This window comes from Nocardiopsis sp. YSL2 (genome assembly GCF_030555055.1).
In the GTDB taxonomy this organism is placed as follows: Bacteria; Actinomycetota; Actinomycetes; order Streptosporangiales; family Streptosporangiaceae; genus Nocardiopsis.
This window is the reverse complement of sequence record NZ_JAMOAO010000001.1, coordinates 4,294,107-4,409,449: the sequence shown is the minus strand read 5'-3', so window position 1 is coordinate 4,409,449 and position 115,343 is coordinate 4,294,107. Positions and strand designations below refer to the sequence as shown.

The following is a 115,343-nucleotide window of genomic DNA, read 5'->3' as shown; positions in this document are numbered from 1 at the left end:
GCGAACGACGCGGACGCCCTCGCCGAACTGTTCGCGGACAACGGCAGCGAACTGATCGGTGACACCCAGCTCAAGGGCCGGGAGGAGATCCGCTCCTACATGGCCGAGGGCTTCGCCGGCCCCTATCGGGGCATGCGGGCGCAGGGCGAACCGCTGAAGGTCGAACTGCTGACGGACGACGTCGCGCTCGCCGTGACCGAGGGCGGCTACGTCCGCGAGGGGCAGAGCTCCGTCGCACCACAGGACGAGCTGCGCGCCCTGTGGGTCATGGTGAGGCGGGACGGCGACTGGAAGCTGCTCGTCCACCAGACCAGCCCGCTCAAGGGCTGAGCACGGCGCTGGGCCCCGGCTCCACCGGTTTCCGGTGGAGCCGGGGCCCTCGGCCTGTCGGCGGGGCCGGCCGGGTGCCCACAGGGCGGGGCGAGGCCCTGCCGGAGGCCCTGGCCGACGTGGCCGGGTGGCACGGGCCCTGCGCAGGTCGCCACGAGAGCGCCCGGCGGTTCGGCCGCACTCCGCCCCGGCACACGCCCGGCACCGGGGCCGAGGGGTGCCCTGCCGAGGCCGGGGGGCGGAAAGCCCGGCGGCCCGGGCCCACCGTCGTGGTGGTCCCGGGCCGCTTCGACGGCCGGGCCCCGCGCAGGGGCTCGCCGCCTCGTCCGGACTCAGCCGTCGAACTGCCCGGGGCTGCGGCCGGGCCCGGCCGGACCCCGGTAGGCCTGGGCGATCCGGATCCAGTGTTCGGCGTCGGCGCCCACCGCGGCCACGTCCAGGTCGTCGGGGTGGCGCCGACGGGTGACGAGGAGGCAGAAGTCGGTGGCGTCGCCCGTGATCCGCTGCTCGGCGTCGGCCGGGCCGAACTCCCACTTCTGGCCGGAGGGCGAGGTCAGCTCGTACCGGAACTCGGTGTCGGGCGGAGTGAGCCCTCGGGACTCGTAGCCGAACTCCCACGTCAGCACCGCGAAGCCGACCACGCTGCCGATCCGGTCGGTGCGCCGGGGGACCGCGCCCAGGGCGTCGGCGATGTCCTGCCCGTGGGCGAAGACCTCCATCATGCCGGCGCAGGCGAGGACGCCCGGGGGGATCGGCCGCACCAGCCAGGGCACCGGCCGGTCGGCGGGGGCCGCCGCCAGGGCCTCGACGGCGAAGTCGCGGTCGGCCCGCCAGCGGGCGAGGAGCTTCTCCGGGTCGTCCAGGGGGTAGGTGGCCAGGGCCGCGTTGACGGCCCCGTCCAGGTCCCCGCCGGCCCGGTCCGTCATGGCCCTGAACGCCTCGGCGTCGGAGGCGGCGGTGCCCGCCAGCCGGAAGACGAAGCACAGGTGGGCCACCTGGTGGGCCACCGTCCACCCCTGCGCCGGGGTCTCCCGGGCCCAGTCGGCCGGGTCCAGGCCCTCGACCAGCGCGTCGATGCCGGCCGCCTCGGCTGCCAGGTCCTCGATGACGGCGGGCAGTTGCGTGATGACGTTCGGAGGTTGGTTCACGTCGTGCTCCCTTGGTCAGGTTCGGTACAGGGGGTGAAGGTCGCGGCCACGGTGTGGCGGGCCGCGGTCATCGCGGCCCAGGAGACGGCCCTGACGAGGTCGGCGTCGTCGGCCCCGGACCGTCGGCAGTCCAGGACGGTGTCGTCACCGACCTGGTAGGAGGCGCGCGCGGTGAGCAGGACCAGCCGTCCCAGCGGCCGTTCGGACGGGGGCAGGGCCTGCACGGGGGCCTCCGTCCAGGCCCGGCCGATCCCGGCCGGGCCCGTGCCGTGCCGGCGCAGGTGCTCGCGCAGCACGGAGCGGACGGCGGGTGTGAGCGCCCGCTCCCCGGCCGCCTCGACCGCGGCGGCCACACCGGTCAGGACGCGCTGGACCCGCCCGTCCCCGCGGGCCCAGCACAGGTCCTCGGGGACGGGTGCCCGCCGTGCCGCCCCGGGCAGCAGTTCCAGCGAGGTGTCGGGGGACGGGGGCGGGCCCGGGCGGGCGGCGATGACCGCGCCGGTGGCGCGGCGCAGCGGCTCCCGCAAGGGACCGGGTGCGAACACGGGCAGGGGGGACTCGGGCAGGAAGACGTTGACCAGCCGGTTGATGTGCTCGAAGGTCAGCGCGACGGCGCCCAGTTCGGCCCGCTCGGCCGGAGCCGCCGAGGCCAGTGCCCCGGGGTAGGGGGCGTCGGCGTCCGCGGTCCCGCCCAGGGAGCCCAGGGTGGCGCCGTGCACCTCCACGCAGTAGGGACAGGTGTTGCCCCTGGACACCGCCGTCGCGACCGCCTCCCGGTCCGCGCGCGAGGTGCGCCCCGGAACCAGGAGGGACTCGCGCAGCGCCGTCCACGTGGCGGCCGCGCACTCCGGTGCGGGCGAGAGCATGGCCACGGGAGGGGCCAGGACCCCGAAGTCGCGTTCCACGCGCTCGTACAGGTCGGCGACCCCGCCGCGCGCCCGGCCCGGAGGGTCGGGGCGCACGTGGCGCACCTCGTTCAGCGACCGGCGCACGGCCGATCTCAGGATGGCACGGAGCACCGGCCCACCTCCCCTCTCGCAGCGCCGGCCGTCAGGAGGACCGTCGGCCGGCCGTGGTCAGGACGTTCCCGCTCCCCGACGTGGCGCCGTCGGGGGCGGGAGCGCCGTAGGTGACGTCGAGGCCGCGCGCCCGGGCGGCCTCGACGATGCCGGGCACGGAGCGCTCGGCGAGTGCGGCGATGGTCATGGCGGGGTTGACGGTGAGCGCGCCGGGGACCGAGGACCCGTCGGTCACGAAGATCCCCGGGTGGCCCCGCAGCTCGTGCCGGTCGTCCAGCGCGGAGGTGTGCGGGTCGTCGCCGATGCGGCACGAGGCCAGCGGGTGGACCGTGTAGGCGCCGACCAGGTCGTTGGTCCAGGGGGCGACCCGGGCGATCCCGTCCTTTTCCAGGATCTCCTTGACCTCGGCGTCCGCGCTGGCCCATCCGTGCTGGGTGTTGGCGGTCGGACGGTAGCTGAGCGGCCCCCTGCCGAGCATCTGCTGGGACAGGCGCACGGCGTTGCCCGTGGGAGGAGGAGGGCCGAAGACGCCCTCGTTGTCGTCCTCGCTCATGGTGAACACGATGAGCCACGACTTCCAGCGGCGCAGCATCTCCTTCTTGTCGGCGCCGAACCACGACGGCGACGGCGCACCGGGCACCTGCGCGAGGATCGTGCCCAGCGCGGGCGGGAAGTAGAGCTGTTCGAGGGAGTACCGGGAGTACTCGGGCAGGGACGGGTCCAGCCGGTCCCAGTTGGCCACGCAGGGCCCCTTGCCGATCTGGAAGGCCTCGTAGGCCCGTTCGTCGTCCCGGGCCAGGCCGAGGACGTCGCGGACCCGGTCCTCGTCGACCACGGCGGTGTTGAGCCGCTCGCCGTTGCCGGAGAAGTAGCGGCCCACCGCGTGGGGCATCGTCCCCAGGTCCGCCTCGGAGCGCTGGAGGATGACGGGGGTGGCGCCCGCCCCGGCGGCGAGCACCACGATCTTGGCGTCGATGGCGCCCGAACCGGCCGTGACCCGGTAGTCCTCGCCGTCGACGACGTTGTAGTGGACCCGGTAGCCGCCGTCGTCGAGGCGTTCCAGCCGCTGGACCTCGTGCAGGGGCCGGATGGTGGCCCCGTGGGCGGTGGCGGCGGGCAGGTAGTTGAACACGAGCGACTTCTTGGCGTCGAACCGGCAGCCGGCCATCATCCAGTTGCAGTTGACGCAGGCGTCCTTGTCGATCGCGACGGGGACCGGGTTCGCCGTGCGCCCGGAGTGGTCGCAGGCCGCGCCCCAGAGCCCTCCCGCGTAGCTGACGTCGGACCAGTCCTGGGTGCGCACGCCCATCGCCTCGGCGACGCGGTCGTACCAGGGGTCGAGGGAGTCGCGGGTGATCGAGGACGGCCACATGCGTCGGCCGATGGAGCCCTGGCGCTCGAACACGAAGCGCGGGGCCCGCGGCAGGGCGGCGAAGTACACCATGCTGCCGCCGCCCACACAGTTGCCGCCCAGGACGCTCATGCCGTCGCCCACGGTGAAGTCGAAGGCGCGGGTGTAGGAGGAGCCCAGGAGGAAGTCGTGCTCGAAGTCGCGGCTCTCCAGCCAGGGGCCCCGTTCCAGGACCGTGACGCGCGCCCCGCCCGCGGCGAGGTGGTAGGCGGTGATGGCTCCGCCGAATCCGCTTCCGACGATCAGTACGTCGGTCTTCTCCGTGGTGGTCATGCGGGGCTCCCCGAGGGCGTGGTGTCCGGGTGGAGGCGGGCCAGGGGCCGGCCGTAGGAGTACTCCTCGAACCGCAGCAGGCCGTCGGCGTCCGGGGCGGCGAAGCCCATCGCGCGCAGGCCCGGGTGCCCGGCGGCGATGGCCTCGGGCGTGCTGGTGTGCGCGGCGCTGTCGTAGGCCATGTTGCAGAAGAGGGCCAGCATCACCCAGAACTCCTTCTCCGGGTGGCCGGGCGAGGTGAGGTTGCGCAGCAGGGCGGTGCGGTCCTCGAAGGCCAGAGCGACGAAGGGGGGCTCCCCGTCCGCCGCGGAGAGGCCGTGCTCGGCCGCGTACCCCGCGGCGTGGTCGTTGAGCAGTTCGGCGAACTCGGGCAGACCGGACGTCAGGCCCGTGGCCGGGGTGCGCAGGAGCTCCAGCGCGCCGGCCTCGACCGCCCCGGCGTCATGGGAGCGGCCGGCGATGCTCGTGTCGTCCGGGGCGCGCTTGGCGCCGGGCAGGACAGTGTCGGCGAACGCCTCCAGCGTCCGTGTCTCGATGCTGCCCTCGTCGGGGGCGCCTGTGGGCATGGAGGTCTCCTTGTCCTGGGATGCGGAATCGGGGAGTGCGGCGCGGCCGGCCGCTACAGCGGGTGGACCGTCATGGGGAGGCCGTCGCGCACGCGCAGCGAGAGCATGGGCTCGGGGACGGCCCGGTGGCCCGGCGGAAGGGTCAGGCGCAGCTCGCGGGCGATGGAGGCGAGCACGAAGACGGCCTCCATCATCCCCAGATTGCTGCCCACGCAGACGCGCGGACCGGCGCCGAAGGGGATGTAGGCGTAGCGGTGCCGCTCCTCGCGACGATCGGAGCCGAAGCGGTCGGGGTCGAAGTCATGCGGGCGCTCCCAGGCGTCGGGGCGCCTGTGCAGGGTGTAGGGGCAGATCAGGACGTCGGCTCCGGCGGGGACGTGGTAGCCGCCCACCTCGTCGTCGGCCAGCGCCTTGCGCGGCAGGATCCACACGGGCGGGTACAGCCGCATGGCCTCCTGCACGACAGCGGTGGTGAAGGTGAGCCCGTGCAGGTCCTCGTAGGTGGGCGCCCGGTCGCCGAGGACGCGCACCGCCTCCTCCGCGAGGCGCTCGGCGGTGCCGGGGTTGCGGTCCACGAGGTAGAGGGCCCAGCTCAGGGTGCTCGCCGTGGTCTCGTGCCCGGCCAGCAGCAGCGTGACGAGCTCGTCGCGCACGCGGCGGGCACGGGAGCCGGCGTCGGTCTCGGCGTCGGCGTCGGCCAGGACGCGCGAGAGGGCGTCGTCCCCGTCGCCGGGCACGCGTTCGCGCACGAGCCGGGCCACGATCCGCTGCAGTTCCCGGCGGGCGCGCCGGAACCTGGTCTGGGTACGGAAGGGCAGCCACACCGGCAGGCCGTTCATGGTCACCATGTCGAGCATGGCCTGGTCCTGGACGGCCTCGAAGGCGGTGCCGATGGTGTCGAAGGCGTGCAGGTCGGTGTCGAGCAGGGTGCGTCCCAGGACCCCCAGGGTCAGTTCGGTCGCCGCGGCCGACACGTCGACGGGGCCGCGGCCCGCGTGCGACCGCAGGCGGTCCACGAGGGCGGTGGCCTCCTTGGCCACGGCGTCGGCCTGGGCGGCGATCCTCTGGTGCCCGAAGACCGGGCGCATGGTCCGGCGCTGGGCCCGCCAGAGCTCGCCCTCGCTGGTGAGCAGCCCGTCACCGAGCGCCCGTCGCGCGTGTGCCTGGCCGATGCCCTTGTGGTAGTTGGCGCTGTTCTCGGCCAGGACGTGCTTGGCGTGGTCGGGGTGGTTGAAGAAGTACAGGGTCTTGGGACCGGCGACCATCCGTACCGCGTCGCCGTGCCGTTCTGCCGCCGTGGTCATCATGGCGAGCCTGTCGGTGACCAGGTCGCGGAGCATGCCCGGGGCGGCGGAGGGAGGGGTGCGGGGAGGGAGTCTGCGTCGGTCGGTCATGAGAGGCCCCCCGCCCCGCCCCGGTGGGCGAACTCCTCGGCCACCGACACGCGCCAGATCTCGTACCAGGGGCGGTCCGGAGAGGGGGCGGGGCCTGCTGAGGCGTCGGGGCGGTGGTCCCTGGACAGGCGTGCCGCCTTCTCGGCGTCGAGGGAGCACAGGACCCGGGTGGCGGTCTCGGTGTGGGGAACGACGAGGCCGGCGCGCACCCGGGCCTCGGCCGCGAAGGCGCTGCCCTGGGCGAGGAACCAGCGGTGCTCCCCCGCCCGCTCGCACAGGGCGTCCAGCTCCTCCTCGTCGGCGCCGCCCGCGTAGGTGGCGGCCAGGCCCAACCCCGCGTAGAGGTCCTGCCTGCGCTCACGCGGGAAGGTCTCGACCAGCGCGGCGGCCCGTTCGGCGTCCGTTCCCGCCACGAACCACAGCGCCCGGCCGATGCCCTGGTCGGCGGCGCGCAGCGCGTAGGCGCCGTCCCCCGTGCGCCGGGCGGCCCCGGTGGCCCGCTCACGGCGGTGGACGTGGGCTTCGGTGTGGAAGTAGGCCTGGTGGAACCCGTAGCCGTCGTGCACGAGCCACCGGAGCACCGGGTCCAGGTCGCCGGTGCCCGGCCACAGGGGCTTGGGCAGGCGGGCCATGGCCCATCCGATGCCCACGTAGGCCATGTACACGTGAGGGGCGCCGGGTCCGTCGAGGAAGCGCCGGGTCCTGCCGCCCCTGAACGAGAGCGCGTCCAGCAGCGCGAAGCCCATCGCCGCCCCTTCGTAGGCGAACCCCTGGTACCGCGTGCTCAATGCCGTGAGCCGCGCGTCGGTGCGCTCTGGGGACGCCGTCTCCACGGCGTCCCCCAGACCGGCCAGGAACGACGCTCCCACCGTCTCCAGGACGCTGCGCCCGGCCGGGCCCTTGTCGTGGAATCCGCGGGTTTCGAGTGTGGTCTCGGAGATGTCCGGTGTCAGGACTCGACGCCGGAGCGCTCCTGTCAGACTGGCCAATGCGTCCTCCCGCGTGTGGCGACGGACTCTGTCGATGTGGGTTCCATGCTTCCCTCGCGGCGGTCGGAGGGTCTACTCCGCGATTGCCGGTCGCTGCGCACGTCAGGAGAAGTGCGCGCGCACACCGGCGCGCCAGACCTCGTAGGCGGGGACGCCGCCGCGGTCCCCGGGCTCCACCTCGTGCTCGTCGGCCAGGGCGGCGGCGCCGACGCAGTCCATACCGGTGAGCGCGTGCACCGTGGCCTCGGTGTGCTCGGGGACCGTGCCCGCGAGGACGCGGGCCTTGGCCGCGAAGACGGCCCCCTGGGCCGCGTGCGGTGCCAGACCGTCCGCTGAGCGGAGCAGCCGGTCCAGGTCGTCCCGGTCGGCGCCGCCCGCGAAGGCGGCCGCCAGGCCCACACCGCTCCACAGGTCCGGCCGGCGCTCCTCGGAGAACTCCCGCACGGCGTCGCCGACGGACTCCGGCCGCGCACCGTGGATGAACCACAGCGCCCGGCCGACGCCCTGGTCGAAGGCCCGCTGGAAGTAGTCCGGTGCCCCGAGCCAGGGGTAGGGGCGCGGCCTCTCACGTCGGTGGACCCAGCGGGAGGTGTCGAAGTAGGCCCGGTCGAACCCGTACCCGTCCACCGCGAGCCAGCTCATCGTGGGGTGGTGGGGATTGTCGGTGAGGTCGGGCAGGACGCCCTTCCACAGCGGCCGCGGCAGGCGTGCCATGGCGAAGCCGATCCCGATGTAGGCCAGCAGGGTGTGGGGTCTGGCCGGTCCGTCCATCAGCTCCCTCGTCCATCCGGACCCGCCCGTGGGGAGGGCATCACGCACAGTGAAGGCCATGGCCGTGCCTTCGTAGGCGAAACCGCGCAGTGCGGCGTCGACGGTCTCGACCCGGTGCTGGGCCTCTGGGAGGTCGTGTGCCTCCATCCCCCACTCGAAGCCGCACACCACGGCCTGGGGGATCGTCTCGAGTCCGCGTGCGGCCGGGGAGTCGCGGCCGGGGAAGCCCCGGCGTGAGAAGCCCACCTCCGCCAGCGGCGGTGCCAGGAGTGCGCGGCCGACGGCGCGCGCGACCTTGCCCAGCACGGCTCAGGCCACCGTCTGGCGGAGCTGGTCGGGCCCCGGCCCCGCGGCCTGGTCCGCCGTGGTCTCGGCGAGGGTCACGGCCAGGGGCGGGGACGCCTGCTCGGCGGGGCCCAACGGCAGACTGACGAAGGTGTTGACCCCCGGGGCGATCCGTACGTGCCTGAGGGTGGAGGCCGTCAGGACGGGGGCCGCCGCCCCCTCGGCCCCGCGGGGCCTGGCCACGGCGATGACGTGGTGGGATCCGTGGGGCACACCCGAGACCGTGAACTCGGTCCTGCCGCACGCGGAGAACGCCTCGAACGCCACGGGTGCCCCCTGTGGCGCGGCCTCGCGGAAGACGCCGACCATGACGTCCGTCGGGCCCGCGGTATCGGGGAGGTCCAGGGCCCCCGTGATCGAGCCGCCGCGCGCGTTCGCGTCCCGTCGGCCGCGTCGCGCCTCGATCATCTCCCCCAGGGCCGGCAGCCGGGAGAAGTCGGGGGAGACCGCCACGAGCAGCCGGGAGACGGAGGGGGAACGGTACTGGGTCGGCGACATGCCGACGGCGCGGGTGAATCGGCTGGTGAAGGTGCCGACGCTGTTGTATCCGACGCTGCAGACGATGTCGGAGACCGTCAGGTCCGTGGTGAGGAGCATCCGCTTGGCCGCGAACAGGCGGACGGCCGTCAGGTAGCGCCCCGGCGTCATGCCGACCGCACGGGAAAAGATCCTGGAAAAGTGGTAAGGGCTGACGAACACCTCGGCGGCGAGCTGGCTGAGAGTGAGGGGTTCGTCATAACGGCTGCGAATGACTTCAACGGCTTGGCGAACAGATTTCTCCACGGCAATCTCCCAAAACGATTCCGACTGTCGGACACCGGCACACAGAAAACCAGGCAAGACGGAAAGACGCGGATTCACCAATAAGTTAAATATGGAACTAATGAATCCCTCTTCGCCGTCGGCGAGAATCCGGAACGGGAAGTTCACCCGGCTAAGAGACCAGGGTGAGGCGGACAGGAAAGCGTGCGTGACCGAGTCCGCACTCTCCGCTCGATGGAGCCGAAACCCTCGCCCACCGCCACCACCCTTCAACGCTCCGCACAGGCACCGGTCCATGGTCACACCCACCGGCCAGAGCCTCATCTTCCAGATTGCGACACTCACTGCTAAACCAGGCCAAGAAACAGTCCGAAAAGAAATAAACCTCCCAGTACTTCTTGCGACGAAACAATCACGGAAAGTAGCCCCAGGGAAGGTTCTGGCGACGAGGCCGACACCTCAGCGTGCACATGCGCCCGTTCAACCCCACTGGCCACAAGTGGACAGCGAGGATTACGCAGCGCACCAGGGGGAAAGAAAGGTAGCCCCCGAAGCTCCGATAACTCGGAGTGAACCCGCCCGCAATCACTTTGTGTAAAGACCGCAGGCAGTAGCCCCCCTGCAAGACTAAACAGGAAAGGACAAGTGAATTTCACGGGCCGACAGCAATCGCCCCGCACTCCCTCTTGCCGCCCGCGAGAAAAGCTGAACACGAGTAGAGTGGGCGCAAGGTGACATCGGATATTGGTGTTATGAGCCCACGCAAGTCCGATCCACGACTCCGCTCGGTCCTGATCGATACGGCCGCCCGACTGCTCATCACCGAGGGCCCCCGGGCCCTGTCCACTCGCAGGATCGCCCAGGAGGCGGGCAGCTCGACCATGGCCGTCTACACCCACTTCGACGGCATGGGCGGACTGGTCCACGCGATGGTCCGCGAGGGGTTCACCCGCCTGGAGGAACACCTCACCAGCGTCCGCCCCACCCCCGACCCCGTCTGCGACCTGGCCCTGCTCGGCAGGGCCTTCCGGCACAACGCGGCGCACAACGCGCACCTGTACACAGTGATGTTCGGCGGCTGCTCCCTGGCCGGTTTCAGTCTCTCGGAGGACGACCGCCAGCATGGCCGCTATACACTGCGCAACGTCACGGACTGCGTACGCAGGTGTATCGACTCCCGTCGCTTCTGCGCCGCCGAGCCGGAACTGGTGGCCCATCGGCTGTGGTGCGCGGTCCACGGGCTGACCACACTCGAGCTCGGCTCCTACCTCATTCCCCCCTACGACGCCGACCGGTGCTTCGAGGACCAGCTCGTGTCCCTCATGGTGGGGTGCGGAGACACCCCGGAGGCGGCCCGGGCCTCGGTCGAGGCCTCCGCCCGGCGCCTGGGCTCCCTGGGAAGAGCGCCCGCCCCGACCCCCGACCACTGACCGCCGGCCGCAACCCCGAGCGGCGCCCCGTCGACCGACGGGAGCGCCTCGGGAGCGTCGCACGGCCGGGTGGGCGGGCGGTCGGAGCGCTCTAGAGCGGAACGTTGCCGTGCTTGCGGCGCGGTTGCTCCTTCCTCTTGTCCCGCAGCAGGGCGAGTCCGGCCGCCACCGCCGCGCGCGTGTCCGCGGGGTCGATCACGTCGTCGACGAACCCCTCCTCCGGAGCCCGGTAGGGGTGCATCAGCCGCCTGCGATAGTCCTCCACCAGCTCGGCGCGGCGGGTCGACGGATCGGCCGCGGCGCGCAACTCCCTGCGGTGGACCACGTTGACCGCCCCCTCCGCCCCCATCACGGCGATCTCGTTGCTGGGCCAGGCCAGGGACAGGTCCGTGCCGATGGAGCGCGAGTCCATCACGATGTAGGCACCGCCGTAGGCCTTGCGCAGGACCACCTGCACGCGGGGCACCGTCGCCTCGCAGTAGGCGTAGAGCAGCTTGGCCCCGTGCCGGATCACCCCGGCGTGCTCCTGGGCGGCCCCCGGCAGGAACCCGGGGACGTCCACCAGGGTCACGAGCGGGATGTTGAAGGCATCGCAGAAGCGCACGAACCGCGCGGCCTTCTGGGCGGCTTCGCTGTCCAGGACGCCCGCCAGGACCATGGGCTGGTTGCCGACCACCCCGACCACGGCGCCGTCCACCCGGGCCAGGGCGCACAGCACGTTGGTCGCCCACCCCTCGTGCACCTCGAAGAAGTCGCCGTCGTCGACCACCTCGGCGACCACGTCGCGCATGTCGTAGGGCCTGTTCGGCTCGGCCGGTACGATCTCGGCCAGCCGTGGCCGCCGCTCGTCCCGCGCCGACCCCGCACCGGGCACCTCCGGGGGCAGGGACAGGTTGTTGTCGGGCAGGAGCGAGACGAGGTGGCGCACGTCCTCCAGGCACTCCTCCTCGTCGTCGTGGACGACGGCGGCCACCCCGGTGCGCGTGCCGTGCACGTCCGCGCCGCCCAGCTCCTCGTGCCCGACGCGCTCACCGCTCACCGCGGCGATGACGTCGGGGCCGGTCAGGTACATCCTGGCCGTACCGCGGACCATGAACGTGAAGTCCGCGAGCGCCGGGGAGTAGGCGGCGCCGCCCGCGCAGGGCCCCAGGATCACGCTGATCTGGGGGACGACCCCGGAGGCGGCCACGTGCCTGCGGAAGATGCCGCCGTAGCCGTCCAGGGCGGCGACGCCCTCCTGGATACGGGCGCCGCCGCTGTCGTTGAGCCCGATGATCGGCGCGCCGCTGTCCAGGGCCAGGTCCATCACGCGGTGGATCTTCCTGGCGTGCTCGGCGCCCAGCGAACCGCCCAGGATCGTGAAGTCCTGCGCGTAGACGAACACCCGCCGGCCCTCGATCGTCCCCGAGCCCGTGACCACGCCGTCGGTGTGCGGCCGGCGGCCCTCCGTGGGCGGCCCCTCGTCCCTGCGGCGGCGGAAAACGCCGAGCTCCACGAAGGAGCCCTCGTCCAGGAGCAGGTCCAGCCGTTCACGCGCCGTGCGCTTGCCCAGACCGTGCTGGCGTTCGACGCCGGCCGGATCACCGGCCTCGGTGAGCCCGCGCAGCGTGTCGCGCTCGCGCCGCAGCTCCGCCATCGTGCGGGACCCGGGGGCCGGTGGCCGCGCCTCCCGGGGCACGGCCACCGGTCTCAGATCCGCCTCCGTAGTGCTCATCCCGCCCTCACCCGACCGTTCGCGGCGCCGCGGGGGAGCCCGTGGAAGGCACCGCCGTGGAACAGCAGCGCCGAACGCTCGGCCCCGGCCTCGGCGTGCACGACCTCGCCGACGAACACCGAGTGGTCGCCGGCCGCGATCTCCTCGGTCACCTCGCACTCCAGCCAGGCGAGGGCGTCCGCGATCAGGGGCGCGCCCGTGCTCGGCCCGGGCAGCCAGGGCACCGAGGCGAACTGCCCCATCCCCTCGGGCCGCTCCCGGCTGGCGAAGTAGCGGGCGGTGTCCTCCTGTTCGGCGCACAGCACCGAGACCGCGAAGTGCCCCTGCGTGACCACCGCCTTGTGCAGGCGCGCCGTCGCGGAGACGCAGCACAGCACCAGGGGCGGGTCCAGGGAGACCGAGCAGATGGCGTTGGCCGTCATGCCGTGGGGGGTCTCCCCGCCGACCGTGAGCACCGTCACGCCGGTCGCGAACGCGGACATCACCTTGCGCAGGGCCACCATGTCAGGCCACCGCCCCTCGGGAGGCGGCGCCGGCCGCGTCCGGTTCCGACACGTACGGTGCCAGGGCCGTGCGCAGCTCGTCGGGCACCCGGGTGGGGACCGTCGCCGTGTTGGGCCCGCGCATGCAGGCCACCCGCTGGCTGCCCCGCGCCACCAGGACCTCCCCCTCTTTGTCCAAGCGGACGTAGTCGAAGGAGAACTGCACCTGGGTCTGGGTCAGCTCCTCCAACCGCATCCGGATGGAGAGCTCGTCGAAGGCGGTGATCTCGGCGAAGAACGCGCAGTCGACCTTGAGGGTGAACAGCTTCAGGTCACCGCGCAGGTCCTCCAGCACGTCCGGTGCCTGCTCCTTGAGGAACATCTCCCGGCAGCGCCCCTGCCAGCGCAGGTAGTGGACGTAGTAGACGTTGCCCACCAGGTTGGTCTCCTCGAAGCCGACCGTGTGGCGGATCTCGTAGTAGTCGGACATCAGTTCTCCTCTCGGGCCAGGACGGCGAACACCGTCGGTTCAGAACTGCCGTTCAGGTCCGTGACCCAGGTGGCGATCCGGTCCCCGCCCGAGGACAGGACCACCCAGCCGTGGTCGCCGACCCCCTCGAGCGTCAGCGCGCGGCCCGTGCCGCCCACCTTGCGCAGGCACTCCAGGGCCCCCCACAGGCGCGTCGCCGCCACGTGCGCGGACTCGTCCGCCTCCCGTGCGACCAGCCGCCACAGGGACACCAGCCCCTCTCCCACCAGCCCCGACCACTGTTCGTCGGAGCGCTCGGCGACGGCTTCCACGTCGCAGGCCAGGGCCCGGTCGCCGACGACGGCCAGGGTCACGCCGGCCCCGTGCGAGGCCGACACGTGCGCCCCGGGGATCTCCGGGCGCCCGTCCGGCCGGTAGCGGACCCGCACACTGCGGTCCACGGCCCGCCCGATCGCCAGACCGGTCCTGCCCCGCCGCTCCTCGACGCCCCGCGCGGCGCCGGACTCGGGGTCGGGGTCGACGACGACGGCACGGGAACCGCCGAGCTCCCGCTCCAGCTCCCGCTCCAGGTGCGGCCCCAGCAGGGAGGGCACCCAGGGCCCGGCCCCGCCGCTCCTGCGCACCGCGCGCAGTCGCAGGCCCTCCCACCGCTCGACCACGGTCCCGCCGGAGTCGCGCAGGTCCACGTCGTAGACGTAGGAGTCGCCGTCCTGGAGGCGTTCGACCGCCTCCAACAGCACGCAGTCGGCCTCCTGGTCCTCGGGCCTGGCCAGGACCAGCCGGTCCACCCCCTCGGGCAGGAGCGTTCCGTCCGGTACACAGGCCTGCAGGACGTGCATGGCCGCGTCGCGCACACCGGGGTCGGCCAGGACCCGCTCCTGGGGCAGGAACGAGCCGAACCAGTCGCCGGGCGCGGTCGTGGACAGCTCGGCGACCACGTGCCGGGCGCTCACCCGCCGGTAGGACAGCAGGCGGCGGAACCGCTTGCCCTGGAAGAGCACGCCTCCGTAGAGCTCGGCCGGGTCGATCGGGACCCTGGGCAGCAGCGGTGCCGCGGCGGCCGTCCGGTCCTCCCGCGGCGCGGAGCCGGGCCAGCGCAGGGTTGCACGGAAGTGGTCGGCGTCGTAGCCCGTCTCCTCACTGCGGATGACGACCTCGACCGTGTCGGCGTCCCGCACCAGCGCGGCCACCCGGATGGCGGTGCTGCCGCCCGGGCGCACCGCCACCGGGCGCAGGAAGCGCACCCCCTCCATCACCGGGGGCCCCGCGTGCCCGCTCACGGCGGCCGCCACCTGGGCCATCGCCTCCATGCCGATGACAGCGGGAAAGAGCATGTCGCCGTCGAGCAGGTGGTCGTCCAGGTAGGGGTCGTCCGCCGAGGACAGGACCGCCTCGGTGACGAGCTCGACCCGGGGGTAGTGCACCAGGACGTGGTCGGTGAACCTGCCCAGGGGGACCTCGCCCTGTTCGACCGACAGGGTCGGCAGCCCGTCGGCGCGACCGCTGACGACCAGCACGGGGCCGGCCTCGCGGTCGGCGAGCACCTGGTGCAGGACGGCGATCCCCTCCTCCGTGGAGATCGGGGTGATGCCGTCGCGCATGAGGGACTCGACCACGCCCAGGCGCTCGCCCATCCCCGCGCCCGACCACACCGACCACTCCAGGGAAAGGACCCGGGTGTGGGGGTGCTCCCGGCCGTACTCGACGGTCATCTCGGTGAGCCAGTCGTTCGCGGTGGCGTAGTGCGCCTCACCGCGGAGCCCGGCCCGGCCGATGATGCTGCCGAAGGAGACCAGCAGCCGCAGACGATCGGGATCGATCGCGCCCAGGACGGCGGCGAGCCCGTCGGTCTTGGGTGCGAGGGTGCGCCGCATGAGCGGCTCCGTCACGTTCGCCACGGCGGTGGGCTCGTTGCGGCCCGCGCCGTGCAGGACGGCCGTGACCGCCCCCAGCTCCTCCTGGAAGGAGTCCACCGCGGCGCGGACCTCCTCGGGCCGGGTCACGTCGGCGCGGTCGTACCGGTAGCGCACCCCGGCGACCGCCATCCGCTCCAGGTTGGCGGCCAGCTCCTCGTCCTCCTCCGGAGCCGCACGGCCCAGGAGGGCGAGGCCGACCCCGTACTCCCGGGCCAGCGACAGGGCGCACTCGGCCGTGATGCCCTTGCCCCCTCCCGTGACCAGGAGCACGTCGTCCGGACCGAGCGGGGCCTCGCCCGCCTCGGCTCCGGCGGACGGGGACACCGCGCGCAGCACGGGCACGGTACGCCGACCGTCGGCGCCGTAGCGGGACTCGGTGTAGCCGCGCGCGGCGGCGACCTCCTCCACCACGCGGCGCACCGCCTGCTCGCGGTCGCGCTCAGCCTCCGGTTCCGGGTCCTCCAGGGTGATCACGGTGGTGGTCAGCCCGGGCAGTTCCTGGTGCAGGGTCCGGGCCACACCGGAGGCCCCCCGCCGGCCCTGCACGACGACGAACCGGGTCTGGGGGCCCGAGGCCAGCACCGAACGGGCGGCGTCCAGGAACGTCCCCGCCGCCTCGGCACCGCCTTCGGCGGGCAGGCACAGCAGGACACCGCCGCCGATCCGCGAGAGCGCCTCCGACAGCGGCCCGGCCAGGGGGTGCCCCGGCGGGGCGTACACGCTCCAGTCGGACGGCTCCCATTCGTCGGCGTCGCCGGGCAGGGCCTCGGAGACGGCGGCGGGAACATGCGCGACCTCGAAGGCGCGCACCCACGGCGCCGCCCCGGCCACCTGGGCGGAAGCGGTCCGGTCGTCGGCGGTCTCGGCCAGGGCCTCGATGGTCTGCGCCATCTCGCCCAGGCTGGAGGTGGCGTAGCCCGAGGCCGCGCTCATCGGGGACAGGCCCAACCGCTGCGCGGCCTCGTTGACGATCTGGCCGACGGTGATCGAGCTCAGGTGCAGGTCGTCCAGCGGGCGCGTGTCGGCGCTCACCGTCGACTCGGGCAGCTCGACACGCGCCGCCACCAGGGAGCGCAGCAGACCCAGCGTGTCCTGCTCCTCCCCGAGCGCCTCGCCCTCGCCGCCGGCCGCGGACGCGGCGCCCACGGCGGCGCTGCCGTCGGTGCGCCCGGCGTCCACGCGGGGCGCTGCCTCACAGGGGCTGGCGAGGAACTCGAACTCCTCGGGCAGCTCACGGACCAGCCTGCCCGTGAAGAGAGCGCGCACGTCGACGGGAGCGCCGAGGGCGTAGGCCGCGGCCGCCGCCGACAGGAAGGGGGCCAGGGTCACCGCGTCGGTGTCCACCGGCAGTGCGGGGACCTCCGGAGCGCAGGAGGAGGCGAGCCCGGTCAGGACACGTCCCGGCCCGACCTCCAGCAGCAGGTCGGCGTCGCGCGCCAGACGCGCGACCGCCTCGTGGAAGCGCACCGGCTGCACCACCTGGTCCCGCAGGAGTGCGCGCGTGTCGGTGTCGGGGCCGAGCTCGCGCCCGGTCACGGTGGAGACCACCCCCTCCGACAGGGGTGAGAAGTCGGTCTCGGTGAGCCGCCGCCCCAGGACGTCGGCGGCCGGGGCCACCAGCGGTGAGTGGAAGGCGTGGGAGACGTTCACCCGCGTGGCGCCGACGCCTTCGTCCCGCGCACGCCGGCACACCCCGTCCACGTCCTCGGCCGGACCGGAGACCACCGTCTGCCCGGGCCCGTTGTACCCGGCGATGACCACGGCGGACTCGTCCCCGAGCAGGGCCCGCACCCTCTCCGGCCCCGCCGCCAGCCCGGCCATCGCGCCGCCTCCGTCACTGGCGTCGGCCATCGCGCGTCCGCGCGCCGCCGCGAGGTCCAGCACGCCCTGGGCGTCCAGGGCTCCGGCCCAGTGCAGGGCGGTCAGCTCGCCCAGGCTGTGCCCGGTGGCTCCGTCCGCCCTCAGTCCGAGGTCGTCGAGCACGGCGAGTGCGGCCAGGGAACCGGCCACGATACGGGGCTGGGCGACCTCGGTCGCGACCTGGTCGCCGCCGTGCGGAAGGCCGGCCGAGGCCAGGACCTCGGCGGCACGCTCGAAGCGCCGGCCGAACGCGCCGGGACCGCCGGTGCCCGACCCCTGGCCCGGGAAGAGGTAGCGGATGCGGGGAGGCGTGGTGCGGTGGGCGAGGAAGACGCCCTGGGCCGGGGAGACCACCTCCCGCTCGCCCGCGTCGATGCGGTCGGCCAGGACCCGGACCGCGCGCGCGGCGGACTCGGGCGAGGAGGCGACCACGGCGGCGCGCGCCGGAGCCGTGCCCGACCGGGCCGCGAGCACGTGGGCGAGGTCGGTGAGCTCGGCGAAGGAGAGGCGGGGCAGCGACTCCAGGAGCTCCTCCAGCCGGGCCCGCACGTCGGCGATGTCGGCGCCCTCCACGACGAGGAGTTCGGCGTCCTGGCGACCGGCCACCAGCGCGCGGACCCGGGAGGTGACTCCGGCGCCGCCGCCGCCCGGAGCCGACTCCACCGTCACATGGGTGTTGATCCCGCCGAATCCCATGGCCGAGACGCCGGCCCGCGCGGGTCGGCCCTCCGGCCAGGGCAGGGCCCGGTCCGGCACGAACAGCGGCGCGGACTCCTCCTCCAGCAGCGGGTGGGGGTCGTGGTGGCCGGTCGCCGGCGGGATGACGCGGTGATGGACGGCCAGGACGGCCTTGATCAGTCCCGCGACGCCCGCGGCGGCCTTGGTGTGGCCGAAGTTGGCCTTGACCGATCCCAGCGCGGCCGGCTGCCCGGAGGGGGCCGCCGCGGCCCTGGCTCCGGAGAGCGCGGTCAGCTCCGTCTCGTCTCCGAGCGCGGTGCCGGTGCCGTGGCCCTCGAAGTAGCCGATCGTCTCGATCCCGTATCCGGCCCTCTCGTAGGCGCGCTCCAGGGCCAGCCGGTGTCCGCTCTCCTCGGGCCGCGTGATGCCGCCGCTGCCGTCGGAGGAGACCGCCCAGCCCGTGATGACGGCGTAGATCCGCTTGCCCTGCGCGAGGGCGTCCTCCTCGCGCATGAGCACGAGCGCCCCGGAGCCCTCCCCGGGCCAGAAGCCGTTGGAGTCCTTGTCGTAGACCTTCATCTCGCCGGTGGCCAGGGCACCGGTCTTGGCGAAGCCGATGACCTCGAAGGGGTCGATGGACAGGTCGACGCCCCCGGCCAGGGCCGCGTCCAGGGTGCCCTCGGCCAGTGCGGTGGCGGCCGTGGAGACCGACAGCAGCGACGAGGAGCAGGCGCCGTCGACCGTGTAGCCCCCGCCTCCGAGGTCGAAGTGGTTGCAGATCCGGCCGGCGATGGTGTTGGACAGGCCGCCGGCCAGGGTGTCCTCGTCGATGCGCGGGAACGGTGACTTGTAGGCCCCCTCGACCTCGGCCAGGAAGGAGTCGGTCTCCTCCTCCGACCACCCGTGCTCGACCAGGGCCGCGGCGAAGGTCCGGCGGACGTACGGCCACCGCAGGCGCATCGTGTTGGCGCGGGAGAACTCACCGGTGAGGCTGTTGCCGACGACCACGCCGGTGGACCTCCGGGGTAGGCCATCCCCGCCCGGGAATCCGGCGTCCTCCAGGGCCCGCGCCATCGTCTCGAGCGCGAGCCAATGCGTCATGTCGGTGGACCGGAAGGAACTCCCGGAGACACGGTAGCGCGCCCGGTCAAACGCGAATCCGCGCAGGACCGCCGCCTTGTCGGAGTAGAATCGGTCCTCGGCGGACGGGTCCTCCGACCAGTAGTCGTCCAGGTTCATACGCTCCGGAGGAAGGCGACGAAAAGCCCTCCTACCAGCCAGAACGTTCTCCCACAGGTCCGCTGGAGAATGCGCGTCAGGATAACGGAGACCCATGCCCACAACGGCAATTCTTGCTTTATTCATACCCCACCCACATGCAGCTCAGATAATGCACCTGCACTCCGTAATTCCACGACAATCATGCGCCAACAAGGTTTGCGTGTCTTCTTCGTTTGTGCGCCGAAGACGGAAATCCATTTCATAACAGCGTGATTATTGCTATGGGCGGCCGGTCGGCCGGCGCGGCCATCGACCGGGCCGGCGCCCGCCGCCCCGTCCGCGGAAGGACGGACACGGCAGGCGGTCACGTGACTAGGCTGGGGTGATGATCAAGGTGATCGCGGTCGTGGGCCCGACCGCTGTGGGCAAGTCCGACCTCGCCGTCGACGTGGCACTCCGCCTGGAGGAACGCACCGGTCGCCGCGGCGAGGTGATCAATGCGGACTCCATGCAGCTGTACCGGGGCATGGACATCGGCACCGCCAAGATGTCCGAACCCGAGCGGCGCGGCGTGCCGCACCACCTGCTCGACGTCTGGGAGGTCACCGAACCCGCAGACGTGGCCAGCTACCAGGCGCTGGCCCGCGAACGCGTGGAGGAGTGCGCCGAGCGCGACGTCATCCCCATCCTGGTCGGCGGCTCCGGCCTGTACGTGCGGGCCGTCCTGGACCACCTGGAGTTCCCCGGCACCGACCCCGTCGTGCGCGCCAGGCTGGAGGCCGAGCTGTCCGACGCCGGTCCGGGCGTACTGCACGCCCGCCTGGCCGAGGCCGACCCCGCCGCCGCCCGCGCGATCCTGCCGGGCAACGGCCGCCGTATCGTACGCGCCCTGGAGGTCATCGAGCTGACCGGGCGCCCCTTCACCGCGACCCTGCCCGACCACACCTCGTACTACCCCTGCCTGCAGATCGGGCTGGCCGCTCCGCGCCCGGAGCTGGACACGCGTATCGACACGCGGGTGGACCGCATGTGGAAGCAGGGCCTGGTGGACGAGGTCCGCCGACTGGACGAGCGGGGCCTGCGCGAGGGCCGTACCGCCTCGCGCGCCCTGGGCTACGCGCAGGCGCTGGAGCAGCTCGACGGCACACTGTCCGAGGAGGACGCCAAGGCGGCCACCGCGCAGGCCACACGGCGCTTCGCCCGCCGCCAGGAGTCGTGGTTCCGCCGCGACCCGCGGATCCGCTGGCTGCCCTACGACGCCGCCGAGCTCACCGACCGCGCCCTGGCCCTGGTGGACACGGCCCTGGCCGGAACTCCCGACACCCCCGACGAGGCCCTGGTGGACGTGGCCACCGTCATGCCGGGCTTCCGGGGGGCGGACGGCTAGTGTTCTGATTGGTTATTTCGTTTATGGTTGCAGGATGAGTGCTCCTGGACCGAAGCTGCCCCCGCTGGAGCTGAGCGACCAAGAACGCGCCGAGCTCCAGCGGTGGGTCAGACGACGCAAGACCGCACAGGACCTGGCCCTGCGGGCCCGGATCGTGCTCGCCTGCGCCGAAGGCCTGTCCAACGCCCAGGTCCGCCGCGAGGTAGGAGTATCGGCGCCCACGGTGACCAAGTGGCGCCAGCGCTTCATCGCGCACCGCTTGGGCGGCCTGACCGACGAACCCCGGCCCGGACGGCCGCGCACGATCACCGACGCCCAGGTCGAGGCGGTGGTGGCCGCCACCCTGGAGAGCACACCCGCCCCTGACACCCACTGGTCCACGCGCTCCATGGCCCAGCACACAGGCATGACCCAGAACGCGGTGTGGCGCATCTGGAACGCCTTCGGCCTGCAGCCCCACCGGCGGGAACAGTTCAAGATCTCCACCGACCCGTTCTTCATCGACAAGGTCCGCGACGTCGTCGGCCTCTACCTCGACCCGCCCGAACGGGCGGTGGCGCTGTGCGTGGACGAGAAGTCCCAGATCCAGGCGCTCAACCGCACCCAGCCGGTGCTGCCGATGATGCCCGGCACCCCCGAGCGGGCCACCCATGACTACGTGCGTGCCGGGGTGACCAGCCTGTTCGCCGCGCTGGACACCGCCACAGGGCAGGTGATCACTTCGATCCACCGCCGCCACCGCGCCATCGAGTTCAAGAAGTTCCTGGCCAAGATCGACCGCGAGGTCCCCGCGGACCTGCAGGTGCACCTGGTCCTGGACAACTACGCCACGCACAAGACCCCCGAGATCCAAAGGTGGCTACTGCGCCACCCCCGGTTCCACCTGCACTTCATCCCGACCAGTTCCTCCTGGTTGAACCTGGTCGAGCGGTGGTTCGCCGAGATCACCAACCGGCTGATCCGCCGCGGCACCCACCGCAGCGTCCAGGCCCTGGAGAAGGACATCCGCACCTGGGCCGCGTCCTGGAACGAGAATCCCCGACCCTATGTGTGGACCAAGACCGCAGAGGAGATCCTCGACAGCATCGCCTCATACTGCCAACGCATCAGCAAGTGAACTAACCAATCAGAACACTAGGGCGGGTTTCGCGGATACGGGCCCTAGGCACGCCACGGCGCAGGGCGGACCCGACCGGGTCCGCCCTGCGCCGTGTCCGGGCCCGGAACGCACCGCTGCGACCCTTGCCCGGCGGCAGATCCTGATCTAGATTTGACTCCGTGACCAGATTCGAAATCTGGTCACGGAGTCACGAGATGGGGAGGTGAGGATATGGTCGACGCGTCGGCGCTGGTGAGCACCGGCCCCCGCCATGTCCCCGTCGCCCAGGAGCACACCGTGGCCCCAGCCGAGCAGTCCACGACCAGATCCGCCCAGCGCGAGCAGCGGGCCGCGCGCATCCTGGACGCGGCCGGCGACCTCCTCGTCATCTGGGGCTACCCCAAGATCACCATCGAGGACGTCGCCCGACGGGCCGGAGTCGGCAAGGGCACCGTCTACCTGCACTTCCCCACCAAGGAAGTGCTCTTCCTGGTGGTCCTGCTCAGGTCGCAGTCGGAGATCACCGACCGGTTGGCGAGCACGATGCGCCGCGGCCCGGAGGGAGTCCTGCCGAGCTCGATGGCCCGCACCACGTACCTGTCCGTCCGCGAGGTACCGGTCGTCCACGCGCTGGTGACGGGAAGGGCGGAGACGCTCGGCACGCTGGCCCGTACCGCGGCCGAGTACAGCGAGGACCTGGTCGGCGACCGGATCACGACCTCCCGCGCCTACTTCGACCTGCTCATCGGGCACGGCCTGCTCCGGACGGACCGGTCCCGGGACGACCTCCTCTACGCCTTCACGTCGGTCATGACCGGTTTCCTGCTCGCCGAACCGTTCGTCACCGCACAACCCGGTCTGTTCCGACCAGAGTCCCCCGGACACCGTGCCGACCTCCTGGCCGACACGGTTCGGGCCGCCCTGGGCGAGACCGGGACGGCCGAGGCGCTCACCGCGGCCTGGCCCGAGGTGGCCGCTCTGTACGAGGAGCTGGCCCGCGGGGCCCGGGCGGAGGTCGACCGCTACCTGCAGTCCGCACGCGAGACCTGACGGAGGGGCCGATGACGGCCACGACACCATCCGCACCCGACCAGACCATCGACCTGCAGGACCCCGCGCTGGCCGCCGATCCCGACGCCCTGATCAGGCGCGTCTGGGCGGCAGGCGGGACGGCTCCGGGCACGTTCGTCGGCGGCCTCGACGTCACCCTCTTCGCGCGCGACGAGGACACGCGCACGATCCTGAGCGACCGGCGCTTCGTGGTCGACCCCGCCAACGCCACCACCGCAACGGCCGCCGGAGACCGCGCCCGGCTGTTCGAAAGCCTGGGGCTGGCGCCGGAGCTGACCGTCTACATGACCGAGAGCATCCTCGGCAAGGACGGCGCCGACCACAAGCGGCTGCGCACACTGGTCTCCCGGGCCTTCACCGTGCGCCGCGTCGGCGGACTGCGCCCCGGCGTCGAGCGCGTCACGGCCGACCTGCTGGCCCGGCTTCCCGAGCACGCCGAGGACGGCGTCGTCGACTTGCTGGAGCACTTCGCCTACCCGCTGCCCATCACGGTGATCTGTGACCTGGTCGGCGTCCCCGAGCAGGACCGGCCCCTGTGGCGCGAGTGGAGCCGCGCCCTGTCGGAGTTCGACCCCACCGACCCCGAGCGGATGAACGCCACGCTCGGCGAGATGATCGGCCACGTCGAGGCGATGATCGCCGAACGCCGCGCGGCACCGCACGACGACCTGCTCGACGCCCTGATCTCGGCCCGGGACGAGGACGGCGGACGGCTCAGCGAGCCGGAGCTGATCACCATGGTCTTCACGCTCGTCATCGCCGGGCACGAGACCACGGCCAACCTGCTGGCCAACGGCACCCACGCCCTGCTCACCCACCGCGACCAGTGGGACGCGCTCCGGGCCGACCCCGGACTGCTGCCGTCGGCGGTCCACGAGATGCTCCGCTGGTGCGGCATCGCCCTGGTGACGCAGCTCCGCTACGCGACCGAGGACATCGAACTCAAGGGCGCACGCGTGGCCAAGGGCGCTCCGGCGGTGGCCGTTCTCGGGGCGGCCAACCGCGACCCGAACGTGTACCCGGATCCGCACCGGTTCGACATCACCCGGCACCGCGGCAAGCCCGGTGAGGCGCACGTCGGCTTCGGCCACGGCCTGCACTACTGCCTGGGCGCGGCCCTGGCGCGGCAGGAGGGGCAGGTGGCCTTCGCGGCCCTCACCGCCGCCTACCCGGACCTGTCCCTGGTGCCCGGACGCGAGCCCGGGTTCGCCCCCCGTCCGGGCAACCGGCGGTTCCAGGACCTCTACGTGCGGCTGTGACCGGCCGCTGGCACACGCGAGGCCTCCGGCGCCGCGCCGGAGGCCTCGATCTCGCTCTCGCGGGCCGTCAGGCGTCGCAGCACCCGCCGACGGCGGCGGGCTGCTCGGCCGGGACACCGACCTTGGGCATACCCAGCAGCACCTCGGGCTTGTCGGCCCCGGCGGGCGCCCCGTTGCGGGCGTCCCACGCGTCGCCGGCCCGGGTGCGCCGCAGATCACGGATACCGGAGTCGGCCACCAGGTGGTGCGGCGCGGCGTAGGTGACGTCCACCGACACCATGTCTCCCGGCCGCGGCCGCTCGCCGTCGCCGACCGCGAAGTGCACCAGGCGGTTGTCGGGAGCGCGGCCCGAGAGGCGGTGGTGCTCGCCGTCCTTCTTGCCCTCGCCCTCGGCGACCAGCAGTTCGACCCGGCGGCCGACCAGCTTCTGGTTCTCCTCCCAGGAGATCTGGTCCTGGAGGTCGACGAGCCGCTGGTAGCGGTCCTTGACGACCTCCGGCGACACCTGGCCGTCCATGGTGGCGGCCGGGGTTCCGGGGCGCTTGGAGTACTGGAAGGTGAACGCCATGGCGAACCGCGCCTCGCGCACCACGTGCAGCGTCTCGGCGAAGTCCTCCTCGGTCTCGCCGGGGAATCCCACGATGATGTCGGTGGTGATGGCGGCGTCCGGCATGGCCGCGCGCACCTTCTCCACGATCCCCAGGAAGCGCTCCTGGCGGTAGGAGCGGCGCATGTCCTTGAGGACCTTGCTGGAGCCCGACTGCAGCGGCATGTGCAGCTGGGGCATCACGTTGGGGGTCTCGGCCATCGCCTCGATGACGTCGTCGGTGAAGTCGCGCGGGTGCGGGGAGGTGAAGCGGACCCGCTCCAGGCCCTCGACCTCGCCGCAGGCGCGCAGCAGTCTGGAGAAGGCCTGGCGGTCACCGAACCCGCTGCCGTAGGCGTTGACGTTCTGCCCGAGCAGGGTGATCTCGCTGACGCCCTCGTCCACGAGCGCCCGCACCTCGGCGAGCACGTCGCCGGGACGACGGTCCTGCTCCTTGCCGCGCAGCGCGGGCACGATGCAGAAGGTGCACGTGTTGTTGCAGCCCACCGAGATCGACACCCACGCGGCGTAGGCGGACTCGCGGCGGCTGGGCAGCGTGGACGGGAAGTGCTCCAGCGACTCGGCGATCTCCACCTGGGCCTCACGCTGGACGCGGGCGCGTTCCAGCAGGGCCGGCAGGGATCCGATGTTGTGGGTGCCGAACACGACGTCGACCCAGGGGGCGCGGCGAACGATCTCGCCTCGGTCCTTCTGGGCGAGGCAGCCGCCCACCGCGATCTGCATCCCGGGGTGGGCGTCCTTGACCGGACGCAGGTGCCCCAGGTTGCCGTAGAGGCGGTTGTCGGCGTTCTCCCGGACCGCACAGGTGTTGAACACGACGATGTCGGCGGTGGTGTCCTCGGCTGCGCGCGCGTACCCAGCGTCCTCCAGCAGGCCGGAGAGGCGCTCGGAGTCGTGGACGTTCATCTGGCAGCCGTAGGTCCGCACTTGGTAGGTACGACTCTGGCTCACCGCTCCAGGCTATCCGCTGCCGTTACTGATTCTGTAGTCGGATATCAGCGCCCCGGGCGTTTCCGCCCGGAGGGTCCGTGCCGGCCACCGCCCCGCACGCGGAACAGTCGACGACCCCGTACGGCCGTGCCCCCGGCCGCAGCGGCCGGGGGCACGGAAGGAGGAGCGGGGCAAGCAGATCAGTCCCTGTCGCCCTCCCCCGCGCCGGAGTCGGCGGCGGGGCCCGCCTCGGCGCCGCTCGTCGCGGTGGCGGCGCCGGTGACCGGCTCCGGACCGCCTCGGCGGCGGGTGCGCACCTTCTCGTAGCCGATGACGGCCACGATCAGGGTCAGTCCGACCACGTTCGTCTCCCAGCTCGCGGAGACCAGCATCAGGCCGCCCACGATGATCGCGAGGCGCTGGTACCAGGTCATCTGCCGGTCCAGATACCCCGCCAGCCCCAGAGCCACCATCGCCGCGCCCACGACACCGGTCACCGCCGCCACCGTGCCGGACACCAGGTTCACGTCCTGGAGCAACAGCTCCGGCGAGAACACGAACATGTACGGCATGACGAAGGCCGCGACCGCGATCCGGACCGCGTAGAACCCGGTGCGGATCGGATCGCCCCCGGAGATGCCCGAGGCCGCGTAGGCGGCCAGGCAGACGGGCGGCGTGATGTCGGCCAGGACGCCGAAGTAGTACACGAACAGGTGCGCCATCAGCAGCATCGCGAGCGTGCGCGTCTCGAACTCGCCCTGGAGCACGGCCACGATCGCCGGGGCGGCCAGGGTCGCCGTGATGACGTAGTTCGCGGTCGTCGGCAGGCCGATGCCCAGGATCAGACAGGCGATCATCGACATCACGAGGATGAGGAACAGGTCGATCCGCATGGTCGAGACCGCCTCGGCCCCGAAGTCCGCGCCCGCCCCGGTCCACGCCAGCACCGGCGACGTCGCCACCGACGTCAGCACCGACGCGAGGGCGGAGCTGACGGACTCGGCGATGCCCAGGAGCCCGCGGCTGAGCTTGAGCCCCAGGTCGGTGGTGGTGATGACACCCGCGATGATGCCCGCGGACGCGCACGCGACGATGATCGGGATCGCCAGACGCGAGGCGCCCACGAGCCCGTCCAGGAACCCGTGGAGGTTGAGCTGGTCCTCCTCGGAGTCCTTCCAGGACGTGAACAGGGCCATGGCGACCATGCCGACCCCGGCCAGCAGCAGGGAGACGAACATCGCCTGCATGCCGCGACCCATGTCCGCGAACAGGCTCTCCACGCCCCGGACCACCAGCCAGGCGGCCACCGCGGCGACCACCACCGGCAGGGACAGCCGCAGGGCGCTCACCGCCGCCTCACGCGCGGCCCTCAGGCGCAGGCGGCCTTCGACGCGCTTCCAGGGCAGCGTGACGAACTGGATGAGCAGGTTCATGGCGACGGTGGCCACGACCGCGCCCATCGCGGAGAACATCGGCGAATAGCCCAGGGACAGCAGGGCGAAGATCGCGATGACCGGCGCGAGCAGGTACCCGCGGGTCAGCATCAGCAGGCGCAGGTTGGGCAGCATCTCCCGGGGCAGCCCGCCGATCCCCATCCGCTTGGCGTCGTAGTGCACCACCACGTACTGGGAGACGAAGAACATCACCGCCGGGATCGCCGCGGCCGTCAGGATCTGCTGGTAGCTGGCCCCGGTGAACTCGATCATGATGAAGGCGCCCGCGCCCATGATCGGCGGCATGATCTGGCCGCCGGTGGAGGAAGCGGCCTCGACCGCGCCCGCGTACTCGGGCTTGTAGCCGGACTTCTTCATCATCGGAATGGTGAAGGCGCCGTTGGAGACGGTGTTGGCCACCGAGCTGCCGGTGATCGTCCCGGAGAACGCGCTCGTGACGATGCCGACCTTGGCGGTACCGCCCGTGGTGTGGCCGGTGGCGCCCAGGGCCAGATCGGTGAAGAACCGCTCCATGCCGGTGCGCTGGAGCATGGCCGCGAAGATCATGAACAGGAAGATGAACGTCGCCGAGATCCCCAGCGGGGTCCCGAAGACGCCCTCGGTGCTCACGTACAGGTTCGTGACGATCTGGTCGACGCTGGACCCGCGGTGGCGCAGGAAGCCCGGCATGGACTGGCCGAAGTAGGCGAAGGCGACCAGGGCCGAGGCCAGGACCACCAGGGCGGGGCCGAGCACCCTCCCGGCGGCCACGAGGATCAGCAGGATGCCGATCGTGCCCACCATGACGTAGGTCGGGTTGAGGATGCCGACCGTGGTCACGATGGCGCGGTAGTTGACGAACATGTACAGCCCGGCGAAGAGGCCGAGGCCCGCCAGGACCGCGTCGAACACGGGCATGCCCATGATCGTCACACCCGAGTGGCGGGCCAGCTGCACGATCACGAGGATCGCCAGCGCCGGTCCGACCACGTTCCATCCGGCGATCCCGCTCAGGGACATGTAGGCCAGGGCGGCCGCGCCCGTGGCGGTCAGGCCCCACCGGGTGATGGCCGGCCACAGCCACACCGGGAAGACCGAGGGGCGGCGCAGGAGCGCGACGGCCAGGGCGAGGGCGACCACGACCAGGACCAGGCCCAGGATGGGCAGGAAGAAGAATCCGCCGTTGGCGTCACTGGTGACCAGGTCGAGCGAGATCAGCGCGGTCCCGACGAGGAGCGTCCAGCCGCCCGCCGCCTGGGACCGCGAGGCCGCGTCCGAGGCGCGCGTGCGCCACAGGTACCAGCCCGCTGCGGCGAGCAGGGCGAGCGCCAGCCCGCCGAACACCGCCTGCGGCAGGTACAGGTACATGCTCGTGTTCGTGCCCGAGAGGGTCCCGACCGCCAGGTAGCCGACCAGGAGGCCGCTGAAGGCCATGCTGATGCCGTAGAAGGGACCGTGCGGCCCCGTCCCGCGCGGCTTGGTGGGGTAGAGCAGGAAGACCAGGCCGAGGCCGAGGGCCAGGTGGAAGGAGCGCTGCTGCAGAGGGGGCAGCGTCTGGCTGAACGCGGTCCACAGGTGGAACATGGCCAGGGCCAGGGCGACGAAGAACACGCTCCAGCGCCAGATCGTCCGGAGCTGGGTGCGGGTCCCCTCGATCCCCGTATCCTCGGTGAAGTCGTGCCTCTCCAGCGCCTCGAGGTCCTTCTGGATACTGTCGAGGCCCTCTGGGGCGGACGCACCGGCGATCGTGTCTCTCCCACCGGTGGGGGCGCCACCAGGGTCACCGGTGGCTTTGGGATCGGTCGTCATCAACCTCGTCCTTCTCGTGGGCGGGGGATTCCCCCATCACTCACCGGATGGGGCCACCCGATGTGTTTGCACGTACAGTTCCACGCCCGTGCCCGGTCCAACCAGATCCAGGAGTCGGATCTGGCGGCCACCTGCGGCCAACCGGTGGTCGACGTCGGCGGTCCCGACCACCATCCGCACCGTCCCGAGCGGTCGGCCCTGGTGGTCGACCACGTAGCCGGAGCCGTCGCGGACGAACGTGGTGGTCACGCCGTCGATGGTCTCGGGCCCGGAGGGGAGGTTCGCTCCGTGCGCGTCGAAGCGCATCTCCTCCATCGCCAGTCCCGCGCGGGCCGAGACCGAGAAGACCTCGTACACCGGGCGGCGGTGGACCGAGTGCGTGTGGGTCAGCTCGATCCGGTCACCGACCGCCAGCGGCACCTGCAGGACGGGCCGCGCCCGGTCGGCCGACGCTTCGGTGAGGGGCCGCACGGAGAACCACGCGGTACCGCTGTCGACCGAACCGGTCACCGTCAGGAGCACGGCCGCGGCGGCCGCCAGCGCGCCCACCGCCCGCAGGACCGCCGACGCGGACCGTGCACGCGCAGGGCCGCCCGGCGTCCACCGAGCGGCCCTGAGCTGAGCGGTCATCAGTCGAGGACGCCCTCTTCCTGGTAGAAGCGCTCGGCGCCCGGGTGCAGCTCCATCGTGCCCAGGCCGTCGATGGAGGTGTCCAGCTGGACCTGGCTGCCGACGTCGTGCGCGATGTCGCCGGAGTTCTCGTACATGATGCGGACCAGGTCGTAGGCCAGGTCCTCCTCCAGGGCGGAGGTGGTGTAGAGCGTCGCCCACTGGGTCAGCGTGACGACGTCCTCGTCCTGGCCGTTGTAGGTGCCGCCGTCGATGGTGAGCGGGCTGTAGCTCGGGTCGGCCTCGATGAGGCCCTCGGCCTCCTCACCGTCGATCGGCAGCAGCCGGACCTCGTTGCTCGCTCCGACCTCGACGATGCCGGCCGCGGGCACCGACAGGATGCCGAACGCGGCGTCGACCTGGCCGTCGCCGAGAGCCGTGGCGGCGTCGCCGAAGGTGCTGTCGAAGGCGTTGATGTCCTCGTCCGGGTCGATGCCGTAGGCCTCGAGGATCTGGCGCGCCGCGACCTCGGTGCCGCTGCCGGGCGGTCCGATCTCGACGTCGGCGCCTTCCAGGTCGGCGATCGACTCGATGTCGGAGTCGGCGTTCACGACGACCTGCATGACCTCGGGGTAGATGTTGCCGAGAGCGACGATGTCGTCGGGGTTGCCCAGCGGCTCCTCCTCGAACGGTCCGGTGCCGGCCTGCGCCTGCATCGCCACACCGTTGACCGCCATGACCAGTTCGCTCTGGTCGATCTCACCGGCCTCCTCGTCCTCGGTCGTGCCCTCCAGGGCGCGCATGTTCTGCACGGAGGCGCCGGTGGCGAAGGTGTCGACCTGGACGTTGTCGATGTTGCTGCTCCACAGCTGCGCGATCTCGCCACCGAGCGGGTAGTACGTGCCGCCGGTCGAGCCTGTCGCGAGCTGGAGGAAGGTGGTCTCCCCGTCCCCTTCGTCACCGGGCCCGGCCACGTCCTCCGGGGCGGCGCACGCGGACAGGGCGACCACGGCGGCCGCGGCGACAGCCGCGGAAGCCCGCATGGTCCTGCGTCCCTTGCTCATCGCTGGCATCCTCCTCTAGCAGTTCGGCGATCACGGCCCCTTGGCGGCTCTCGTCCACCGCCCCCGTCGACCGTGCGTCACCGGTGATATCCGCGAAAGCATAGAACGGCGGGAACTCCCCCGCTGTGTCACTGCAATCACGAATGCAAAACGATACCCAGTGCATGATCGCCCCTTCGGGCCGTCATGCGCGGGAAGACCCGACACGTCGGCGAGGCAGGGCTCCCACGAGCGACACTTCACGACTAAGGTCGACATGTCATCTGATCTAGACCCATTCCTGAGCGGGACATGTCTGAACTGTCGAACCCCCAGCCCATCACCGCCGGTGACGTCGCCCGAGGAGTACGCCGGATGGCCTTCCCCTCCGTCGTGGGCGACGAGGTCTGGTGGGAGGAGGAACGCCCCGACGAGCGGCGGGTCACCCTCATGCGGCGCGACGCCGACGGCGCGGTGCGCGAACTCCTTCCCGCCCCGTGGGGTGTCGGCAATCGCGTGCACGAGTACGGGGGCCGTTCGTTCCTGCCGGTGCCCCGGCGCGACGACAAGGCCATCGCCCGGATGGGAGTGGTCTTCGCCCACGCGGAGGACCAGCGCCTGTACCTGTGGGAGCGCGACGCCAAGGAACCGGTCCCCCTCACCCCCGAGCCGCGCACGGAGGCCGGTCTGCGCTACGCGGACCTGGCGCTCACCGCCGACGGGCGCGCGGTGCTGTGCGTGCGCGAGGAGCACGCCCCGGTCGCCACGGGGACGTCGGGCGGTGCGGGCGGCACGGGCGCGGAGTCCGGTGCCCAGGCGCCGATCGGGCGAACGGCAGAGGACGGGCCGACCGGTGAGACGGCCGGGAACGGACAGGCCGCCGGGGACACCGCGACGGCCGTCACGGTCGATGCGGCCGACACGGCGGGAACGCCCGGGGCGGTCGGGACCGAGGGCGGGCCCCAGGGGACGGGACCGGGCGACCGGCACAGGAGCCGCAGCGGGCGCGGAGGCGGGATCCGCCGCTCGATCGTCGCCGTGCCCCTGTCCGGCCGCGGGTCACAGGAACCGTCCGCCATCCGTGAACTGGCCTCGGGTGCGGACTTCTACGCCTCACCCACCGAGTCCCCGGACGGCGGCCACCTGGCCTACGTCCGCTGGAACCACCCGCGCATGCCGTGGGACGGCACCGAGCTCCGCGTGGCCCCGCGCGAGGGATCCGAGTACACGCTCAAGGGCGGCGTGGACGAGTCGGTCCTCTCCCCGCTGTGGGTGGACGACTCCACGCTCTACCTCGCCTCCGACTGGCCCGGGTGGTGGAACCTCTACCAGGCCGGCCTCAAGGGCCAGGCGATCGCCCTGTACCCCGCCGAGGAGGAGTTCCACGTCCCGCCGTGGCGCCTGGGCCACCGCTCGTTCCAGGTGCTGTCCTCGGGCCAATTGGTCGTGCTGCACGGGCTCGCCGACATGACCCCGAGCCTCTACGACCCCGAGACCCTCGACCTGACCCCGATCGCGACCGACCTGACCTCCTGGTCCCAGTTGGACTCCGACGGCGCGTCCGTCGTGGCCATCGCGGCCTCACCCACCACTCCCCCGTGCCTGGTCCGCCTGGACCCGGCCACCAGGAGCGTCGAGGTCCTGCGCACCAGCGACCTGCCGGGCACCGGAGCGGACGGCGACACGGGCACGCCCGTCGGCACCGCGCCGGTCAGGATCCCCGTGCCCCAGCCCCAGACGCTCCCCGGCAGGTACGGCGCTCCCGTCCACGTGAACGTGTACCCGCCCGAGGCAACGGGGCCCGCCCCGTACGTCGTCCACGTGCACGGCGGACCGGTCGCGCACAGCACCACGGAGTACGACCTGGTCAAGGCCTACTTCACGAGCCGGGGCATCGGTGTGGCCGACGTCAACTACGGCGGATCCACCGGCTACGGACGCTCCTACCGCAAGCGGATCCACAAGGAGTGGGGGGTGGTGGACGTGGAGGACGCGATCGGCGTCGCCCGCTCCCTCGTGGACCAGGGACTGGCCGATCCCGAGCGCCTGGCCATCCGAGGCCCCTCCGCGGGCGGCCTCACGGCCCTGCTGTCCCTGACCGCGGACACGTTCGCCTGCGGGGTGTCCTACTACGGGGTGGCCGATCTGCTCGGCCTGGCCGAGACGACCCACGACTTCGAGTCCCGCTTCCTGGACTCGCTCGTCGGCACGCTTCCGGGCTTCACCGAACGCTACCGGGAGCGCTCGCCCATCAACCGGATCGACGAGATCGACGTCCCGGTACTCCTGCTCCAGGGCACCGCGGACCCCGTGGTCACGCCGGACCAGGCCCGCACGATGGCCGCGGCACTGGGCGAACGCGGCATCCCGCACGCCCTGGTGGAGTTCGAGGGCGAGGGCCACGGCTTCCGCTCGGCGGAGGCACGCATCCGGGCGCTGGACACCGAACTGGCCTTCTACGCCCGCGTCTTCGGCACCGACTTCGGTGTCGGCGTGCAGCCGCTCTCCCTGTCCGCGGCGCCGCCGGACCGCCCGGAGGCGGGCGGGTCGGAACCCTCGCCCGCAGCGTCGGAGCAGAGCCCGCCCCTGTCGGGGAACGGGACCGCGAGCACAGAGCAGACCCTCGAGCGCGAGCACCAGAACGGCTGACCGGCCGCCGGAGTCGGGCACGCCGGTCCCTCCGGCGCGGGGCCGCGGGCGAATCCTGCGCCCCCGCCGTCACCGCGGAGTCGGACCGAGCCACGGGCGTCTCGCGGTGCCCGCGCGCGTTCGCCACGGGCGGCGGGCCCGTGGGACTCCGGATCCCCGCCCCTACAGGTCAGGGTCGTACAGCTCCGCCTCGACGCCCTCGCGTTCGAGTTCCTCCCGGACCACCCGGTAGGACAGGCCCGAGGAGTAGCCCTTCCGGGCGAGGACACCCAGGGCGCGCCGGATACGGACCTCCTTGTCCTTGCCCCTGGTCGTGGCGAGTCGGCGTCGGGCCAGGTCGCGGGCGGCCTCGGCCTCGTCCTCGTCCGACAGTTGCGCGACGGCCTCGCGCACGGTGTCGTCCTCGACGCCCCGGGTGCGCAGTTCCCGGGCCAGCGCGCTGCGGGACAGGCGCCGGCCGTGGTGCCGGGAGGTCACCCACGCCTGGGCGAAGGCCTCGTCATCGATCAGGCCCGCCTCGTCGAACGAGCCCAGCACCGACCGCACGACCTCGTCGGAGAACTCGCGGCGGAGCAGGGCCCGTTCCAACTGGGCACGGGTACGCGGGGAATGCGTGAGCATCCGCAGACACAGGGCTCTCGCCTTGGCCTCGGGATCCTCCGTGTGCTCCCCCGCCTCACGCATCAGACGTCGGCGCCTTGGTGGTCTTGGCCGCCGTCGTGCGCTTGGCGGTCGGCTTCGCGGTCTCCTTGGCCGCAGCGTCGGCCGCGGGCTTGGCCGGCTCGCCGGGACCGGAGGCGCTGTCGTCGCCCTTGACCGTGATGCCCAGCTTCTCCTTGATCTTCTTCTCGATCTCGTTGGCCACGTCGACGTTCTCGCGCATGAAGTTGCGCGAGTTCTCCTTGCCCTGGCCCAACTGGGTGCCGTCGTAGGTGTACCAGGCTCCGGACTTGCGGACGATGCCGTGCTCCACACCCAGGTCGATCAGGCTGCCCTCGCGCGAGACGCCCACACCGTAGAGGATGTCGAACTCGGCCTGCTTGAAGGGCGGGGCCACCTTGTTCTTGACGATCTTGACGCGGGTGCGGTTGCCGACCGCGTCGGTCCCGTCCTTGAGCGTTTCGATCCGGCGCACGTCCAGACGCACCGAGGAGTAGAACTTGAGCGCCTTGCCGCCGGTCGTCGTCTCAGGACTACCGAACATGACGCCGACCTTCTCCCGGAGCTGGTTGATGAAGATCGCCGTGGTACCGGTCTGGTGCAGGGCACCGGCGATCTTTCGCAGCGCCTGGGACATCAGACGGGCCTGCAGGCCGACGTGGCTGTCGCCCATCTCGCCCTCGATCTCCGCGCGCGGCACCAGGGCCGCCACGGAGTCGATGACGATGATGGAGACCGCGCCGGAGCGGATGAGCATGTCGACGATCTCCAGCGCCTGCTCGCCGGTGTCCGGCTGCGAGAGCAGGAGATTGTCGGTGTCGACGCCGATCTTCTTGGCGTACTCGGGGTCGAGCGCGTGCTCGGCGTCCACGAAGGCCGCGATGCCGCCCAGCTTCTGGGCGCTGGCCACGGCGTGCAGCGCGACGGTCGTCTTTCCGGAGCTCTCGGGTCCGTAGATCTCGACGATGCGGCCGCGCGGGATACCGCCGATACCGAGCGCGACGTCCAGCGCGATCGCACCGGTGGGGATCGACTCGATGGGCGGGCGCTCGTCGTCGCCCAACCGCATGATGGAACCCTTGCCGAACTGCCGCTCGATCTGCGCGAGAGCTGTTTCGAGAGCCTTGTCTCGGTCACCAGATGCCACGGGGTACCCCTGTTGTTGGGTGGATGCCTTCTTCTTCATGATGCGCACGACGCTACGCCGTCGCTACGACAAACGCGACGCCAGACGAACGCCTGTGGACAACCCACACTACCCGAACTTGTGTTCGATGCTTTGTGGACTCACCGAGCGCTCGTGGGAAGGTCGAACGCCTCGCACACCGCCCTCCACACCTGCTTGGCCCCCACGCCCTCGGAGAGGGCCTGGTACACCGTGCGCGAGCCGAGCCCCTCGATGACGTAGTCCTTGGCCAGGCTCTCCGCGTAGGCCTCACCGAACTGCTCGTGCATGTTGTGCCAGAAATTCGAGAGTCTCATCGGCCCCAGTATCGGTGATACGACCGACGCGCTCGGCACCCCTGGCGGAATTCGTCGGCCGCGGCGGGCACACTGTCGGCATGATCGGCGAACGCTTCGGCGCCGCGACCCGGACCTGGTTCGACCAGGCCTTCCCGGCCGGCCCCACACCCGCCCAGGCCCAGGCCTGGGACGCGATCTCCCAGGGCCGGAACACCCTGGTGGTCGCGCCGACCGGTTCCGGCAAGACGCTCTCGGCCTTCCTGTGGTCCCTGGACCGGCTCACCCGGTCCCCCGGGGACGGCCGCTGCCGGGTCGTCTACGTCTCCCCCCTCAAGGCGCTGGCCGTCGACATCGAGCGCAACCTGCGCGCGCCGCTGGCCGGGATCTCCGCGGCCGCGCGGGACCAGGGCCTCCCGCTCTCCCCCGTCACCGTCGGCGTGCGCACCGGCGACACCCCCGCCGCCGAGCGGCGGCGCCTGGCGACACGCCCGCCGGACATCCTCATCACCACGCCCGAGTCCCTGTTCCTGGTCCTGACCTCCAGGGCCCGCGAGAGCCTGGCCGGCGTGGAGACCGTGATCGTGGACGAGGTCCACGCCCTGGCGGGCACCAAGCGCGGCGCGCACCTCGCGCTGAGCCTGGAGCGGTTGGAGGACCTGCTGGACCGGCCCGCCCAGCGCATCGGCCTGTCCGCCACGGTCCGCCCGCCGGAGCTCGTCGCGGAGTTCCTCGGCGGCGCCTCGGTGGTCGCCCCCCACGACACCCCGCACATGGACCTGAGCGTGGTGGTGCCCGTCCCCGACATGGAGGAGCCCGGCCCCGCGGGCACCGGCGCCGACGGCCCCGGCCCGCTCTCCCGGGGGTCGATCTGGCCGCACGTCGAACGGCGGGTCCTGGACCTGGTCGAGGCCCACCGTTCCACGATCGTGTTCACCAACGGCCGCCGTACGGCGGAGAAGCTCTGCGCCAGGCTCAACGACCTGCACGCCGAGCTCCACGGCGGCGGCCTGCCCCCGCAGGAGCACGCCGCCGACGCCATCGGACAGTCCGGGCAGAGCAGGGGCGGGGAGCCCGTCATCGCCCGAGCGCACCACGGCTCCGTCTCCAAGGCCGAGCGCGCGCTCATCGAGGACGACCTCAAGGCGGGCCGCCTGCGGTGCGTCGTCGCCACGTCGAGCCTGGAACTGGGCGTGGACATGGGCGCCGTCGACATGGTCGTGCAGGTGGCGGCCCCGCCCTCCGTCGCCAGCGGCCTCCAGCGCGTGGGGCGGGCGGGGCACCAGGTCGGGGAGACCTCGCGCGGCGTGTTCTTCCCCCAGTTCCGGGGGGACCTGCTGGCCGCGACCGTGGTCGTGGAGCGGATGCGCGAGGGGGGCATCGAGCGCCTGGAGATGCCGCGCGACCCGCTCGACGTCCTGGCCCAGCAGATCGTCGCGATGGTCGCCATGGACGACTGGCCGGTGGCCGACCTCGCCGCGCTGGTCCGCCGGGCCGCCCCCTTCGCCCGCCTGGCCGACTCCGTCCTGGAGTCCGTGCTGGACATGCTCTCGGGCCGCTACCCCTCCGACGAGTTCGCCGAACTGCGCCCCCGTGTGGTGTGGGACCGCGAGGCCGACGTCCTGCGCGCGCGTCCCGGCGCGCAGCGGCTCGCGGTGATCAGCGGCGGCACCATCCCCGACCGCGGCCTGTACTCGGTGCACCTGTCCGGGCCCGCCTCCTCCGGGCGGGCCCCCACCCGGGTCGGCGAGCTGGACGAGGAGATGGTCTACGAGTCGCGGGTGGGCGACGTCTTCGTCCTCGGCTCGACCTCCTGGCGGATCGACGCGATCACCGCCGACCGGGTCCTGGTCTCCCCCGCCCCGGGCCGCCCCGGACGCATGCCGTTCTGGAAGGCGGACTCGATGGGCCGCCCGGCCGAGCTGGGCCGGGCCGTGGGCGCGCTGACCAGGGAACTGGCCGCCGCCGACCCCGACGACGCCGTCGAGCGCGCCCTCGCCGCCGGGTTGGACCCGTGGGCGGCCGACAACCTCGTGGCCTACGTGACGGATCAGCGCGAGGCCACCGGGCAGGCGCCCGACGACCGCACGGTGGTGCTGGAGCACTTCCGCGACCAGGTCGGCGACTGGCGCGTGGTGCTGCACTCCCCGCTCGGCGCGCGGGTGCACGCTCCGTGGGCCCTCGCCCTCGGCGGCCGGCTGCGGGAGCGCTTCGGTGTCGACGCCCAGGTCGTGCACGGCGACGACGGCATCGTGATCCGGCTGCCCGACATCGAGCACGACGCCGCCGTCGTCTCCCGTGAGCTCACCGATCTGATCACCTTCGATCCCGGCACCGTCGAGGACCTGGTCACCCAGGAGCTGACCGGCTCGGCCCTGTTCGCCGCCCGCTTCCGCGAGTGCGCCGCCCGGGCCCTGCTGCTTCCGCGCCAGCGTCCGGACAAGCGGATGCCGCTGTGGCAGCAGCGGTTGCGCTCGGCGCACCTGTTGTCGGTCGCGGGCCGGTACGGGTCCTTCCCCATCGTCCTGGAGACCGTGCGCGAGTGCCTGCGCGACGTGTTCGACGTCCCGGCCCTGGTGGAGGTCCTCGCCGACATCCGCGCCCGCAGGGTCCGCGTGGTCGAGGTGCGCACCGAGCGGGCCTCACCGTTCGCCCAGTCGCTGCTGATGGAGTACACGGCGGCCTTCCTCTACGAGGGGGACGCCCCGGCCGCCGAGTCGCGCGCACAGGCGCTCACCCTCGACTCCTCCCTGCTGGCCGACCTGCTGGGCGCGGTGGACCTGCGGGAACTGCTCGACCCGGATGTCGTGGCGCACACCGGCGCCCTCCTGCAGCGCACCGCGGCACCGGTCCGGGACGCGGAGGCCGCGGCCGACCTCCTGCGCGAGGTCGGACCGCTGTCCACGGAGGAGGCGGCCGAGCGCGGTGTGCGTCCGGCGTGGCTCGACGACCTGGCGGAGGAGGGCCGCGTGCTGCGCGGCCGGGTGGCGGGCACCGAGCGCTGGTACGCGGTGGAGGACGCGGCACGGCTGCGCGACGCGATCGGCGTGGTCCCTCCCCCGGGTGTGCCCGACGCCCTGTTGGAGCCGGTGGTCGCGCCGCGGCGCGACCTGGTGTCGCGGTACGCGCGCACGAACGGCCCGTTCGAGGCGGCGGAGGCGTCCGAGCGCCTGGGCCTGCCCGAGGACGTGGTCCTGGGGGTGCTGCGGGAGCTGGCGGAGTCGGGCCGGGTGGTCCGCGGAGGCTTCCGTCCAGGGGGGACCGGCACGGAGTGGTGCGAGGCCGAGGTGCTGCGGCGGCTGCGGCGCGGCTCGATCGCCCGGCTGCGCCGCGAGGTCGAGCCGGTGCCCCCGTCGGCGCTGGCCCGGTTCGTCCCTCAGTGGCAGCACGCGGTCCCCGGGGAGCGGCTGCGCGGTCCGGACGCGGTGTTCGCGGCGGTGGAGTCGATGCGGGGCGCGCCGATCGCCGCGTCGGACCTGGAGGCGAGCGTGCTGCCCGCCCGCGTCGAGGGGTACGCGCCGGTGGCGCTGGACGCGCTGACCCAGGCCGGCGAGGTGGTGTGGGCGGGTGTCGGCGGAGGGCGCCGCGGCCGTAGGGCGTCCGCTGGGGGTGGCGGTGGAGGACGGTCGGGCCTGCCCGGGGACGACGGGTGGTTGACGCTGGTGCCCGCCGACGAGGCGGCCGCGCTGCTGCCGGACCCCGTCCCCGTGGCCGCGGAGGCCGAGCCCGTCGCCTCCGCCGTCCTGGAGGTGCTGTCGGGCGGCGGCGGGCTGTTCTTCCGGGACCTGTCCGACCGCGCCTCGCGGGCGCTGGGGTCGGTGGTCTCCGACGCCGCCTTGGTGGAGGCGCTGTGGGACCTGGTGTGGGCCGGGCACGTGACCAACGACTCCCTGGCCCCGCTGCGGGCCCTGCTCGGTTCGGGGTCGGTGCGCAGGCGCTCACCGGCGCGGGCCGGGCGCCGGGGGCGGCCGGTGATGCCGTCGCGGTCGGGACCGCCCACGGCCGCCGGGCGGTGGTCGGCGCTGCCCGAGCGCGAGAGCGATCCGACCCTGCGGGCGCTCGCGCGTGCGCAGGCCAAGCTGGACGAGCAGGGCCTGGTGACCTACGGGTCGCAGGGCCGGGGGATCTCCCGGGAGGAGTACCAGGTGCTGCGGTCGATGGAGGAGTCGGGGCAGGTGCGCCGCGGCTACTTCGTGGAGGGGCTGGGCGGCGCCCAGTTCGCGCTGCCCGGAGCGGTGGACCGGTTGCGCGCGGTGTCCGGGGGCGGGCCCGCTCGGGCGCGGGGGGAGGGGGGCGGGTGCCTGGTGCTCGCCGCCACCGATCCGGCCAATCCCTACGGGCAGTCCCTCCCGTGGCCGTCGACCGGCCGCGATGGCAGCGGGAGGCCGGCCCGGGTCGGTCACGCGCTGGTGGTCCTCGACGGCGGCGGGCCCACGCTGTACCTGCATCTGGGCGGGCGCTCGGCGGTCACGTTCGGGGCGGCTCCCGCGCTGCTGGAACGCGCGGCCGGCGCGCTGGCGGCGACTGTGCGCGAGCGCGGGCTCGGCCCGGTGGTGGTCGAGCGGGCCGACGGCGCCGACGTCTTCGGGACCCCGTTGGACACCGCGTTGGTGGCCGCCGGGTTCCACGTCACGCCCAAGGGGCTGCGGCTGCGCGAGTGACCGGCGGGAATTCGGTGGCGGGTCCGGCGTCGCCGGGCCACGATGGGTCCGGACACGACGACGGGAGAGGGGCGCGGCCGTGGAGATCCGACCGATGCGGGCCGAGGACGAGCCGGACCTGGTCCGGGTGTCGTTGGCGGCCGACGCGGTGTTCGCCGGGGCCGGGGTGGAGCTGCCCCCGGACGATCCGCGCACGCTGCTGGCGCACGCCGACCGGGTCCTGGTCGCGACCGCGTCCGACGGCCGCCCGTGCGGTCTGGCGGCGACCGTCGCGATCGACGGCCACCCCCATCTCGAACAGATCGCGGTCGATCCCGCCCACGGGCGCCGGGGCGTCGGTTCGGCCCTGCTGGCCGCGGTCCGCGCCGAGGCCGCCGCGCGGGGCCACGGGAGGATCACCCTCACCACGTTCCGGGATCTGCCGTGGAACGGGCCGTGGTACACCGCCCGCGGCTTCGCTCCCCTCCCCCGCCCGGAGTGGGGGCCGGAGCTGGTGCGCCTGTGGGAGGCGGAGGCCGGCATCCGGGTCCGGCCCCGGATCGTGATGGCGGGGCGGCCGGGCTGACCGGGTGCGGCCGGGTTCCGTCGGCCGAGGCCGCGCCCCGCCCGGCGCCCTTCACACCGTGGAGGAGAACACCTCCTCGCGCGCGCGTTCGAGCGCGTGCAGCAGTGCTCCCCGGACCACCGTGCTGCCCTCGACCGCGCCCAGCACGACCTCCGTGGCGTTCGGCCCGATCCTGGCGGTCGCCTCCTCCACCCGCTCGGCCAGCTTGGCGCCGCCCGCCCGGGCCACGTCTCCGCCGAGCACCACCAGGCCCGGGTCGATGACGACGCTGACGGCGGCCACTCCGCGGGCGAGCCGTTCGGCGAAGGCGTCGAGGAAGGCGTCGGCGTCGGGGGTCCCGGCCGCGGATGCGGCGCTGACGACGTCCACCACGTCCTCACCGGTGATGCCGTGCTCGGCGGCCAGCCGGACCACCTGGTTGGCCTTGACCAGGGCCTGGAAGCCGTGCGGCAGCTCGTCGGAGTGGTCCCTGAGCGGCTCGTAGCCGCTGGACACCCCGATGTCGCTGGGCATCGGCGCGCCTGGCACCGGCAGGTAGCCGATCTCGCCCGCGCCGCCCGAGCGGCCGCGGTGGATGCGCCCGTCGATCATCGTGGACATACCGACGCCGCCCGCCGCGCTGAGCCAGATCAGGACGAACTCGGCCACGCCGGAGGCGGCTCCCTCTGCGTGCTCGGCGAGTGCGGCCAGGTTCACGTCGTTCTCGATCACCACCGACCGCTTGAGGTCGGCCCGCAGGGCCTCGAGCACCCCCTCGTGCCAGGACATGAGGTCGAAGGAGAAGCGGATGTCGCCCGTGCGCGGATCGACCACGCCGGGTGTGCCTATCACGCAGGCGCGGACCCGGTCGAGGGGGACGCCCGCCTTGTCCGCCAGGCGCATCACGGCTGTGTGCACCAGCGCGACGGGCTCGTCGGAGGCGCTGGGGTCGACGCTGACCTCGCTGATGACGCGGCCGGTGATGTCGGCGATCGTCGCCGTCACGCGGCTCGCGCTGACGTCCAGTGCCGCGACGTAAGCGCTTTCTGGGACGACCGCGTAGAGCGCCGCGTTGGGTCCGCGGCCGCCGGCCTTGCTGCCGACCACGCGGACCAGGTCGCGCTCCTCCAATCGGGCCAGGAGCTGGGAGGCGGTCACCTTGGACAGTCCCGTTCTCGTTCCCAGCTGCGTTCGGGTCAGCGGACCGGCCGACAGCAGCAGTTCCAGCGCCGCACGGTCGTTGAGCTGGCGTAGCAGCCGGGGAGTTCCCGGGCGTTGAGACATAACCGTGACACCTCACCCTGTTTTTATTAGGAAAGTTTCCTGTTAATTTAGCTCACAACCTCACAGGAGGTCACGTCCCGGAAAGGTCCGAGTTCCCATCGAACACGGACCCCCCGGTACCCGCGCCGGCGGGACGGCCAACGTGCTATCCCAGCACAGTTCCCACACAGTCGTCGAAGCGGCCGGATCACCTATGATCCCAGGCCGCGTCGAGCACAGGCGTCGAGCCCCAGCGCGCCGTGCGAAGGGAGACAGGTACACCATGAAGTTCCCCAAGATCGCCGCGGCCTCGGCCGTGGTCATGCTCGCCGCCGCCTGTGGCGGCGGCTCCGACGAGGGCGACGCAGGCGGCTCCGCCGGAGCCCCCGAGACCCTCACCGTGTGGCGGATGGGTGACGCCACCGAGGACCAGAACGCCTTCATGGACTCGGTCACCGAGCAGTACCAGGAGCTCTACCCCGACACCGAGGTCGACGTGCAGTGGGTCCCCTGGGGCGAGTTCTCCCAGCGGTTCCAGACGGCGATGGTCAGTGGCGGCCCCGACGTCGTCGAGATCGGCAACGACCAGGTTCCCACCTGGGCCGACGCCGGAGCGCTCTACGACGTCGCCGAGCTGGCCGAGGACTGGGAGGAGCGCGAGGACATCCTGGAGGGCGCCTACGCCAACGGCACCTTCGGCGACGCCCAGTACAGCGTCCCCTGGTACAGCGGCGTCCGCGCCCTCTGGTACAACGCCGACTGGCTCCGCGAACTCGGCCACGAGCCGCCGCAGGACTGGGACGAGCTCCTGGAGGTCTCCGCCGCCATCGAGGACGAGTACGACGTCCCCGGTTTCGCCGCACCGACCGACTTCCTCAACGGCATCGCCAGCTTCGTCTGGTCCAACGGCGGCGAGTTCGCCACCCTGGAGGGCGACGAGTGGACGGGGCAGCTGGACTCCCCCGAGACCACCGAGGCCCTGGAGTTCTACGCGGACCTGACCGTGGACGGGGTCTCACCGAGCGCCTGCATCGGCCTGAACGAGGTCGACTGCGCGCACGCCGACTTCGTCAACCGCGACCTCGGCATGTTCATCGACGGCCCCTGGGCCCGGGCCCAGCTGGAGGACCTGAACGACGAGCACGCCGACCAGTGGGCCACCGCGCCGATCCCCGGAGCGGACGGCATGGCCCCCGCCTTCGGCGGCGGCTCCGACCTGGCCGTGTGGGGCACCACCGAGCACCCCGAGGCAGCGTTCGACTACATCACCACGCTGAACAGCAAGGACAACGCGCTGACCTACAACGAGGTCTCGTCGATGTTCCCGACCTACGGCGACGTGCTGGAGAGCGAGACCTTCCAGAACGACCCCGTCCTGTCCGGCGCGGCCACCCAGGCCACCGGTGACCTGCGCCTGTTCCCGGACACGCCCAACTGGGGCCACGTCCAGTGGGAGCTGACCACGGTCCAGACCGCGGTGCAGCGCATGGCCGAGGGCGAGTCCGCCGACGACGTGCTCCCCGAGCTGAACGACGAGCTCACCGAGGCGCTCAACCGCCCCACCGAGTAGCAACAGAGCAGCCACGGCCGTGCGCTCCCGCGCACGGCTAGGGCGTGTTCCGCGGGTGCCGCCCGTCGCGAGCGCCGAATCCAGTGGTGCTCTCGCAAGGCCGAAGAAGGGGTTCCCCTGCTGTGCGGCTTCGCCGTTATCGCACAGCGGGGCCCGCCCGGTTCGGCTGTCGACTGATGAGAACGCCGCGAGAGTGCCGCTGGGGCGACGCGCAGCAGGGCGAGTACCTGCGGAACACGCCCTAGGGCGGCCGTCGCACCGACGGCCGCCCCGTCCAACCGCCAGGTGAGAACAGCCATGACACAAACGCTGGAACGCGCCACCACTCCTGACGATCCGCAGGGGTCCCCGCCGCGCCTCCGCTCGAAGCTGGTGCCGCGACGCCGAGCGCTCGCGCCCTACCTCCTCATCCTCCCCGCCCTCACGGCCCTCGCAGCGGTCCTGCTCTGGCCGATCGTGCAGATGGTGTGGATGTCGCTGCACGACTACGGACTGCGCCAACTCCAGGGCCAGGAAGCGGAGTGGAACGGCTTCGCCCACTACACCTCGGTCCTGACCGACCCGCGCTTCTGGGAGATCTTCCGGAACACGATCGTCGTGTGCCTGGCCATGGTGGTCGTGACGATGGTCCTGGGGACCCTCGTGGGCATCCTGCTCCACAAGCTCCCCAACTGGGCCTCCACCGTCCTCGGTCTGGGCCTGATGCTGGCCTGGGCCACGCCCGTCATCAGCGCCGCGATCGTCTACCGCTGGCTCTTCGACACCCGGTACGGCCTGTTCAACACGATCATGGCGGGGCTGCCGGACTGGCTCGTGGGATCGGGCTGGGAGGAGTTCAACTGGTTCAACTCCCCGAGCACGCTCTTCCCGATCCTGATCGTGACCGTCGTCTGGCAGTCGTTCCCGTTCGTGGCGATCAGCGTGCTGGCCGGACTCAAGAGCATCCCCAACGAGCTCTACGAGGCCGCGCGCATGGACGGCGCCGGCGCCTGGACGAGCTTCTGGAACGTCACCTTCCCCATGCTGCGGCCGCTCTTCGCGCTGCTGCTCGTCCTGCAGGTGATCTGGGACTTCCGGATCTTCACGCAGCTGTTCATCCTCGCCGGTGGCGTCACCAACCGCGACGTGGCCCTGCTGCCCGTCTACATCTACCAACTCGGCTTCGCCTCGACCCCGCCGAACTACGGCATGGGTTCGGCGATCGCCGTCATCATGACCGTCCTGGTCCTCGCGATCACCGCGTACTACCTGCGAGTGATGATCCGCCAGGGGGAGACCCGATGAACAACGTCCACCGTCCGCGCAGGACGGCCGGCAAGGTCGGCCTGTACACCGCGGCCCTCGCCGTCCTCGTCTTCGCGGTGTTCCCGGTCTACTGGGTCCTGGCCACCGCGCTGCGGCCCACCGGGGAGATCTTCACCCGCGAGCCCACGCTGCTGCCGCGCACGATCACCTTCGAGCACTTCGAGCGGGTCCTGTCCGGGGTGCTCATCCCCGGCACGTCGTTCTGGTCGTTCCTCACCAACAGCCTCATCGTGACCCTGGGCGCGGTCACCGTCGCCGCGCTGCTGTCCCTGCTCGCTGCGGTCGGCGTCGCGCGGTACCGGTTCCGGCTGCGCTCGGTCTTCATCGTCCTGCTGCTGGTCATCCAGATGGTGCCGGTCGAGGCGCTGATCATCTCGCTGTTCGTCAACTTCTTCCACCTGGGCCGGACCCTGGACGTGGAACTGGTGAACAACCTCTCCGGCGTGTTCGTGGTCTACGTCGCGGTGTCCCTGCCGATCACCATCCTGATGGTCCGCAACTTCGTCAACGCCGTACCCAAGGAGTTGGAGGAGGCCGCGGCCATCGACGGCGCCGGCGGCTGGACGATCTTCTGGCGCATCCTCATGCCGCTGGTCGCTCCCGGGCTCGCCGCCGCGAGCATCTTCGCCTTCATCACCACCTGGAACGAGTTCGTCGTCGCCTTCACGTTCCTGCAGAACAACACGGGCGCCTACACGCTGCCGATCTCGCTGCAGTACTACTTCGGCGCGGTGTCGATCGAGTGGGGGTCCATCATGGCCGCCTCCACCCTGCTGACCGTCCCGGTGATGATCTTCTTCCTCATCGTCCAGCGCCGCATGGTCTCCGGTCTGACCATGGGCGCGGTCAAGGGCTGACCCCGCCCCGGCCGCCTCCCCCTCACCACCGCCCGGCCGGCACCGCCCCGACGCACGGTGCCGGCCGCGGGCCCACCCGTCGCCCACCACCGCCCTCAACGGCCGGCCTCCGGCCACAGGCCCACCCGTCGCCCACCACCGCCCTCAACGGCCGGCCTCCGGCCGCAGTCCTTCTATGGACTCTCACGCTCACCGAACGGAGTTCGTCATGTCGAACGACCCGACCCTGGCGCGCCTGGCCAACGCCACACTGCTGGTCCCCTTCGAGTCCCACCACGCACCGCGCTGGCTGCTGGAGGGTCTGGCGGACGGCATCGCCGGTGTCTGTCTGTTCCACAACAACCTGGACGGCTCCGAGCAGGTGACCGCGCTGAACGCGCGGCTGGCCGAGGCCGCCGACACGCCGCTGGTCTCCCTGGACGAGGAGGGCGGCGACGTCACCCGCATCGGCCAGGCGCGCGGCAGCGACTACCCGGGCAACGCCGCACTGGGCGCGGTCGACGACACCGACCTGACCCGCCTGACCCACCGCTCCCTCGGCGGACGCCTGGCCGGGCTGGGCTTCAACATGGACCTGGCGCCGTCCGTCGACGTCAACGTCGCGGCCGACAACCCGGTCATCGGAACCCGCTCCTTCGGCGCCGACGCCGACCTGGTGGCCCGGCACGCGGCGGCGGCCGTCCAGGGCCTGCAGGAGGCAGGTGTGGTGGCGTGCGCCAAGCACTTCCCCGGCCACGGCGCGACCTCACAGGACTCCCACCACGTGCTGCCCCGTGTGGAGGCCGACCTGGACCTGCTGCACCGGCGCGAGCTCGCCCCGTTCCGGGCGGCGGTCGAGGCGGGTGTCCGCACGATCCTGACCGCGCACATCGAGATGCCCGCCCTGGGCGGCGACGGGCCCGCCACGCTCACGCCGAGCATCCTCAACGGCCTGCTCCGCGACGAGCTGGGCTTCACCGGGGTCGTCATGAGCGACGCCATGGACATGCACGGCGTCAGCGGCAGCATCGGCATCCCCGAGGCCAGCGTGCGCGCGGTCGCCGCCGGCTGCGACCTGCTGTGCCTGGGCCGGTTCGTCTACGCCGACCAGATCGAGCGAGTACGCACGGCCCTGGTCGACGCGGTCCGCGAGGGCCGCCTGTCCGGTGAGCGGCTGGAGGAGGCCGCCGAGCGCACGAACGCGCTGCGGTCGTGGATCCGCGGGACCGCCGACCGCAGGACCGCGGCCGCCGAGACCGACGGCATCGGCCTGGCCGGGGCCCGCCGCGCGGCCAGGGTGGACGGTGAGCTGCCCGCGCTGACGGACCCGTTCGTCGTGGAGGTGGACGCGCCCGCGGGCATGGCCGTGGGCGACGTCCACTGGGGCCTGTCCGGGTGGTTCCCCGACGTACGGCGGGTGTCCCCCGACGTCGCCGGCGCCGACCGGCTGGCCGCCGAGGCGGCCGGCCGCGACCTGGTCGTCGTGGTGCGCGACGCGCACCGCTACCCCGAGGCCCAGGAGCTCGTCAGCCGCCTGTTGGCGGCCCACCCCACCGCCGTGGTCGTGGAGATGGGCCTGCCCATCTGGCGGCCCGGCTGTGGTGCCTACGTGAGCACGTACGGCGCCGCGCACGTCAACGCGCGCAGCGCCGCCGAGCTGCTGGGCTCCGGCGGCACGGTGGGTGCCGCGGTCCCGCCCCGGGGCTGACTCCCCCGTCCGTCGTCGGTGGGACGACCGGAGCCGAAGGCTCTCCGTTGAGGGCGGAAACCCCTCCCCTGCGCGAAGCGCCCCCCAGGGGCGATGGCGGGCGACGGGAGGGGTTTGTCCCAGAAACCAGGTCGGAGAAGTATCCTTAAGAGGCAGCATCCCGGCCGGCGGCGTTCCCGCGGGCGGCCGGTGCCCCATTCGCCCTTCAAAACACGGCATAATCACAGCATGCGCCTTTCAGCCCGGGTCGACTACGCGCTACGCGCGGCAGCGGAGCTCGCTGTCGCCGGCGAAGGGCCGGTGACGGCGGAGCAGCTCGCGCGTGCTCAGTCCATCCCCGGAAAATTCCTGGAGAACATCCTCACCCAACTGCGCCGTGCCGGTCTGGTGCGCAGCCAGCGCGGCCCTGTGGGCGGCTACTGGCTGGCCCGTCCGGCCGCGGAGATCTCCCTCGCGGACATCATCCGCGCGGTCGACGGCCCCTTGGCCAACGTTCGAGGCGAACGCCCCGAACACGTCGACTACGACGGTGCCGCCCGCAGCCTGCAACAGGTGTGGATCGCGCTGCGCGCCAGCGAGCGGTCCATCCTGGAGGGTGTCAACCTCCAGCACCTGGTGACCAACGAGTTGCCGGAGTCCGTACGCGCCCTCGCCGAGGATCCCGAGGCATGGGTGAACCACAGCCACCGCTGAGGGGCGCGCCGGGGCCTTCGTCGTCGCCCGCGCCTGCGCCCGTGCCCACGCCGTCGCCCGCCACCACCCTCAACGGAAGCCTACGGCGCAGCCCTTCCTGCTCAGGCTCGGCTCCTCCTGCAGGCACCGGCGCGCCCCTTCACCCGTGCCTTCCTTGGGCCTGCGCCCGTTCCTCGCTTCGGCCCGGACAGACCCCCTGTAGTCGGGGCAGGCTTGACGGCCCACCCTTCACCCCCTGGAGTCCCGTAGGCCCGGGACCGGCTCGGGACGCTTGCCCGCGCCGCGCGCCGTGACCACGTGAAGGAGCCGACCACCCGGGCGGGTGGTCGGCTCCTTCACGTGGTCACGGCGAAGCTGGACTGACGTACGGACCCGAATGCTGGGGTCAGACCCCCACCATGTCGGCGACCTGGGGAACGCGATCCGGTACCTGCTCGATGCCGAGGTCCTGCGCTGGAACGGGATCGGCCGTGACCGCGTCACCGAGCAGCGCGGCCTCCTGGAGCTCGGCGAGGGCCAGCTGGTCGGAGACCTCTCTCAGCACCTGCGAGAGCGGGACCCCGAGGGCCCCGCAGATCGAGGAGAGCAGTTCGGAAGAGGCTTCCTTCTGCCCGCGTTCGACCTCCGACAGGTATCCGAGGGACACACGTGCATCGGCCGACACCTCGCGGAGGGTGCGGCCCTGGCGCTGGCGCAGCCGCCTGAGCACGTCACCAAGTAGGTGACGAAGCAGGACCATCATTCGCGCTCCCTCCCACCGGTAGCGACCTTCATATACAACACCGTACCTGCCCCACGCCCGATTCGGGCACCTCTTGTCGTCCTGTTCGCTGGAGGGGGAACCGCGTCCCGGTGTGGTTTTGTTCCCGGGAAACGGGTAGAGGGCATCCCCTCGACGGAGTCAGAACCGGGTGCCGTCCACCGCGTTCCCGCGGACGGCCGAGTCCAGCAGCGCGAGTGCGCCCTCGACCGTGGCGTATCGGATACCCCCACGATCACCGGTGAAACGAAAGGCACGGGCGGCGGAGTTCCCGGAGGGCCCGGCGACGGCCGCGTAGACGGTGCCCACGGGCTGTCCGTCCTGGGGTTCCGGCCCGGCGACGCCCGTCACCGCGACGGCGAAATCCGCGCCCAGGAGACGGCGTGCGCCCGAGGCCATCGCCTCGGCCACGCCCGGGTGGACGGCGCCGTGGGCGGCCAGGAGCTCCTCCGGGACGCCGAGGAGATCGGCCTTGGTCTGGGTGGCGTAGGTCACCACACCGCCGCGGTAGGTGGCCGAGGACCCGGGCACGGCGGTCAGGTGCGCGCCGATCAGGCCGCCGGTGAGCGACTCGGCGGTGGCGCAGGTGGCACCGCGCGCGAGCAGGGACTCGTGGGCCGCCTGCGCGGCGGCCACGGCGGCGACCTGCGGACCGAGGTCCTCGCCGCCCCCGGTCACGAGTCGGCCCCTCCCCGGGAGCGGGTCAGACGGACGGCGTCGAACACGTACACGATCCCGGTCCACAGGGTGACCGCCAGGGCGGCCGCCATCACCAGGTGGGCGGCCCAGGTGAACACGAAGGCGAAGGGCAGCAGATACAGCGGGAAGAGGTAGATGCTGATCGCGACGATCTGCAGGACGGTCTTGAGCTTGCCGCCCTTGCTCGCGGGCATGACGCCGTAGCGCAGCACCGCGAAGCGCAGGGCGGTGATCCCCCACTCACGCGCCAGGATGGCGATGGTCACCCACCACCACAGGTCGCCCTGGAGGGACAGCACGACCAGCGCCGCACCGGTGAGCGCCTTGTCGGCGATGGGGTCGGCGATCTTGCCGAAGTCGGTGACCAGGTTGCGGCGACGCGCGATCTCGCCGTCGATGCGGTCGGTGATCGCGGCCAGCACGAACACCGTGAACGCGGCGAAGCGCCACCAGGAGCCGTCCAGGAACATGAACCAGACGAAGAGCGGCACCATGACCAGGCGGCTCATCGTCAGGACGTTGGCGAGGTTCCACAGCGGGGCCTGGGGCGCGGACGACGCCGCGGGTTCCTGGGTGCTCATCTGTCTCCGGCTTCCCCGTCCGCCTGGGTCTCGTCCTGTTCGGCGACCAGGTCGGCGCCGGCGGACTGGATGACGGTGGCGCGCACCAGGTCGCCGACGGCGAGGTTCTCACCGTAGAGGATGGTGCTGCCGTCCACCTCGGGCGCCTGGTGGCCGGAGCGGCCCTCGTAGGCGCCGTCCTCCAGCTCGGTCTCGACGAGCACGGTCACCTCGGTGCCGATCCGCTCCTCGGCTCGCTGGGCCATGAGCTCCTCGGAGAGCCGGTTGAGCCGGTCGACGCGCTCGCCGATGACCTCGGCGGACAGCTTGCCCGGGTGGTCCAGGGCCTCGGTGTTGTCCTCGTCGGAGTAGCCGAAGACGCCGATCGCGTCCAGCCTGGCCTCGCTGAGGAAGGCGACCAGGTCCTCGAACTCGGCCTCGGTCTCACCGGGGAAGCCCACGATGAAGTTGGAGCGGGCGCCGGCCTCGGGGGCGCGCTCGCGGACCGTGCGCAGCAGCTCCAGGAAGCGCTCGCGGTCGCCGAAGCGCCGCATGCGCCGCAGCAGGGTACCGCTGGCGTGCTGGAAGGAGAGGTCGAAGTAGGGCACGACGCCGGGGGTGCCGGTGAGCACGTCGATGAGCCCGGGCCGCACCTCGGCGGGCTGGAGGTAGCTGACGCGCACGCGCTCCAGGCCCTCGACCGCGGCCAGGCGCGGCAGCAGCTTCTCCAGCGCGCGGACGTCGCCCAGGTCCTTGCCGTAGGACGTGGAGTTCTCGCTGACGAGGAACACCTCGCGCACGCCCTCACCCGCCAGCCACTCGGCCTCGCGCAGGATCTCGTCGGGCTGACGGGAGATGTAGGCACCGCGGAAGGTGGGGATGGCGCAGAAGGTGCAGCGGCGGTCGCAGCCGGACGCGATCTTGAGGTTGGCGACCGGACCGCCGGTGAGGCGGCGGCGCGGGATCGCGGCGCGGTAGGGCAGCTCGGTGCCCTCGGCGCCCGCGGCGTCGGTGAAGGCCGCGTGGCCCGGGACGTGCGCCTGGGAGGCGTCGCGGTCCGCCGGGCTGATGGGCAGCAGCGTGCGCCGGTCGCGGGGATCGTGCGGCACGAGCTGACGGCCGGCGACGACGTCGTCGAGCCGGTCGGTGATGGCGGAGTAGTCGTCGAAGCCGATGACCTGCGCCTCGGGCAGGGCGTCGGCGAGTTCGGAGCCGTAGCGCTCGGCCATGCACCCGGCGGCGACGACCTTGCCGCCGTTCTCGGCCGCCTCCAGGAGCGTCTCGATGGAGTCCTGTTTGGCGGCGTCGATGAATCCGCAGGTGTTGACGACGGTCACGTCGGCCTTGGCGTCGCCGTCGACGAGGTCCCAGCCGCCTTCGGCCAGGCGTCCGGCCAGCTCTTCGGAGTCGACCTCGTTACGCGCACACCCCAGGGTGACGAGTGAGACAGTACGGCGCGATGACATGGCTTCCAAGCGTGTGGGAGAGCTTCGAGTGGTGCGGCGCGCGACGCGGTCCGGGCCGCGCTCGCGTCCGGCCGGAGGCCGCTGCCGCGACCCCCAACCCTACCGTGGATACTCCACCTGCCCGAACCCGGCCGGACGCGAACGCCTCTCACCCGGTGAAGCCGTCGGCGTCGACGGTGACCTCCTTGACCGCGCCGGACGAGCCCGCCGCGCCGAGGTCCCGCCCGTCGACGGACACGCGGAGCGCTCCGGCGTGGCCGACCCGCAGCGTCAGGGTGTCGTCGGAGACGTACTCCTGGCTCTGGCCCGCCAGCAGGAATCCGGTGAACAGGTCCGTGCCGTCGGTGTCGGTGACCTTGAGCCAGGTCCGGTCCGAGGCGGCGACCCCGACCGTGAACTCGGTGGGCGGCTCCAGCGCGGGCACGTCGGCCACCGAGGCGTGCGCGGCCCCGCCGCCGTCCTGCGCGGGGCCGACCACGCTGCCGGACTCGACGGCCGAACGCAGCGGGAGCTCGCCCTCCCATCCCTGCCAGGCCCGGACTCCGACGAAGACCGCGAGGACGAGGATGACGCCGACGACCGCCCACGGCCAGTGCCGGCGGACGGCTTCGGCCGGGCGCCGACGGGTGCGGTCGGCGGCCCGGGTCCCCGGACGCGGGCGCTCGGCGTCCCGGGACGCGGTCCGGACCCCGGTCGCGGTCTCCGCCGCGGCCGTCCGCTCCCGGTACTGGGCGCTGTGCCGGCCCACGCGCGGGGCCGGCACGCCGCCGCTCGGTGCCTTCCCCTGCTGCGCCTTCCCCTGCTGTGCCTTCCCCCGCTGTGCCTTCCCGCGCGGCGCTCTCCCCCGCACCGGTCGGTCCACGTGGCGACGGCGCTCGAAGTGGCCCCAGCGCTCGGCGGCGTCGGCGGGGTCCTCTCCGTCGTCGCCGACCCGCAGCGGCCCGGCCATGGTGTCGTCGTCGGAGCCTCGGGCGGCCGCGCGCGCCGCGGCGATCGCCCGGGCGGCCTCGGGGGCGGCCGCCGGGTGGCGCTGGAGCGGGACGAAGGCGAGCTTGGCCTTGTCGGCGTGGTCGCGTTCGTACTCCGCCAGGAGCGGATCCGGGTCCAGTCCCAGGGCCCGGCAGATGCCCCGGATGTGTCCGCGGGCGTAGAAGTCCCCTCCGCAGGGGACGAAGTCCTCCGCTTCGATGCCCTTGAGGACCCGTTCCCGGATGCGTGTACGGGTGCTGAGGTCCGCGACCGTGTAGCCCGCCGCGATGCGTGCGGCGGCCAGAGTGTGGCCGATCGTCGCCATGCGCACTCCCTCCACGACTGTCTGTGAGTGGCGGAGTCCACTCTGCCCTGCCGTCCGCGTCCACGCAGGCCACCACGCCCCATGCGGCGTCCAAGATCGTTCCAAATCGGGCAGGGTCCGTCCGCGGCCCCGGTCGCGGACGGAAGGGACGTGTGGAACGGGTGGGGAGGAGGGCCGTCAGCCCCGGATCTCGGTGAGCACCCCGGGCAGTTCGTCCGGGGAGACGAGCACGTCGCGGGCCTTGGAGCCCTCGCTGGGGCCGACGACGTCGCGGCTCTCCATGAGGTCCATCAGGCGGCCCGCCTTGGCGAAGCCCACGCGCAGCTTGCGCTGGAGCATCGACGTGGACCCGAACTGGGTGGTGACGACCAGCTCGACGGCCTGCAGCAGCAGGTCGAGGTCGTCGCCGATGTCCTCGTCGATCTCCTTCTTCTTGGTCTCGGGCGCCGCGACGTCCTCGCGGTAGCTGGGCTCGGACTGCTTCTTGCAGTGGTCGACGATCCCCCGGATCTCCTTCTCCGAGACCCAGGCGTTCTGCAGCCGGATGGGCTTGCCCGCGCCCATGGGCAGGAACAGCGCGTCGCCCTTGCCCACCAGCTTCTCCGCGCCGGGCTGGTCGAGGATGACGCGGCTGTCGGAGAGGCTGGAGGTGGCGAAGGCCAGCCGGGAGGGCACGTTGGCCTTGATCAGACCGGTGACGACGTCGACGCTCGGCCGCTGGGTGGCGAGTACGAGGTGGATGCCGGCGGCGCGGGCGAGCTGGGTGATGCGCACGACGGCGTCCTCGACGTCGCGCGGGGCGACCATCATCAGGTCGGCGAGCTCGTCCACGATCACCAGCAGGTAGGGGTAGGGCTCGTACACGCGCTCGCTGCCGGGCGGCGTGGTGAGCTCGCCCTTGCGCACGGCCGCGTTGAAGTCGTCGACGTGCCTGTAGCCGGAGGCGGCCAGGTCGTCGTAGCGCCGGTCCATCTCCCCCACGACCCACTGCAGGGCCTCCGCGGCCCGCTTGGGGTTGGTGATGATGGGGGTGATCAGGTGCGGGATGCCCTCGTACATGGTCAGCTCGACCCGCTTGGGGTCGACCAGGATCATCCGCACCTCGTCGGGCGTGGAGCGCATCATCAGCGAGGTGATGAGCCCGTTGATGCAGGTCGACTTGCCGGCACCGGTCGCGCCGGCCACCAGCACGTGCGGCATCTTGGCGAGGTTGGCCACGACGTTGGAGCCCTCGACGTCCTTGCCCAGTCCCACCAGCATCGGGTGGTCGTCGGAGGTCGCCGCCGGGGAGCCCAGCACGTCGCCCAGGCTGACGATGTCCTTGTCGGTGTTGGGGATCTCCACCCCGATGGCGGACTTGCCCGGGATCGGCGACTGGATGCGCACGTCGGCGCTCTTGACGGCCAGGGAGATGTTCTTGGCCAGCGCGGTGACCTTCTCGACCTTGACCGCGGGACCCAGCTCGATCTCGTAGCGGGTCACCGTCGGCCCCCGGGTGAATCCGGTGACCTCGGCGTCGAGCTTGAACTGGGTGAGCACGCCCGAGAGTGCGGCCACCACGTCGTCGTTGGCCTTGGTACGCGGCTTGGACGGGCTGCCCGGCTTGAGCATGCTCGCCACGGGCAGCTCGTAGTCGCCCTCCACCACGCGGGAGGGGATGGACAGCTGTTCCGTGGCCCCGGGCGCCGGCGTGGGGTCGGGGGCCGGGTCCTTGGCCTTGGCGCGGCCCTTCCCCCGCCTGCCCGCGGTGGCCTCGGCCGCCTCCCCGTCGTCGGTGAGGGCCGGGGCGACCGGTTCGGGCTCGTCCGGCAGCACGGGGCTGTCGTAGGGGCGCTCGTGGTCGCCCGCCACCGACTCCTCGGCGCTCGCGGAGGCCTTGCGCCGCGGTTTGGCGGCCTTCTTCCTCTTGCCGGTGTCGGCCCCCAGGATGCCGATCCCCGCGTCGGGCCCGGTGTCGCGTTCCAGGAGCGCCCCGAACAGGGCCTGGAGGCGTTCGGGAATGCGGCGGATGGGGGTCGCGGTGACCACGAGGACGCCGAAGAGCAGTACCAGGACCAGGAGCAGGCCGGTGAGCCAGGGGGTGATGACAGCGCTGAGGGGGCCCGAGGCGACGAAGCCGATGAGGCCGCCCGACTTCTGCAGCGCCTCCATCCCCTCCGAGGGCTGCGGGATGCCGTGGCCGATGTGGATGAGTCCGAGCAGGCCGAGCATGATCGAACTGAAGCCGATGAACAGCCGACCCGCGTCGCCCTCCCTGCCGCCGGCGGGGGTGCGCATCAGCTTGACGGCGATGGGCAGGAACAGCAGCGGCAGGATCGGTGAGAAGGTGCCGAAGGTGCCCTCGACGGCCAGGCGCGTGTAGGCCAGCAGCGGGCCCTCGCTCTGCCACCACACGGCTCCGGCCACGAGGATGCCCGCGGCGAGGAGGATGAGCCCGGCGCCGTCCCTGCGCAGATCGGGGTCCAGGTCGCGGGCGCTGCGGCCGACCGCGCGGGCGGCACCGCCCACGGTGTGCGCGATCAGCTTCCACAGGACCAGCAGGAACTGCCCGAACATGGTGACCGCGAAGGCGATCGGACCGTCGGGCATACGCTTCTTCGCCGCTGGTCTGCGCGACGCGGGCTTCTTGCGTCCGGAACCGCCGGAGGAGGCACGCGCGGGCATCGGGGGTCACCTCCACCGTACTGACGATCACTGGGCCCGGGCAGGACGGCCCGCCACGGCGAGCAGCCTACTCAGGTGTCCAGCCTCGCCGCGCGCATCCGCCCCGGCGTGTCGCGCCGCGGGCGCACAACGGTGCCGGGGAGCCGCCCGGCCCGGGGAACGCGTCCCGGGCCGGGCGGCCGTGGTGTCGCCTCCCGGTCAGACCTCGACGAGGACCGGGATGATCATGGGACGACGGCGGTAGGTGTCGTTGACCCACCGGCCCGTGCTGCGGCGGATGAGCTGCCGCAGCTGGTGCGGGTCGTTGACCCCGTCCCGCGCCGCCTTGTCCAGGGAGTCCTGGATCTTGTCGATGACGTCGTCGTAGGCGGTGGCGCCGATGCCCGCGCCCCGGGTGTGGATCTCGGGGTCGCCGAGGATCTTGCCCGTGTTCGAGTCCACGGCCACGACCACGGAGATGAAGCCCTCCTCGCCGAGGATGCGGCGGTCCTTCAGCGAGGCCTCGGTCACGTCGCCCACCGACGCGCCGTCCACGTACACGTAGCCGGCCTGGACGGCGCCGACGATCTTGGCCCGGCCCTTGTAGAGGTCGACGACGACGCCGTCCTCGGCGATGACGACCCTGTCGCCGGGCACGCCGCTGAGCTTGGCCAGGTCGGCGTGGGCGCGCATGTGCCGCCACTCGCCGTGCACCGGCAGGAAGTTGCGCGGACGCACCATGTTGAGCACGTACAGCAGCTCGCCGGCCGACGCGTGCCCGGACACGTGCACCAGCGCGTTGCCCTTGTGCACGATGTTGGCGCCCCAGCGGGTCAGGCCGTTGATCACCCGGTTGACGGAGTTCTCGTTGCCGGGGATCAGCGAGGACGCGAGCAGGATCGTGTCGCCCTCCTCGATCCTGATCTGGTGGTCCCGGTTGGCCATCCGGCTGAGCGCGGCCATCGGCTCGCCCTGGGACCCGGTGCACACCATGAGCACCTCGTCGGGAGGCAGCCTGTCGAGCTGCTTGACGTCGATGACGGTGTCGCCGGGGATGCTGAGGTAGCCGAGGTCGCGCGCGATGTTCATGTTGCGGACCATGGAGCGGCCCACGAACGCGATCTTGCGGCCGTGCCGGACCGCCGCGTCGATGACCTGCTGGACGCGGTGCACGTGGGAGGCGAAGCACGCCACCACGACACGCTTCTCCGACTGCCGGAAGACCTTGTCGATGGCGTCGTTGAGGTTGCGCTCGCTCACCACGAAGCCGGGCTGCTCGGCGTTGGTGGAGTCCGACAGCAGCAGGTCCACGCCCTCGTCGCCGAACCGGGCGAAGCCGCCCAGGTCGGTCAGGCGGCCGTCCAGCGGCAGCTGGTCCATCTTGAAGTCGCCGGTGTGCAGCAGCGACCCTGCCGGGGTGCGCATGCCGATGGCCAGCGCGTCCGGGATGGAGTGGTTGACCGCGAAGAACTCCAGGTCGAACGGGCCGAAGTCGTGGCGCTCGCCCTCCTCCACCTGGACCGTCACGGGCTTGATGCGGTGCTCGCCGAGCTTGGCCGTGATGAGGGCGAGCGTGAGCTTGGAGCCGACGATCGGGATGTCGGGGCGCTCGCGCAGCAGGAACGGCACGCCGCCGATGTGGTCCTCGTGCCCGTGGGTGAGCACGACGGCCTCGATGTCGTCGAGACGGTCCCGGATGTAGTCGAAGTCCGGCAGGATCAGGTCGACGCCGGGCTGCTCCTCCTCGGGGAAGAGCACACCGCAGTCGATGACGAGCAGGCGTCCGTCGTACTCGAACACCGTCATGTTGCGGCCGATCTCGCCGAGACCGCCCAGCGGGACGATGCGCAGCGCGCCCTTGCCCAGCGGCGGGGGCGGACCGAGTTCGGGGTGGGGATGGCTCATACGGATCCCTCCGCCAGACGCTCGACATGGACGGCACTGGCCGGGACGGCCTGGTGCGGGGCGAGCCCGATGGGACCCTTGACGCCGGCCGCGGCGAGGTCCTCGCGCAGGAGGGCCTGGAGCTCGGCGGAGGCGTCGGCCAGCGGGGTGCGGACCGGGCCGGAGGGCAGGCCGAACAGGTTGAGCACGGCCTTGGTGGTGATGACGCCCTGGGTCCGGAACATGCCCGTGTACACGGGCGTCAGACGGCGGTGGATGGCCAGCGCCTGGCTGACCTCGCCCGACTCGTAGACGTCGATCATCTCGCGCAGGTCGCTGCCGACGATGTGGCCGACGACGCTGACGAACCCGGCCGCGCCCACCGAGAGCAGCGGCAGGTTCAGGATGTCGGTGCCGCAGTAGTAGGCCAGGTCGGTGCGCTCCATGACCCAGGAGCTGGCGCCGACGTTGTCCTTGGCGTCCTTGTTCGCCACGATGCGCGGGTGCTCGGCCAGGCGGACCAGGGTCTCGGAGGCGATCGGCGTTCCGGTGCGGTGCGGGATGTCGTAGAGCATGACCGGCAGGCCGGTGCTGTCCGCGATGGTCGTGAAGTGCCGGATCAGGCCTTCCTGCGGCGGCTTGTTGTAGTAGGGGGTGACGGCCAGCAGACCGTGCGCACCCGCCTTCTCCGCGGCCTTGGCCAGCTTGATGCTGTGACGGGTGTCGTTGGTGCCGACACCGGCGACGACGGTGGCGCGGTCGCCGACCGCTTCCAGGACCGCCCGGAGCAGGTTGTCCTTCTCCTCGTCGCTGGTGGTGGGCGACTCACCGGTGGTGCCGCTGATCACGAGGCCGTCGTTGTGCTGCTCGTCGACCAGGTAGGTGGCCAGTCTCCCGGCGCCCTCGTAGTCGATCTCACCGTCCTCCAGCATCGGAGTGACCATCGCGGTCAGCATCTTGCCGAATGGGCGGTTCTTGGGGTTCGTCATGTTCGTCATCGCTTGTGAAAGGCTGTGGGACCGCGCCGCGCGGTGCGGCGGGCCCTCGGACGCCCCCTCCTCCTCTCCGTGTTCTGTGTCCTCACGTGGACGCCCGTGCGGGAGTGTCCGCGCACGGGTGGGCGGAAATGCGTGTCCGCCACCGCGATCGGCCGTACCGGCGGGTACCCGGATCGCGGGAAAGTCTGTTGTGCTCCGGCTGTGGGAGCGCTCGGGACTGAGCCCGGTTCGGCCGCCGTCCTCGTTGGTCGAGGTGGACGGGCCAGGGGTGTGAACCTACCCTCCCCGGGCCCCCGCCACGCGCGGGCCCGGGGACCGCGCGGGTCAGGGAGCGGTGGATACGGGGAAGGGAACGGTCAGTCGTCGTTCTTGTCCGGGAGGAACATGCTGAAGACCCAGCTGACGATCGAGATGACCAGCGCGCCCCAGAAGGCAGGCCAGAATCCCTCGATGTGGAAGGGCAGGTCGAACAGACCCGCGATCCAGTTCGTGAGCAGGAGCAGCAACGCGTTGACGACCAGGCCGATGAGGCCGAGCGTCAGCGCGTAGAACAGGCACCCGACCGCTTTGACGATCGGTTTGATGATCGCGTTGACCACGCCGAAGATCACACCGACGGCGAGGTAGACCATGATCTGCCCGGCCGTGTCCTGGGTCGTGACGTCGATCCCGTCGATCAGGAAGACAGCCGCCCAAAGGGCGAGCGCGTTCACGATAACTCTGATAATGAGGCTCACAACCTAGATGTTCCCATGCCCGCGCAAGGCCCGGGAACTCCGACCCAGATGATCTTGTCACGGGACGCGCCCGCGGTGCGTGCCCGGAGGAGGCAGAACGTGTCAGTAGCCCAGTTCGTCCGTCCAGCCCGCGCCGCCGATGTGGACACCGTCGTGGACGTCCAGGTGGCCTCGTGGCGGGCGGTGTACGGGACGCTGCTTCCGGACGAGGTGGTCGAGGGCCTCGGAGGGGACGAGGCCAGGGAGCAGTTCCGGAGCCAGTGGAGCGCCGCCCTGGAGTCGCCGCCCACGTCCCGCCACCGCCTGGTGGTGGCCACCGACGAGGAGGGCGGCACTCGGGTGGTGACGGGGTTCGCCGCCTTCGGACCGGCGGGTGATCCCGACCTGTGGCCCGCCAAGGACGCGGAGGTCTTCGCCCTGCACGTGGACCCGGACCGGGTCCGTCAGGGGCACGGCAGCCGGCTGGTGAACGCGTGCGTGGACACCCTGGTGGAGGCCGGGTTCGCGACGGTGCACGTGTGGGTGCCCGAGCAGGAGAACGCGCTGCGGTCCTTCTTCGAGGCGTCGGGATGGCGCCCGGACGGTGCGCGCCGGGAGATCGACATGGGCCGCCTCCTGCCGATGGTGCGCCTGCACGCGGCCGTGTCCGCCTAGGTCGGACGCGGACGCCCGGGCGCCGTGGCCCGGAGCAGGCACTACCGTGAGGGGGTTGGTACCGGTGCGTCCAGGTGCGCCGTAGTCGAGAGTGAAGGGACCGTCGCGTGGCCACGGTCGGTGAATGGGTCTCTGGGGTGCGCCCCCGCACGCTGCCGAATTCGATCGTCCCCGTGGCGGTGGGTTCGGCGCTCGCCTTCGCCCTGGAGGGGTTCGTGTGGTGGAAGGCCCTCCTGGCCATGGCGGTGGCCCTGGCGCTCCAGGTGGGTGTGAACTTCGCCAACGACTACAGCGACGGTGTCAAGGGCACCGACACCGCGGAGCGGACCGGGCCGGTCCGGCTGACCGCGACGGGGCTGGCACCGCCCCGGCAGGTCCTCACCGCCGCGCTGGGCTCCTTCGCCTTCGCGGGCGCGGTCGGGCTGGTACTGGTGGCGACGTCCTCGTGGTGGCTGCTGCTGGTGGGGGCCGCCGCGATCGCGGCGGCCTGGTACTACACCGGTGGCCGCACCCCGTACGGGTACCGGGGCCTGGGCGAGGTGTCGGTGTTCGTGTTCTTCGGCCTGGTCGCGGTGGTGGGCACGGTGTTCGTGCAGCTGGGAACCGCGCCGTGGCAGGCGTGGGTGGCGGCGGTGCCGGTGGGGCTGCTGTCCTGTTCGGTCCTGGTGATCAACAACCTGCGGGACATCCCGACCGACCGTGAGACGGGCAAGATCACCCTGGCCGTGCGGCTGGGCGAGGCGGGCACCCGCCGCCTGTTCGCGGGGGGCCTCACCCTGGCCTACGTGGTGGCGCTGTCCCTGACACCGGTGTTCTGGTGGACGCCGCTGGTCCTGCTGTCCGTACCGCTGGCCGTGCCCCCGGTCCGCCGGGTGCTGGGCGGACAGGTCGGCCGCGACCTGGTCCTGGGGCTGGGCGAGACGGGCAAGCTGCAACTGGCCTTCGGCGCCCTGTTCTCCCTGGGCCTGCTCCTGGGCTGAGCCGGGCGGTGTGGCCCGCGTGAGGGGCGGTACGGCTGTGACGGCCGACGACCGTTCGTGAGAGCGCGGACGCCGACGGCCGCCGACGCCGGTGGCGCACGGAGAAGGGGACCCTCCCGAGGGGGTCCCCTGGCCGCGACGGGGTGCCCTCAGAGGTCGAGCAGGGCGTCCAGGCCCACGGTGAGGGGGTCGGGAAGGTCGGCGACCCCGCGCACGCCCAGCAGGACGCCGGGCATGAAGGACGTGCGGTTCATCGAGTCGTGCCGGATCTTGAGCGTCTCGCCGTCGGTGCCGAACACGACCTCCTGGTGGGCGATCAGCCCGGCGATGCGCAGCGAGTGCACGCGCACTCCGTCCACGTCGGCACCGCGGGCACCGGGGATCTCGGAGGTGGTGGCGTCGGGCATCGGCGCGGTCCCGGCCTCGCGGCGGGCCCCGGCGACCAGCTCGGCGGTGTGGAACGCGGTACCGCTGGGGGCGTCGGCCTTGTTCGGGTGGTGCAGCTCGATGATCTCCGCGGAGTCGAAGTACGGCGCGGCCTTGCGCGCGAAGTGCATCATCAGCACGGCGGCGACGCCGAAGTTCGGGGCGATGAGCACCTTGGACCCGGGCTCGGCGGCCTGCATGGCGCGCACGCGCTCCAGCTTGGCGTCGTCGAAACCGCTCGTCCCGACGACGGCGTGGATCCCGTGGCCGATGAGCCACTCCAGGTTGTCCATCACCACGTCCGGGTGCGTGAAGTCGACGACGTAGTCGGCTCCCAGCACCGCCGAGCGGTCGTCGGCGCTGTCCACGCCCGCGACGAGTTCCATGTCGTCGGCGGCCTGAACCGCGTTGACGACCTCTGACCCCATGCGCCCATCGGCGCCGAAAACTCCTACCTTGAACACGGCACGAGCGTACCGGAGCCGGTGGTGCCCTTCGGCGCGGCGCCGCGACGCCGCCCGTGCCCGTGGCCGTGGCCGCTCACCGGGCGGTGGCGAGCGTGAGCGCGAAGTCGCCGGCGGGGTCGGTCCACCAGTGGGTGAGCTCGAAGCCCGCTTCGCCGAGCTCGGCCGAGAGCCCCTCGCGGCGGAACTTCGCGGAGACCTCGGTGCGCATCTCCTCGCCCGCCGCGAAGTCGACGGCCAGGTCGAGGTCGGCCACTCGCACGTGCTGGTCGCTCCGGGCGCGCAGACGCATCTCGATCCACTCGCGCTCGGCGTCCCAGCGGGCGACGTGGTCGAAGGCCGCGGGGTCGAAGTCGGCGCCCAGCCGGTGGTTGATCACGCTGAGCACGTTGCGGTTGAAGGCGGCGGTGACGCCCTGGGCGTCGTCGTAGGCGGCCACGAGGCGGTCGGGGTCCTTGACCAGGTCGGCGCCGAGCAGCAGGGAGTCGCCGGTGACCAGGGCCGCGCGGATGTCGCGCAGGAAGGCGGCCCGCGGCCCGGGTTCCTGGTTGCCGATGGTCGATCCCAGGACGGCGAGGATCTGGCGGCCGCCGTCCTCGCTCACGGGCAGCAGGCCGAGGTGCTCCTCGAAGTCGCCGACGACGGCGTGGACGTCGATCCGGGGGTAGTCGTCGGCCAGCCGGGTGGCGGAGGCGGCGAGGAAGTCGCCGCTGACGTCGACGGGGACGAACCGGCTCAGGCGGCCGTGGCGGCGCATGGCGTCCAGCAGCAGGCGGGTCTTGATCCCGGAACCGGACCCGAGCTCGATGAGCGCCTCGGCGTCGGCCGCGTCGGCGATCTCGTCGGCCCGCAGCTCCAGGATCGCGCGCTCGGCGCGGGTCGGGTAGTACTCCGGCAGCGCGGTGATCTCCTCGAACAGGGCGCTGCCGTACTCGTCGTAGAACCACTTGGGCGGGAGCTGCTTGGGCCGTGCGGTCAGACCCGCCGCGACGTCGCTGCGCAGCGCCTTGTCGAGGTCGTCTGCCGTCAGATTTCGGTCGATTCGGAACATGGCGTCCTACCTTCTTTCTCGGGTCTGAACTGGTCATTCGTAAGATCGGTTAGCCCAGGGGCTCTGGGTATGGCTGTCATGGCGTAGCCGCTCGATGGCTCAGGAGACTTGGCCGCCCAGAGCCCCGCGACGACCCGACCGCCCATTGGGAGATGCGACCAGATCGCTGTGTAGGACAACGCCGGCGCGGTCGTCTGCAGGGAACCCGACACCGCGACGAACTGGCGGAGGTGACCGTGCCCCACATCTGGGCCGGAGTGGACATCGGCAAACAACACCACCACTGCGTGGTCATCAACGACCAGGGCGAGCGGCTGCTCTCGCGCCGCGTGGCCAACGACGAAGCCGACCTGATCGACCTGATCGGCGACGTCCTGGCCCTGGACTCCGACCCCCTGTGGGCCGTGGACCTCAACCACGGCGGAGCGGCCCTGCTCATCAGCTTGCTCCTGGCCCACGGCCAACCCGTGGCCTACTTGACCGGCCTGGCCGTGCACCGCGCCTCGGCCACCTACCGGGGCGAGGGCAAGACCGACGCCAAGGACGCGTTCGTCATCGCCGACCAGGCCCGCGTCCGCCGCGACACGGGCCTGCTGCGGCCCGGCGACGAGATCGCCGTGGACCTGCGCATCCTGACCGGCCGCCGCACCGACCTGGTGGCCGACCGAACACGACAGATCAACCGGTTGCGCGCCCAACTGCTGGAGATCTTCCCCGCCCTGGAACGAGCCCTGGACCCGGCCAACAAGGGCCCGGCTGTGCTGCTGGCCGGCTACCAGACCCCGGCCGCCATCCGCCGCCTGGGTGCCAAACGGTTGGAGACCTGGCTGCGGGCACGCGGGGTCAAGGGCGCGACCGCTCTGGCCCGGACCGCGGTCGAAGCCGCCCAGGCCCAACGCACCGCGCTTGCCGGGGAGAAGACGGCTGCGGCGATGGTGGCCCGCCTGGCCGAGGGGGTGATGGCCCTCAACACCGAGATCTCCCAGACCGACGCCCTCATCGAGGCCCGGTTTCGCGAGCATCCGCACGCCGGGGTGATCACCACCCTGCCCGGCATGGGCTCCCTCCTGGGAGCGGAGTTCATCGCCGCCACCGGCGGCGACATGGCCGTGTTCGGCACCGGTGACCGCCTGGCTGGCTTCGCGGGTCTGGCCCCGGCACCCCGCGACTCGGGTCGCGTCAGCGGCAACCTGCGAAGACCCCGCCGCTACCATCGTGGGCTCTTGCGGGCCTTCTACCTGTCCTCCCTGGTGAGCCTGAGGGCGTGCCCGGCCTCGAAGGCCTACTACGACCGCAAGCGAGCCGAGGGCAAGGGGCACAAGCAAGCTCTGTTGGCGCTCTCGCGCCGCCGGGTCAACGTCCTGTGGGCCATGCTCCGTGACGGATCGCCCTACCAAGGTTCACCCCCGGTGACCTTGGCGGCTTGACAACTTCATTGGGAAGTCTCCTGTGTCCCTGACTGGTCTACCCGTGGCGGGTGCGGCTACTGGGGTGACTGCTCGGCGATCTGGTACACCTCGGTCCGGCCCGCGGACGCGACGACGACGGTCCCCTCGGGCACTTCGCGCCATCCCGGGGCGTCGTCGAAGGGCTCGGAGGCCACGAACACCCCGCCCTCCGGCTCGCGCAGCGTGAACAGGGTGTCCCCCGCCGCCGTGCCGACGATGGCCTCACCGTCGCTGGCCAGCAGGTTGTAGCGGCCCTCGGAGTGCTCCCGGGCGTGGCGGACCACGGCGGCCAGGCTCCCGGGCAGGTCCCCGGAGGCGCGCCAGAGCCGCACGGTGTGCGCGAACAGGGGCGCGGAGTCGACCGGCGCCCGCGCGTCGAGGGCGCCGGGCGGTGGCGGGGCGGCCAGCGCGGCGGCCAGCGCCTCGTCGTCCTTGGCCGCCCCGTTGTGGCTGAACAGCAGCCGGTCGGCGCGGAAGGGCTGGGCACCCGACTCCTCGGAGCCGAACCCGACCGTGGCGTCGCGCACGGCGGCCACCACGCACCCGGACGTGATGGCGCGCGCGGCGTCGGCGAAGGACGCGTCGCCCCAGATGGGCATGGCACGCCGGTAGCGCAGCGGCGCCCCGGGCTCCCCGGGCGCCCCCGGCTCCGGGTACCAGCCGACGCCGAACCCGTCGGCGTTGACGGTCCCGTACCGCTGCCTGCGCGGCGCCCAGGACTGGACGTGCAGTGAGTGGGGCGCCGCGTACAGCAGCTCGTGCAGCGTCCGCGGCGGCCCGAGGTAGGCGAGGTGACGGCACATCAGACGGGTTCCGCGTCGCGCGCGCAGCGGAACCCGCTGAAGATCTGCCGCCGGATCGGGTGGTCCCAGTTGCGGAACGTGGAGCGCACCGCGGTGGGGTGGGTCGCCCACGACCCTCCGCGCAGCACCTTGTACCCGCTGTCGAAGAACACCTCGGAGTACTCGCGGTACGGGAAGGCGGCGAACCCCGGGTAGCCGGTGAACGTGGTCGAGGTCCACTCCCACACGTCGCCGATGAGCTGCTGGACGCCCAGCGGAGACGCGCCGTCGGGGTGGCGCCCGGCCGGCGAGGGCCCGAGTCGGCGCTGTCCCAGGTTGGCGTGGCGGGGCTCGGGCTCCTCGTCGCCCCACGGGTAGCGGTACGAGCGGCCGGTGGCGGGGTCGAAGCGGGCGGCCTTCTCCCACTCGGCCTCCGTGGGCAGCCGTTTGCCGGCCCAGGTCGCGTACGCGCGCGCCTCGTGGAAGGACACGTGCTGGACGGGCTCGTCGGGGGGCACGATCTCCTGGCGGCCGAACCGGCGGCGGGTCCAGGCGTGGCCGTCGCGCGACCAGAAGGCGGGCGCCACGGCGCCGCGCTCCTTGCACCACTCCCAGCCGTCCCTGGTCCACCAGCGGCGGGTCTGGTAGCCGCCGTCCTCGACGAACTCCTGGTAGGCGGCGTTGGTGACCGGGCGGGTGTCGATCCAGAAGGCGGCGAGGTCGACCACGCGCGCGGGACGCTCGTTGTCGTAGGCCCAGGGGTCGTCGTCGGTCCCCATGGTGAAGGGGCCCTCGGGGACGAGCACCTCGTCCTGGCCGGGCACGCGCATCAGCGCCACGTCGGCGGGGTCCTCCAACAGGACGGGGGCGCCGCGGCGCAGCTGGTGGGTGGCGAGCATGGTCTCGTCGTGCATGTGCTCGTGCTGGATGACCATGTGGTAGACGAAGCCGGCGTCGAGCAGGGAGCGGCCGGCGTCGGGCGCCCCGGGCTCGCGGGGCGCGATGTCGGCGGTCTCCAGGGTGTCCAGGACCTCCTCGCGCACCCGGGCGTTGTACTCCTCGGCCTCGGCGGGGCGCAGCAGGGGCAGGGTCACGCGGTCGGCGCGCGGGTTCTCGAAGGCGTCGTAGAGGCCGTCGATGTCCGGGCGCAGCGCCTCGCGGCCGCCCGCGGCGCGCAGCAGCCACTGCTCCTCGTAGTTGCCGACGTGTGCCAGGTCCCAGACCAGTGGCGACATCAGCGGCGAGTGCTGGGTGAGCAGGCCCTCGTCGTCCAGGGCCCGCAGGGTGAGTCCGTTGCTGCGCCGCCGGCTGCGGTCGAGTTCGGCGGCGATGCGTTCCTTGGCGATCTCCTGGTCGTGGTTCACCGTGCTCCTCCACTGGGCTCGGAGTGGCGGTCGGCCCCCGCGCCCGTCCGGGGCGCGGCGGACGGGGAGCGCAGGGCGGGTGCGCCCGGCCGGAGGTCGGCCGGGCTCAGTCCCCGCCGGACGTAGCGATCGGCGTAGGCGTCGACGAGGACGGCCAAGTGGGCCGCGCCCATGCGGGGCAGGGCCTCCACGGCCGCGTCGAAGCACACGCGGGCGCAGGCGGCCACGGCCGGATCCTCCAGGCCGCGCTGGGCGGAGCTGAGCCACAGGCGGGGGTCGGGGGCGTGTCCGCGGCACATCCGCTCGGTGGCCTCCGCCGCCACGGCGCGGGCCCGCGGGTCGTCGGCCAGCGCCGCGGCCAGGGCCATGGGGACGGGCCACCAGCGCACCGGGACCGCGTCGATCATGCGCAGCTCCCACCAGCCGCGCGGCCGCACGGGAGGGAAGAGCGTGCTCAGGTGGAATTCCAGGTCGGCGGCGACGGGGCGGCGCGGACCGGTGCCCGCGATCCACTCGGCCAGGGTCACGCCCGGGTCGGAGCGCCACGGGCCGCCGTCGTGGTCGGGTACGGCCATGACGGTGGCGGCCAGGGCGTACTCCGTCCAGGCGGTGGCGGGGTCGCGGTCGCCGTGGGACTCCAGGACGGGCCGGGTGCGTGTGGCGTCGGTGGCGGCCCAGATCGCCCACCGGGTGGACTTCCAGCCGGTGGGGCGGCCGCGCCAGACGGCGGAGTTGGCGAAGGCGGCGACCAGCACCGGGCCGAGCCGGTGGGCGAGCTCCCAGCGGTCGCGGCCGTCGTCGGTGTCGGCGCCCGTGTCCAGGCAGACCTGGAGCGAGGCGGTACCGCACATCATGGTGTGACCGCTCCGATGGCGGCGGTCGGCGAAGAAGCGCTCCATGGCGTCGTAGCGCGGGGCCCGGAGCTGGCGTACGGGCGGGCGGACCGGGTCCAGAGCGGTCTCCCCCAGGCACAGGCCGGCGTCCGCGAGGGCCTTGCCGATGTGCTCCAGGTCCGCGGCCAGGGCCTGGTGGGCCTGGGCCGGGCCCGGTAGCGCGCGCGAGCTGAGCTCGAGCTGGCCGCCGGGCTCGAAGGTGATGCGGCTGCCGGCGGGCAAGGGGCCGCTGGCCTCCAGCAGTGCCGCGAGGCGTTCGATCGAGACGGGTTCGGTGGGCCGGGCGGTGTCGGAGACGAGCCATTCGGTCTCGGCTCCGACCTTGCCTGGAGGCCCGGTCTTGAAACAGACCCCGCGGATGTAGTCGTGAACGTCTTCGGTGGTCAGGTACGTCATGGACGGCTCCCTGGGTGACGGCGCCCGGGTGGAACCGGACGGCACCTCCAGGGTCCTGCCCAGGTGTTCGTCGCGGCGAACATGAACATCTCCTAGAAATCACGGGACGTTTCTGGACATGTCCATGTCACCCGGGGCGCGCACGACGACACTCCAGGTGGTGTCAGGATTCCGCGCCGGGTGCGCACCCCGTCGATAGCAAGTGTGATGTGTATCACATAGAAGTGAAGTCCTTCAGCCGGTCGACGACGACACCGCGCTCCTGCTCGGTCAGCCCGATGCCGAACACCCCGTCGAGGACGTCGGGCACGTCCTCGATCGCGATCTCCCGCTCCTCGTGGGTGCCGTCGGGGTGCTTGGTCACCAGAGCCGTGTTCGTGAGCAGGCTCTGCGCGTGCGGCGCCATGCGCTGGGCCATGAGCCGGCCGCGGAACGGCGACCGCGGGTGGGTGGTCAGGAAGTGACTGAAGATCGCGTAGTCCTGGGGCAGCATCGCGGCGGTGGCGAACATGTACATGTCCCTCCACGTCCGGCCGTCGAAGGACCGCAGGAGCCACTCGTCCGGACCCACGTCGTCGACCCGGTCCAGACGCAGCCCCCAGCCGCCCCGCTCCTCCTGGTGTCCGTCCGCGAGGGGGAAGGGTTCCAGCAGGCCGCCGCCACCGAAACCGACGTCGGCCATCCATCTCCGCCCGTCCAGTTCCACCAGGAGCACGGCGTGGGTCGAGGGCCGCGGATGCCCTTCGGCGCCGATCACGACACGGGCCGCCAGTGCGGTGAACACGAACCCGAGACGGTCCAGGACGGCGGCCAGGAGCAGGTTCTGTTCGTAGCAGTAGCCGCCCCGGCGCCGGTGCACCATCTTGTCGGTGAGCGCGGGGACGTCCAGCAGGACCGGCCGGTCCAGCACGAGCTGGAGGTTCTCGAAGGGGATGTGCGCCAGGTGCGCGCGGTGCACGGCCCTCAGGGTGTCCAGGGTCGGTGGCAGGTCCGCGCCGCGCAGGCCCACGCGGTCGAGGTAGGCGTCCAGGTCCAGGTCACCGCCGCGCCAGAAGTCGCGTTCGGTGACGATCCGTCCGGGCAGGGGTGCGAGTGCGTCTCGTTCGATCGACATGCTCGCGGCAACAGGCCCCCGCGGCTATTGCTTCCGGTCCGCGCGGTCCGGTGGCCGGATCCGGCCACCGGCACCCGCCGCCGCCCAGTGGCAGGCCGCACGGAGCCCGGACGCGTCCGGCCCGGGCCCCTCCTCCAGCACGCCGGGGTCCTGGGTGCGGCAGCGGTCGGCGACGCCCGCCCGCTCCGCCTCCCCCGACGCCAGGACCGGACAGCGCGGGTGGAACCGGCAGCCCCGCGGCACGTGCTTGGGGTCGGGCGGCTCCCCCGACAGGACCACGGGCACCTTCCCCGAGTCCGGCAGGACCGACAGCAGGGCGCGCGTGTAGGGGTGGGCGGGTGCGGCCAGGACCTCCTCCACGGGGCCGGTCTCCACGACCCGGCCCAGGTACATCACGGCGACCCGGTCGGCGATGTTCCAGGCCAGGCCCAGGTCGTGCGTGGCGATCAGGGCCGACAGCCCCAGGTCGGCGCGCAGGTCGAGCAGCAGGCGCAGGATCTCTCCGCGCACCGACGCGTCCAGGGAGGCGACGGGTTCGTCGGCCACCAGGACCTCGGGCTCCAGGACGAGCGCGCCCGCGATCACCACGCGCTGGCGCTGGCCGCCGGACAGCTCGTGCGGGTAGGCGGACAGGAACCGCTCAGGCGGGCGCAGGCCGGCCCGCGACAGTGCCCGCCCCACCCGGTCGGTCTCGTCGGCCGTGGTGCCCTCGTGTACGCGCAGTCCCTCGGCCACGGACTCGTAGACGGTGCGGCGGGGGTTGAGTGAACCGGTGGGGTCCTGCTGGACCAGCTGCACCCGTCGACGGTAGGCGCGCAGGTCGCGCGAGCGGTAGCGCAGTGGCACCCCCTCGAAGAGCACGCGCCCGGCCGTCGGGCGCTCCAGGCCCATCAGGAGCCGGGCGAGCGTGGTCTTGCCGCAGCCCGACTCCCCCACGAGGGCGACGATCTCCCCGGCTCCCACGTCCAGGTCCACGCCGTCGACGGCCCGTGCCGTGCCCGAGCCGCGGTTGAGCCCGGTCCCGGAGGAGAAGGCGACCTCCACGCGCTGGGCGCTGAGCACGGGCACGGCCGCTCCGTCCGCTCCGGCCGGAGCGGACGCGGCGGTGGCAGGTGCGTCTGTGGTGCTCAACGGGCCGTCTCCTGAGGCGGTGGAGGTCACGGGGTCTGCTCCGGAGGAGTCGGTCGAGGGTCGTGGCCCGCCCCCTCCGCCGCGCGGCCCGGGGGCGATGGCGGGCGACGGGCCGAAGAACCCGCGCCGGAGGCGTCCGTTGAGGGTGGTAGCCCCGCCCCCTCCGCCGCGCGGCCCGGGGGCGATGGCGGGCGACGGGCCGGGCCGACGTGTACGCACGCCGCGTGCCGGTCGGCGTGCCCCTCGGTGTCGGGGTCCACCGGCCACAGCGGCGGGTCGACGGTGGCGCACACCGCCTCGGCCACCGCGCAGCGCGGACGGAAGACACAGCCGCGCGTCGGCTGCGACGGGTCCGGCGGATCGCCCGGGAGCCCGCGCGGTGCCAGGCGCGAGGCGGGATCGCCGATCTTCGGGAAGGCGGAACCGAGCGCAGCGGCGTAGGGGTGGACCGGCGCGTGGACGACCTCGCGGGCGGGCCCGCGCTCCACGACCCGGCCCCCGTACATGACCGCGACCCGGTCACAGGTGTCGGCGAGGACGGACAGGTCGTGGCTGATCATGAGCATCCCGATGCCGTGGTCGGCGATGAGTCCGCGCAGCAGGGCCAGGATCTGCGCCTGAATCATCACGTCGAGAGCGGTGGTGGCCTCGTCGGCGACGACCAGACGCGGTTCGCACGCCAGTGCCATGGCGATCATCACCCGCTGGCGCTGGCCTCCCGAGAGCTGGTGGGGGTGGTCGCGGGCGCGCGAGGGCGGCAGGCCCACCTGGTCCATGAGCTCGGCCACGCGCCCGGGCACACGTGCGTTCGGCACGGTGCGGTGCAGCAGCATGGGCTCGGCGATCTGGTCCCCGATCCGCCGAACCGGGTTGAGCGCGTGCATGGCGCCCTGGAAGACCAGGGAGGCGCCCGCCCACCGCACCGCCCGCAGCCGCCCCCAGCGCATGTCCAGGACGTCCTCTCCCTCCAGGAGGATCCGGCCGGTGATCCCCGTACCGGCGGGCAGCAGGCGCAGCAGTGCCAGGGCGACCGTGGACTTGCCGCTGCCCGACTCCCCCGCCAGGCCCAGGACCTCCCCTGCGCCCAGGGCCGCGTCCACGCCCCGGACGGCGGGGACCGCGCCGGCGCCGGAGCGGTAGGTGACGTGCAGGTCGCGGACGTCGAGCAGGGCGGTCAACGTGCCTCCCGCGGGTCGAGGACGGCTTCCAGCGCACGGCCGCACAGCGTGAAGGACAGCGCCACGACGGCGATCGCCAGCCCAGGCGGCACCATGTACCACCAGATACCCGCGCTGACCGCCCCGGCTGTGCGGGCCGCCTCCAGGACGCCGCCCCAGGAGATCGTCGCGGGGTCGCCCATACCCAGGAACGCCAGGGTGGACTCGGCGATGATGGACGTGGCCACGAGCAGGGTCGTCTGGGCGAGCACGACCGGCATCACGTTGGGCAGCACGTGCCAGGCCATCACGTGGGCGTGGCCGCCGCCCAGCGCGCGGGCGCGTTCGACGAAGGGCCTGGCCTCCACGGCCAGGGTCTGGGCCCTGACCAGACGGGCGGTGGGCGGCCAGACCGTGAGGCCGATGGCCACGATGATGGTGGCCGTGCCCCGGGGCAGCACCGCCGCCAGGGCGACGGCCAGGACCAGGGTGGGCAGCACCAGGAACCAGTCGGTGACGCGCATGAGCGACGAGGACACGATCCGCCCGGGCAGGCCGCCGGAAGAGCCGAAGTGCCCGGCCGTCACACCGACCACGGTCCCCAGGGACACGGACACGGCGGTGGCCAGGAAGCCCACTGTGAGCGAGACGCGCGCGCCCCACACGACCAGGTCCAGCACGGAGCGTCCGAAGTTGTCGGTGCCCAGCGGGAAGGCGCGGCTGGGCGGCTCGTAGGGGTCGCCCGGCGCACCCGTGATCGTCAGGTGCACGGGCTCGACGAACCAGGGCGCGGCCAGGGCGATCGCGGTGATGGCCACCAGCGCCGCCAGGCCGGCCAGTCCGGCGCGGTGGCGGGCGTAGTCGCGGGCGAAGCGGCGCAGGGCCAGTCGGCGGCGGCGCCAGGCCAGCGCGCGCGGCGAGAGCGTCCCGGCGGCTCCGGCGGGCGCGCTCACGGCCGCACCCGCGGGTCGAGCAGCGGATAGACCAGGTCGGCCAGGAGGTTCATCAGGATCACGGAGGCCGCGAAGACCACGAACAGCCCCTGGACCAGGCCGAGGTCGGGCACGCGCAGCCCGGAGTAGAAGAGCTGGCCCAGTCCGGGCCAGGAGAAGACCGTCTCCACCAGGATCACGCCGGAGACCACCTGTCCGAGGTTGAGGAAGACGAGGGTGACCGTGGGCAGCAGGGCGTTGGGCACGGCGTGCCTGCGGCGCACGAGTGCGTCGCGCAGTCCCTTGGCCCGGGCGGTCGTGAGGTAGTCGGCCCCCTTCTCGTCCATGAGGGAGGAGCGCATGATCATCAGGTACTGGGCGTAGATGACCGCGACCATCGTGGTCACCGGCAGGACCATGTGCCGGGCCGTGCTCAGCCCGGTCTCCCACGGACCCGTGGCGTCGGGGTCGACCATCCCGCCGGTCGGGAAGAGGTCGGGGACGAAGCCCCGGCCCGAGGCCAGCACCACGATGAGGAGCAGGCCCAGCCAGAAGGTGGGCACCGACCAGAAGAACAGGGCCACGGCCGTGCTGACGCGGTCGCCGCGCCCACCGGGCCGCCATCCGGCGCGGGCCCCCAGGAACAGGCCCAGGGCCGCGGCGACGACCGTGCCCGTCCCGGCCAGCAGCAGTGTGGGGCCCAGGCGGTCGAGGATGAGCTCGGCCACCGGTTCGCGGTACTGGAAGGACGTGCCGAGGTCCAGCCGCACCAGCCCGGAGGCGTAGTCGAGGAACTGCTCACCGAGCGACCGGTCCAGCCCGAACTGGCGGCGCAGCTCCTCGCGCTGCCCCGCGCTGACCTCCCGGCCCTCGGTCATCGCCCGTACGGGGTCGCCGGGCAGGATCCGGAAGAGGAAGAACCCGGCGGCCACGACCGCCGCCAGCGAGAGGGCGGCGGTCGCCAGGCGCCCGGCCACGTACACCAGGATCCGCGCCAGGCGCCCGGTCCCGGTCGGCCCGGCCGGGACGGGGGCGTCGGGTGCCCCGGCCCCGGCGGGGCGGTCGGACGTGGTGGGCGCGCCGGTCACTCGCGGTCCCCCGCGGTCGCGCGCCGCAGCACGAGGACCACGGCGCCCACGACCAGCAGGAGCGCCGCGCCGCCGCCGACGGCCCACACGGCCCCGGAGGAGGGACCGGACGAGGCGGCCGCCTCGTCCGCGGCCGCGGGCTCGGCCGACCACCACGCCCAGTAGCCGTCCTGGCCCCAGATGTTGCCGCCCGGATCGGGCTGGACCTGGAGGGAGGTGACGTGGTCGGTCCGGTAGGCCTCCAGGATGTTGGGGTAGGCCAGGACGTTGACGACGGCCTCGGTGTAGAGGACCTGCTGGAGTTCGTGCACGATCTCGGCGCGGGCGGCGCGGTCGTACTCGGCCAGCTGGGCCTCGTAGAGGTCGTCGTACTCCTCGTCGCAGAAGTAGGCGTCGCCCTGCATCGTGCCGGGCTCGACGGGCAGCGCGCCGCAGGTGTGGATGCTGAACACGTAGTCCGGGTCGGGGTTGACCGTCCACCCGGTGAAGATCAGGTCGTACTCGCCCGTGTGCAGGGCGTCGCTGAGCACGCCGGGGTCGACGGTGTTGTTCTCCACCTCGATCCCGATGTCGGCCAGTCTCTCGACGATGACCAGGGCCGCCTGCACGTTGTCCGGGCGGTCGGCGTGGGCGTGCAGCCGCAGTTCCAGGCGGTCGCCCTCGGGAGAGACGCGCACGCCGTCCTCGCCGGACTCGTAGCCCGCCTCGTCGAGCATCGCGTTGGCGGCCTCGGGATCGAAGGCCAGGATCTCCTCCGGGCCCTCGGGCGACCAGTGGAAGTCCCCGTAGCGGGGCGGGATGTAGCCGCCCGCGGCGACGGCCTGGCCGTTGTGGGCCTTGTCGACGATCTCGTCGTTGTCGATGGCCATGACGATGGCCTGGCGCAGGGTGAGGTCGGACAGGGCGGGGTGGCCGTCGCCGAACGCCTCGCCGTCCTGCGTCTCGGCCCCGGGGTTGACGGTGAAGGCCTGGAAGCGCTTGCCCTCGGCGATGTTGACCGCGATGTCGCGGGCGCCCTCCAGGGACCTGGCCTGGGCGTCGGTGAGCTCGTAGACGAAGGAGACCTCGCCGCTGCGCAGCGCCTCGACGGCGGCGTCCTTCTCGGAGTAGTAGCGCAGCACGACGCGGTCCAGCTCGGGTCCGCCGCGCCAGTGGCCGGGGTTGGCCTCCAGGGTGATGTGGCGGCCCCGGTCGTGCTCGGTGAGGACGAAGGGGCCGCTGCCGACGACCGGGAAGACCTCGTTGGTGTAGTCGGCGAAGGCGTCGCCCTCCTCCTCCAGGATCGGCTCCCAGACGTGGCGGGGGACGATGGGGATGTCGAGCGAGGCCATCGTGGCCTGCGGCTCGTCGAGTTCCACGACCACGGTGCGGTCGTCCTCGGCGGTCACGGACTCGAACCCGGCGACGTAGTTGCCCGAGGCGATCGCCGCGGGCTCGTTCTCCATGATGGTGGTGAACGTCCACACGACGTCGTCCGCGGTGAGGGGCTCGTCGTCGGTGAAGACGACGTCGTCGCGCAGGTGGAAGGTCCAGGTGAGGCCGTCGTCACTGGACTCCCACTCCTGCGCCAGGGCCGGCGCGGGCTCGTTGGTCCCGGGGTCGACCGTCACCAGCGAGTCGTAGACGTGGCGCAGGATGTTGGTCGTGACGGCCAGCTGCGCGGTGAACGGGTTGAAGGAGTCGACCTGCTGGGAGACGGCGATCGTCATGGTGTCGGGACCGGCGTCGTCGGCGGCGGCCGGGAGCGGCCCGGTCCCGGCGAGGAGCAGCAGCGCGCCCCCCGTGGCGGCCGCGCGGCGGGCCGGGGTGCCGACAGGGGCGCGCCGAGGCCGGGGGCCGTCCGCGGGACGTGGTGAAGGGCGACGGGCGGGGAGGAACGACATGGTCGGCCCCTGTCAGGATCGTGGGTCGGCGGCGGACCACCTGGGGGTGGTTGGTTGTCTACCAATGGAACGCGTTGAGGGTCAATGACCTACACCCGGGTCGCTGACATCGCAACACATTCGCGTCCCCGTTGCGCGACGGCGGTGTTTCGAGTGCACGAAGTGTCCGGAGTGTCCGTCCGTAACCCGCCCCGATTCGCGGCGGTTGCGATACTCCGCTACGGTTCCCGCCATGATGGGGCACTCACACGCGCTGACCGGCGTGGTCGGCTGGATGGCGGTCGTTCCGCTCGTCCAGGGAACGGAATTCCTCGCGCTCAGTTTCGACCTGGGACCCGGTGAGATCATCGCCGGGTCGCTCGTGTGCGCGGGGGCGGCCCTGCTGCCCGACCTCGACCACAAGAGCGCCACGATCACCAGGACCTACGGCAAGGTCACCGAGGTGCTCAGCGACATCTTCAGCTGGGCCTTCGGCGGACACCGCATGGGAACGCACTCGTTCTTCTTCGCCGCGCTGATGGGTCTGATGGTCACGATGCTGGCCCTGTGGTCGGAGCTGGCCGTGCAGATCTTCGTGTTCCTGCTCATCGGCATCGCGCTCCAGGGTCTCGGCTTCGGCCTGGACAAGAACAAGGCGGCGTCGGGCATCATCAACGCCATGGCCACGGGCGCGATCACACTCGCGCTCTACGCGGCCGAGCTCAACTACTCCTGGCTCGGCCTGGCGGTGGCCTTCGGCGTCGTCCTGCACTTCTTCGGCGACATGATCACCAAGATGGGCGTGCCCATGTTCTGGCCCTTCTGGAAGAAGCGCATCGGGCAGAACAAGGGGTTCAAGACCGACGGCCCGGTCGAACAGAAGGTGGTCACCCCGCTGCTGACCATCGGCGTCGTGCTCTTCTCCGTCTACCTCTTCGACTGGTCGACCCTGCTCCCGGAATACTGAGCACCGCTGGGTTCCTGGCCTAGGCTGGGGGCGTGACTCGAACCTCGGAGAACCTCAGCCCGGAACTGCACGCCTACATCGTCTCCCACACCACGCCCGTCGACGACGTCCTCGCGGACCTGGTGGCGGAGACCGAGCGGCTCTTCCCGGACTACAAGGGCATGCAGATCGGCCCCGAACAGGGCGTCTTCACCACACTCCTGGCCCAGACGTCCGGGGCCCGCGACGTCGTGGAGGTCGGCACCTTCACCGGCTACTCCTCCATCTGCCTGGCGCGCGGCATCCCGGCCGACGGAACCCTGTTGGCCTGCGACGTCAGCGACGAGTGGACCTCGGTCGCCCGCCGCTACTGGAAGCGCGCGGGCGTCGACGGCAAGATCACGCTCAGGATCGGGCCGGCCCTGGACACGCTGCGGGCGCTGCCCCGCGAGCCCAGCTTCGACCTGGCCTTCCTGGACGCCGACAAGACCGGCTACGTCGACTACTGGGAGGAGCTGGTCCCCCGGATGCGCGCGGGCGGCCTCCTGCTGGCCGACAACACGCTCTCGCACGGGCGCGTGGTGGAGCGCAGCGTCACGGCCGACGCCGTCCAGGGCATCCGCGACTTCAACGACCACCTGGTCGCCGACGACCGCGTCACCCAGGTCCTGCTGCCGATCGGCGACGGCCTGACCCTGGCGCGCAAGCACTAGGACGTCCGCCGCGGCCACTCGCCCCGCCGCGCGGCACCCCCGCACGGCTCCCGCCGTGTTCCCGCCGGCCGGCCGCCGCACCGGGACGTCCTCCACCACCGCGGAATCCTGCCCGGGGACCGCGCCATTTGGGTAGTGTCCAGTTCCATGCGCCTGCTGCACACCTCGGACTGGCACCTGGGCCGCTCCTTCCACCGGGAGAACCTCATCGGGGCCCAGTCCGCCTTCCTCGACCACCTCGTCGACACGATCGGCGACCAGCGGATCGACGTGGTGGTCGTCTCCGGCGACCTGTACGACCGCGCGCTGCCGCCGGTGGACGCCGTCCGGCTGTTCGACCGCGCGCTCGGCCGGATCCGGGCCACCGGCGCCCGCGCCGTCCTCATCAGCGGCAACCACGACTCCATGACCCGCATGTCGTTCGCCACCGGGCTCATCGACGCCTCCGGCGTACACCTGCGCAGCTCCCTGGACGGCGTCGGCACGCCCGTCGTGATCGAGGACGCGCACGGCCCCGTCGCCTTCTACGGCATCCCCTACCTGGAGCCGGAGATCGCCCGGCACCACTGGGACCTGCCCGAACGCGGACACACCGCCGCGCTCGGGCACGCCATGGACCTGGTCCGCGCCGACCTGGCCGAGCGCCCCGGCACCCGCTCGGTCGTGCTCTCGCACGCCTTCGTCAGCGGAGGCGAGCCCTCCGACAGCGAACGCGACATCTCGGTGGGCGGCGCCTCCCACGTGTCGGCCTCGGTCTACGACGGCGTGGACTACGTCGCCCTGGGCCACCTGCACGGACGCCAGACCATCACCCCGTCCGTGCGCTACCCCGGCAGCCCCCTGGCCTACTCCTTCTCCGAGGAGCACCACGTCAAGGGGTACTGGATCGTCGACCTGGACGCCGACGGCCTGGCCGGGTGCGAGTTCCTCCCCACGCCCGTCCCCCGGCCGCTCGCCCGCGTCCGGGGACGGATCGAGGACCTGCTCACCAGGCCCGAGTGGGAGGCCTACACCGGGCACTGGCTGCAGATCACCCTCACCGACCCCCGCCGCCCCGCCCACCCCATGGACCGGCTGCGCGAACGCTTCCCCCACGCACTGCTGCTGGAGTTCGCCCCCGAGGGCGGCACCGAGCACTCCCGCGCGGTGACCTCGCCGGTCGCCGACCGCAGCGAGCGCGAGGTGATCGGCGACTTCGTCGAGTGGGCGCGCGGCACCCCCGCCACACCCGAGGAGGAAGCGCTGGTGAACGCGGCGATCGAGCAGGTCCGGCTCCAGGAGGGGGCGCGCTGATGCGGCTGCACACCCTCACCGTGCAGGCCTTCGGGCCGTTCGCGGACACCGAGCGCGTCGACTTCGACCGGCTCGGCGCGGGCGGCCTCTTCCTCATCCACGGCGCCACCGGCGCGGGCAAGACCTCCGTGCTGGACGCCGTGTGCTTCGCGCTGTACGGCACCCTGCCGGGAGCACGCGGCAAGGACCGCTCCCCCAAGAGCGACCACGCTCCGCTGGACCGCGTCCCGGAGGTCACCCTGGAGTGCACCGTCCGGGGACGCCGCGTACGGATCGAGCGCCGCCCCCGCTGGGAGCGGCCGAAGAAGCGCGGCACCGGCACCCTGACCGAGAACGCCAAGGTCGTCGTGAGCGAGCGCGTCAACGGCCGCTGGGAGGGCGTGACCACCCGGCCCGACGAGGCCGGACAGTTCATCGGCGACCTCGTCGGCCTCACCATCGACCAGTTCTGCCAGATCGCCATGCTGCCCCAGGGCGACTTCGCCCGGTTCCTGCGCGCCAGGTCCGACGAGCGCCGCGATTCCCTGGAGCGGATCTTCAACACCCGCGTGTTCCGGGACGTCGAGGACTGGTTCAAGGGGCACGCCAACCGGCTGCGCCGCGAGGTGGAGACCGCCAACGACCGGGTGCGGGCCGTGGCCGGCCGGATCACCGAGGTCGGCCGCTCCACCGCGCCCGACCTGCCGGAGGAACTGTCGGCGTGGGCGGCCGAACTGGCCTGCGTCACCGGTGCGACCGCCGCGGACGCCGACGCCGTGGCGAGCGGGTTCACCGAGGCGCGCGCGTCGGCCCAGCGCGCGCTGGCCGAGAGCCGCGAGGTCCGGGCCCGCCAGGAGCGGCTGGCCGCCGCACGGGAGCGGCGCGCCCGGCTCGCCGGGGCCGCCGAGGAGCGGGCCCGGATCGACCTCCGGCTGGCACGGGCCGAGCGCGCCGAAGCGGTTCTGCCGTTCCTGCGGGCGCGCGACCACCGCCGCACCGAACTCGACAAGGCCGAGATCGCCGTGGCCGACCAGCTGTCCCTGGTCTCCGGGCTGGCCGACGTCGACACCGGCGTCGGCGACCGCACCGACGCCGCCGACGGACCGCAGGGTCCGGACGAACCCGGTCGCGAACGCCCGCAGGCCCTGCTGCGCGCCGCCGAGCAGCGCAGGCGCGACGAGCTCGCGCGGCTGGACCTGATGCGCGGCGACGCCGAGCGGCGCACGTCGCTGGGGCAGGCCATCACCCGCTTCACCGGACGGCTGGGCGGCATCGAGGCCGAGCTGGCCCGGGTGCGCGCCCGCCTGGCCGAACTTCCCGCGCGGACCGAGAAGGTCACCGTCGAACTGCGCCGGGCACGGGAGCTGGGCGGCCAGGCGGAGGCGGCCGAGGCCGCGCTGGCCGCCGCCGAGCGACGCCGGACCGCGGCCGTCGAGCACGAGCGCCTGGACGCGGACCTGGCGGCGGCCGAGGAGCGCCACCGCGCGGCCGTGGACGCGGCCCAGGCCGCCCGCGACCGCGCCCTGGACCTGCGGGAGCGACGGATCACCCACATGGCGGCGGAGCTGGCCGCCGACCTGGTCGACGGCGAGCCCTGCGCGGTCTGCGGCGCCGGGCACCACCCGCGCCCGGCCCGCCCCTCGCAGGGCGGTCGGGTGACGGCGGAGGAGGAGAAGGCCGCCCACACCGACGCCGAACGCGCGGGGACCGCCCGTTCCGAGGCCGAGTCCGCGGTCGTGGCACTGCGCGAGCGCCGCACGGCCGCCGCCGAACGCGCCGAGGGGCGCACCGTTCCCGCCGCGCGGGAGGAGGAGCGGTCCCTGCGCACCGCCCTGGACGAGGCGCGGACCGCCGCCGGGGAGGCACAGCGCCTGGAGGAGGCACTGGACCAGCTCACCGCCGAACTGGAGCGGGGACGGTCCCACGAGGCCGACCTGGCCCGACAGGAGTCGGAGGTGCGGGCCCACCGGGAGAGCGCCGCCGGGGAGCACGCACGGCTGACCGCACTGCTGGACCGGGCGCGCGGAGACGACCCCGGGCTGGAGGAGCGCATCGCGCGGCTCTCCGAGGAGGCCGACCTCCTGCGCGCGGCGACGGAGGCCGTCAACACCCGGGACCTGGCCGCGGAGGAGCTGCGGGCGGCCGCCTCCGACGCCGAACGGCGCCGTGCCGAGTCCGGCTTCGACGACGAGGCCCAGGTGCGGGAGGCCGCACTGGAGGAGCCGCGGCGGCGCGAGCTGCGCGAGCGGGCCCGGGCCCACGACGACGGGGTGGCCGCGGCCGAGGCGGTGCTGGCCGACCCGGAGCTGACCGCGGCCGGTGCGGCCCCCGTGCCGGATCTGGGCGCGGCGGAGGCGGCGGCCGAGCGCGCCGCCACCGCCGCGGACCGCGCGGTCGCCTGGCGGAGCATGCTCCAGGAGCGGGCCGACCGTCTCGCCGCCCTGCGCGAGGAACTGGCCGAGGGTCTGGCGGGCTGCGCGCCGGTGCTGCGCCGGTACGCGGTGGCCGAAGGGCTGCGCGGCCTGGCCGCGGGCACGTCGGGGGACAACACCGACAGCGTGCGGCTGTCGGCGTACGTGCTCGCCGCACGGCTGGAGCAGGTCGTGGCGGCCGCCAACGACCGGTTGCTGACCATGTCCGACGGCCGCTACGAGCTGCGGTACACGGTGGACAAGGCCGCCGGGGACGGCCGCGCGCGGTCGGCGGGCGGCCTGGGCATGCGGGTCGTGGACGCCTGGACGGGGGTGGAGCGCGATCCGGCGACCCTGTCGGGCGGCGAGACCTTCTTCAGCTCGCTGGCCCTGGCGCTCGGCCTGGGCGACGTCGCCTCGGCCGAGGCGGGCGGGACCGAGATCGACACCCTGTTCGTGGACGAGGGGTTCGGCACCTTGGACGAGGACACGCTGGAGGAGGTCCTGGACGTGCTGGACCGGCTGCGCGACGGCGGTCGCGCGGTGGGCGTGGTGAGCCACGTGGCGGACCTGCGCCAGCGTGTGACGACCCAGCTGAAGGTGGTCAAGGGCGCCGCGGGCTCGCGCCTGGAGCACATCGGCTGAGGGGCGCTTCGGGGCGCTCCACGCCGGGGCCGTCGTCGTCGCTCCTGCCTGTCCCGACCGTCGCCCGCCGCCACCCTCGACGGACGCCTACGGCGCAGCCCTGCTCGCTCTGGCCCGGGTGGACCCCCTGTGGTCGGGGCGGGCTTGGCGGTACACCTCTGCCCCCTGCGTTCCGTAGGACCTGGTGGTCGCTTCGACCCCACGGGGGCGCGGCTGGGCTTCGGCCGACCCGGGTCGGGGACGCGCCGGGGCGGTGGGAGAATGACCAGCGTGAATTCGCTGGTCAACATCGCCGTGTTCGGAATCGTGGGCGCCATCATGATGGCGGCCCTCATCGGTCTTCTCCTCGTGCTCTCCGGGAGCGCCCGCGGGGCCACTCCCCCGGTACGGGTGGCGTTCGGGGCCGCCTCGGTGGTGCTGCTGGTGGCGCTGCCCTCGCTGGCCGCGGCGAACACCCTGGTCGGCGGAAAGGGCTTCTGGGCGGCCTTCGCCGTCGCGAGTTGCGTGGTGGCGGTGGTCTACGCCGTGAACGTGGCACTGCTGCCCGTCATCGCCCGCCGTCGGGCGGCGGCGACCGGAAGCGCCGTTCCCGCCGGGTTGACGCCGTCCCTGCCGGTCCTGGCCCTGGGCCTGGTGTTCTGCCTGGCGCTCGGCCTGGTGGGCGCGGGGGTGGGCGCCCTGGTGGCCTGAGCCGCCTTCCGCCCCGGTACAGGGGGCCGGTCCGTCGATCGACGGACCGGCCCCCTGTACCGCGCGCGGTGCCGGGCCCGGGAGGAGCGCGGGGACGGAGCGCGCGGGCCCGTCCGGACTCAGCCGTCCGCGTCCGCGCCCCGGCCCGTCGGCGGGAGCCCCCGCGAGCGGCGGTCCAACTCGGCCAGGTAGGCGTTGTAGTCGTCCATGTCGGCGTCGTCGGAGCCGTTGCGGCGGCTGTGCCGCACGCGGCGGCGCTCCTCCTTCTCGTCGTCGCGCGACCACTGCACGACCAGCGCGAGCATGACCAGCACCGTCGGGATCTCACCGAGGGCCCACGCGATGCCGCCGCCCTCGTACTGGTCCTCGGCCTGGCCCTCCAGCCACGGCACCTCGAACTGGTTGTAGAAGTCCATGGCGATCGGCGCGGACTGCATCATGATCGTGATGCCGAAGAAGGCGTGGAATCCCATCGCCACCAGCAGCAACAGGATGCGCAGGAGGAAGGGGATCTTCCGCGGTGCGGGGTCCACCCCCACGATGATCCAGTAGAAGAGGAATCCCGCGAGCAGGAAGTGCACGCCCATGAACAGGTGACCGAGGTGGTCGTTCATCAGGTTCGGGAACAGCGGCGTGAAGTACAGCGCGTAGGGGCTGATCACGAACAGCGGCGTGGCGACGGCCGGATGCGTGACGACCTTGGAGAAGCGGCTGTTGAGGAACAGGTTCAGCCACTCGCGCGGGCCCCGGTCGCCGCGCCGCCTGGCGGGCTTGAGCGCTCGCAGCGCCAGGGTCACCGGTGCGCCCAGCACCAGCAGGATCGGCACGAGCATGGACAGGACCATGTGCTGGATCATGTGCGTGGAGAACAGCACCATGGAATAGGTCGCGAACCCGGTGAGCTGTACGGCCACGATCGTGAGCAGGCCCAGGGCGAAGGCGACCGTGCGGCCGACCGGCCAGGCGTCACCGCGCCGCACGAGGCGGACCACGCCCGCCGCGTAGAGGCCGCCCCCGACCACGACGAGCATGATGAAGAACAGGTCCGGGCGCCACAGCGTCAGCAGGGTCTGCAGGCTCATGGGCGGCGGGACGGGGAAGCCCAGGATCGCGGCGGCGGGATCGACCGTGCCCTCCAGGGGCGGCGGAGGAGCGGTGCGCCCCAGACCGACGGACACACCGATCACGGCGGCCATCACCAGGACCTCGACGGCCGCGATCCGCAGGAAGGCCCCGCGTCGGAACGACCGCCCCTCCTGCCCGGGCGGCGCGTCCCCGATCCGCCGCAGCGCGTGCTCGCGGTGCAGGTAGCCGAACGCGCCCAGGACCGCGAACAGCACGACCTTGACGATGATGATGAGCCCGTACTCGGTGGCGACCAGGTCCGTCACCGAAGCGAGCCGGGCCAGGGCGCTGGCCGCGCCGCTGACGGCCACACCGGCGTAGGCCCACAGGGCCATCCGGCTGAACCGGGCGACCGCGACGGGCGAGTCCTGCCCGTCGCGCCGCACGGCGTGGTAGGTGACCGCGGCGAGCCCGCCGACCCACGCCGTGATCGCGATCACGTGCAGGGCCAGCCCGGTCACGGCCAGCTCGTGCGCGCCGGAGGAGGCGGAGTGGCCGGTCAGTCCGGGCGGGGTGACGGCGATCAGCCCGAGCACGAGCAGCCACAGCGCGCCCGTGGCCGTGACGACCGTGCGGCCGAACAGGGCGATCCCCGTCGTGATGAGGACGACGAACATCAGCGCGATGCCGGTGGAGACCGAGCCGGCGTAGGCGGTGACCTCGTCGACGCTCACTCCGCCGAACGGCCGCGCCAGGAACTCCGAGGCCTGGAAGTACATCGTGAACACCGCGGCCACGGCCCAGGCCAGCGCGGCCCAGGTGGCACCGCGCACGTACTCGGTGGCCTGCTCGCTCAGCCGTCCGCGTTCGGAGGGGAGCAGGACGGCGGCGAGCAGCAGCAGTCCGACGGCCAGGACGGCGGAGGCGTCCATGACGACCTTGGACAGCGGAAGGCCCCAGCGCACCGCCTGCCCCGCGTCCGGCAGGCCGGGAATGAGGACGGGGAAGGCCGCCCCGCCCAGGATCAGGGTCAGGACGAGCGCCCCCAGGCACAGGACCGCGCCGGCGCCCGCGACCACCGGGACGAGGCCCGGGCCAGGTGCGTCGTCGCGTTCCTGCGGGGAGGAAGTCGTGTTCTGTGCGGGAGGAGCCACTCGCCACTCCGTCGTCGAGGTCGGTCCGGTACTGGACGGCGTCCCCGGTCCACCCGCCGTCGGCCAGCTCCCTTCCGGCGGGCGCCTCGCGTGGAGGAACAGCGGAGGAACACCGGAGCCAAGGTTAGACGGTGGTCCGCGGGCGTCGGACCCGGGTGGCTCCCCGGAGAGGCGCTCCGGTGACCCCTCGGCCCGCGCGGCTCCGATTCGCGTCACGGGTAGTGCCGTTTCCCCGGTGTGGCGGGGCCTCGCGCGATACGCTCGGTGTCCGAGTCGAGACGGCGCCCTCCCGTTTCCCCGCGTCCGTCCGCGGCCCTTCCCGCGGCCCCGGCACTGCCTGTCGACGCGGGCGTCGGAGCCGACCGGGATACCGGTATCCCCCGGCTGGAGGGCGGGGCCTTCAGCCCACGGGGGTCGACGGCCGCCGTGACCAGACCCACCGATGAGGAGGCGACCTCGATGGCTCCGTTCCGCACAGGACAGGGCCGGGTCGCGGTCGGCAGCGGTGGAGGCCGCGGCACGCGGACCGGGCACGGTCCGGTCGGGGCCCCGTGGACGGGCCGGCGCCCGCTGCGAGGCGCGGACGGTTACGCCTACGCCACACAGAGGGAGGCAGGGGCTTCCTCCTCCGTCTGAGGGCGGGGGTGCAGGTCCCCACACACCAGATGACCGAGTTCGACATTGTGGTCCGTTCCACGCGGGTGGTCGCGCCGGACGGGGTGCGGCCGGCGAGCGTGGCGGTCCGGGACGGCCGGATCGAGGCCGTGGGCCCCTACGACGCCCCCGTGTCCGCCGCCGAGGAGACCGACCTCGGGGACGTGGCGCTCCTGCCGGGCGCGGTCGACCTGGACACCGGGGTCCAGGTGCCGGGCCAGGACCTGGCCGAGTCCTACCGGCGCGTGAGCCGGGCGGCGCTGCGCGGCGGTGTGACCAGTGTCGTGGCCTCGCCCGCGCCCGCCCGGCCCGCCATCACGTGCGCCGACGCCCTGCACGTGCACCAGCGCGCGGCGGCGGGCCTGCCCGTGTCGGTGTACTTCCTGGGCGGGGTGACACGCGGGACCGGGCCGCTGGACCTGGCCGACCTGCAGGCGGCGGGCGCGGTGGCCTTCCGCGGATCGCTCTCGGACGGGGGCGCCCCCGACATGGCCGCGCTGAGCGACGCGCGGCTGCGCAAGTCGATGGCCGAGATCGCGGCACTGGACTCGGTGCTGCTGGTGCACGCCGAGGACGCCGAGGAACTGGGCACCCCCGCGGTGTCGGCGGAGCAGCGCCCGCCCCGAGCGGAGCGGCGCGGGCTGGAACGCGTGATCGCGGCGGCGCGGGTGGTGGGCACGCGCACGCACGTGGGCCCGTTCTCCGCGGCGGAGTGCGCCGCCCTGCTGGCGGCGGCGGAGTCGATCGGGGTGGCGCTGTCCGCGCAGTCCTGTGCCCACTACCTGTGCCTGCCCGCCGAGGCCCTCCTGCCGGAGAACCCCGCGCACGCGTGTCGGCCGCCGGTGCGCTCGGACGCCAACCGCAAGGCGCTGTGGAGCGCCCTGCTGTCGGAGGACTCGGCGATCACCACGGCCGGTTCGGGGCACCTGCCCGCCAGAGGGCTCTACACCCTGGACTGGAACCTGCCCGCGCTGTGGACGGCGGCGTCGCGGCGTGGACTGGGGCTGGGCGACCTGGCGCGGTGGACGTCGCGGGCGCCGGCCGCGTTGGTCGGGCTGACCGGCAAGGGCCGGATCGCGGCGGGCTGCGACGCGGACCTGGTCGCCTTCGACCATCGGCGCAGGCGGACCGTCCCGACGTGGGATCCGAGCCCGTACGCGGGTAGGGAACTGACAGGCGGGGTGGGTCCGGTCTGGGCGATGGGCCGCCGTGCGCCGCGAGATCCGGACAGCACCGCCTGAATCCGCTCGAACCGCGTGGCACCCCGTGTCACACCCCACACAACGCGCTTACATGATGTCAACAAGGTCGACGACGGCTATGCATGTTGACGATAGCGCTGTGGCGGCTTCGCAGGTCACAGTGGGGGTATCAACGGAGATACCAGTTGGAGGAACAGTGCGCATCGGCGTCCCCCGCGAGATCAAGAACCACGAGTACCGGGTGGCCATCACCCCGGCGGGAGTCCATGAGCTCGTCGGTCGCGGCCACGAGGTCTTCGTCGAACGCGACGCCGGCCTCGGCTCCTCCATCACCAACGAGGAGTACGTGACCGCTGGGGCGACCATCCTCGACACCGCCGACGAGGTGTGGGCCGCCGGCGACCTGATCCTCAAGGTCAAGGAGCCGATCCCCGCGGAGTACCACCGCATGCGCGAGGGGCAGACCCTCTTCACGTACCTGCACCTGGCCGCGTCCCGTGAGTGCACCGACGCCCTCCTGGAGCGCCGGGTGACCGGTATCGCCTATGAGACCGTGCAGCTGCCCGACGGCGGGCTTCCGCTGCTGGCCCCGATGTCGGAGGTCGCCGGCCGGCTCGCCCCGCAGGTCGGCTCGGTGACCCTGCAGCGCCCCAACGGCGGGCGCGGCGTGCTGATGGGCGGCGTCCCGGGTGTGCGCCCGGCGCGCGTGACCGTGATCGGCGCCGGCGTGTCCGGCCTGAACGCGACGCAGATCGCGGTGGGCATGGGCGCCGACGTGACCGTGCTCGACCTCAACGTCAACAAGCTGCGGCACGTGGACGAGCTCTACCGCGGCCAGGTCAAGACCGTCGTGTCCAACGCCTTCGAGCTGGAGCTGTCGGTCCTGGAGTCGGACATGGTGATCGGCGCCGTCCTGGTGCCCGGCGCCAAGGCGCCCAAGCTGATCTCCAACGAGCTGGTCTCGCGGATGCGCCCGGGCGCGGTGCTGGTCGACATCGCCATCGACCAGGGCGGCTGCTTCGAGGACTCGCGTCCGACCACGCACGACGACCCGACCTTCACGGTGCACGACACGGTCTTCTACTGCGTGGCCAACATGCCCGGAGCCGTGCCGAACACCTCCACGCACGCGCTCACCAAGGACACCCTGCGCTACACCGTGGCGCTGGCGGAGAAGGGCTGGCGCCAGGCGCTGCGCGACGACGCCGCGCTGGCCGGCGGCCTGAACACCTTCGACGGTGCCGTGGTCTACGCTCCGGTGGCCGAGGCCCACGGCCTCAAGCACCTGCCCCTGGACGAGGTCCTGGCCCAGGACTGATCCGGGACCGATCAGAGCCGGAGGGGTCGACCGCGCGTGGCGTGGGCGGCCCCTCCGGCCGGTCCGGGGTTCGCGGTCCTCCCCTCCGGTCCTGCGGGCTCGGGGCGGGCGCAGGGCGCTGCCGGTGGCTTCCGGCTGCGGTCACCGGCCGAGCGTCACGAACGGAGATTCGTTTTACAGTGGCGCCATGCCGAAGATCACCGACGAACGCCGTGAGGAGCGCCGCCTGCAGATCGTGCACGCCGCCATGAAGTGCGTGTCCGCGCAGGGCTTCCACAAGACGACCATGGCCGATGTGATCCGCGAGTCCGGGATGTCAGCCGGGGCGGTCTACGGGTACTTCCGCAACAAGGAGGACCTGATCATCGCGATCGCCGACAAGGCCATCGCACTGGCCGACCGGACCATCGGGGAGCTCCTCGAGGCCGAGCCCCTTCCGGCCCTGCCCGAGATGGTGGAACACATCACCACCACGATCACCGGCTATGAGCAGGGCGAGCAGGGCGACCTCACCCGTGTCGCGGTCGCGGTCTGGGCCGAGGCCATTCGTGACGACGCCGTCCGCGAGCTGGTGACCACCCGGTTCCGGCGGATACGCGGCCGCTACTCCGAGCTCGTCCGCGCCCAACAGCGCGCCGGCCGCCTCGACCCCGCCGAGGACCCCGAGCTCGTGGCCCAGGCCCTGTTCGGCCTCATGCCGGGCTTCCTCCTGCAGCGCCTGCTCATGGCCGATGTCGATCCCGACTCCTACGCGCGCGCCGTGCGCGGGCTCCAGGGGATCTCCGACGCTTCCTGACCGCCCTCGGGGCTCCGGTACGGCCTACCGGGCCGCCCCTCCCCCCGGCCGTGATCGGGCCGTCCCGGAGACCACCACCCCGCCCGTCGGCCTGCCCCATCGTCGTCGCGCTTCTGTCGGAGGCGCGCCCGGGTGACCGCACGCGACGGGAGAAGCGGTGGCAGTGTGACCCGCGAGCCGCCCCTGCCTGAACGGCGCGCGGGGAATCGGCCTCCGACACTGGCCAAATGCCGCAGGAGCGGTACCGTCGAAGGGACAGCCCGCGCCGCGGACGCACGTCCGGCTGAGCTCCGGGACACCGCAGACACCGAGGTGGGACAGCGTGGCACCACACACTGGATCGGCGACGGCCACACGCATCGTCGAGCTGGAGCTGATCGGGCTGCGGGACTCGGCCGCCGGCCGCGGCGCCGGTGCGGGCCCGGTCCTGGTGCGCGTGGCCGACGGCGAGGGTGTCAGCGGCTGGGGCGAGATCCCCTGGGCGGGCCCCGCGCAGTGGGAGGCCCTGACCACGGGCTTCGCCCCCGCCCTGCTCGACCACACCTGGCTGCGCCCCACCGAGGCGTGTGGGGCCTGGGCGGACCTTCCCTGGGAGCCGGCCGTGGCGGGCGCCCTGGACACCGCCTGCTGGGACCTGTGGAGCCGCCAGCGGGGGACTCCCCTGGCCCACGCCCTGGGCGGCGAGCGCACCGCGCTGACCGCCGGGGTGACCCTGGCCCGGCAGGTCACGCTGGAGTCCGTCGTCACCGAGGTGAACCGGCAGGTCGGCGCGGGTTTCCGGCGCATCCGCCTGGAGATCGAACCCGGCTGGGACGCCGACGTGGTCCGCGCCGTCCAGGGCAGCTTCCCCTTCCTCGTCCTCCAGGCGGACGCGGGCGGCCGGTACACCGAGTCGCCCGCCGACCTGGAGTCCCTGCGCGCGCTCGACGGCATGGGCCTGCTGGCGATCGAGGACCCCTTCGACCCCGACGACCTGGCGGCCCACGCCCGTCTGGCGGGCGAGCTGCGCACCCCGGTGGCGCTGCACCGGTCGCTGACGTGCGTGGCGGACCTGGGCGCGGCCATCCGCGCCGAGGCCGGGAGCGCCGTGAACGTGGACCCGGCGCGCCTGGGCGGCCTGACGGAGGCCCGCCGCGCCGTCGACCGGGCCGTGGACGCGGGCTGGACCGTCTGGTGCGGTTCGTCGTCCCGCACCGGGGTCGGCCGCGCGGCCACCGTGGCACTGGCCTCGCTGGCCGGGGCCTCGCTGCCGGTCGAGGTCCCCGGAGCCGGGAGCCGCGGCCGGGACCTGGTCACGCCACCGGTGCGGGCGCACGAGGGCGTGGTCCCGGTACCGCTGACCGAGAGCGGCCTCGGGCACGGCGTCGACCGGGCGGCGGTGGCCGGCCACACGGCCCGCGCGGTGGTCGTGGACGCCGACGGACTGCGCGAACTCCCCACCCGCCGCGCCCGCGGACGGCGCTCGCAGGAGCGCTGACCGCTCGATCCGCACGCCGCGCGCACCCCGGGCACCCCGGGCACCGGGCACCGGGCCCCGAGCCCCGAGCCCCGAGCGAGCCCGCTACGCGGGCCCGGCCCCCGGCCCCACCCCGGACACCCACCGCGCACGGGTGAGCCCGGCCACCACAAACCGAACAGTGTTAGGTAGAGTGACCGCATCGTCCGGCCCCCAGCCCGGACCCCGACGAACGGAGACCATGGTGCGCGTATTCGCCGACATCCAGGAACTGACCGCGGCCCAGGGCGAGACCCTCGGCCCCACCGACTGGGTCCGGATCGACCAGACCCGGATCGACACGTTCGCCGACGCGACCGGCGACCACCAGTGGATCCACATCGACCGTGAGAAGGCCGCCGCCGGCCCCTTCGGGACGACCATCGCCCACGGCTACCTGTCGCTGTCCATGCTGGCGTTCTTCTCGCCGCAGCTGCTGACCGTCACCAAGCGGCCGGCCATGACCGTCAACTACGGACTCAACAAGGTCCGCTTCCTCCAGCCCGTCACGGTCGACTCGCGGATCCGCGACACCGCCGTGCTCTCCGAGGTCAAGGAGACCCCCAAGGGGACGCTGCTGACCGTCTCGCACACCGTGGAGATCGAGGGCCAGGAGCGCCCCGCCCTGGTCGCCGACTCCCTCGGGCTCTGGGTGGCCTGAGGGGTCCGGCTCACCGCACCAGACGCCGCAGGATGCGCTGGGCCAGGCCCGGGGTGAACCAGCGCAGCTTGCGCTCGGCCCGCTGGGCGCGAGCCTTGAACTGCCTCACCCTGCGCTCGGCCCGCTCCATCCGCTCGCGCAGCTCCGTGAGGCTCTCCTGTTCCCCGGACTCGTCCGCGGGCCGGCCCACGAACGCGGTGGAGGTGGTCCAGTGCACGCCGTGGACCTCCTCGACGACCCGGTCCAGATCCCGGCCCGTCGCCTTGGGCTCCAGCCGGCGGGCACGCGCGAAGGCGGCCGTGCGCTCCAGGCGCAGTTCGCCCTCGCGCGCGGCGCCGCGCAGGAGTGCCCGCAGCAATCCGGCTCCCGCTCCGTCAGCGGCGGCCAGCAGTTCCTCGACCGCACCGGCGACGGGCACCGGGCCCGCGGGCAGGTACAGACGGAAGGGCACCCGCGGATCGTCCTCGGGCGGGTCCTCGGTCAGTCGCACACGAGGGTCGTTCCGGAAGAGGTCCTCCAGCAGGAGCGGGTCGGGGGCGTTGGCCCGCCCCGCTTCGGTGTCGGCGGCGCTCCAGGATCCGCGCAGCCACAGCCGGATGTCGGGCGTGGTGCCGTTGAGCAGGGCGCACGCGCTGGTCTCGACTTCCTCCTGCGTGGCCCCCTCCGTCTCCAGGACCACGTCGGCCAGGGGCAGCTCCCGGAGCGGCCCCGGTCGGCGCCGGCGCTCCCGGGAGTCGGGGACCCGCGCGGCGACATACGCCTCGCGCAGCCGCGCGGCCGGGGCGTCCGCGGCCCCGGAGGCGGGCCCGGCGGGCTGCCCCAGGCGCCACGCACCCGCGTCGGCGTCCTCGACGAACACCGCTCCGCGCTGGGCCACCCTGTAGGCGAACTCGGCGTCACCGCCCGAGGCCGCGTCGCGGTCCATCCCCGCGACCTCGTCGAACATCGTCCGGTGGAGTGAGCCGGACTCGCCCGTGAAGACACGGGAGGCGGCCGTGCCCGCGCAGACCGGCGGGGCCCCGGGCCCGGTGCGCTCGGGCGCCTCCGCCCCCTCCCGCTCCCGCCCGGCATCGGCGAACAGCGTCCGAGTGGTCCCCTCGAGCACCGACCTCAGGACCCGGTCGGGAGAGGGGAGCTCCGCGCCCGCCTCCACGGGCCGCGTCCCCGCCACCACCACCGCGTAGTCCACGAGGTGGTGCCAGCGCATCTGCGACTCCACGTGCTCGCGGTCCACGAGCACGTCAGGCCTCAGGCACAGCACGACCTGCCCCGTCGACGCGGCCACACCGGCGTTGACCGGGTGCGCCGACGCGCCTTCACCCGGCGTGACCAGCCGTGTGTGCTCCGGACGCACGGAGGGAAGGCCGGCCGGTGGCTCCGCCCGCTCGGCGACCACCACGACCTCCGTCAGCTCGGCGGGGTAGCTCTGTCCCGCGAGGGCCGCCAGGACCGGGGCCAGGGTGTCGTCGCGGGCCCCGACCGGGACGACCACCGACACCGACAGGCGCGGCTCCCAGTGCCCCAGGGCCGGCGGGTCCAGCTTCGCCCGGTCGTTGCGCACCAGCCTGGGCTGCTCCGCGAAGTCCAGCACCGCCGGGGGCGTCGTGCGCACCCCGACCGTGTCGGCCCCCCGACGGGACTCCTGTGCTCGCCGCGCCGCCTCGTCAGCCGTACTCACCGGTTTCCTCCCACGTGTTCGGCGCTGTGCTCCCGGTGGCCGAACGGCAACGGTTCGCCCTCCAGAATCGCGCTGGGGCGCCAGCCGGACCACTGGTCGACCCGCCGCTGAATGAAGTAGGCCATGTCCTCGTTCCACGTGTGTCCGGCCGCCGCGCGGCGCAGGACGTAGCCCAGGCCATGGCCGGAGTGGATGCGGCCGCCGTTGTGGAGCAGGGCCGTCATCAACTGGGTGTCGATCGCGCGGGGCAGCGGGCGGAACCCGCCGACCTCCTCCCACACGCTCCTGTCGAACATCAGCGTCCCGCCGGAGACGAACCGGATGGGCAACTCGCTCTCCTTGCCGCGCCGGACGGTGAGGTCGAGCTCCTGCAGGTACACGAAGTCCTGCACGTTGCCGACCAGGTCGGCACCGGAGTAGGCGCGTGACAGCAGCAGGTCGGACAGGTGGTCGGGGCCGTACCAGTCGTCGTCGTCCCACTTGGAGACCAGATGGCCCGACACGCGGTCGACGGCGTCGTTGAGGACCGATCCGAAGATCTGGTCGGTACCCGCCTCGTGCACCGTCAGCGGCAGACCCGTCGCGACGAACTCCCGGATCGCGGCGTCCACCTCCGGGAGCGAGGCCGGGAACCCGTGCAGGGTGAGGACCACTTCGAGGCGGACCCCGCGCTGGCGGGCGATCTGGGCGAGGGCGAAGCCGACCATCTCCGGGCGGCGGGTGCACAGGATCACCGACACCCGCGGTTCCGGCGCCACGGGGATACCCGCGTGTGCGGCCAGGGCGTTCCAGCGCGCCCGCTGGCCGTGGGTCCGCAGCGCGGCGCGGCGCAGCCGGACGCTGTGCTCCTCGCGGCGCAGCGCGTCGGCCAGGTCGGCCTCGTCCGCGTCGGTCAACAGGTCGACGAGGGTGTCCCCCAGTCCGTCGGCCCAGCCGGGCACCGGTCCGCTCAGGAGCGGTACCCCTCCCGCGGCCAGCGACGCCACGGCACGCACCACCCCGGCTGGGCCGCCGTGCCCCTCCCAGTGCACGCGCACCCCGCGCAGGTAGCGCATCGCGTCGAGGTGGACGTCGGTCACGGTTCCGTCCGCGGCGAAGGCGGCCAGGACCTTGCCTCCGTCGCGGACCACCGTGCGCCCGTCGACGGCGGCGAGGTCGGCGACCGGGCCCTTGACCCACGCTTTGAAGCCGACCGGATTCACCGTCCGCTCGTCGATGGGCGGTACCGCGAGAGTGGGGTCGCTCTCGCTGATGCGCAGCGCGGGCGCGGCCGCCTGGACCGCGTCCGCCGGGAGGAGGTCCCACACATCGGCGGTGCTGGCCCGGCGGTCGCGCACCGGGATCTCGTCGTCCTCCCACGCGGGCAGGTCCTGGCCGCCGTCGGTGCGCAGGACCAGGTCCACCGCCGGGACCGCTTTGAGGCGCGGAGCCGGTCCCGCCGGGGCCGTCCCCAGGGCGCCGGGATCGCCCGCGCGCCAGCCGGCGGCCTCGGGACCGTACAGCGCGGCGACCGGCCGCGGACTCGGTACCGGCCTGCGCCCCCCGGTCCCGTTGAAGACCCCGGCGACCACGGGCGCGACGGGCGTTCCGCCCGGGAAGAAGAACTCGCAGAGCCACCCGTGGCGTCCCGCCCGGCGGACGCTCATCTCCTGGAGTCCGCGCCACTCCCCCATGCCCGGGGAGGCCGGGACGGGTGGGCGGCTGTGCGAGGGCGTGTCCGTGACGATGACGAGGATGTGGGCGGCCGCCGGGAAGCCCGTCAGGCACGTCACGGCTCGGCGCAGGTCGGTGTAGGTCGCGGCCACGACGACGCACAGCCCGAGCGAACCGACCCTGTCCTCATCGCCCGTCCCGGTGAAGGACAGGGGCCCACCCACCGGGTGGGTGTCCAGGTCCACGAGGCGGTCATGGCGGCGCAGGCGGAGGCGATCGAGCGAGTCCAGCGTCCGGTTGGCGTTCCCGGCACGACACAGGACGGCGGGTTCGTCACCGCGCGTGCGCAGGGCCTGGCGTAGGACGGAGGTGATCATCGTGCGACCTCGAATGGGTTGGGTACGCGGTGCGAAGACCCGTCGAACAAGTGACTGCCGGGCTCAGAGTAACCAAAGTGAACACGGTGCGTGTCGCTTGGATCGCGTGTCGTGAAAAGAGCTCGTCAGCACCGGTACGTGGCCCAGGCAGCCGCGGACCGCCTCCGTCCCCGTCCCTCTCAGCGGGCGATACGGCGCAGCGCGCGGCGCGCCAGGCCCGGCGTGAACCAGCGCAGTTTGCGCTCGGCCCGCTTGGCCCGTCCCCGCATACGCTCCACCTCCGCCAGGGCGCGGTCGAGCTCGCGGCGCAGCGCCTGAGGACTCTTGGTCTCGACGCCCTCCCCGCCCTCCTCGGGCACGACGCAGTCGTTGCCGGGAATCCAGTACGTGCCGTAGACCTCTTCCACCGTTCGATCGAGCCGCTGGCCCTCGGCCGCGGGCTCCAGGTGGCTCGCCCGGGCGAAGGCGGCCCTGCGCTCCAGGCGCAGAACGCCGTCGTCGGCGCGCGCCACGCCGGGCAGGGGCGCGCACACCAGTCCGGCGCTCTTCTTGTCGGCGGCCCCGATCAGGTCGGCCACGAGCGTGGAGACCGGCGTGGCCCCCACGGGCACGCGCAGCACGAAGGGCACCCGGGAGTCGGCCGGCGGAGGCTCCTCCACGAAGCGGACCCGCGTATCGCCGCGGAAGGTCTCCTTGACCAGCCGCAGGTCCAGGAGCTCTTCGTCCAGGGGCGCGCGGCGCCCGTCGTCGAGTTCGCTCCAGGGACCCACCATCCACACCCGGATGTCCGGGGTCGTGCCGTCGAGCAGCGCGGCGGCGGTGGCGTCCACCTGCTCCAGGGTCGCCTCCGCCACCTCCAGCACGACGTCGGCGTAGGGCACGTCCCACACGCGGTCGGGGCGCCTGCGCCGCAGGTGGAAGTCGGGCACGCGGTTGGACACGTACGGGGCCCGGTAGCGCATGCCCGCCTCGCGGCGCGTCTGCATCTGGGTGCGGCCCAGGTGCCAGCTGCTGGTGTCCAGGTCCGGGATGAACACCGCTCCCTGCTGGGAGACCCGGTAGGCGAACTCGGAGTCGCCGCCGAGGATCAGCTCGCCGTCCAGACCGCCCGCCGCCTCCAGCAGGGTGCGGTGCAGGGATCCGGTGGCTCCGATGAAGACCTTGTAGGCGAGGCGGTCGGCGGAGCGCAGTCCGTCGCGTTTGGCGATGTGGTCCTCGACCCAGTGCGGGTCGGCGCTCTCACGGTCGAAGAGGGCGTCCGCACGCCCCTGGGCGACCTCGTCGCGCACGTACTCCGGTGTCATGGCCTCGGGGTCGAAGTCGACGAACAGCTTGTGCCCCATGGCCACCCCGTAGTCGACGAGGTGGTGCCAGCGCATCTGCGACTCCACGTGCTCGCGGTAGACGAGCATGTCGGCGTCCAGCCGCAGGACGACCTGGCCGGAGGAGGCGGCCACACCCGAGTTGACCGCGTGCGCCGACCCCCAACCGCCCGGCTCGGAGGTGATCAGCCTCGTGTTCTCGGGGCGCACACGGGGCAGGGACAGCGGCTCGGGCGAGCCGTCGTCGACCACCACCACCTCGGTCAGGTGCGCCGGGTAGCTCTGCGCGGCCAGCGAGGCCAGGACCAGGGCGAGCTTCTCCGGGTGTCCGTGGGCCGGGATCACCACACTGACCGACAGGGTCGGGGTCCACTCCCCCAGGGCGGGCGGTTCCAGCGGCGAGTAGTCGTTGCGCGTCAGGCGCGGCTGTTCGGTGTAGTCCGCCGTGCCCAGCGGAAGGGCTCGTACTGAACGCGGATCGTCTGCGGCCGGCCCCCGGCCGGTGTCCAAGGTAGTCAACGGAGTCCCCCCGTGTACTCGGTGACGGGCTGGCCCAGCGGTGTCGGCTCCCCCTCCAGGAGGGCGCTCGGGCACCAGCCGGACCACTGTCGCGTGTGGTCGTGCAGGAAGAAGGACATGTCCTCGGACCAGGTGTGGCCGCCGCCGGTGCGGCGGAGCACGTACCCGAGTCCGTGGGCGCGGTAGATGCGTCCACCGCCGCGGATGACGGCGATGAGGAGCTGGGTGTCGATGGCGCGCGGCAGTGGCCGGAAGCCCCCGACCTCCTCCAGTACCGCCCGGTCGGTGAGGATGGTGCCCCCGGCGATGAACCGGGTGGAGGCCTCGGACCGGCGGCTGCGCCAGAGGGTCAGGTCGACCTCCTGGAGGTAGACGAAGTCCTGGCCGACACCGACGAGCTCTCCGCCCGAGTAGGCACGGGCCAGAACGAGGTCGGCCAGGTGCTCCGGGCCGTACCAGTCGTCGTCGTCCCACTTGGCGACGAGGTCCCCGGACGTGCGGCTGACGGCGTCGTTGAGCACCGTGCCGAAGATCTGGTCGGCGTCGGCCTCGTGCACGGTCAGCGGCACGCCCGTGGCCTCGAACTCGGCGACGGCCGAGGCGACCTCGGGCAGGTCCGCCGGGAAGCCGTGGAGGGTGAGCACCACCTCGACGGACACACCCCGCTGCCGGGCGATCTGGGCGAGCGCGAACCCGACCATCTCCGGCCGGCGGGTGCACAGGATCACCGACACCGTCGGCTCCGGCGGGAGGGGTACGCCCGCCCGGGCGCCCAGGGCACGCCAGCGGGCGCGGTGGCCGTGCGTGCGCAGCGCGGCGCGGCGCAGCCGCACGCTGTACTCCTCCCGGCGCAGGGGGTCGGCCACGTCGGACTCCTCCGCACCGGTGATCAGGTCGGTCAGGACCCGCCCCAGTCCGCCTGCCCAGGCGGGCACCGGGCCGCTCAGCAGGGGCACACCGCCGGCGGCCAGGGAGGCCACCGCGCGGACGGCGGCGCTGGGCCCGGTGTGCCCGGACCAGTCGACGCGGACTCCACCGAGGTGCCGCAGCCGGGCGAGGTCGACGTCGGTGACCGTCCCGTCCGACGCGATCGTGACCAGGTCCTTCTTCCCCTCGCGGACCACGGCGTGCGATCCGTGGACCGTCAGGTCGGCCAGCCGCCCCTCGGCCACCCTGGAGAACCCGGTGGGGTTGACGGTGAGTTCGTCGATGGGTGCGATGGTGTGGACGCGGTCGTCCTCGGGCCTCTCGTCCGCTCCGCCGACCTGGCGGGCGCGGGCCGTCCCACCGGTGATGGCGGCCCAGGAGTCGGACGAGGTGGTGCCGCGGTCCAGCGCGGGGACGGTGGTGTCCGTCCACTGCGGCGCCGGTTCCTCGCTCACGCGCAGCGCGAGGTCGCCCAGGGGCGTGACCCGGCGCAGCGGGACCGGGCCGGCGGCTTCGACACCGTGGACTCCGGTGTCGCCGGGCCGCCACAGCGCGCCCTCGTGCCCGTTGATGACGGACAGGGGGGCGACGGCGGGGCCGCGGCGGCGGCCGCGCGTGCCGTGCATGACCGCGTCGAGCACCTCGGAGGTCTCGACGGCGTTGGGGAAGAACAACTCGCAGAGCCACCCGCGCCGCCCGACGCGGCGGACCCGGACCTCCTGCACGTCGCGCCACTGGCCCATCCCCGGGGAGGCGGGGATCGGCGGCTCCTGGAGCCCGGTGGTGTCGACCAGCGCGACCACCACGTGCACGGCGCGCGGCAGGTGCACGCTCACCGTGATGGCCCGGTTGAGGTCGGTCGGGGTCGCGGCGACCACTGCGACCAGCCCCGCCTCCTGCTCCCCCAGGACGGATACGCCCATGGGATGCGTGTCCAGGTCGATCACGCGGTCGGCGGGCCATAGCGGCAGGCGGTCCAGCGGGACCCGCGCGCTCTCGTGGGCGCCGGTGTGGCACAGCACGGCGGGTTCCCGGCCTCGCGTGCGCAGGGCGTTCCGGACTGCGGTGGTGATCATCGGGCGACCTCGGGTGTGTGGACGGGTACGGCCGGAACCGCGTGGCCGGGGGCCGGGCGGTGGGCGGCGGACGGTGGCGGAGGGCCGGCGCCCTCAGACTCCCTTGCGGCTGAACACGTGGGCCCCCTTCTCGGCGTGCTCCTCGGTCCGGTGGAGTTCGGGGTGTTCGGCCAGCCAGCGGTCGCCGATGGCCCGTTCGTCGGGCCGGTCGGCGTCGTCCAGAACGAACACGACGTCCTCCGTGCAGCGCGGCATCAGAGCGGGCAGCGCGGGGTAGCGGGCGTGCCGACCGGTGGCCTTGGGCGGGCCGTCGACGAACACGAGGCCGACGCCGTCCAGGTCGTCCAGGACCGCGGCGTCGTACCAGCGGTCGGCCGTGGCGACCTGCTCCTCGCCGACGGTGACGATGGCGGCCTCGACCTCGGTCAGGGGCGCGGTGCGGACCTCGACGATGTCGTCCAGCCCGTGGGAGGCGACGAGGGCGCGGCTGAGTTCGGCGTAGCGGGCGTCGTGCTCGACCGCGACGAGCCGGCCGGCCCCGGCACGGCGCAGCGCGTAGCCCAACCAGACGCTGGAGGCGCCGCTGCCGAACTCCACGACCAGATCGGGGCGCAGGCGGTCGATGTGGCGCACCAGCACCCGGAGGACGTCCGGGGAGGCGGCCCATCCGCGCAGCGGTGGCATGAAGGGGGCGGTGTCGAGGTGCCGGCTGAGTTCGCTCCAGGCCACCTGCTGCTCGTAGTCGTGGCGGCCCTGCCTGGTGACCGCGCCGGTGATCTCGCGGGCCAGCCTGGGCAGGGAGTGCGACTGGATGCGGTTGACCCGGGCGCGGGTGGCGTCCATGGCGCGGATGGTCTCCAGGCGGTCGCGACCCAGCGTCTCGGTGACCGTGCGGGTCTGCGTCCGGATCTCCAGGGACACCTCGCGCATGGAGCGGCGCAACAGGAGCACGGCCGCGCCCAGGGCGGCCACCGCGCCGGCCGTCACGACCAGCCCGGTGGCGATGAGGGCCTCCGCCACGGTCAGCGGTCCGAGCACGCCCAGGGCCGTCGGGGCGACCAGCGCGGCCAGCCCGACCGCTGCGGCGGCGATGAGGAGAGGGCGGCGTCCGCGTCGAAGCGATCGCATGGGTGGGTACCTCCGGAGTTTCGGACACGGCACATGGGGCGTGCGGGGGACACGGCGGCGTTCTCCGTGCGAAACGACCAGTTCCGCAGAGTTTTCCGGCTCTGCCGGGAAGACCACCGGAAGTGGTGTCGAGACTAACGTTGCACGGGATTGTCCCGTCCCCCCAAAGGGGGAATCACCGCCGAAATGGCAACCAATTACCCCGTTGTTCATCCGTTCCTCACCCCGACCTCGACTGCGGGAGGTGCGATGTTCCCATCGCGGGTGCGCTCACCATCCGGTGGCCTCCACAAGGGCCTCCTCGACCATCGGTTCGAGGGTGTGCGCATAGGTGGCGGTCATGTGCGAGTGGTCCCAGAACACCAGCACATTACCCACGATCGCGTCACATTCGCCTGAAGGACACACGTAACCGGTCAAATCGGTCGTAGTCACGTTGTCGGGCAGGTCCATGCCCGCCACCGGGTCGGTGGCGGCCTGGCTGTAGGTCGCCGGCGAGGTGCACCGGTCCGGGTTCCCCCGCTCCACGCACTCCGCGCTCTGGTAGTCCAGTCGGGGCAGGTCGCGCATGCCGATGACGTCGATCCCCAACTCCCGCAGCTGGAGCCAGCGCTCGACGAAACCGTCCGGGACGGTCTCGCCCGCGGGTGTGGCCCGTGTGGAGGAGGTGAACACCGCGTCGGGTCGCACCCGCTCCAGTTCGGCCATGGCCTTGGCGTCCCATTCCTGGCACTCGGTGAACACCTCGCCGTCCCGGTAGGGGATGTCGGTGCTGAACTGGCAGCCGCTCTTGGTGAAGGACACCAGCCGCCACCCGTGCTTGTCCGCAGCCGCCGCCACCGCCGGATACCAGTGGGCGGTGCGCGAGGCCCCGACGAAGGCCAGGGTGTGCTCGGCGTCGGTCGGACCGCGGTCGCACACCACCAGGTCGGTGGAGGCCAGGTTGACGTGGCAGCCCTCGGTGTGGTGCGTGGACAGGTCGGTCCTGGCGTCGACGGGGTCCGGCAGGACCGGCAGGTCGCCCAGGCTCTCCAGGGTGTTCGACTCGGCGACCGTGAGCGCGCCCGGGTAGCTCTCCGGCTCCCCCGCGTGTTCCCTGCGGATGCGCTGGTCCTCGGAGATCTGCCCGGACCAGGCCAGGGAGAGGGCCACCACGGGCACCAGGAAGGAGGCGGCCAGCCCCAGGGACCAGGCGGGGGTGCGACGCCGGTCCGCCCGGGTGAGGCGGTCCGTACCGCCCTCGACGACCTTGTGCGTCACCCACGCCAGGGCCAGGGCCAGCCCCATCACCAGGGCTCCCCCGGAGGGGCTGGCCAGCGCGCGGTCGGTGACGTAGAGGTAGCAGACCAGGATCGGCCAGTGCCACAGGTACAGCGCGTAGGACAGCCCGCCCAGGGAGGTGAGCGGGCGCCAGGTGAGCAGGCGGTCCGCACCGAACCGGCTGCCGGTGGTTCCCGCCAGGATCACCAGGACGGCGGCGCCGGTGGGCCACAGGGCGACGTAGCCGGGGAAGAGCGTGGCCACCGGCAGCAGGAATCCGCAGGTGACCAGGCCCAGCAGCCCGACCCAGCCCATGACCGTCCGCAGGCGGACCGGAAGGTCGAACCGGTGGATGGTCAGGGCCAGGATCGCACCCAGGGCCAGCTCCCACAGGCGCGCGCCGGTGTCGAAGTAGGCCCAGGCCTGGTCGGAGTCGGTGATCCACACCGAGTAGGCCAGGGAGCACACGAAGACGGCGGTGACCGCGGCCAGGACCGCGCGCCGGGCCGGCACCCGGGTCCGGGCGGCCACGAGGGCGGCCAGGGTGATGAGGATCGGCCACAGGACGTAGAACTGGCCCTGGATGGACAGCGACCAGAAGTGCTGGACGGGACTGGGCGCGGCGTCCCTGGCCAGGTAGTCGACCGCGGCACGGGCCAGCGCCCAGTTCTCGTGGTACAGGGCCGCGGCGCGCACCTCGGACATGATGTCGGCCCAGCGCGAGCGCGGCAGCCAGAAGTAGGTGGCGGCGAGCACGCCGACGAGTGCGACCGCCGCCGCGGGGGCGAGCCGGCGGATCAGGCGGGCCCAGAACGCCACGAAACCGATGCGGCCGTCCCGTTCGAGGGCGCGCATCAGGGAACCGGTGATGAGGAATCCGGTCAGCAACAGGAAGACGTCAACACCGCCGGAGACCCGGCCGAACCAGATGTGGTAAACGGCCACGAGGACGACGGCGATCGCGCGCAGGCCCTCGATCTCGGGCCGGAATCCGGTGCGGCCCCGGGCAGCGGAGCCGGTGGCGGAAGGGGCGCCCGCCGGCGCGGCAGCGGCCCCTGGAGTGGAAACAGACATGAATGGGGACGGCCTCAGGAGAAAGTGGTGTTGTCGTGAGAACGAGGCATTCGCACGGGTCGGCCTCGAATGCGACGATGAATTATCGTCCTTTCCGGTGCCGCCCGGGTGAAGTCGGGGAGAACTCCCGAGCAACGCCGCGGGTCGGTCTCGGTCCCCGTGGCGGGCGCCGGTCCTCGGCGGCCGGTCCCCCCGCGCCACGCGGACCGACACGAGCGGACCCGAGACGACCACCCTCGGTCATCGCCCCCGGCAGCGGCGACCCCCGCACCGGCGTCGTTTATTCCCCGGGACCGGTGTCGAGAGGCTGACATCGGAGACTCCGCGCACTGGCTGATAGCTTGCTCGGTAGCGATCTCATCGCTGGTAAGCCCGACGATTCGCGTCATTGGAAAGGTGCGTCAGAGATGTCTGCGCCATACTCGCTGCCCGAACTCACCTACGACTACGCGGCCCTGGAGCCGTGGATCTCCGGTCAGATCATGGAGCTCCACCACTCCAAGCACCACGCTGCCTACGTCGCCGGTGCCAACACCGCGCTGGAGCAGATGGCGGAGGCCCGGGAGTCCGGCAACTTCGGCACCATCCCCATGCTCGAGAAGAACCTCGCGTTCCACCTCGGCGGCCACGTCAACCACTCGATCTTCTGGCAGAACCTCTCGCCCGAGGGCGGCGACAAGCCGTCCGGCGAGCTGGCCTCGGCGATCGACGACCAGTTCGGCTCCTTCGACGCCTTCCGCGCGCACTTCGGCGCGGCGGCCAACAGCATCCAGGGCTCCGGGTGGGCGATCCTCGCCTACGAGCCCCTGGGCCAGCGCCTGATCATCGAGCAGCTCTACGACCAGCAGGCCAACATCCCGCACAGCACCACCCCGCTGCTGATGCTGGACATGTGGGAGCACGCGTTCTACCTGCAGTACAAGAACGTCAAGGCCGAGTACGTCAAGGCGTTCTGGAACGTGGTCAACTGGGCCGACGTCCAGGCCCGCCTGGAGAAGGCCCGCTCGGTCGAGTTCTAGACCGACGCGCCCGAGCGGCGCGAGCAGCGTCGGCGTCACAGCGCGCCTGCCCGGACACGGCGGGCACGGCAGTGGACGCGTGACGCTGGGGCGTGTGGAACACACCTGAGGGCGGCACCACCCGGTCGGGCGGTGCCGCCCTCATGCTGTCCGGGCCGGGACGACGGTCAGACGACGACCCGGTCCGGGTCGGCGACCACGGGTCCGTGCCGGTCGAGTTCGCGCCAGGCGCGGCCGAGCCGCCAGACCAGCTCCCGGGTGGTCTCCTCGTCGAAGGCGAAGGGAAGGCGGAAGTACTCGTCGTACCGGCCGTCCTCCGAGGCCGACATCAAGGGGCCGGGGAGCAGCTCGACGTCGTGGCACAGGGCCACCTGCGCGAAGGCGCGGGCGTTGACCCCGGGCAGCTTCACCCACAGGGCGGCTCCACCGTCCGGCCGCTCCCACTCCCAGGTGGGCATGGCCTCGCCCAGCAGCGCCTCCATGCGGTGCAGCGACTCCCTCAGGTGCTCGGAGCGCGCGGCGGCGAGTTCGTCGTAGCGCGACAGCAGGCGCACCGCGACGGCCTGGTCGAGTAGCGGACTGCCGAGGTCGGCCAGGACCTTGCGGCGGCTGAGCCGCATCGCGATCTCCGCCGGGGCCCGCAGCCAGCCCAGGCGAAGGCCCGCCCACCCCACCTTGGTCAGCGACTCGACGGTGATGACCTCCGTGCCGCGCGGGGCGAACGCGGCGAGCGGCGGAGGCTCGTCCTCGGCGCGCATACCGGTGTAGGCGCTGTCCTCCAGCACGGGCGTGCCGTACCGTGCGGCGAGCTCGCCGACCTCGCGCCTCCGGGCCGCGCTCATGAGCCGGCCGGTGGGATTGTGGTAGGAGGGCATCACGTACAGCAGGTGGGGCGTGTACTCGACGATGGCCCGGCGGAGTGCGTTGGGGTCGATGCCCTGGTCGTCCAGGGGGAGCGGGTGGAAGGCCGCCCCACGGTCGCGCATCAGGTCCAGGCACCCCGCGAATCCGGGGTCCTCCGTGACGACGGGTGAGCCCTTGCGCAGGTAGAGCTGGGAGATGAGCGCGACGGCCTGGTGGGCGCCGGTGGTGACGACGATCTGGTCGGGCTCGGTGGGCAGCCCCTGACGCTCGTAGTGGTCGGCGATGGCCTGCCGCAGGACCGGCAGCCCGCGCGGGTGGTAGCTCTCCTCCGCCATGAGGACGGGCAGGTCCCGGTCGACGACCTCGCGCACGGCCTCCTCCACGATGCTCAGCGCCGGAGTGCGCATACAGGCCACCGAGATGACGCGCGGCGTCTCCCTCAGCAGGTTCTGGTACATCGGATTGGCGATGCTGCCGGGCACCCAGCCGTCGCCGCGAACCGGCCCCACGCTGGCGCTGACACGGGTACCGCTGCCCTGCCGGCTCTCCAGGACGCCCTCCGCGCGCAGGGCGTCGTAGGCCGAGACCACCGTGGTGCGGCTGATCCGCAGCGCGGCCGCGAGCGCGCGCTCGGAGGGCAGCCGTTCCCCGGCCAGGACGGTCCCCTGGGTGACGAGGCCGTGCAGGGAGTCGGCGAGGCGCCGGTAGAGCGCGCCACCGCCAGCCGACCACGCGCCGAGGTGGTCCACCAGCACGCCCGCTTCGCGAGAAGAGTCCATTTACCGCTCCATTGGATCTGTCCGGATGGACTGCGTCTCTCCATACTGGCATCAACGAGAGGGATACCACCAGAACCAAAGTGGCCCCTTCACAGCCAGTCCACTCTCCGGGGGAGAACCCATGCCGTCCCTGATCCCGCACCAGCGCACCTCGGCCCGCCAGGCGGCGGAGATCGCCGTCCCGGCCACTCGGTCCGCGCCCGCCGGGCCCGTGGCCGGGGCGGTGCTCGTCGAGGCACGGACCCTCACCGCCCCCGGCGGCGACCGCTGCGCACTGTTCGCACTGGTCCTGGCCATGCGACGGCGCGCCGAGGACCATTCCGGCCATCTGGAGGAGGTCCACTTCTCCGACGAGGGTGATCGCGCCCGGACCGTGTCGCGGTGGCGGTCGGCCGAGGAGCTGCGGACCTTCGTGGAACAGGCGCACGACGACCTGCTCGACTACCGGGCCGGGAGCGGCGCGTTCCCCACGGTGGAGCGGACCCTGTGGTGGGCCCCGGCCGACACGGAGGTGACGGCGGCCGAGGCCGACCGGCGCGCCGGGCACCTGCGCGCGTGCGGCCCGGGCCCGTACGCCTTCACCCTGGCCTCCCCCGTGCCCAGGCCGGCGGACCGCGGGGTCTCCTGAGGGGGCGGTCTCAGGCGGGGTGGCGGGCGGCGAAGGCCGCGGCGTCCCAGGTACCCCCGAGTGCCGGCGCCAGCGCGGCTCGGGCGGTGTCGGCGAACGCCGCGGCGTCGAGTCCGCCGCTGCCCTCGGGTACGCAGCCCAGCAGCGGACCCGCGCCCATGGCCGGCAGGTCCACCAGGTTGCAGCGCACCGCCAGATCGGGTTCGCGCGGCCAGGCGCCCACCACGACGCCGACCGGTCCCAGGCCCCGGGCACGCAGTGCCTCGCCGGTCAGCGCCGTGGCGTTGAGCGTGCCCAGGTCGGGCCGCGCCACCACCAGGACCGGTGCGGACAGCAGGACGGCGGCGTCGGCGAGGGTCTCGCCCTCGGCGTTCAGCCGCACCAGCAGTCCGCCCGCTCCCTCGACCAGCACCAGGTCGTGGTCGGCGGCCAGGCGTACCGCGGCGTCGGCGACCTCCTCGGCCCGCACGCACCGGGCGCCGCACCGGGCGGCGGCCGTCGCCGGGGCCAGGGGGTCCGGGTAGCGGACGAGTTCCTCGGTGGCCACGCCCGGGGCCAGCCGCGCGACCTCGGCGGTGTCACCCGGCTCACCGGCGGCGACCCCCGTCTGCGCCGGCTTGAGGACCGCCACCCGCCGCCCGGCGTCCCGCGCCGCGGCGGCGACCGCGGCCGTGACCACGGTCTTGCCCACCCCTGTGCCGGTACCGGTCACCACCAGCAGGCTCACCGCGCCTCCAGCGAGGCCCGGGCCGCGGCGACCATCCCCGCGGCGATCGCTCCGACGTCCTCGTCGGTGCACACGTAGGGCGGCATGGCGTAGACCTGGTTGCGGAAGGGGCGCAGCCACACCCCCGAAGCCACCGCGGCACGCGTGGCCTCGCCCATGCGCACCGGTTCGTCGAGCTCCACGACGCCGATCGCGCCCAGCACCCGCACCTCGCGCACCCCCGGCAGCTGCTCGGCCGCGGCCAGCCCCGTGCGCAGCCCGGACTCGATCCGCCGTACGTCGGCCCGCCAGTCCCCGCCGGTGAGCAGTTCGACCGAGGCCAGAGCGGTGGCGCAGGCCAGCGGGTTGCCCATGAACGTGGGCCCGTGGGCCAGGACCGGCACCTCCCCCTCGGCGATGCCCCGGGCCACCCGGCCCGTGCACAGGGTCGCGGCCAGCGTGAGGTAGCCCCCGGTCAGGGCCTTGCCCAGGCACATGATGTCGGGGGTGACCCCGGCGTGGTCGGCGGCGAAGAGCTCGCCGGTACGCCCGAAACCCGTGGCGATCTCGTCGAAGACGAGCAGCAGGCCGTACTCGTCGGCGATCCTCCGCAGCTCGCGCAGGTATCCGGGATGGTGGAAGCGCATGCCGCCCGCGCCCTGGACGACGGGTTCGACGATCACCGCGGCCAGGGTGTCGGCGTTCTCGGCGGCCAGGCGCTCGAACTCCGCCACCCAGGACGGATCGACCGCGGTGTCGAAACCTCCGCGGAGGACTGCGCCGGAGGCGTCGGTTGAGGGTGGTGGCCCGTTCCCTCCCGCTTCGCGCCCCACGGGCGATGGCGGGCGACGGGTGGGCGCCGGCCCGTGCACCTGGCGCGGCAGGACGTCACCCCACAGGGAGTGCATCCCGCCGTCGGGGTCGCACACGCTCATCGCGTGGAAGGTGTCCCCGTGGTAGCCGCCCCGCCAGGTCAGGAAGCGGCGGCGCTCGGGGCTGCCGGTGGAGCGGTGGTACTGCAGGCACATCTTCATCGCGACCTCCACCGACACCGAACCGGAGTCGGCGAGGAAGACGTGCTCCAGCCCGTCGGGGGTGATCCCGACCAGCGTCCGGCCCAGTTCCGCGGCCGGACCGTGGGTCAGCCCGCCGAACATCACGTGGCCGAACGCGTCCAGCTGGGCCCGTACCGCCGTGTCCAGCGCGGGGTGGCCGTAGCCGTGGATCGCCGACCACCACGACGCCATGCCGTCGACGACGCTGTGCGTCTCGCCCTCCGACCACAGTTCCAGCCGGGTGCCCCGCGCCCCGGTGACCACGTACGGCTCCTCGGCGGCGGGGACGGTCGTGTACGGGTGCCAGAGGTGGGCGCGGTCCGCGGCGCGCACGCGTGCGGGATCGACAGGGGTGGACGTCATGGTGCCTCATTGTTCACGGGACGCACCGGCGGCGGCCACGCGAGCGCCGCCAGGAATCGCGGCCGAACTTTGTGGGCTTCCGCGGGTGACGGCCCAGGCGGCGACCGGCAGAGTCGTAGGAGCCTCCCTGGCACGTGGACCGGACCGTCCCAGCGGGATTGGCCGCCGCTGGGCCGGTTCCCACCGGGCGTCGGCGACGGGGCGGACCGTCGCGGCCCCGTACCGCCCGCGCCGCCGTCTCCCGGCCCCCGTCGCCCCCGCCCTCGCCCTGACCCGACCGGAGTGTGCCCGCCCCCGTCACCGACCGAGGAGACCGCCGACATGGACAGCGCCACCGTGCCACCGCGCCCCTGGCCCCTGCGCGCCGGCGCCCCCGGGCCGACCGGGTCCGGCCCGTCCCTGCCCTTCGCGTGGTTGGACGGAGCCGCCCGCCGACGCGCCGAGGCCGGGCTGACCCGCCGCACGGTGCCGCGGCCGGTCGACGACGGGCTGCTGGACCTGGCGGGCAACGACTACCTGGGCCTGCTGCGCCACCCGGACGTGGTGCGCGCGGCGGCCGACGCCGCCTACGCCTGGGGTGCGGGGGCCGGCGGATCGCGCCTGGTCACGGGTGACACCGAGCTGCACGGAGAGCTGGAGCGCGAGCTGGCCGACTTCTACGGCACCGAGGCCGCGCTCGTGTTCTCCTCCGGGTACGCGGCCAACCTCGCGATGGTCACGGCGCTGGCCGCCCCCGACGACGGTGACGTGCCCCTGGTGGTGTGCGACCGCTACAACCATGCCTCGCTGATCGACGCCACCCGGCTGGCCAAGGCCTCCGGCGCGCGGGTGGCGGTCTTCGACCACGCCGACACCGGGCACGCCGCGGCGGCCCTGGAGGGCGCGCGGGACCGCGCCCTGGTGCTGAGCGACACGGTCTTCTCGGTGGACGGCGACCTGACCGACGTCGCCGGGCTCGCGGAGACGGCGCGCGGTGCGGGCACGACCGCCCTGCTGCTGGACGACGCGCACGGACTGGGCGTCGTGGGCCCCGGCGGGCGCGGCGCCCTCACCCTCGCCGGGCTGCGCGGGGCGCGCGACGTCGTGGTGTCGGTGACACTGTCCAAGTCCCTCGGCGCGCAGGGCGGTGCCGTGCTCGGTCCGCGCCGGGTCATCCGCCACCTGGTGGAGACCGCGCGCACGTTCGTGTTCGACACGGGACTGGCGCCGGCGCCGGCGGGCGCGGCGCTGGCCGCCCTGCGCGTGCTGCGGACCGAACCCGAGCGCGCCGACGCTGTCCGGCGCCGGGCCCTCGAACTGTCGGAAGGGCTGCGCGAGCGCGGGCTGACGGTGAGCACCCCGGACGCGGCCGTGGTGTCGGTGATCGCCCCGTCCCGCGAGTCCGCGCTCGCGTGGCGCTCGGCCTGCCTGGAGCAGGGGGTGCGCGTGGGGTGCTTCCGTCCGCCGTCGGTGCCCGACGGGCGGTCGCGGCTGCGGCTGACCGCCCGGGCGACCATGGACGACGCCGCGGTGCGCCGGGTCCTGGACGTCATCTCCACCACGTGCCCCGGGTAGCCTGACCAATGCTGGAGCCCTTGTTCGGGAGGCGGTAGCAACGGTGTCTGAGCGCGGTGACGACGGGTTCGAGGCGAAGGTCCCCGAGAACACGCCCGGGTCCCCTTCCCCCGACGCCCGAGCCGACGACGGAGAGCGTCCGGGCGGTCACGCGCCCGTGGGCGAGAACGCCGGTACGACGGGCGGCGCGGCACCTCGGCCGCGGGGCCGTCGCAGGGCCCGCGCGGCCCTCGTGGCCAGCGCCGTCCTCGCCCTCACCCTGATCGTGACTCTGGTCGTGCCTCCGGCACGCGACGGCCTGGTCAACCTGTGGTGCGAGGTCACCGACGGCGTCTGCCCGGTCGAGGAGCTGCCGCCCATCACCGAGGACGAGGAGACCGACCCCCGGGTGCGCATGGAACCGGAGGAGGCGGCGCTGTGGGGCAACTACGTGGCGCTGGGCGACTCCTACTCCTCCGGGGACGGCGCGGGCGACTACGACCCCGCCACCGCCGAACCGGGCGGGTGCTGGCGTTCGGAGCACGCCTACTCCCGACTCATCGAGCAGGAGTTCGACTTCGCCGGCGCGCTCGGCTTCTACGCCTGCAGCAGCCACCGGGCCACCCACATGCTCGAGCAGCTCGGCACCCCGGAGTCGCAGATCGAGCGGGTCACCGAGCACACCTCGCTGGTCACGCTGGGCATCGGCGGCAACGACCTCGGCTTCATCCCCGTGCTGCGCACCTGCATGGTGCGGATGCCCCTGCTCGACAACGGCGCCTGCCAGGCCCAGGAAGGGGAGATCGGCCGGCGGCTCGACGCGTTCGAGGAGGACCTGGCCGAGGTCCTCGGCCAGATCCGCGACCGCGCCCCGGACGCGCGGGTGCTCGTCCTGGGCTATCCGCGACTGTTCCCCGAGGACCCGCAGGGGATGTACTACACACTGACCGTCAGCGACCAGCAGTGGTTGAACGGCGTCGGCCGCGACCTCAACGAGCGCATCCGCGACGTCGTGTACGAGGTGGACGGCGACGTGTACGGCGGTCGCGGCTCCGGCAGCGTCGAGTACGTCAACACCTACAGCGCGCTCAACGGCTACGAGGTGAGCGCGGAGAAGGCCTGGCTGAACGGCATCGTGCTCGGCCAGCTCGGTGAGGGGCTGCGCGTGGACCGCGCGAGCTTCCACCCCACGGCACAGGGACAGATGTCCATCGCCGACCGGGTCCGCCAACAGGTCGAGCAGGGCCCCGAGCGCGTGCTCTACGTGTCACGGGAGACCCTGGCGAGCGTCGACGACGACCGCCTGGCCGCCGAGCTCGGCGGCCCCCTCGCCCCCGTGGTCGGGCCGCCCGCGCCCGGCGCCGAGGCGAGCGGCGGCTAGCGGGGCGCAGCGGCCGACGGGGCGCCGCCGGACCTGCCCGACGACGCCCCGAACGGCCCGTTCTCGTTGTGCTGTTCAGCCTGCCGGGCTCGCGGCCGCTCGCTCACCCGACGGCCGTCGCACCTCCCTAGCGCCCGGCCCTGAGCTCGGCCAGGACCTCACCGAAGCGGTCCAGACCCCAGTTGAGGTCCTCCTCGCTGATGACCAGCGGCGGCGACATCCGCACCGTGGACCCGTGCGTGTCCTTGACCAGCACACCGTGCTCGGCGAGCTTCAGGCACAGCTCCTTGCCCGTGCCCAGCGCCGGGTCGACGTCGATGCCGGCCCACAGGCCGATGCTGCGCGCCGAGACCACCCCGTCCCCCTCGAACTCCTTGAGCCGGCGCTTGAGCACTTCGCCCAGGCGCCGCGCGTTCTCCAGGTAGGGCCCCTCGGTCAGCATGGAGACCACCTGCCGCCCCACGGCGCCCGCCAGCGGATTGCCGCCGAACGTGCTGCCGTGCTGGCCGGGCTGGATCACCCCGAGAACGTCCTCGTCGGCGACCATCGCCGACACCGGCAGGATGCCCCCGCCCAGTGCCTTGCCGAACAGGTAGGCGTCGGGGACCACACCGGTGTGCTCACAGGCCCGGATCGTTCCCGTCCGGCCGAGCCCCGACTGCACTTCGTCGGCGATGAACAGGACGCGTTCGCGGTCGCAGATCTCCCTCACCCGCGGCAGGTAGTCCGGCGGAGGCACGATGACGCCCGCCTCGCCCTGGACGGGCTCGATCAGCACCGCCGCCGTGGTGTGGTCGATCGCCTGCGCGATGGCCTCGGCGTCCCCGTAGGGCACTGAGCGAAAGCCCGGCGTGTACGGTCCGAAGCCCGTCCTGGCCTCGGTGTCGGAGGAGAACGAGATGATCGTGGTCGTGCGACCGTGGAAGTTCGCGCCCGCGACCACGATGGTCGCCTGGTCCTGCGGGATGCCCTTGACCTCGTAGCCCCACTTGCGGGCCACCTTGATGCCGGTCTCGACCGCCTCCGCGCCGGTGTTCATCGGCAGGACCTTCTCCTTGCCGGCCATGTCGGCCAGGGCGCTGACCCAGGGGCCGAACTGGTCGTTGTAGAAGGCGCGGCTGGTGAGCGTCACCCGGTCGATCTGCCGGTGCGCCGCCGCGAGGAGGTCGGGGTTGTGGTGGCCGAAGTTCATGGCCGAGTACCCGGCCAGGCAGTCCAGGTAGCGGCGCCCCTCGACGTCGGTCACCCAGGCCCCGCGGCCTTCGGCGATCACGACGGGCAGGGGTGCGTAGTTGTGCGCCGAACGCGCCTGTGCGAGCGCGATGTGATCCGCGCTGGTGAGTGCTTGTCCGCCCGGGTTTCCGGCGGAGTCCTGCTGGCCCAGATTCTGGGTGCTGCTCATCTAGCCGCTCCGATCACCATTGACCGTTGTCAGTCCTGAGATACCCACCGTCGGGCCCGGTAGAGCCCTCTGGCGAGAAACCATCAAGAGTTGAACAGATCACACGGCACCCCCACAAGAGGTAAGCCATGTCACTCGCCGCCCCGCGGTCCGAAACCCCGGGCGCGAGGGCCTCGAACACCCTCTGAGCGGGGCCGTCACATCCAGTGTGACCTGCGAGGACTCCCCGGGTGACGCGGTCCACAACCCCACTGGCGATCGGGTCGGCCCCCGAGGGGTACCGTCGCGTGAAAGCCACTCGGCCGCCGTGACCCCGCGGGCGGCCCCGGACCATGCCAGGGAGGTCGGGCGTGTCCATCCATACGTCTGCGAACGAGTCCCCCGACGCCCCCTTCTCGCTGTCCCGCCTGGTGTCCGCCGTCACCGACGCCGTCCCCGACCGCGTCGCCCTGGTGGCCGGTCCCCGCCGGCTGACCTACCGTGCCCTGCACGACCGATCCGTGCGCCTGGCCCGCCACCTCGTGGCCGAGGGCGTGCGTCCCGGCGAGCACGTGGCGGTGCTGTCCTTCAACCGCGCGGAGTGGATGGAGTCCTTCCTGGGGATCCTGGCCGCGGGCGCGGTCCCGGTCAACGTCAACTACCGCTACGTCGCGGGCGAGCTGCGCCACGTGCTGGCCGACGCGCACGCGGTCGCGCTGATCGCCGAGGACTCCCTGGCCGCGGCCGTCACCGCGATCCGCCCCGACCTGCCCCGCCTGCGGCACGTGCTGCTGATCGAGGACGGCGGCGTGCGCGACGCGGCCCTGGAGGGCACGGACTACGAGTCCGCCCTGGCCGCCCGCTCCCCGGAGGCCGACGACACCCCCGCCCTGCCCGGAACCGGCGGCGACGACCACTACCTGCTCTACACCGGCGGCACCACCGGATACCCCAAGGGCGTGCTGTGGCGCCAGGCGGACATCTTCCGTGCCGCGCTGGAGCGCCGCGCCCCCGGCGCACCGCGCGCTGAGTCGCCCGCCGACGTCGCCGCACGCGCCGCCGCCTGCTTCCCCCAGCGCATGCTCGTGCTCGGCCCGCTCATGCACGCCGCCGGCCAGTGGAACGCGCTGAGCATGCTGCTGTGCGGCAAGCGCGTCGTGCTCTCCACCGACCGCAGCTACCGGCCGGACCGCGTCCTCGAAGTCGCCCACCGCGAGGGCGTGCACGCCGTGCAGCTGGTGGGCGACGCCATGGCCCGGCCCCTGGCCCGCCACCTGCTCACCGAACCCGGGCTGTGCCCCGACCTGACCTCCGTGCGCTCCGGCGGCACCCCGCTCACCCCGCCCGTGCGCGCGCTCTGGCGGGCCTGGCGCGAGGACGTGGTCCTGGCGGACGCCTACGGCGGTTCGGAGACGGGCGTGTGCGGGTCGGCCACCGGTGAGGACGACGGCTCCGACGGTGCCCGCGAGGACGCGCCGACGCTCTCCGGCGGCGCGGACCTGCGCAGCTTCACCGTGGGCGGCAGCATCGCCGTGCTCGACGACGACCTGCGGCCCCTTCCGCCCGGCTCACCGGTGGTGGGCCGCATCGCGCGCAGCGGCCGGATCCCGCTGGGCTACTACAACGACCCGATCGCCACCGGCCGGACCTTCCCCACCGGCGCCGACGGCCGCCGCTGGGCCCTGTCCGGCGACTACGGGACGCGCGCCCACGACGGATCCATCGCCCTGCTCGGCCGGGGCAACGCCGTGATCAACACCGCCGGGGAGAAGGTCTACCCCGAGGAGGTCGAGGCCGCGTTGAAGGCGCATCCGGCCGTGGAGGACGCGATCGTGGTGCCCGCCCCCGACGAGCACCTCGGCCAGCGCGTGACGGCGCTGGTCTCCGTGGCCGCGGGCGCACGCCTGGTCGAGACCGAGCTGCGCGCGCACTGCCGGGTGCGCCTGGCCGGGTTCAAGGTGCCGCGGACGGTGCACTTCGTCGACCGGGTCCGGCGCACGGCGGTCGGCAAGCAGGACTACCGCTGGGCGGCGTCGGTCGCGCAGAGCGGCGAGAACACCACGCCGAGTTTCGGACGCTGAACACCAGCCGCATCACCTACCCGAAACCCCGCGGATCCCACGCAGCGCGCACCTCCGCCACCCCGCTCCCCCGCTACACTGGCCGGACCCGGCCCGGCCCAGGGACCTCGCAGGTCCCTCCCCCAGCACGCCCCGGGCGGCACACACCCAGCGGCGGTCGGCGCAGCGCCCCTACACGAACGCGCCCCGCCCCCGCACCCCCGACCGGCCCGTGTCCCACGGGTGGGTACGGTGACCACACAGGACGGAGGACGGCGCCCCTCCCGGGCCTGCCCCGGGCCGGCGCCCTACAACTCAGATGGCCAAGTCAGCAGGCTCCTTCATCTTCAACGCGGTGCGCGGCGGGGCCGTCGGCACCTCCGAGGCGCTGCCCGGCATCAGCGGCGGCACGGTCGCGCTCATCGTCGGCCTCTACGACCAGCTCATCGGCGGCGCCGGCCACATGGTCAGCGGCATCAAGCGGTACGTGACCGACGTGCCGCGCGGCCGCGGCAGGGAACGCGCGAACGAGCAGTTCCGGATGGTGGACTGGAGTGTCCTGGTCCCCGCGCTGATCGGCATGGTGATCGCGCTCGGCCTGGCCGCCGTCCTGCTCTCCCCGCTGGTGGAGGTGTACGCCCAGTACGCCTACGCCCTCTTCTTCGGCCTCGTCCTGGCCTGCCTGTGGATTCCCTACACCGGCGCGGGCAAGAAGTGGCGTGCCTGGCACTACCTGGTGGCGCTGGCCGTCGCCGTGGTCGCCTTCCTCCTGACCGGCATGCCGGGCGCGAGTCTGCCCCCCAACCCGGTGTTCGCCTTCCTCGGCGGCGCCGTCGCCATCTGCGCGCTGGTCCTGCCGGGCCTGTCCGGTTCGTTCATCCTGCTCACGCTCGGGCTGTACGAGCCCACGATGCAGGCGGTACGGGACATGGACGTGGCCTACCTCGGCGTCATGGCGCTGGGCATGATCACCGGCCTGGCCCTGTTCGTCAAGCTCCTGCAGTACCTGCTGGAGAACTTCCACCACCTCACCCTGGTGGTGCTCACCGGCCTGATGGCGGGCTCGCTGCGCGCCCTGTGGCCGTGGCAGGACCACGACCGCAACCCGCTGCCCATCACCGACGTGCCCGTGACCGTGGCCTTCGCGGTGGGCGGCTTCCTCGTGGTCACCGCGGCGATCGTCTACGAGCACCGCAAGAAGGCCCAGTCGGACGCCGGCCACGGAGCGGCCCCCACGCGCGTCCACTAGGGCGAGTTCCGTGGATGGCGCCCGTCGCGAGCGGCGCATCCAGTGGTGCTCTCACCAGGCCGAAGAGGGAGCTCCCCTCCTGCGCGGGCTTCGCCGTCGTCGCACGGCGGGGGCCCGGGTGGTTCCCCTGTCGACTGATGAGAACGCGGTGAGAGTGCCGCCGGGGCGACGCGCAGCAGGGCGGGCAACCGCCGGACATGCCCTAGGCTCGGTGGCGACTGACGCGGGGTGCCGGGAACAGTCCTCCCGGCTGAGAGCACACCCGTCGAACCTGCCCTAGGTCGTGCTAGCGAAGGAACGTCATGAGCGCGTACAACGTGTTGTCCGTGGCCGGAAGCGACCCGAGCGGCGGCGCAGGGATCCAGGCCGACCTCAAGGCCTTCTCCGCCCACGGGGTGTTCGGGATGACCGTGGTCACCGCCCTGACCGCCCAGTCCACCCGCGGCGTCACCGGCGTCCACGGCGTCCCGGCCGGTTTCGTCACCCGGCAGGCGGACACCCTGCTGGCCGACGCCACCGTGCACGCGGTCAAGATCGGGATGCTGGGCACGGCCGAGGTCACCGGAGCCGTGGCCGAGGCGATCGACCGCCACCGGCTGGTCAACGTCGTCCTGGACCCGGTGATGGTCGCCAAGAGCGGCGACCGCCTGCTGGAGGGGACGGCGATCGAGGCCCTGCGCTCCCTGCTGTTGCCGCGCGCGGACCTGCTCACGCCGAACCTTCCCGAGGCGGCCGACCTGTTGGGCGTGTCGGAGGCCGTCAGCCTCAAGGAGATGCGCGACCAGGCCGAGCGGCTGCTGGAGCTCGGTCCGCGCCGGGTCCTGCTCAAGGGCGGCCACCTGGCGGGCGACGAGAGCGTCGACGTACTGGTCTCCCGTGACGAGGAGCCGCTGGAGTTGCGGGCGCCGCGGGTGGACACCCGCAACTCGCACGGCACGGGATGCACCCTGTCGTCGTCGATCGCGGCTCTGCTGCCCCAGCGCCCGGACACCGCCTCCGCCGTCCGCGACGCCAAGGCCTACCTGACCGAGGCGCTGCGCCGGTCGGACGAGATCGACGCCGGCGGCGGTCAGGGCCCCGTGCACCATTTCCACCCCTGGTGGTAGCGGACGGGTCGTCCGCACAGCACGGAGGGGGACCGCACGGCGTGCGGTCCCCCTCGTCGTCCCGGGCCGACCCCGGGCCGTGGCGCGCTACCCGCGCACGTCGTCCATGACGGCGTCGGGGTTCTTCCAGTCGGGGAACGCGAAGAACTTCCGGGTCTCCGCGACGATGATCGGCGACAGCAGCAGCAGCCCGATGAGGTTGGGCAGCGCCATGAGACCGTTGGCGATGTCGCTGAACAGCCACACGTTGCTCAGGTCGGCGACCGCACCCACGAAGATGACCGCGATGAACACCAGGCGGTACGGGGTCACGAAGCCCCGGCCGGCCAGGAACTCGATGCACCGCTCACCGTAGTAGGCCCAGCCGAGCAGCGTGGTGAACGCGAACACCGCCACGGCGATCGCCACCACGTAGGCGCCGACCGGGGCCAGCCCCGGGCTGACCGACCTCAGGCCCTCGGTGAGGGCCTGCGTGGTCAGCAGCGAGCCGTCCTCGGGGTTCTCCGCCCGCCACACACCGGTCGTGATGATGACCATGCACGTCATCGTCACGACGATGATGGTGTCGATGAAGGTCTGGGTCATGGAGACCATGGCCTGGCGGACCGGCTGCGTGGTCTTGGCGGCCGCGGCGGCGATGGCCCCGGTGCCCAGACCCGACTCGTTGGAGAAGATGCCGCGGGCGAAGCCGTACTGGATGGCCATCAGCACACCCGCGCCCGCGAAACCGCCCGCGGGAGCGGTACCGGTGAAGGCGGTGGTGACCACGAGCTGGAGCGCGGGCAGGATCTGCGCCCAGTTGGCGGCCAGCACCACCAGGCAGATGGCCACGTAGGCGATGATCATCAGCGGCACGAGCGCGGAGGCGACCCGGCCGATGCTCTTGATGCCGCCGAGGATGACCGCACCGGCCAGAACCATGAGGATGAGGCCGATCACCCAGGTCGGAGCCGGTGTGACGCTCGACATCTGCTGGGCGACCGTGTTGGCCTGCGTCCCGTTGC

Annotated in this window: 86 protein-coding genes and 1 riboswitch (2 of these 87 cut by a window edge); of the genes, 34 read left to right on the top strand and 52 right to left on the bottom strand. The window is 72.8% G+C overall.

Features of this window, described 5'->3' with window-relative positions; translation table 11 throughout:
- On the top strand, window positions 1-330 hold the 3' portion of the coding sequence (locus tag M1P99_RS19405; protein WP_304454020.1) for an SgcJ/EcaC family oxidoreductase. Its footprint begins 126 nt before the window's first position; the window shows 330 of its 456 coding nt (coding positions 127-456); its start codon lies off the left edge, out of view; it ends in the stop codon at window positions 328-330.
- Between the two features lie 332 nt (window positions 331-662).
- Here the strand turns inward: M1P99_RS19405 and M1P99_RS19400 are convergent, their stop codons facing one another.
- The 8 genes from M1P99_RS19400 to M1P99_RS19365 form a co-directional block, all read right to left on the bottom strand.
- Window positions 663-1,478, bottom strand: a complete 816-nt coding sequence (locus M1P99_RS19400; RefSeq protein ID WP_304454019.1) for a TIGR03084 family metal-binding protein — start codon at window positions 1,476-1,478, stop codon at window positions 663-665.
- Window positions 1,475-2,497, bottom strand: a complete 1,023-nt coding sequence (locus M1P99_RS19395; RefSeq protein WP_304454018.1) for a carboxymuconolactone decarboxylase family protein — start codon at window positions 2,495-2,497, stop codon at window positions 1,475-1,477. Before M1P99_RS19395 ends, M1P99_RS19400 begins: the two co-directional genes overlap by 4 nt.
- A gap of 31 nt (window positions 2,498-2,528) precedes the next feature.
- Window positions 2,529-4,181: an FAD-dependent oxidoreductase gene (locus tag M1P99_RS19390; protein ID WP_304454017.1), complete on the bottom strand. Its 1,653-nt coding sequence runs from the start codon at window positions 4,179-4,181 to the stop codon at window positions 2,529-2,531.
- On the bottom strand, window positions 4,178-4,747 hold the full coding sequence (locus M1P99_RS19385) for a DUF5987 family protein (protein WP_304454016.1): 570 nt from the start codon (window positions 4,745-4,747) through the stop codon (window positions 4,178-4,180). Before M1P99_RS19385 ends, M1P99_RS19390 begins: the two co-directional genes overlap by 4 nt.
- Before the next feature lie 53 nt (window positions 4,748-4,800).
- Window positions 4,801-6,141, bottom strand: coding sequence for a cytochrome P450 (locus M1P99_RS19380; protein ID WP_304454015.1), 1,341 nt, complete (start codon window positions 6,139-6,141; stop codon window positions 4,801-4,803).
- Entirely contained in the window at window positions 6,138-7,130 is a 993-nt protein-coding gene (locus tag M1P99_RS19375; RefSeq protein ID WP_304454014.1) for a DUF1702 family protein, read from the bottom strand. The genes M1P99_RS19380 and M1P99_RS19375 overlap by 4 nt, the downstream gene beginning before the upstream one ends.
- Window positions 7,131-7,232: 102 nt before the next feature.
- Window positions 7,233-8,207, bottom strand: coding sequence for a DUF1702 family protein (locus tag M1P99_RS19370; RefSeq protein WP_304454013.1), 975 nt, complete (start codon window positions 8,205-8,207; stop codon window positions 7,233-7,235).
- 3 nt (window positions 8,208-8,210) lie between these two features.
- Window positions 8,211-9,029 carry a helix-turn-helix transcriptional regulator gene (locus tag M1P99_RS19365; protein ID WP_304454012.1) on the bottom strand — a complete coding sequence of 273 codons (819 nt, stop codon included), beginning with the start codon at window positions 9,027-9,029 and terminating at the stop codon, window positions 8,211-8,213.
- 731 nt (window positions 9,030-9,760) lie between these two features.
- Between M1P99_RS19365 and M1P99_RS19360 the strand changes: the two genes are divergently transcribed.
- Window positions 9,761-10,438: a TetR/AcrR family transcriptional regulator gene (locus M1P99_RS19360; RefSeq protein ID WP_304454011.1), complete on the top strand. Its 678-nt coding sequence runs from the start codon at window positions 9,761-9,763 to the stop codon at window positions 10,436-10,438.
- Window positions 10,439-10,529: 91 nt separating this feature from the next.
- Here the strand turns inward: M1P99_RS19360 and M1P99_RS19355 are convergent, their stop codons facing one another.
- The 4 genes from M1P99_RS19355 to M1P99_RS19340 are packed head-to-tail and all read right to left on the bottom strand — an operon-like array spanning window position 10,530 to window position 18,943.
- Window positions 10,530-12,152 (bottom strand): acyl-CoA carboxylase subunit beta, encoded by a 1,623-nt coding sequence (locus tag M1P99_RS19355; protein WP_304454010.1) that lies wholly within the window; start codon window positions 12,150-12,152, stop codon window positions 10,530-10,532.
- The gene (locus M1P99_RS19350) at window positions 12,149-12,655 is read right to left on the bottom strand and encodes a flavin reductase family protein (protein WP_304454009.1); all 507 of its coding nucleotides are present in this window, start codon (window positions 12,653-12,655) and stop codon (window positions 12,149-12,151) included. The genes M1P99_RS19355 and M1P99_RS19350 overlap by 4 nt, the downstream gene beginning before the upstream one ends.
- Before the next feature lies 1 nt (window position 12,656).
- Window positions 12,657-13,124 (bottom strand): thioesterase family protein, encoded by a 468-nt coding sequence (locus M1P99_RS19345; RefSeq protein WP_304454008.1) that lies wholly within the window; start codon window positions 13,122-13,124, stop codon window positions 12,657-12,659.
- Window positions 13,124-18,943 (bottom strand): type I polyketide synthase, encoded by a 5,820-nt coding sequence (locus M1P99_RS19340; RefSeq protein ID WP_304454007.1) that lies wholly within the window; start codon window positions 18,941-18,943, stop codon window positions 13,124-13,126. Before M1P99_RS19340 ends, M1P99_RS19345 begins: the two co-directional genes overlap by 1 nt.
- A 241-nt stretch (window positions 18,944-19,184) precedes the next feature.
- Here M1P99_RS19340 and miaA point away from each other — a divergent pair, with 241 nt between their 5' ends.
- The 4 genes from miaA (at window position 19,185) to M1P99_RS19320 (ending at window position 23,615) form a co-directional block, all read left to right on the top strand.
- Window positions 19,185-20,186 carry a tRNA (adenosine(37)-N6)-dimethylallyltransferase MiaA gene (miaA, locus tag M1P99_RS19335; protein ID WP_304454006.1) on the top strand — a complete coding sequence of 334 codons (1,002 nt, stop codon included), beginning with the start codon at window positions 19,185-19,187 and terminating at the stop codon, window positions 20,184-20,186.
- 34 nt (window positions 20,187-20,220) lie between these two features.
- Window positions 20,221-21,303: an IS630 family transposase gene (locus M1P99_RS19330; RefSeq protein WP_304454005.1), complete on the top strand. Its 1,083-nt coding sequence runs from the start codon at window positions 20,221-20,223 to the stop codon at window positions 21,301-21,303.
- A 213-nt stretch (window positions 21,304-21,516) separates the two neighbouring features.
- The gene (locus M1P99_RS19325) at window positions 21,517-22,335 is read left to right on the top strand and encodes a TetR/AcrR family transcriptional regulator (RefSeq protein WP_304454004.1); all 819 of its coding nucleotides are present in this window, start codon (window positions 21,517-21,519) and stop codon (window positions 22,333-22,335) included.
- Window positions 22,336-22,346: 11 nt separating this feature from the next.
- Window positions 22,347-23,615 carry a cytochrome P450 gene (locus tag M1P99_RS19320; protein ID WP_304454003.1) on the top strand — a complete coding sequence of 423 codons (1,269 nt, stop codon included), beginning with the start codon at window positions 22,347-22,349 and terminating at the stop codon, window positions 23,613-23,615.
- Between the two features lie 67 nt (window positions 23,616-23,682).
- On the opposite strand, the gene miaB is transcribed toward M1P99_RS19320, so the two are convergent.
- The 4 genes from miaB to M1P99_RS19300 all read right to left on the bottom strand — a co-directional run bounded on the left by miaB (window position 23,683) and on the right by M1P99_RS19300 (window position 30,067).
- Window positions 23,683-25,149: a tRNA (N6-isopentenyl adenosine(37)-C2)-methylthiotransferase MiaB gene (miaB, locus tag M1P99_RS19315; RefSeq protein ID WP_304455755.1), complete on the bottom strand. Its 1,467-nt coding sequence runs from the start codon at window positions 25,147-25,149 to the stop codon at window positions 23,683-23,685.
- 203 nt (window positions 25,150-25,352) lie between these two features.
- Entirely contained in the window at window positions 25,353-28,394 is a 3,042-nt protein-coding gene (locus M1P99_RS19310) for a TRAP transporter fused permease subunit (protein ID WP_304454002.1), read from the bottom strand.
- Window positions 28,395-28,430: 36 nt separating this feature from the next.
- The gene (locus M1P99_RS19305) at window positions 28,431-29,024 is read right to left on the bottom strand and encodes a DUF1850 domain-containing protein (RefSeq protein ID WP_304454001.1); all 594 of its coding nucleotides are present in this window, start codon (window positions 29,022-29,024) and stop codon (window positions 28,431-28,433) included.
- Entirely contained in the window at window positions 29,024-30,067 is a 1,044-nt protein-coding gene (locus M1P99_RS19300) for a TAXI family TRAP transporter solute-binding subunit (RefSeq protein ID WP_304454000.1), read from the bottom strand. Before M1P99_RS19300 ends, M1P99_RS19305 begins: the two co-directional genes overlap by 1 nt.
- Window positions 30,068-30,358: 291 nt before the next feature.
- On the opposite strand from M1P99_RS19300, the gene M1P99_RS19295 reads away from it, so the two are divergent.
- Window positions 30,359-32,695, top strand: coding sequence for a prolyl oligopeptidase family serine peptidase (locus M1P99_RS19295; RefSeq protein ID WP_304453999.1), 2,337 nt, complete (start codon window positions 30,359-30,361; stop codon window positions 32,693-32,695).
- A gap of 162 nt (window positions 32,696-32,857) precedes the next feature.
- On the opposite strand, the gene recX is transcribed toward M1P99_RS19295, so the two are convergent.
- From recX to M1P99_RS19280, 3 genes are all read right to left on the bottom strand, one after another.
- A complete protein-coding gene (recX, locus tag M1P99_RS19290; RefSeq protein WP_304453998.1) occupies window positions 32,858-33,379 on the bottom strand; it encodes a recombination regulator RecX in 522 nt (173 codons plus the stop codon).
- Window positions 33,372-34,502 carry a recombinase RecA gene (gene recA, locus M1P99_RS19285; RefSeq protein WP_304455754.1) on the bottom strand — a complete coding sequence of 377 codons (1,131 nt, stop codon included), beginning with the start codon at window positions 34,500-34,502 and terminating at the stop codon, window positions 33,372-33,374. The genes recX and recA overlap by 8 nt, the downstream gene beginning before the upstream one ends.
- A 140-nt stretch (window positions 34,503-34,642) precedes the next feature.
- Entirely contained in the window at window positions 34,643-34,837 is a 195-nt protein-coding gene (locus tag M1P99_RS19280; RefSeq protein ID WP_304453997.1) for a DUF3046 domain-containing protein, read from the bottom strand.
- Window positions 34,838-34,917: 80 nt separating this feature from the next.
- Between M1P99_RS19280 and M1P99_RS19275 the strand changes: the two genes are divergently transcribed.
- Window positions 34,918-39,477, top strand: a complete 4,560-nt coding sequence (locus M1P99_RS19275; RefSeq protein ID WP_304453996.1) for a DEAD/DEAH box helicase — start codon at window positions 34,918-34,920, stop codon at window positions 39,475-39,477.
- 94 nt (window positions 39,478-39,571) lie between these two features.
- Complete coding sequence (locus M1P99_RS19270; RefSeq protein ID WP_304455753.1) at window positions 39,572-40,042, top strand: GNAT family N-acetyltransferase; 471 nt, start codon at window positions 39,572-39,574, stop codon at window positions 40,040-40,042.
- 51 nt (window positions 40,043-40,093) lie between these two features.
- On the opposite strand, the gene M1P99_RS19265 is transcribed toward M1P99_RS19270, so the two are convergent.
- Entirely contained in the window at window positions 40,094-41,305 is a 1,212-nt protein-coding gene (locus tag M1P99_RS19265) for an ROK family transcriptional regulator (protein WP_304453995.1), read from the bottom strand.
- Window positions 41,306-41,567: 262 nt separating this feature from the next.
- Here M1P99_RS19265 and M1P99_RS19260 point away from each other — a divergent pair, with 262 nt between their 5' ends.
- The 5 genes from M1P99_RS19260 to M1P99_RS19240 all read left to right on the top strand — a co-directional run bounded on the left by M1P99_RS19260 (window position 41,568) and on the right by M1P99_RS19240 (window position 47,396).
- A complete protein-coding gene (locus tag M1P99_RS19260; protein WP_304453994.1) occupies window positions 41,568-42,854 on the top strand; it encodes an extracellular solute-binding protein in 1,287 nt (428 codons plus the stop codon).
- Between the two features lie 297 nt (window positions 42,855-43,151).
- A complete protein-coding gene (locus M1P99_RS19255; RefSeq protein ID WP_304453993.1) occupies window positions 43,152-44,138 on the top strand; it encodes a carbohydrate ABC transporter permease in 987 nt (328 codons plus the stop codon).
- A complete protein-coding gene (locus M1P99_RS19250) occupies window positions 44,135-45,016 on the top strand; it encodes a carbohydrate ABC transporter permease (RefSeq protein ID WP_304453992.1) in 882 nt (293 codons plus the stop codon). Before M1P99_RS19255 ends, M1P99_RS19250 begins: the two co-directional genes overlap by 4 nt.
- A 208-nt stretch (window positions 45,017-45,224) precedes the next feature.
- The gene (locus M1P99_RS19245; RefSeq protein ID WP_304453991.1) at window positions 45,225-46,703 is read left to right on the top strand and encodes a glycoside hydrolase family 3 protein; all 1,479 of its coding nucleotides are present in this window, start codon (window positions 45,225-45,227) and stop codon (window positions 46,701-46,703) included.
- A 228-nt stretch (window positions 46,704-46,931) separates the two neighbouring features.
- Window positions 46,932-47,396 (top strand): Rrf2 family transcriptional regulator, encoded by a 465-nt coding sequence (locus tag M1P99_RS19240; RefSeq protein WP_304453990.1) that lies wholly within the window; start codon window positions 46,932-46,934, stop codon window positions 47,394-47,396.
- A 385-nt stretch (window positions 47,397-47,781) separates the two neighbouring features.
- Here M1P99_RS19240 and M1P99_RS19235 read toward each other — a convergent pair whose 3' ends face one another.
- The 9 genes from M1P99_RS19235 to M1P99_RS19195 form a co-directional block, all read right to left on the bottom strand.
- Window positions 47,782-48,138, bottom strand: coding sequence for a helix-turn-helix domain-containing protein (locus M1P99_RS19235; RefSeq protein ID WP_304453989.1), 357 nt, complete (start codon window positions 48,136-48,138; stop codon window positions 47,782-47,784).
- A gap of 159 nt (window positions 48,139-48,297) precedes the next feature.
- On the bottom strand, window positions 48,298-48,834 hold the full coding sequence (locus tag M1P99_RS19230; protein ID WP_304453988.1) for a CinA family protein: 537 nt from the start codon (window positions 48,832-48,834) through the stop codon (window positions 48,298-48,300).
- Window positions 48,831-49,436 (bottom strand): CDP-diacylglycerol--glycerol-3-phosphate 3-phosphatidyltransferase, encoded by a 606-nt coding sequence (pgsA, locus tag M1P99_RS19225; RefSeq protein ID WP_304453987.1) that lies wholly within the window; start codon window positions 49,434-49,436, stop codon window positions 48,831-48,833. The genes M1P99_RS19230 and pgsA overlap by 4 nt, the downstream gene beginning before the upstream one ends.
- Window positions 49,433-50,881, bottom strand: a complete 1,449-nt coding sequence (gene rimO / locus M1P99_RS19220) for a 30S ribosomal protein S12 methylthiotransferase RimO (RefSeq protein ID WP_304453986.1) — start codon at window positions 50,879-50,881, stop codon at window positions 49,433-49,435. The genes pgsA and rimO overlap by 4 nt, the downstream gene beginning before the upstream one ends.
- A 148-nt stretch (window positions 50,882-51,029) precedes the next feature.
- Window positions 51,030-52,175 (bottom strand): helix-turn-helix domain-containing protein, encoded by a 1,146-nt coding sequence (locus M1P99_RS19215; RefSeq protein ID WP_304453985.1) that lies wholly within the window; start codon window positions 52,173-52,175, stop codon window positions 51,030-51,032.
- Window positions 52,176-52,352: 177 nt separating this feature from the next.
- Complete coding sequence (locus M1P99_RS19210; protein ID WP_304453984.1) at window positions 52,353-54,839, bottom strand: DNA translocase FtsK; 2,487 nt, start codon at window positions 54,837-54,839, stop codon at window positions 52,353-52,355.
- Window positions 54,840-55,037: 198 nt separating this feature from the next.
- Entirely contained in the window at window positions 55,038-56,723 is a 1,686-nt protein-coding gene (locus tag M1P99_RS19205; RefSeq protein ID WP_304453983.1) for a ribonuclease J, read from the bottom strand.
- Window positions 56,720-57,691, bottom strand: coding sequence for a 4-hydroxy-tetrahydrodipicolinate synthase (gene dapA / locus M1P99_RS19200; RefSeq protein ID WP_304455752.1), 972 nt, complete (start codon window positions 57,689-57,691; stop codon window positions 56,720-56,722). The genes M1P99_RS19205 and dapA overlap by 4 nt, the downstream gene beginning before the upstream one ends.
- 365 nt (window positions 57,692-58,056) lie before the next feature.
- Window positions 58,057-58,437 carry a phage holin family protein gene (locus M1P99_RS19195; RefSeq protein ID WP_304453982.1) on the bottom strand — a complete coding sequence of 127 codons (381 nt, stop codon included), beginning with the start codon at window positions 58,435-58,437 and terminating at the stop codon, window positions 58,057-58,059.
- A 99-nt stretch (window positions 58,438-58,536) separates the two neighbouring features.
- On the opposite strand from M1P99_RS19195, the gene M1P99_RS19190 reads away from it, so the two are divergent.
- On the top strand, window positions 58,537-59,091 hold the full coding sequence (locus tag M1P99_RS19190; protein WP_304453981.1) for an N-acetyltransferase: 555 nt from the start codon (window positions 58,537-58,539) through the stop codon (window positions 59,089-59,091).
- A 107-nt stretch (window positions 59,092-59,198) separates the two neighbouring features.
- The gene (locus M1P99_RS19185) at window positions 59,199-60,071 is read left to right on the top strand and encodes a 1,4-dihydroxy-2-naphthoate polyprenyltransferase (protein ID WP_304453980.1); all 873 of its coding nucleotides are present in this window, start codon (window positions 59,199-59,201) and stop codon (window positions 60,069-60,071) included.
- 149 nt (window positions 60,072-60,220) lie between these two features.
- Here the strand turns inward: M1P99_RS19185 and dapB are convergent, their stop codons facing one another.
- Complete coding sequence (dapB, locus tag M1P99_RS19180) at window positions 60,221-60,961, bottom strand: 4-hydroxy-tetrahydrodipicolinate reductase (protein WP_304453979.1); 741 nt, start codon at window positions 60,959-60,961, stop codon at window positions 60,221-60,223.
- A 76-nt stretch (window positions 60,962-61,037) separates the two neighbouring features.
- Entirely contained in the window at window positions 61,038-62,012 is a 975-nt protein-coding gene (egtD, locus tag M1P99_RS19175) for an L-histidine N(alpha)-methyltransferase (protein WP_304453978.1), read from the bottom strand.
- 230 nt (window positions 62,013-62,242) lie between these two features.
- On the opposite strand from egtD, the gene M1P99_RS19170 reads away from it, so the two are divergent.
- The gene (locus tag M1P99_RS19170; RefSeq protein WP_304452594.1) at window positions 62,243-63,439 is read left to right on the top strand and encodes an IS110 family transposase; all 1,197 of its coding nucleotides are present in this window, start codon (window positions 62,243-62,245) and stop codon (window positions 63,437-63,439) included.
- A 56-nt stretch (window positions 63,440-63,495) separates the two neighbouring features.
- Here M1P99_RS19170 and egtC read toward each other — a convergent pair whose 3' ends face one another.
- The 9 genes from egtC to M1P99_RS19125 all read right to left on the bottom strand — a co-directional run bounded on the left by egtC (window position 63,496) and on the right by M1P99_RS19125 (window position 74,200).
- The gene (gene egtC, locus M1P99_RS19165; protein WP_304453977.1) at window positions 63,496-64,263 is read right to left on the bottom strand and encodes an ergothioneine biosynthesis protein EgtC; all 768 of its coding nucleotides are present in this window, start codon (window positions 64,261-64,263) and stop codon (window positions 63,496-63,498) included.
- A complete protein-coding gene (gene egtB / locus M1P99_RS19160; protein WP_304453976.1) occupies window positions 64,263-65,606 on the bottom strand; it encodes an ergothioneine biosynthesis protein EgtB in 1,344 nt (447 codons plus the stop codon). Before egtB ends, egtC begins: the two co-directional genes overlap by 1 nt.
- Complete coding sequence (gene egtA, locus M1P99_RS19155) at window positions 65,603-66,895, bottom strand: ergothioneine biosynthesis glutamate--cysteine ligase EgtA (RefSeq protein ID WP_304453975.1); 1,293 nt, start codon at window positions 66,893-66,895, stop codon at window positions 65,603-65,605. Before egtA ends, egtB begins: the two co-directional genes overlap by 4 nt.
- A gap of 214 nt (window positions 66,896-67,109) precedes the next feature.
- Window positions 67,110-68,009 carry an arylamine N-acetyltransferase gene (locus tag M1P99_RS19150; protein ID WP_304453974.1) on the bottom strand — a complete coding sequence of 300 codons (900 nt, stop codon included), beginning with the start codon at window positions 68,007-68,009 and terminating at the stop codon, window positions 67,110-67,112.
- A gap of 24 nt (window positions 68,010-68,033) precedes the next feature.
- Entirely contained in the window at window positions 68,034-69,140 is a 1,107-nt protein-coding gene (locus tag M1P99_RS19145; RefSeq protein WP_304453973.1) for an ABC transporter ATP-binding protein, read from the bottom strand.
- Window positions 69,141-69,166: 26 nt separating this feature from the next.
- On the bottom strand, window positions 69,167-70,318 hold the full coding sequence (locus tag M1P99_RS19140) for an ABC transporter ATP-binding protein (protein ID WP_304453972.1): 1,152 nt from the start codon (window positions 70,316-70,318) through the stop codon (window positions 69,167-69,169).
- Window positions 70,315-71,250, bottom strand: coding sequence for an ABC transporter permease (locus M1P99_RS19135; protein WP_304453971.1), 936 nt, complete (start codon window positions 71,248-71,250; stop codon window positions 70,315-70,317). The genes M1P99_RS19140 and M1P99_RS19135 overlap by 4 nt, the downstream gene beginning before the upstream one ends.
- Window positions 71,247-72,317, bottom strand: coding sequence for an ABC transporter permease (locus tag M1P99_RS19130; RefSeq protein WP_304453970.1), 1,071 nt, complete (start codon window positions 72,315-72,317; stop codon window positions 71,247-71,249). Before M1P99_RS19130 ends, M1P99_RS19135 begins: the two co-directional genes overlap by 4 nt.
- Window positions 72,314-74,200 (bottom strand): ABC transporter substrate-binding protein, encoded by a 1,887-nt coding sequence (locus M1P99_RS19125; RefSeq protein WP_304453969.1) that lies wholly within the window; start codon window positions 74,198-74,200, stop codon window positions 72,314-72,316. The genes M1P99_RS19130 and M1P99_RS19125 overlap by 4 nt, the downstream gene beginning before the upstream one ends.
- A gap of 232 nt (window positions 74,201-74,432) precedes the next feature.
- Between M1P99_RS19125 and M1P99_RS19120 the strand changes: the two genes are divergently transcribed.
- From M1P99_RS19120 to M1P99_RS19100, 5 genes are all read left to right on the top strand, one after another.
- Window positions 74,433-75,146 carry a metal-dependent hydrolase gene (locus M1P99_RS19120; RefSeq protein ID WP_304453968.1) on the top strand — a complete coding sequence of 238 codons (714 nt, stop codon included), beginning with the start codon at window positions 74,433-74,435 and terminating at the stop codon, window positions 75,144-75,146.
- Window positions 75,147-75,178: 32 nt separating this feature from the next.
- Window positions 75,179-75,838 (top strand): O-methyltransferase, encoded by a 660-nt coding sequence (locus M1P99_RS19115; protein WP_304453967.1) that lies wholly within the window; start codon window positions 75,179-75,181, stop codon window positions 75,836-75,838.
- Between the two features lie 147 nt (window positions 75,839-75,985).
- Window positions 75,986-77,131: an exonuclease SbcCD subunit D gene (locus tag M1P99_RS19110; protein WP_304453966.1), complete on the top strand. Its 1,146-nt coding sequence runs from the start codon at window positions 75,986-75,988 to the stop codon at window positions 77,129-77,131.
- A complete protein-coding gene (locus M1P99_RS19105) occupies window positions 77,131-80,166 on the top strand; it encodes an SMC family ATPase (RefSeq protein WP_304453965.1) in 3,036 nt (1,011 codons plus the stop codon). Before M1P99_RS19110 ends, M1P99_RS19105 begins: the two co-directional genes overlap by 1 nt.
- 261 nt (window positions 80,167-80,427) lie before the next feature.
- A complete protein-coding gene (locus tag M1P99_RS19100) occupies window positions 80,428-80,856 on the top strand; it encodes a hypothetical protein (RefSeq protein ID WP_304453964.1) in 429 nt (142 codons plus the stop codon).
- A 119-nt stretch (window positions 80,857-80,975) separates the two neighbouring features.
- Here the strand turns inward: M1P99_RS19100 and M1P99_RS19095 are convergent, their stop codons facing one another.
- Window positions 80,976-83,075 (bottom strand): cytochrome c oxidase assembly protein, encoded by a 2,100-nt coding sequence (locus tag M1P99_RS19095; RefSeq protein WP_304453963.1) that lies wholly within the window; start codon window positions 83,073-83,075, stop codon window positions 80,976-80,978.
- Window positions 83,076-83,740: 665 nt separating this feature from the next.
- Here M1P99_RS19095 and M1P99_RS19090 point away from each other — a divergent pair.
- The 5 genes from M1P99_RS19090 to M1P99_RS19070 all read left to right on the top strand — a co-directional run bounded on the left by M1P99_RS19090 (window position 83,741) and on the right by M1P99_RS19070 (window position 89,201).
- Window positions 83,741-84,970: an amidohydrolase family protein gene (locus M1P99_RS19090; protein WP_304453962.1), complete on the top strand. Its 1,230-nt coding sequence runs from the start codon at window positions 83,741-83,743 to the stop codon at window positions 84,968-84,970.
- Between the two features lie 157 nt (window positions 84,971-85,127).
- The gene (gene ald / locus M1P99_RS19085) at window positions 85,128-86,249 is read left to right on the top strand and encodes an alanine dehydrogenase (RefSeq protein WP_304453961.1); all 1,122 of its coding nucleotides are present in this window, start codon (window positions 85,128-85,130) and stop codon (window positions 86,247-86,249) included.
- Window positions 86,250-86,436: 187 nt separating this feature from the next.
- Window positions 86,437-87,045, top strand: a complete 609-nt coding sequence (locus tag M1P99_RS19080; protein WP_304453960.1) for a TetR/AcrR family transcriptional regulator — start codon at window positions 86,437-86,439, stop codon at window positions 87,043-87,045.
- 322 nt (window positions 87,046-87,367) lie between these two features.
- Window positions 87,368-88,522, top strand: coding sequence for an enolase C-terminal domain-like protein (locus tag M1P99_RS19075; protein ID WP_304453959.1), 1,155 nt, complete (start codon window positions 87,368-87,370; stop codon window positions 88,520-88,522).
- A 220-nt stretch (window positions 88,523-88,742) separates the two neighbouring features.
- A complete protein-coding gene (locus M1P99_RS19070) occupies window positions 88,743-89,201 on the top strand; it encodes a MaoC family dehydratase (RefSeq protein WP_179821941.1) in 459 nt (152 codons plus the stop codon).
- 10 nt (window positions 89,202-89,211) lie between these two features.
- On the opposite strand, the gene M1P99_RS19065 is transcribed toward M1P99_RS19070, so the two are convergent.
- From M1P99_RS19065 to M1P99_RS19040, 6 genes are all read right to left on the bottom strand, one after another.
- Window positions 89,212-90,879 (bottom strand): glycosyltransferase family 2 protein, encoded by a 1,668-nt coding sequence (locus M1P99_RS19065; RefSeq protein ID WP_304453958.1) that lies wholly within the window; start codon window positions 90,877-90,879, stop codon window positions 89,212-89,214.
- Window positions 90,876-92,909 carry a glycosyltransferase family 2 protein gene (locus M1P99_RS19060; protein WP_304453957.1) on the bottom strand — a complete coding sequence of 678 codons (2,034 nt, stop codon included), beginning with the start codon at window positions 92,907-92,909 and terminating at the stop codon, window positions 90,876-90,878. Before M1P99_RS19060 ends, M1P99_RS19065 begins: the two co-directional genes overlap by 4 nt.
- A 179-nt stretch (window positions 92,910-93,088) precedes the next feature.
- Window positions 93,089-94,684, bottom strand: a complete 1,596-nt coding sequence (locus M1P99_RS19055; protein ID WP_304455751.1) for a glycosyltransferase family 2 protein — start codon at window positions 94,682-94,684, stop codon at window positions 93,089-93,091.
- A gap of 62 nt (window positions 94,685-94,746) precedes the next feature.
- Window positions 94,747-96,753: a glycosyltransferase family 2 protein gene (locus M1P99_RS19050; protein ID WP_304453956.1), complete on the bottom strand. Its 2,007-nt coding sequence runs from the start codon at window positions 96,751-96,753 to the stop codon at window positions 94,747-94,749.
- A gap of 93 nt (window positions 96,754-96,846) precedes the next feature.
- Window positions 96,847-97,881, bottom strand: coding sequence for a class I SAM-dependent methyltransferase (locus M1P99_RS19045; protein ID WP_304453955.1), 1,035 nt, complete (start codon window positions 97,879-97,881; stop codon window positions 96,847-96,849).
- Between the two features lie 270 nt (window positions 97,882-98,151).
- Window positions 98,152-100,215, bottom strand: coding sequence for an acyltransferase family protein (locus M1P99_RS19040; RefSeq protein ID WP_304453954.1), 2,064 nt, complete (start codon window positions 100,213-100,215; stop codon window positions 98,152-98,154).
- 407 nt (window positions 100,216-100,622) lie between these two features.
- On the opposite strand from M1P99_RS19040, the gene M1P99_RS19035 reads away from it, so the two are divergent.
- Window positions 100,623-101,234 (top strand): superoxide dismutase, encoded by a 612-nt coding sequence (locus tag M1P99_RS19035; RefSeq protein WP_304453953.1) that lies wholly within the window; start codon window positions 100,623-100,625, stop codon window positions 101,232-101,234.
- A gap of 167 nt (window positions 101,235-101,401) precedes the next feature.
- Here M1P99_RS19035 and M1P99_RS19030 read toward each other — a convergent pair whose 3' ends face one another.
- On the bottom strand, window positions 101,402-102,877 hold the full coding sequence (locus tag M1P99_RS19030) for a PLP-dependent aminotransferase family protein (RefSeq protein WP_304453952.1): 1,476 nt from the start codon (window positions 102,875-102,877) through the stop codon (window positions 101,402-101,404).
- A gap of 121 nt (window positions 102,878-102,998) precedes the next feature.
- Here M1P99_RS19030 and M1P99_RS19025 point away from each other — a divergent pair, with 121 nt between their 5' ends.
- Window positions 102,999-103,505, top strand: a complete 507-nt coding sequence (locus M1P99_RS19025; protein WP_304453951.1) for a DUF3291 domain-containing protein — start codon at window positions 102,999-103,001, stop codon at window positions 103,503-103,505.
- Window positions 103,506-103,515: 10 nt separating this feature from the next.
- Here M1P99_RS19025 and bioD read toward each other — a convergent pair whose 3' ends face one another.
- Together bioD and bioA are read right to left on the bottom strand one after the other, a co-directional pair.
- Window positions 103,516-104,232 carry a dethiobiotin synthase gene (gene bioD / locus M1P99_RS19020; protein ID WP_304453950.1) on the bottom strand — a complete coding sequence of 239 codons (717 nt, stop codon included), beginning with the start codon at window positions 104,230-104,232 and terminating at the stop codon, window positions 103,516-103,518.
- A complete protein-coding gene (bioA, locus tag M1P99_RS19015) occupies window positions 104,229-105,629 on the bottom strand; it encodes an adenosylmethionine--8-amino-7-oxononanoate transaminase (RefSeq protein ID WP_304453949.1) in 1,401 nt (466 codons plus the stop codon). The genes bioD and bioA overlap by 4 nt, the downstream gene beginning before the upstream one ends.
- 321 nt (window positions 105,630-105,950) lie before the next feature.
- Here bioA and M1P99_RS19010 point away from each other — a divergent pair, with 321 nt between their 5' ends.
- Both M1P99_RS19010 and M1P99_RS19005 read left to right on the top strand, forming a co-directional pair.
- Window positions 105,951-107,183 (top strand): 8-amino-7-oxononanoate synthase, encoded by a 1,233-nt coding sequence (locus M1P99_RS19010; RefSeq protein ID WP_304453948.1) that lies wholly within the window; start codon window positions 105,951-105,953, stop codon window positions 107,181-107,183.
- A 43-nt stretch (window positions 107,184-107,226) separates the two neighbouring features.
- Window positions 107,227-108,543, top strand: coding sequence for an SGNH/GDSL hydrolase family protein (locus M1P99_RS19005; protein ID WP_304453947.1), 1,317 nt, complete (start codon window positions 107,227-107,229; stop codon window positions 108,541-108,543).
- Between the two features lie 127 nt (window positions 108,544-108,670).
- On the opposite strand, the gene rocD is transcribed toward M1P99_RS19005, so the two are convergent.
- Window positions 108,671-109,945 carry an ornithine--oxo-acid transaminase gene (rocD, locus tag M1P99_RS19000; RefSeq protein ID WP_304453946.1) on the bottom strand — a complete coding sequence of 425 codons (1,275 nt, stop codon included), beginning with the start codon at window positions 109,943-109,945 and terminating at the stop codon, window positions 108,671-108,673.
- 356 nt (window positions 109,946-110,301) lie between these two features.
- Between rocD and M1P99_RS18995 the strand changes: the two genes are divergently transcribed.
- The 3 genes from M1P99_RS18995 to thiD all read left to right on the top strand — a co-directional run bounded on the left by M1P99_RS18995 (window position 110,302) and on the right by thiD (window position 114,339).
- The gene (locus tag M1P99_RS18995) at window positions 110,302-112,005 is read left to right on the top strand and encodes an acyl-CoA synthetase (RefSeq protein WP_304455750.1); all 1,704 of its coding nucleotides are present in this window, start codon (window positions 110,302-110,304) and stop codon (window positions 112,003-112,005) included.
- 298 nt (window positions 112,006-112,303) lie between these two features.
- Entirely contained in the window at window positions 112,304-113,233 is a 930-nt protein-coding gene (locus M1P99_RS18990; RefSeq protein WP_304453945.1) for a DUF368 domain-containing protein, read from the top strand.
- Between the two features lie 214 nt (window positions 113,234-113,447).
- A riboswitch (TPP riboswitch) is annotated at window positions 113,448-113,548 on the top strand.
- The gene (gene thiD, locus M1P99_RS18985) at window positions 113,536-114,339 is read left to right on the top strand and encodes a bifunctional hydroxymethylpyrimidine kinase/phosphomethylpyrimidine kinase (protein WP_304453944.1); all 804 of its coding nucleotides are present in this window, start codon (window positions 113,536-113,538) and stop codon (window positions 114,337-114,339) included. It overlaps the preceding riboswitch by 13 nt.
- An 87-nt stretch (window positions 114,340-114,426) precedes the next feature.
- On the opposite strand, the gene M1P99_RS18980 is transcribed toward thiD, so the two are convergent.
- A protein-coding gene (locus M1P99_RS18980) for a sodium:alanine symporter family protein (RefSeq protein ID WP_304453943.1) crosses the window boundary here: on the bottom strand, window positions 114,427-115,343 show its 3' portion. Its footprint extends 502 nt past the window's final position; the window shows 917 of its 1,419 coding nt (coding positions 503-1,419); the start codon falls outside the window, past its right edge; it ends in the stop codon at window positions 114,427-114,429.

Excerpts from the sequence above, each read along its gene's own strand:
- M1P99_RS19300 (WP_304454000.1), bottom strand. The coding sequence starts at position 30,067 with ATGAGCAAGGGACGCAGGACCATGCGGGCTTCCGCGGCTGTCGCCGCG.
- M1P99_RS19345 (WP_304454008.1), bottom strand. The coding sequence starts at position 13,124 with ATGTCCGACTACTACGAGATCCGCCACACGGTCGGCTTCGAGGAGACC.
- rimO (WP_304453986.1), bottom strand. The coding sequence starts at position 50,881 with ATGTCATCGCGCCGTACTGTCTCACTCGTCACCCTGGGGTGTGCGCGT.
- M1P99_RS19310 (WP_304454002.1), bottom strand. The coding sequence starts at position 28,394 with ATGACGACCGATCCCAAAGCCACCGGTGACCCTGGTGGCGCCCCCACC.
- M1P99_RS19100 (WP_304453964.1), top strand. The coding sequence starts at position 80,428 with ATGACCAGCGTGAATTCGCTGGTCAACATCGCCGTGTTCGGAATCGTG.
- egtC (WP_304453977.1), bottom strand. The coding sequence starts at position 64,263 with ATGTGCCGTCACCTCGCCTACCTCGGGCCGCCGCGGACGCTGCACGAG.
- egtA (WP_304453975.1), bottom strand. The coding sequence starts at position 66,895 with ATGACGTACCTGACCACCGAAGACGTTCACGACTACATCCGCGGGGTC.
- M1P99_RS18990 (WP_304453945.1), top strand. The coding sequence starts at position 112,304 with ATGGCCAAGTCAGCAGGCTCCTTCATCTTCAACGCGGTGCGCGGCGGG.
- thiD (WP_304453944.1), top strand. The coding sequence starts at position 113,536 with ATGAGCGCGTACAACGTGTTGTCCGTGGCCGGAAGCGACCCGAGCGGC.
- M1P99_RS19110 (WP_304453966.1), top strand. The coding sequence starts at position 75,986 with ATGCGCCTGCTGCACACCTCGGACTGGCACCTGGGCCGCTCCTTCCAC.
- M1P99_RS19360 (WP_304454011.1), top strand. The coding sequence starts at position 9,761 with ATGAGCCCACGCAAGTCCGATCCACGACTCCGCTCGGTCCTGATCGAT.
- M1P99_RS19125 (WP_304453969.1), bottom strand. The coding sequence starts at position 74,200 with ATGTCGTTCCTCCCCGCCCGTCGCCCTTCACCACGTCCCGCGGACGGC.
- M1P99_RS19275 (WP_304453996.1), top strand. The coding sequence starts at position 34,918 with ATGATCGGCGAACGCTTCGGCGCCGCGACCCGGACCTGGTTCGACCAG.
- M1P99_RS19080 (WP_304453960.1), top strand. The coding sequence starts at position 86,437 with ATGCCGAAGATCACCGACGAACGCCGTGAGGAGCGCCGCCTGCAGATC.
- M1P99_RS19250 (WP_304453992.1), top strand. The coding sequence starts at position 44,135 with ATGAACAACGTCCACCGTCCGCGCAGGACGGCCGGCAAGGTCGGCCTG.
- M1P99_RS19330 (WP_304454005.1), top strand. The coding sequence starts at position 20,221 with ATGAGTGCTCCTGGACCGAAGCTGCCCCCGCTGGAGCTGAGCGACCAA.
- M1P99_RS19255 (WP_304453993.1), top strand. The coding sequence starts at position 43,152 with ATGACACAAACGCTGGAACGCGCCACCACTCCTGACGATCCGCAGGGG.
- M1P99_RS19265 (WP_304453995.1), bottom strand. The coding sequence starts at position 41,305 with ATGTCTCAACGCCCGGGAACTCCCCGGCTGCTACGCCAGCTCAACGAC.
- egtD (WP_304453978.1), bottom strand. The coding sequence starts at position 62,012 with ATGTTCCGAATCGACCGAAATCTGACGGCAGACGACCTCGACAAGGCG.
- M1P99_RS19280 (WP_304453997.1), bottom strand. The coding sequence starts at position 34,837 with ATGAGACTCTCGAATTTCTGGCACAACATGCACGAGCAGTTCGGTGAG.
- M1P99_RS19380 (WP_304454015.1), bottom strand. The coding sequence starts at position 6,141 with ATGACCGACCGACGCAGACTCCCTCCCCGCACCCCTCCCTCCGCCGCC.
- M1P99_RS19105 (WP_304453965.1), top strand. The coding sequence starts at position 77,131 with ATGCGGCTGCACACCCTCACCGTGCAGGCCTTCGGGCCGTTCGCGGAC.
- M1P99_RS19120 (WP_304453968.1), top strand. The coding sequence starts at position 74,433 with ATGATGGGGCACTCACACGCGCTGACCGGCGTGGTCGGCTGGATGGCG.
- M1P99_RS19040 (WP_304453954.1), bottom strand. The coding sequence starts at position 100,215 with ATGTCTGTTTCCACTCCAGGGGCCGCTGCCGCGCCGGCGGGCGCCCCT.
- M1P99_RS19215 (WP_304453985.1), bottom strand. The coding sequence starts at position 52,175 with ATGGCGACGATCGGCCACACTCTGGCCGCCGCACGCATCGCGGCGGGC.
- M1P99_RS19060 (WP_304453957.1), bottom strand. The coding sequence starts at position 92,909 with ATGATCACCTCCGTCCTACGCCAGGCCCTGCGCACGCGCGGTGACGAA.
- M1P99_RS19240 (WP_304453990.1), top strand. The coding sequence starts at position 46,932 with ATGCGCCTTTCAGCCCGGGTCGACTACGCGCTACGCGCGGCAGCGGAG.
- M1P99_RS19245 (WP_304453991.1), top strand. The coding sequence starts at position 45,225 with ATGTCGAACGACCCGACCCTGGCGCGCCTGGCCAACGCCACACTGCTG.
- M1P99_RS19270 (WP_304455753.1), top strand. The coding sequence starts at position 39,572 with ATGCGGGCCGAGGACGAGCCGGACCTGGTCCGGGTGTCGTTGGCGGCC.
- M1P99_RS19050 (WP_304453956.1), bottom strand. The coding sequence starts at position 96,753 with ATGATCACCACCGCAGTCCGGAACGCCCTGCGCACGCGAGGCCGGGAA.
- M1P99_RS19355 (WP_304454010.1), bottom strand. The coding sequence starts at position 12,152 with ATGAGCACTACGGAGGCGGATCTGAGACCGGTGGCCGTGCCCCGGGAG.
- bioA (WP_304453949.1), bottom strand. The coding sequence starts at position 105,629 with ATGACGTCCACCCCTGTCGATCCCGCACGCGTGCGCGCCGCGGACCGC.
- M1P99_RS19025 (WP_304453951.1), top strand. The coding sequence starts at position 102,999 with ATGCCGTCCCTGATCCCGCACCAGCGCACCTCGGCCCGCCAGGCGGCG.
- M1P99_RS19045 (WP_304453955.1), bottom strand. The coding sequence starts at position 97,881 with ATGCGATCGCTTCGACGCGGACGCCGCCCTCTCCTCATCGCCGCCGCA.
- M1P99_RS19205 (WP_304453983.1), bottom strand. The coding sequence starts at position 56,723 with ATGAGCCATCCCCACCCCGAACTCGGTCCGCCCCCGCCGCTGGGCAAG.
- miaA (WP_304454006.1), top strand. The coding sequence starts at position 19,185 with ATGATCAAGGTGATCGCGGTCGTGGGCCCGACCGCTGTGGGCAAGTCC.
- M1P99_RS19150 (WP_304453974.1), bottom strand. The coding sequence starts at position 68,009 with ATGTCGATCGAACGAGACGCACTCGCACCCCTGCCCGGACGGATCGTC.
- M1P99_RS19325 (WP_304454004.1), top strand. The coding sequence starts at position 21,517 with ATGGTCGACGCGTCGGCGCTGGTGAGCACCGGCCCCCGCCATGTCCCC.
- M1P99_RS19210 (WP_304453984.1), bottom strand. The coding sequence starts at position 54,839 with ATGCCCGCGCGTGCCTCCTCCGGCGGTTCCGGACGCAAGAAGCCCGCG.
- M1P99_RS19035 (WP_304453953.1), top strand. The coding sequence starts at position 100,623 with ATGTCTGCGCCATACTCGCTGCCCGAACTCACCTACGACTACGCGGCC.
- M1P99_RS19070 (WP_179821941.1), top strand. The coding sequence starts at position 88,743 with ATGGTGCGCGTATTCGCCGACATCCAGGAACTGACCGCGGCCCAGGGC.
- M1P99_RS19295 (WP_304453999.1), top strand. The coding sequence starts at position 30,359 with ATGTCTGAACTGTCGAACCCCCAGCCCATCACCGCCGGTGACGTCGCC.
- M1P99_RS19235 (WP_304453989.1), bottom strand. The coding sequence starts at position 48,138 with ATGATGGTCCTGCTTCGTCACCTACTTGGTGACGTGCTCAGGCGGCTG.
- M1P99_RS19090 (WP_304453962.1), top strand. The coding sequence starts at position 83,741 with ATGACCGAGTTCGACATTGTGGTCCGTTCCACGCGGGTGGTCGCGCCG.
- M1P99_RS19260 (WP_304453994.1), top strand. The coding sequence starts at position 41,568 with ATGAAGTTCCCCAAGATCGCCGCGGCCTCGGCCGTGGTCATGCTCGCC.
- M1P99_RS19390 (WP_304454017.1), bottom strand. The coding sequence starts at position 4,181 with ATGACCACCACGGAGAAGACCGACGTACTGATCGTCGGAAGCGGATTC.
- dapA (WP_304455752.1), bottom strand. The coding sequence starts at position 57,691 with ATGACGAACCCCAAGAACCGCCCATTCGGCAAGATGCTGACCGCGATG.
- M1P99_RS19385 (WP_304454016.1), bottom strand. The coding sequence starts at position 4,747 with ATGCCCACAGGCGCCCCCGACGAGGGCAGCATCGAGACACGGACGCTG.
- M1P99_RS19305 (WP_304454001.1), bottom strand. The coding sequence starts at position 29,024 with ATGACCGCTCAGCTCAGGGCCGCTCGGTGGACGCCGGGCGGCCCTGCG.
- pgsA (WP_304453987.1), bottom strand. The coding sequence starts at position 49,436 with ATGAGCACCCAGGAACCCGCGGCGTCGTCCGCGCCCCAGGCCCCGCTG.
- M1P99_RS19030 (WP_304453952.1), bottom strand. The coding sequence starts at position 102,877 with ATGGACTCTTCTCGCGAAGCGGGCGTGCTGGTGGACCACCTCGGCGCG.
- M1P99_RS19350 (WP_304454009.1), bottom strand. The coding sequence starts at position 12,655 with ATGGTGGCCCTGCGCAAGGTGATGTCCGCGTTCGCGACCGGCGTGACG.
- recX (WP_304453998.1), bottom strand. The coding sequence starts at position 33,379 with ATGCGTGAGGCGGGGGAGCACACGGAGGATCCCGAGGCCAAGGCGAGA.
- rocD (WP_304453946.1), bottom strand. The coding sequence starts at position 109,945 with ATGAGCAGCACCCAGAATCTGGGCCAGCAGGACTCCGCCGGAAACCCG.
- M1P99_RS19320 (WP_304454003.1), top strand. The coding sequence starts at position 22,347 with ATGACGGCCACGACACCATCCGCACCCGACCAGACCATCGACCTGCAG.
- M1P99_RS19010 (WP_304453948.1), top strand. The coding sequence starts at position 105,951 with ATGGACAGCGCCACCGTGCCACCGCGCCCCTGGCCCCTGCGCGCCGGC.
- M1P99_RS19340 (WP_304454007.1), bottom strand. The coding sequence starts at position 18,943 with ATGAATAAAGCAAGAATTGCCGTTGTGGGCATGGGTCTCCGTTATCCT.